This is a genomic window from Corynebacterium sp. HMSC064E07 (assembly GCF_001815745.1).
GTDB classification, from domain to species: domain Bacteria; phylum Actinomycetota; class Actinomycetes; order Mycobacteriales; family Mycobacteriaceae; genus Corynebacterium; species Corynebacterium jeikeium_D.
Genome location: NZ_KV821812.1, coordinates 1 through 94,735 on the forward strand (window position 1 = coordinate 1; position 94,735 = coordinate 94,735).

A 94,735-nucleotide genomic window follows, 5' to 3' on the forward strand; every position below is an offset into this window, starting at 1 on the left:
CTGAAAATCAGACACACTTTTTGTCACTTAACCCTTTTTGCGTATCGTGTTCGTTATGGGCTTCAAAACTAATCTCTTTGCACTCTCAGATGAACTGCCGCGAACGAATATTTTGAATTATCCTCCTGCGAGCGCAGAGGAGACTCTTGCGCAATTGGACAAGATTTGGCCAGGGAAATTCGCCTTTGATTCCGAAGAAACCATTGAGGATGGTCATAATTGGTACTTCCACGCGGTAGCGTTTGGGCCAACGCTGCTTTTCGGGACCGACGACGTATACGACCTTATTGAGGACCCAGCGTTGGCGAACGATCCTCGCGAAAGTTGGTCACTGTGCATCAATAGTGTTGTCGATTTCTGCCACTATAAGACTCCTACCAGGGAATTAGAAGCAAGCTGCGAAGACTATGATTTTGACATGCAGCGGTTTTTCAGCTCTGGACGACTGTTGGATTTTGAGGTACCGTTCGCTAACGGTGAACACGTCGAGGTACTACATCCGACGGATGTGGCTGAATGGGAACAAACCCATGGCAGTGTGGCGCCCAAGGATAAAAATGGTGAGGTAAGTTACCTTTTCCATCCGCTGGAGCTAGGTAATGCTGCGGTTAAATGGATTTTCGGCATCGAGGGAGAAACACCATTGCAGGATAGTGTGATGGATTCACTGCCTGACTGCTCCCATGTTAATGGGTTACCGATGTACAACTTCGTGGAGCGCCGTTAAGAGCGTACGGGTAGGCTGCGTTTCAGCTGCGCAATTCCGTAGTAGCGACTCCCCATGCCGTCGATGACATCGATGGTGGTGGCAGTGTTGTCGTGATGATTAATGGGTTAATAACAAAGGGCGAGCGTGCGGCGAAGCAATTGACTGCACTCGGTAAACGGGTGCGGGCGAAGTCGCGAAACATGCGGTTCGAAGTTGAGTAGTGTTTTGCGTGTTAGTATTAGCAGTCCTTTGTATTGAACCGTTTTGCCGGATCCCAAATGGGTCTTTGTCAGCGAAGGGGCACTTCAGGCCCCACGCTAAATGGGGTCTAGCTACGAATCGTTACGCACAGGTAGAGATAGATAGGGAGTAGCCAAAAATGGCAGATCCAGCACGCGCGCGCAGGCTGTCCAAGCGTATTCAGGAGATTGTCGCCAGCGCAATTGAGCGTGAGATTAAGGACCGGCGGCTGGAGTTTGTGACTATCACCGACTGCCGCGTCACCGGCGATTTGCACGACGCCACAGTTTTCTACACTGTGCGCGGACGTACGCTCGACGAGGAACCGGACTACGAGTCGGCAGCAGCAGTGCTGGAAAAGGCGAAGGGGCAGCTACGTTCCCTGGTCGGTCGTGGCACCGGTGTGCGCTACACACCGACGCTGGCTTTTGAGGTTGACACGGTGCCGGAGATTTCCGCGCACCTTGAGGAGCTGCTCGATAAGACTCGCGCGCGCGACGCGGAATTGGCTGAGCAGGCTAGAAACGCAAAGCCCGCAGGCGATGCCAACCCATACCGCGACGAGGAGTAAAACTCTCCACCGGCCACATCTATCGATGAAAGGGGCACCCACGTGACCACTTCTCCGCAGGCTCAGGAGCAGGCAGCTCACCAGCTTTCCCAGGCGATTAATCGCCGCATGTCCAAGCCGATTCAGCAGATGCAGGATATGCTTGCCGACGCCAAGAAGGTCGGCGTCATTGCCCATGTTCACCCCGATGCGGATGCGATTGGTGCTGCATCTGCGATGGTCATGGCACTTGTACAGCGTGGCATTTCGGCTGTAGCCAGCTACGGTGAGAGCGATTTGCCAGCCAAGTCGCTGTTGACCATCCCCGGATGGGAGCGATTTGTCGAGTACACGGACTTGGATGAAGACATTGACACGTGGGTGACTGTCGACTGCGCAAGCCCGGGGCGCCTCGGTGCGCTGGAAGATCGCGTGATGGCCTCCGACCGCGTTATCAATGTTGACCATCACGCGACCAACACTCGCTTTGGGTCCGTCAACATGGTTGACGAACGCGCAGAGTCCTCGACCATGGTGCTCCTGGACTTCTTTGGTGTCTGGGGTATCAAGCTGACCACGCCGATGGCTCATGCTCTCTATGCAGGGCTGTTGACGGACACCGCATCGTTCCAGTTCGGCCATTCCCGCATGCACACTGCAGCGGCGCGCCTGCTGGATACGGGGCTCAATCCGCGCACGATTGGTGCACAGCTGCTGGAAGAACATCCGTTTGCCTACCTTCCATTCCTGGGCAAGGTGCTTTCCACCGCGACATTGGTGCCCGAGTGGGGCGACGGCGCTGGCCTAATCCACGTCGTCATTGAGCACGACCAGACCGCCGAAGTTGGCCACGATGAGATTGAATCGGTCGTGGACATTGTGCGTACGACTAATGCGGCCGACGTCTGTGCCGTGCTTAAGGAGTATGAGCCAAACCAGTGGGCCGTCTCGCTGCGTTCTCGCGAGCTTGTCGATGTCTCCCAGGTCGCCCTGGAAATTGGCGGCGGTGGCCACGAGCGTGCCGCCGGTCTGACTCGGGAGTGCAGCAAGGATGAGCTGCTGCAGGCCATCCTGGACACCAGCGATGTCGCAGCCCAGGCACGCCGAGGCACGAGCGAGGCCTAGGGGATTGTCGGACTCGCGAGAAACTCAGGAGCGCACTGAGATTGAGCAAACTGGCATAGAGCGAACCGGGCACAGTGCGAAGTCAGATGTCAGCCTTCGCGCAATCGTTTCGCTGGCGCTGCCAGCGTTGGGTGTTCTTGCCGCGCCCGCACTCTATGTGCTGCTGGATACGGCTGTCATTGGTCGGCTTGGAGCTGTCCAGCTTGCGGCGCTTGCCGCTGGTTCGACGGTATTTTCCGTGGTAACTACGCAGCTCACTTTCTTGGCTTACGGCACGACCGCCCGATCAGCGCGAGCCTTTGGCAGGGGCAACGTGGACGAGGCGGTTGAAGAGGGATTGCAAGCGACGTGGGTCGCCATCTTTGTGGGCCTTAGCCTCTTTGCCATCATCGTGGGGTTGGCACCAGTATTTACCGGTTGGTTAGCTCCTCATCCGGAGGTCGCTCATGATGCCGGGCAGTGGTTGCGAGTTGCTGCCTTCGCCATTCCGCTGACGTTGATTGCGCAGGCTGGAAATGGTTGGTTGCGCGGTATCCAAAACACCCGCGCGCCGCTGCTATTTGTGCTCTCAGGCCTTGTTCCGGCCGCCATTGTGATTGTGCCGCTGGTCCGCGCCTTCGGCCTCGAGGGCTCTGCGCTGGCCGTTCTCTTCGGCGAATTGATTACCGGCGGACTGTTCCTCCGCAGTCTTTTCAAAGAGTGCTCTAGCCGCAAGCTTTCCATGCGCCCGAATGGCGCCATTATCAAAAGCCAGCTGGTCCTCGGCCGCGATCTCATCGTTCGCTCCTTGTCCTTCCAGGTAGCGTTCCTCTCCGCCGCAGCGGTTGCTGGCCGCGTTGGGCCGACCACGCTCGGTGGGCACCAGGTCATGCTGCAACTGTGGAACCTGATTTCGTTGGTGCTCGACTCGCTAGCGATTGCTGCACAGACGCTCGTCGGTGCAGCGTTGGGCGGTAGCTCCACGGCCGTTGCCCGCTGGACTGGCAAGCGCGTGACGGTCTGGTCAAGCGTCATTGCCCTCGGCCTAGCGGCTGTTTTCGCAGTAGGTAATGCCAGCATCGTCCGCATTTTTACCGACGCAACAGGCGTGATTGACGCAGTCACCGCCGGACCATGGTGGATTCTTGTCGCAATGATTCCTATCGGCGGTGTCGTCTTCGCGCTCGATGGCGTGTTGCTCGGCGCCGGCGACGCAGCCTTCCTCCGTAACGCCACCGTTAGCGCGGTCCTGTGCGGATTCCTCCCACCGGTCTGGCTGGCGCAGGCATTTGGCTGGGGGCTGACCGGCGTGTGGTGCGGTCTCTTGGCCTTCATGATTCTGCGACTAATCTTTGTCGCTACCCGTTTCCGTGGAGAGAAATGGTACGGCATCAGCGCATGAGTGTGCTTGCCGACGTCCAGGAGTATCTGGCCAGGCATTTGCCCGCCGGTAGCCGGCTAGTTATTGACTCCAATGCCGAGCGTCCGTTTAGTGATGCGGAATTGCAGCAGCTCCGTAGCGCTGAGTTGAGGCTGTCTGATAGTGCAGCACCTGTTCGAATCCGTGATTTCACCCGAGGGCGCCTCGCTGCGCATGAGGCGGTGCAACGGCTAGGAGAGCCTGCCCCACATGGGATTGGCATGTCGACCACCGGAGCGCCGCTGTGGCCGCGAGGAGTCGTGGGGTCAATTAGCCATTGCGACGGGGCCGTGGCAGCCGTGTCCGCGAGCGCTGAACAGCTGCAGGGGATTGGCATCGATGTCGAGGTCGAGCAGACTCTAGAGTTAGGAATCATCGAGGCAGTCTTGCGCACTGACGAAGCACGCCTTGACCCGCTGGTGCAATTTAGCGCCAAGGAATCAATGTACAAACTCTGGGAGCCGATAGTCGGGCAGTGGCTAGACTTCGACGAAGTCTCCGTCCAACTGCGAAAGAAACGGATAGCAGCGCGAGGTTTTTCCCGAGGACTCACAGGCGGACCTTTACAGCTAACGTTTCACCGTGAGATTCCCGACGCCTTCTGCGGAGTAAAAGGCTTCTGGGCTCGCGGTGCAGGCATCGTTGCAACCGCGGTGTGGCTCGAGCAGTCTTAAAATCCTTGAGAGGTAGTCACAGCGTGGCCGGGCGCACCACGAAGACCGTCTTAGCCCGTTTGCCAGATTCTGTGAGCAGCGCCGGAACCTTTCCCGTTGGTGACACCGCCGCATAGACTCCAGGTTTTCCGATCGGCTCCAGCCACTTGCCCTGAGCCAAATCAGCCGCCTGCTGTTCAGTAATTTCGCGGGTATCAAAGCAACGCAGGCAGGCCTCGTCCAGACTCATCGGCAGCAAGGAAGCGGCGCGCTCCGGGACTGGGCGTCGCATCTCCGCAATTTCTGGATGGGCGGTGTCGAACTGCTCGGCCTTCGCCGTGAGCTCGTCGATAGTCAACGCCTCATCAATAGTGAAAACGCCGGCGGCAGTACGCCGCAGAGCAGTGAGATGACCACCGACTCTCAGTGCATCCCCCAAGTCACGAGCTAGGGCGCGGATGAAAGTGCCGGCAGAGCAGTCGACCTCCACGTCGATATCGATGCACTCCCCGGGGCGCGAAGGATCGGAGTCGTGGCGGATGTCCAGAACCTCATAGCGGGTGATCGTCACTGGGCGCGCAGGGATATCGACCTTCTCACCACGGCGGATGCGCTCGTAGGCGCGGACACCGTCAATCTTCACCGCTGATACCGCCGCGGGTTTTTGCATGATTGTGCCGGTGAACTTCGCAATTTCCGCTCGAACCATTTCATCAGTCACCGATGCCGCCGAGGATTCGGAGAGCAACTCGCCTTCGGCGTCGTCGGTAAGCGTGGCAGCGCCGAGTCGAATGGTGGCTTGGTAGGACTTCGTGTCGGCGTGGACATGTGGCAGGAAACGGGTGCCGCGGCCGATGCCGAGGACGAGCACACCGGTGGCCATTGGGTCGAGGGTACCGGAGTGGCCGACCTTCTTGGTGCGGAAGATGCGACGGAGTTTGCCCACTACATCGTGGCTTGTCCAGTCTTGGGGCTTGTCGACGATAACAATGCCGGAGTCTGCAATCGGATCGAAGTCGGTCATAGACGCAATCCTATGTTGCGCTATATGCGGTGTGTTAAACGGTGACCAGTTACACTGGCTCTTTGTGGAGATTTGGTATGGCTTGGACAATGCACCCGAAGACCTGGGGGACACGGTCGTAACCATCGGAGTGTTCGATGGTATTCATCTTGGGCATAAGCGCCTGATAGCTGCTGCGGTCAGTGACGCTCGCGCTCGTGGCGTGAAATCGCTGTTGATGACTTTCGACCCCAATCCCGTAGCGCTGTTTGCCCCGGATAAGGTGCCGCCGGCGCTGTCCACCGTTTCCCGTCGTGCCGAGCTGGCAGAGGCGGAGGGAATCGATGCCATGCTCGTCGTGCCTTTCGACAAGAACTTCTCCAGTATCCCCGCTGAAGATTTTGTACGCACCGTTGTCCGCGACAAACTGAATGCACAGGCCGTCTTCGTTGGCCAGAACTTCACCTATGGGCAGAAGGCCGCAGGTACCGCCGAGACTATGCCGGAGCACGGCCGTAAGTGTGGGGTCGACGTCACCATCGTCGACCTCCTCGACGTCACTGCCGCGGACTCGACCGAACGTGTTTCGTCGACACGTATTCGCGGTTTGCTTGCCGACGGAGCGGTGTCCGCAGCCGCCTCGTGTCTCGGGTACTTCTACCGTGTCGATGGTGACGTTATTCCCGGTCAGGGGCGTGGGGGAGCGCAGCTGGGCTTTCCGACCGCCAATATTGACTTCGCCGAGGGCTTGGCAGTCCCGGCTGATGGTGTCTACGCGGCATGGTTTACGGCTCAGCCGACGGCAGCCCGCCCGGAGCCGGACCCGAAGGGCGATATCGAGTTTGGGGTGCGCTACCCAGCAGCCGTGTCGGTGGGCACTAATGTGACCTTTGGAGACACTGATCGAACGGTCGAGGCCTACGTGATTGACCGTCACGCGGACCTCTACGGCGCCGCCGGGCAGGTTGAGTTTGTCGATCGGATTCGCGGAATGGAGAAGTTCGACTCGGTCGAGGAGCTCATTGACCGGATGAACCAGGACGTAGTAGACACCGAGGCCATTTTGGCAAAGACCGATTAGCTGTTAAAGTAAAACGCTGGCTGTGACTGCGGTCCACAAGCAGTTGCGAGGAATCAGCTGCCAAAAGCTGTTTGGTTCCGGGAAAGCCGAGAATGTGGACTGAAAAAACGACCATAATTTGATTCAAGGAGTTAGATTTACATGGCTTTGAGCACTGCAGAAAAGGCTGAGATCCTCAAGGAGTTCGGCCTGCACGAGACCGACACCGGTTCCCCGGAGGCTCAGATTGCACTGCTGACCGCTCGTATTCGTCAGCTGACCGAGCACCTGAAGTTCCACAAGCACGATCACCACTCCCGTCGTGGTCTGCTGCTGCTGGTCGGTCGCCGCAAGGGCCTGCTGCAGTACCTGCAGGACAACGACGTTGAGCGCTACCGTAAGCTGATCGAGCGCCTTGGTCTGCGTCGCTAAGGTTCTCCTTAAGGTCCTGTTTGTCAGAGCTTCATTGGTGTAAGTTGCTCTGTTAATTCAAGGCTTTTAAGCTTTTTAGACTCGCCGTTTGGGTTTCCATTGGATGGAAGCTCACGGCGGGTCTTTTTTTTGATCACTTGTCGTTGTGGTATTCACTCATCGATGCGCTGTAGCGTGGCCACAAGTGAATACCTCATCGACAGGTGGAGGGGCTGATCGAAAGCGTGCGCATAAGTGCCGGGGCACCATCGATAAGACACGGTAATTCGTCGATAAGACACGGTAAACCATCGATGAGTCAAGAAAAGTCATCGATAAGTGCCCCCCGCCCCGCAAACTCCTAGAACCCCGCGTAGGTGCAAGAACCCAGATGCAGTGAGAGATCTCCGATCCGTCCAATACGAGAACTTTCCGCGTTAGCTGGTAGAATGCGTGACGCAAACGAAGTTCATTCGATCTTTTACAGGCGACATCGATGATCGCCGCTATTTCTAGGAGTAAGAAACCTATGGCCAACAGCAAGGCTGTTGAATTTTTCTTTGATGAGGATTTCGGTATTACCGAGGCCGTTGCCACCATCGACAATGGTGATTTCGGCACCCGCACCATTCGCTTTGAAACGGGCCAGCTGGCTCGTCAGGCCGATGGTTCGGTGACCACCTACTTGGACGAGGAGACCATGCTCCTGTCCACCGTCACCGCTTCCAACCAGCCCCGCGAGGGCTTTGATTTCTTCCCGCTGACCGTCGACGTTGAAGAGCGTATGTACGCTGCGGGCAAGATTCCGGGTTCGTTCTTCCGCCGTGAGGGCCGCCCGTCTACCGATGCCATCCTGGCATGTCGTCTGATTGACCGTCCGCTGCGTCCGACCTTCGTCAAGGGCCTGCGCAACGAGGTACAGGTTGTTGTCACCGTCATGTCCTGGGATCCGAAGGACCGTTACGACGTTGTCGCAATCAACGGCGCGTCAGCTGCAACTCAGCTTTCCGGGCTGCCGGTCTCCGGCGCTGTCGGTGGCGTCCGCATCGCGCTTGTTGCTGATGACAAGCACCCAGAGGGTGCATGGGTCGCTTTCCCGACCGAGGAGCAGCACGAGCAGGCTCTGTTCGAGATGGTCGTCGCTGGCCGTATCGTCACCCGCAAGCGTCGCGGCAAGAACGTCGAAGATGTCGCCATCATGATGGTGGAGGCCGGAGCAGGGGAGACCGTCGTCAAGCGTATTGCTGACGGTGCACCGGCGCCGACCGAGGACATCGTCGCCGCTGGCCTCGAGGCAGCAAAGCCGCACATCAAGGTTCTGTGTGAGGCACAGAAGGGTCTGGCTGAGCGCGCAGCGAAGGAAACGCAGGAGTTCCCGCTGTTCCCGGCATACAGCGATGAGATTTTTAACGCAGTCGAGAAGAAGTCCGCTAAGAAGCTGGCCAAGCTGCTCACCATTCCGGGTAAGCAGGAACGAGATGACGCCACCAATGAGTACATGGAGGACGTCGAGGGGCAGCTGCTGGAGCGCTTCGTATCCGATGATGTCGACGAGCAAGCTGCATCTAAGCAGATTCGCGCTGCATACAACGCAGTGATGAAGCAGATTGTCCGTGAGAAGATTCTGGCTGAGGGCTTCCGCATCGATGGTCGCGGTGTCACCGACATTCGTGACCTGGGCGTTGAGGTCGGTCTGATTCCGCGTGCCCACGGCTCTTCGCTGTTTGAGCGCGGCGAGACCCAGATTCTGGGTGTCACCACTTTGGATATGCTGAAGATGGAGCAGCAGATTGACTCGCTGACTCCTGTTACCTCCAAGCGCTACATCCACCACTACAACTTCCCGCCGTACTCCACCGGCGAGACCGGTCGTGTTGGCTCTCCGAAGCGCCGCGAGATTGGTCACGGAGCACTGGCTGAGCGTGCTCTGCTGCCGGTCGTGCCGTCCCGCGAGGAGTTCCCGTACACCATTCGCCAGGTCTCCGAGGCTCTTGGATCCAATGGTTCGACTTCCATGGGCTCGGTCTGTGCTTCGACTCTGTCGCTGTACAACGCCGGTGTGCCGCTGAAGGCCCCGGTTGCCGGTATCGCCATGGGCCTGGTTTCCGGCGAGGTTGACGGTGAGAACCGCTTCGTCGCGCTGACCGATATCCTCGGTGCCGAAGACGCATTCGGTGACATGGACTTCAAGGTCGCTGGTACTGCTGACTTCATTACCGCACTGCAGCTGGACACTAAGCTCGACGGTATTCCGTCGAAGGTTCTGGCCGATGCCCTGTCCCAGGCTCGTGACGCACGTCTGGCCATCCTCTCCACCATGGCTGAGGTCATCGAGTCTCCGGACGAGATGAGCGGTCTCGCTCCGAAGATCACCACCGTTAAGGTTCCAGCGTCCAAGATCGGTGAGCTCATCGGCCCGAAGGGCAAGACAATCAACGGCATCACCGAGGAAACCGGTGCTGATATCTCCATCGAGGACGACGGCACCGTATTTGTCTCGGCAACTTCCGGTAAGGCTGCGGACGCTGCAATTGAGCAGATTAATGCGATTGCTAACCCGCAGCTGCCGAAGGTCGGCGAGCGCTACCTGGGCACTGTCGTGAAGACTGTCGCTTTCGGTGCTTTCGTTTCCCTGACTCCGGGCCGTGACGGTCTGATTCACATCTCCAAGCTCGGTGGCGACAAGCGCATCGAGAAGGTTGAGGATGTTATCAATGTCGGCGACAAGATTCAGGTCGAAATCGCTGATATCGACAACCGCGGCAAGATCTCGCTGGTTCCGGTCGAGGACGACTAACCGCCTGTCGTAGACAGTAAGTAGACAAAAGCGGCTAGGCACTGCGCCTAGGCGCTTTTTGTTTCGCTCAAAGCGAGAACTACTGCAATGCGATCTTCTTCCGCTGCGGCTTGAGCAGTGTGGTCAGGAAGATCAGCACCACGCCAAGACCCGCGGCGGTAAACATCGCAATGCTATAGCCACGAATCAGGTCGTCGGTTGCAGGAGCTGCTGCACCAGCGCCGGAAAGACCCGCGGCAATGACAGTCGACAGCGCGACAAAAAGTGCAGTACCAACCGCGCCTGCAACCTGCTGCAGCGTGTTCAGGATCGCTGAGCCATCCGGGTAGAGGTTCTTGGGAAGATCGCCAAGGCCGAATGTGAACAGTGGAGTAAACAGCAGCCCCAAGCCAATCTCAAAGACGATGTGGCAGGCGACAATCCACCACAGCGGAGTGGACGCCGAGATAAAGCCGAGCCCGAAGAGACCGAGGGCGAGAATAATAGAACCAGGGATTGCCAGCGGACGCGGACCGTAGGTGTCGAAAAGGCGGCCAACAGCCGGACCCATAAGCCCCATAATCAGCGGGCCGGGCATCACAATTAGTCCAATGGTTTTGACATCAACACCGCGCAGGTTGAGGTAGAGCGGCAGAATGATGATCACACCGAACATCAGCATAAAGCCGAAAGTCAGGATGGTTGTGGACAGTGTGAAGCTCTTGGTGCGGAAGGTCCGAAGGTCCAGCAGAGCTCGGTTTCGTGGTGCCAAGCGGCGCTGACGCATGATGAAGAGCACCAGTAGCACGATTCCGGCTGCGCAGAGGATTCCGTCGATAAGCGAAAATTCGGCACCCACACGGCTGAGCGCATACACGAGCGGACCGAATGCGCCTGCGCTGAGGAACACCGAGAGAATATCGATGGGCTTGGCGGAGTTTTCCTCGATGTTGGGCACGAGGATGACGCCGACCACGAGCACAATCAGGCCGAGCGGCAGCATCGTGTCGAAGAGCGCATGCCAATTGTTGTTTGCAATCTCCAGAATTAAACCGGAGACAGTTGGGCCGATAGCAGGTGCGACGGCGATGACTATGCTCATGCGTCCCATCATGCGACCGCGCTCATGTTCCGGTACCACATTGAGAACCGTGGTCATCAGTAGTGGCAGCAACACTGCGGTGCCGGAGGCTTGAACAACGCGTGCGAGCAGCAGGATTGCAAAACCTGGCGCGAAGGCACCGATGAGAGTGCCTACGACAAATAGCCCCTGGCTGATCGCGAAAAGAGTGCGGAAGCGCACTGAGGCAATGAGAAATCCAGTGACCGGAATGACAACAGCCATGGTCAGCAGGAATGACGTTGTCAGCCATCCGGCAGTCGCTGCGCTGATGTTAAGGTCCGCCTTAACGACGGGAATTGCGACACTCATGACCGTCTCGTTCAAGATAGCCATAAATGCCGCAGCTAGTAGCACATAAATGGCCATGTAAGCGTTTTTCGGCGCTTTGGCCTGTGCTGCTTCCGAACTTGGGCTCAATTCGGAATCTTCAGATTCAGAAACCAAGAGAAGTCACTTTCTAGATATAGGTACTGAAATAAGTAATTTTCTAAGATGTTGCGGCTTAGCGCAAGAAAATCCCCATCGTAAGCCGACAAAACGGCAAAGCCGACGGGGGCATTGGCACACAAGTTGCCCAACACATTCTAAGGTAAGGGATAGAGATGAACCCGTTGGGAAAGGACAAGAGAGCTGTGAGCAATATCAAGGTCGGCGTACTTGGCGCCAAGGGTAAGGTAGGGTCCACCATCTGCGAGGCAGTTGAAGCCGCCGACGATTTGGAGCTGGCAGCGGGTCTCGACTCGGGCGATGACCTGAATGAACTTGTCACGGCTGGTGTGCAGACCATTGTTGACTTTACTCAGCCCGACGCTGTGATGGGCAATCTTGAGTTCTGTATTAAGAATGGCATCAACGCCGTCGTGGGTACCACGGGCTTTACCAAGGAGCGCCTCGATCAGGTGCAGCGCTGGCTTGACGACGCCGACGGTGCCGCCAATGTCCTTGTTGCACCGAACTTCGCAATCTCCGCAGTATTGACCATGAAGATGGCAGAGCTAGCCGCTCCGTACTTCGAGTCCGCTGAAGTTATCGAAATGCACCATCCTTTTAAAAAGGATGCCCCCTCGGGCACCGCTATCCACACTGCTGAGGCTATTGCCCGTGCTCGCAAGGAAGCAGGCATGGGGGAGCAGCCCGATGCCACTGAGCAGACTCTGGATGGTGCTCGCGGCGCCGATGTCGAGGGCATTCCGGTACACGCAGTACGCATGACCGGTTCGGTGGCTCACGAGACCGTTATCTTCGGCACTGAAGGACAGTCGCTCACCATCAAGCAGGACTCCTACTCGCGCACCAGCTTTGTGCCGGGTGTGCTGCTGGGCGTGCGTAAAATTGAGGATTTTCCGGGCCTGACTGTGGGACTGGAGCCGTTCCTGGGACTGTAATTGCCAGGAGTTCACTGAAAATGTCTGAAAACGTCACTCTCAAGGCGCAACTGATTGCCTCGACCAATTTCTTCCCACCTGAGGACATCGACTTTGATACCGATGCCGACGGTGGGGAAGCATTAATTGAGTTCTCTGGCCGGGCTTGTTATGAAACGTGGGACAAGCCCAATCCACGGACAGCGACCAATAGGGGCTATCTGCGGCATGTGCTCGAGGTAGGCCACACCTCACTTTTTGAACACGCAAGTGCAAGCATCTATGTCCGTGGGCTGTCGCGCTCGTGTGCACATGAACTCACACGGCACCGTCACTTTTCCTTTTCGCAGTTGTCGCAGCGGTTTGTGCCGACCAGTTCCAACAATGTTGTAGTTCCTCCCGCAATTGCGGAGGACCCGGATCTGTTGCGAGTTTTCGAAAGCGCGGTTGATCAGTCCCGTTTCGCCTATGGTGAGTTATTAGACGCACTGGAAGAGAAGTGGGCCGATGAGCCCAACGCTATCTTGCGGCGAAAGCAGGCACGCCAGGCAGCCCGGGCGGTTTTGCCCAATGCCACCGAAACTCGAATCGTGGTTACTGGTAATTTCCGGTCTTGGCGCCACTTCATTTCGATGCGTGCGACCGAGCATGCCGATGCTGAAATTCGGGAGTTGGCAGTGGCATGTCTGCGGGAGCTGCAGCGCTGCGCTCCTGTTGCTTTTGGGGATTTTGAGATCAACACTCTGAAGGATGGGTCGGTCGTCGCGTCGAGTCCTTACGCCTTCGAGGGGTAATCGCACGTACAGTGTGAAGATATAGTCGATTGAGATTTTTAAGAAAAGGTAGTCAACAATGAGCACAGGAATTGCGTCAACTCGCGGTGCTGACATTTTCGGCACTGTCGCCGTAGCTATGGTGACCCCTTTTGATAAGGACGGAAGCCTCGATGTCAAGGCAGGTGTGCAGCTCGCTGGGCACCTTGTAGACGGCGGCTGCGATGCACTCATTCTGGCCGGTACTACTGGCGAGTCGCCTACTACGACCGTTGAGGAAAAGCTTGAGCTTCTCCGAGCTGTCCGCGCAGAGATGGGCGATAAGGTCAAGCTTGTGGCCGGTGCCGGTACCAATGACACGGCCGAGTCTATTGAGCTGGCAAAGGCTTCTGTGGAAGCGGGCGCGGATGCGCTGCTCGTCGTCACGCCGTATTATTCCAAGCCGTCCCAGGAGGGCCTGTACCGCCACTTTACGGCGGTGGCCGACGCAACCGAGGCTCCGGTGTGCCTGTATGACATTCCGCCCCGTTCGGTTATTCCGATTGAAGTTGATACCATTTACCGGTTGGCGGAGCACCCGAGAATCCAGGCTGTTAAGGACGCCAAGGGAGACTTGGGAGCTGCCGCCGGCATTATCGCTAATACTGATTTGGCGTGGTACTCCGGTGACGATGTGCTGAACCTTCCGTGGCTGTCGATTGGCGCCACCGGGTTCATTTCCGTTATTGGACATGCAGCCCCGCAGCTGCTGGCCGAGGTGCGCTCTTGTTTTGACAAGGGTGACCTTGCTGGTGCGCAGGCAGCCCACGCGAAGATGACTCCGCTGTTTGCCGCTCAGGCTGCACTTGGCGGTGTAAGTTTTGCTAAGTCCGCTCTGCGTCTGCAGGGCATTGAGATAGGAGATCCACGCTTGCCGCAAATTGCAGCAAATGACCAGCAGCTTGAGGTGCTTGAAGAAGCTATGCGGAAGGCAGGTGTTCTGTAGTGGCTGAAGGACGCAATCGCGCCCGCAAGGTAACTCGTAAGGCCGGTCCGCCTTCCGAGTCTGACGTGGCTGCAGCAGAGCAGTCCAAGAACTCTGCATCCAAGGGCTCCGACAAAGGTCGAGCTAACTCGAACGGCTCGAAGTCCTCGCAGCGTTCCGGTGATCGTAAGAACGCCGGCAACGCTAAGAAGTCCCAAGGTTCGTCGAATTCTTCCAACCGCGGTTCTCGTGGTGGTCGCGGTGGCCGTGGCGGTAACCGCGGAAATAATTCGCGGGGTGGCCGTGGCGGGCGTGGCGGCAACCGTCGTAACGTAGTGCAGTCGATGCAGGGTGCAGACTTGACGCAACGTCTGCCCGCGCCGCCGAAGGCCCCCAAGGACGGTCTGCGTGTGGTCGCGCTGGGTGGTATTTCCGAAATCGGTCGCAATATGACCGTGTTGGAGTACAAAAACCGACTGATTATCGTCGACTGTGGCGTGCTGTTCCCGAGCTCGGATGAGCCGGGTGTTGACCTGATTCTGCCTGACTTCTCCTACATGGAAGACAAGTGGGATCGCGTGGAAGCTCTCGTGGTCACCCACGGTCACGAGGATCACATCGGTGCTATCCCTTGGTTGCTCAAGCAGCGCGCGGACATCCCGATTATTGCTTCCCGCTTTACCTTGGCACTGATTCAGGCCAAGACACAGGAGCACCGTCAGCGCCCGAAGGTCATCGAGGTCAACGACACCAGCCACATTCAGCGTGGTCCGTTCGATCTGCGTTTCTTCAACGTCAACCACTCGATTCCGGAGTGCCTTGGCATCGTCATTAAGACCGGAGCTGGCATGGTTGTCCACACCGGTGACGTGAAGATGGACCAGACCCCGCCGGACGGAAAGCCGACTGACCTGCCGGCGCTGAGCCGCTACGGTGATGAGGGAATCGACCTCTTCTTGTGTGAGTCCACCAACGCCACAATCCCGGGCTTCTCCGGTTCCGAGGCGGAGTTGGCTCCGACCCTGCGTCGTCTGATTATGGACGCAAAGCAGCGCGTTATCGTTGCGGCTTTCGCGTCGAATGTCTACCGCGTTCAGGCTGTTATCGATGCAGCTGTCAAGGCTGGACGAAAGGTCGCGTTCAACGGCCGCTCCATGATTCGCAACATGCGTATCGCGCAGGAGTTGGGTCTGCTGACCGCGCCAGAGAACACCATCGTGGAGATGAACGAGGCCGCTCGCATGGCGCCCCACAAGGTCGTGCTGGTGACTACCGGTACGCAGGGTGAGCCAATGGCTGCGCTGTCTCGCATGGCCCGTCGTGAGCACCGTCAGATTACCGTCCGTGATGGCGACCTGATTATCCTCAGTTCTTCGCTGGTACCGGGTAACGAAGAGGCGGTCTTCGGCGTTATCAACATGTTGGCCCAGATTGGTGCCACGGTTATCACTGGCAAGGATGCCAAGGTTCACACCTCCGGTCACGGGTTTGCTGGCGAGCTGCTGTTCCTCTACAACGCAGCCCGTCCGTCGAATGTCATGCCAATTCACGGTGAGTGGCGCCACATTCGTGCCAACAAGGAACTGGCTGTGTCCACTGGCGTGAAGCCAGAAAACGTTGTCCTCGCTCAGAACGGTGTGGTTGTCGACCTCGTTGACGGCCGCGCTCGTGTAGTTGGCCAGGTTCCGGTCGGTAACCTCTACGTTGATGGCGTCACCATGGGTGACGTCGACGCTGACGTGCTGGCAGACCGTGCTGAAATGCGTGAAGGTGGTCTTATCACCGTCACAGCCGTCATCGATAACCGCACTGGTCGTCCGTTGGAGAAGCCGCGGGCTCAGGCTCGCGGTTACTCGGACGACGCCAAGGAAGTGCTCGCAACCGTCGAGCAGGTCGTTGACGATACTCTCTTTGACCTGGCTGGCAGTGGCGAGAACAATCCATACCGTATGGCTCAGGAAGTTCGTCGCCGCACCGAGCGCGTCATTAACCAGAAATGGCGTCGCAGTCCGATGGTTGTTCCGACCATCGTGCCGATGTCCTCAGAGGCAGCCGAAGAGGTCACCGATGAGGAAATCAAGGAGTCGCGCGAAAGCATCTAAGTTTCTAGAGCGTCGTTTAGCGTAAGAGCCCGCATCCACCTAAAGCCGTGTGGATGCGGGCTTCTCCGTGCCTGGTCTAGTCTGGAGCTATGACTTTTGCTGAACGGGAACGTGAAGACCTAGCTAATCTACTGCTCAGCGTCGGCCCCGACGCACCGACCTTGTGCGAGGGCTGGACAACCCGGGATTTGGCCAACCACCTTTACATTCGCGAAAACCGTCTGGATGCCGCTGGCGGGATGTTCGTCAAGGCGCTTTCGGAACGCCTCGTTGCTGTTACCGCTGAGGTCAATCGAATGCCCTACGTCGAAGTGGTGGGGAAGTGGGGCAGTGGTGCTCCGCGATGGAATCCAATGAACTGGGCAGACCGCTATGTCAACACTGCGGAGAACTTCGTTCACCACGAGGACGTCCGTCGTGCCCAGGAAGGTTGGACCGTTCGTCAGCTGCCACCCTCCGGAGTTTCAGACCTGTGGCGCCTGGTCACTACTGCTGGCCGTATGATGTTGCGCGGTTCGACCTCGACCGTGGTGCTAATGCGCGACGACGGGGTTGCGGTGACCCTAATCGACAACAGTGCTAAGGGTGCTCCGGTTGTGACTGTCCGCGGAAGCGTCGGGGAACTGGTGTTGTGGCTCTATGGCCGTGACGAGGTACGCGTCACCATCGACGGCGACGAATCGGGCATCAAGCGCAACAGCCTTTAAGATCACGTTCTCAGTTCTGGACAGTCGTGGCAGCCCGCCTGTTAAACAATGACACGCGTGTGACTAATGTGAAAACGATCCGGTGTTAGCTGTAAGGTTATGGTCATGTCTGCGACCAGCCGAACCAGAACTGACAATCGTCGTGGATCTTCCCGCTCTGCGGAGACAGATGCCACGCGGCGATACCCCGTGCACAGTGCCACGGAGGAATTCGAGCGCACTCCTAGCGCTATGTCGTTCGTGGGCAATAGCTTGGCCAGCGCCTGGACTGAAACTGCCCGCGGCGTGGCCGGTCTTGCCCGTCGGGTAGGCGGTCGCAAAAATAAGCGAGATGAAGAGGAGAATATGTCGCGGCGCGAAAGTGACGCCGATTTTTCGACGAAGCCCCGTAGGAAGCGTCGTAAAGCAGCTAGCGGCTATGACGATGTAATTGAACCGCCGGCACCGGCCTCCTCCGTGCCAGCTGACGAGTTCGACTCAGACTTCGATGAGGGTGGCGAACCGGGATCGAAGGATGGCCTCGCACTACTCGTGCTGGCGTTGGCGATTGTGCTCGCTGGCTCGACATGGTTCCACCTGGCAGGGCCAGTGGGGGAGTTCATTGAAACGGCAGTGCGCACGCTCATTGGTATCGGCGCTTTTGTACTTCCGGTGCTGCTCGGTGTTGTTTCCGTATTAATGATGCTGGATGCTATGCCGCGCCGTGAACGTCTGACACCTACCATCACTGGAGCTTCGCTGATCGTGGTGGGGCTGCTCGCAATTGTGCATATCGGCTCGGGTCGTCCTGCGGACTGGCAGGGGCGACGTGCAGCTGGTGGCGCAATTGGTGGTTATATCGGTTCGCCGCTAGCAGCCGGGTTTACCTCGTGGGTCGCCGTGGTTTTGTTGCTGGGTATCGTTTTTTACGGCGCTTTGGTGCTCTCTGGCGCGACGGTGCGCCAGCTTATCGATGCCACTAAGGAATACTTCAACTTTTCCGAGTGGTCTTCGCGTCGTGCCGGCGACGAGCCGGAATCGGACGATCCCTACGGCAATGTCGATGACATGCTGGAACGTCGTGCGAGCTGGGATTCCGATACCGCATATGCCGATGAGGACTTTGACCAGCCGACGCAGCTAATTGAGCGTCGCCCAAGCCACAGCAGCCGCACGCAACATTCCTCGTCTCGTTCGACCGGTCGCCCTGCTTACCGAGCGCCTCGTCGTGGCGCGGATAGCCGTAGGTCCGCACCCGAACCTGCGCCTTACGACGAACCGGATACTGACGGTAACCTCTACGATCTTTTGGACGAAGAGCCGCAGAGGAACCGACAGGCTCCGCGACGTGCCCGTCAGGTTGAGGATGTCGACTACGATTCGGCAAAGACCACAGTGTTCGATGTCCGGAATGGGGCACCGCACTCCAATCGAGTTTCCCCGGTGGAGCCGGCGTTTCCGGCAGCTGAGTACGTGGAGGAAACTCAGTCGGATGCAGTACATCGCGACACCGCTGAGACAGAATCGACTATTCCAGCTGTCGGGGGCACGAACTACCACGCTGTCGACGAGGATTATGACGAGTACTCCGAGTACCCGACGCAGGAGGCTGCTGCAGCTAGTAACAGCGAACGGAATCGTGTTTCCGATTCCCGAGCGCCGAAACAGCCCGCTGTTCAACCTGAGGTCGTAGAGCCGGCGAGCGCGCCGCAGGGCGAGTCGTCTGTCGATGATTCGCGGGATGCAGTGTCTGAGGCTACCCGCCGCACAATGGATGCCATTGCCGCTCGTTCTGGTATCGATGCGTCTAAGATTCCGGCCACAACTCCGAAGTCTGAATTGGAAAAGGATGCCGAGGGTACTTCCGGTTCGTCGGCACGCACGCCGGAATCTGACTACCACCTGCCATCGACTAATTTGTTGATTCCAGGTGAGCGTCCCAAGACACGTACGGCGACGAACGACCGCATGATTGAGGCGATTACTGAAGTATTCGCAGAATTCAAGGTCGATGCTGCGGTGACTGGTTTCTCTCGCGGTCCGACGGTGACTCGCTACGAGGTCGAGCTTGGCCCGGGCGTGAAGGTCTCGAAGATCACGAACCTGCAGTCCAACATTGCCTACGCGGTAGCGACCGACAATGTCCGCTTACTGACTCCGATTCCGGGAAAGTCGGCCGTTGGTATCGAGGTGCCGAACAACGACCGTGAGATGGTTCGGCTTGCCGACGTACTCAACGCGCCCAAGACCGTTGCGAACGATGACCCGATGCTGATCGGTCTCGGTAAGGATATTGAGGGCGAGTTTATCTCGCACTCCATCCAGAAAATGCCACACCTTCTCGTTGCCGGTTCGACCGGTTCGGGTAAGTCCGCGTTCGTAAACTCGATGTTGGTTTCGCTGCTGACTCGTGCGACCCCGGAGGATGTCCGCCTGATTCTGGTGGACCCGAAGATGGTCGAGCTGACTCCATATGAGGGGATTCCTCACCTGATTACGCCAATCATCACTCAGCCGAAGAAGGCCGCGGCGGCTCTGCAGTGGCTGGTTGAAGAGATGGAACAGCGCTACATGGACATGAAGGCCGCCCGCGTCCGTCACATCAAGGACTTCAACCGTAAGGTCAAGTCCGGTGAGATTACGACCCCACTTGGCTCGGAGCGCGAGTACCGTCCGTACCCGTACATTGTCTGTGTCGTTGACGAGTTGGCAGACCTGATGATGACCGCACCCCGCGATATCGAAGATGCGATTGTGCGCATCACGCAAAAGGCCCGTGCTGCCGGTATCCACTTGGTGCTGGCTACGCAGCGTCCGTCTGTGGATGTGGTCACCGGCTTGATTAAGACGAACGTGCCATCGAGACTGGCATTCGCTACCTCGTCGCTCACGGACTCCCGCGTCATTCTTGACCAGGGCGGTGCTGAAAAGCTCATTGGTATGGGCGATGGCCTGTTCATCCCACAGGGTGCAGGCAAGCCGCGACGTCTTCAGGGGGCCTTCGTCACAGACGAAGAGATTCAGGCAGTAGTCGATGCAGCTAAGGCGCAGGCCGAGCCGGATTACACCGAGGGTGTCACGGAGGATAAGAGCGCTGAGGCTGAGCGCAACATTGACCCCGATATCGGAGATGACCTGGAAGATTTGCTTCAGGCAGTCGAGCTGGTGGTCACCGCACAGCACGGGTCGACCTCGATGTTGCAGCGCAAGATGCGAGTCGGTTTCGCCAAGGCCGGTCGACTGATGGATCTGATGGAAACTCGCGGAGTGGTTGGACCGTCAGAGGGATCTAAGGCACGTGAGGTGCTGGTCAAACCAGAGGAGCTCGAAACCATTAAGTGGATGATCAAGGGCGCAAACCCGGAGGATGCTCCTAAGGAAGAAGTAAACGTAGTCGACGCTGATCCGAATCAGTCTATGGCGTAGGACGACCCAGCCTTACCGCCGTTTCTGATTGCGTGTATAGTCGGCACACGTGGAGGGGAGTATCCCCGGTAAAAGTGGATGTTTTCCGCTAGCCCGTGACGGTTATCGTCAGCACGGATTGGACGCACAGACTCGTCTTGCGCACATCGAATCCCGGTGCCGTCACTTTTGCCACTATGGCAGAAGCAGGAGAGACCTCCGGTTCATGTTCGCACGACCGGAGGTCTTTTTTAATATGCATGTCCCCGCATTGGTATGGATTATCACCATTGTGGTCGTCATGGGTTTTATCGCCTTTGACTTCTATGCACACGTTCGCACGCCGCATAACCCAACTATGAAGGAAGCCGGCATCTGGACCGCTTTCTACGTAGTCTTGGCATTAATTTTCGGCGGAATGGTGTGGTTGTTATGGGATCACCACCGAGGCATTGAGTTTCTATCGGGCTATATCACCGAAAAGGCGCTCAGCGTAGACAATCTATTTGTCTTTGCACTCATCATCGGCGCATTCAAGATTCCGCGCCAGTACCAACAAAAGGTTTTGCTGTTCGGTATTGCGATGGCGCTGGTATTCAGAGGCCTGTTCATTTGGGCTGGTGCGGCAGTTATTGCCAAGTGGTCTGACGTTTTCTACCTGTTTGCAATCTTCCTGATTTACACGGCTATCAAGACGGTGTACGACGAAGCCGTCGATAAGCCGGAACCCGATCCGTCGGATATGAAGCTGATTCAATGGCTGCGTCGAATCGTCCCAATTTCGGACCATTACAACAAGGACAAGCTGACCGTTAAGGAAAACGGCAAGCGTTACTTGACTCCACTTGCCATCGCGCTGGTGTCCATCGGTTTTATCGATGTGATGTTTGCGTTTGACTCTATCCCGGCTATCTACGGCCTGACGGATGAGGCATATATTGTCTTTACTGCAAATGCCCTTGCTCTCATGGGTTTGCGACAGATGTACTTCCTGCTCAACGGTCTGCTGGATCGCTTGGTGTACCTGGCTTATGGCCTGGGTGTCATCCTTGCCTTTATTGGTGTGAAGTTGCTGTTGCACGCACTGCATGAAAACAACCTGCCGTTTATCAACAGCGGTGAGAACGTGTCGGTGCCTGAAGTATCGACCTGGGCGTCGCTGGCGGTCATCGTCATCGTTCTGGTGGTGACTGTCCTGGCATCGTGGCTCAAGATCAAGCGTGATGAAAACATGGGTGCGATTGCCTTTCCGCGTGTTCACCACGATGATGATGGAAGCCGCGATGGCCTCGGCTCTCACGCTTCCTCTACTTCTGTCAGTGAGGGGTCAGCGTCGGCCGGCAGCGAAACTAACGGTTCACACACCGGTAAGAACGAGCCTGGGCGTTAATCGAACACGATTGTGAGATAAGGTAACAACTGTGACTGCTCCAAGTGCTGATACAAGCCGTGTTTCCAACTGGAACTTGCCAAATTTCCTGACCGTGCTTCGCATCCTCGGAGTACCGGTGTTCCTGTGGGTACTTCTTCAGGAGGGCGGCGAAGCCACCAATTGGCGCTGGTGGTCGTTTGTCGTATTCGCGCTTCTGATGGCGACTGACAAGTTGGACGGGCACCTCGCACGTAGCCGTAACCTCATTACCGACTTTGGCAAGATTGCCGATCCGATTGCCGATAAGGCTCTGATGCTGGCTGCGCTGATTGGTATGAACATCATCGACATTCTGCCGTGGTGGGTGACTGTCATCATCGTGATTCGCGAAGGTGGCATCACCATCTGGCGTATGTTCGCACTGCGTCAGGGGCGTGTTGTTCCGGCTTCTCGGGGCGGCAAGATAAAGACGGTTCTGCAGTCTGTAGCAGTGGGGCTCTTCCTGATGCCAGTGGACTGGTTGTTCTGGCCGTCCTGGATTGTGATGATTGCCGCCATTGTCGTCACCGTCGGTACTGGTATCCAGTACATTGTGGATGCGCGAAAGGTCTCGTAGAGAAATTAAGTGGAGGGTAAAGCTGTGAACACAGTCGAACGCCTCGCCCAGAGCGACGAAAACGCTAACGGTGTCGATGGCGTTTCGCTTCAACTCGTCCAAAAGCTTACGGCTCGTGGCGAGACTTTCGCAGCTGCCGAATCGCTCACCGCAGGTCTTCTCTGCGCCACCGTCGCCTCCGTACCGGGAGCCTCCGCCGTTCTGCGCGGTGGTGTGGTTACCTACGCCACTGACACGAAGGCGTTGCTTGCCGACGTGCCGAAGGATGTATTGGCCACTTATGGCCCGGTGTCCGAATTGACGGCCAGGTATATGGCACTTGGAGCGGCGAATAGAGCAGTGGCGGACTGGGGGATTTCGCTAACTGGCGTTGCTGGTCCAGCGATGCAGGATGGGCACCCAGTAGGTGAAGTCTGGTGTGGCCTGAAGCCACCGGGAGCTTTGTATCTCGACGGGGTAACCGCTGTTAGATTACCGGTGAATGGAGAAGGCACGCGCGCGGAGATTCGTCGTCAAGCGGTGGTATTGGCGTTAGAACTGTTGATGCAGAAGCTCGACAGTGAGTAGAATTTTTGAAAATTGGGAACAGGTCGGCCCTCTAAAACGTTAGAGAAAGTGATGACCAACAATACTGCACTTATGACCATTCACTACCCAGAGGTAGATAGCGCTGCTGCTTTGGCGGCTTCGATGGATGCCACAGCGCAGTCTGCGAAGGTGGCCGTAGCGGGGCAGCCAGGATCAGTTGCAAAGTTAACTGCACAGGATTTGGCGGACCGGGAGGATTCCCGGGAGCCTCTGCTGCGAGAGGCGCTGGGAGAGACCCTGCGTGATATCCGTTCGCGTAGTGGACAGACGCTGCGTGAGCTTTCTGAAAATGCGGCTATTAGCCCTGGATATCTGTCTGAGCTTGAGCGCGGCCGCAAAGAAGTTTCATCTGAGCTGCTGGCGTCGGTATGCGCGGCGCTCGGAGTGACCGTGTCGGATTTGATGATGGAAGCGGCTACAGCGATGGCTCTGCACTCGGCGAGCCCTGAATTGGCAGCGATGTAAAAATGGTTGCGCCGGTAGAAGTTTATTCCATTGCTCCGGCACTTAGCACCCGAAGAAGCTCGGCATTAGTTAAGATTGGGTGCGCGATAAGCACAGACCTGTGTTGCGGTAGTTGCATTTAGAAAGGTGTATGGAACGCTATGGCTAATCCATTTGTAAAGCTATGGAATTACTTGATGGCCGCTTTTGATTCCAAGATTGAGGAAAACGCTGATCCGAAGGTTCAGATTCAACAGGCTATCGAGGATGCCCAGCGGCAGCACCAGGAACTATCGCAGCAGGCAGCGGCGGTGATTGGTAATCAGCGCCAGCTGGAAATGCGTCTTAACCGCCAGCTCGCTGAGATTGAGAAACTGCAGGGTAACACTCGCCAGGCATTGCAGCTCGCCGACAAGGCTCGTGCTGAAGGGGATACTGCCAAGGCTACTGAGTACGAGAACGCAGCTGAGGCTTTTGCAGCTCAGTTGGTTACTGCTGAGCAGTCGGTAGAAGATTTGAAGGCTCTGCACGACCAGTCGCTGCAGCAGGCAGCTCAGGCTAAGAAGGCCGTAGAGCGTAATTCCATGCAGCTGCAGCAGAAGGTCGCGGAGCGCGCAAAGCTCCTCAGCCAGCTGGAACAAGCAAAGATGCAGGAAAAGGTCTCCGAGTCCCTGCAGTCGATGAATCAGATTTCTTCGGGTTCTACCCCTAACCTGGATCAGGTTCGTGACAAGATTGAGCGTCGTTACGCTAACGCTCTTGGCCAAGCTGAGCTGGCTCAGAACTCCGTTCAGGGGCGTATGGCTGAGGTAGAGGCCGCAGGCGTTCAGCTTGCTGGGCACACTCGCCTGGAGCAGATTCGCGCAGAAATGAACGGCGGCAACGAGCTCTCTGGTGGCGAGGCTCAGAAGTCCATTGAGGGTAACGCCGCCTCCAGCGTTGATCCTGCAGTCGCTGAGCGCATGCGCCAGCTGCGTGAGGGAAACTAATTCTGCTACTCGCCCTCGCCGCGGGCGATTAGCGAATCGCCCATTGCCTTCGAGCGGTTGATGGTCCGAATGACTACGGGTACGCCGAAGGCGAGGATGGAACCGGTGGTGCCTCGGGCTTTTCGGGCTTCCAGCACCTCGGTAGCGGCCATAACCTGAAGCGGAATCATACGCAGCGTCAGTGATAGCGCGAGCGCGATGGTTTCGACTGGTAGGCCGAAACGGGCGAACGGCCGCATCGCAGTGGTCAAAGTATCCATGATGTCGCTGACGCGGGTCGTCAGCGTTAGCAATATGGCCACTGCGATTGCAGCGAGAAGCGCGAGGAAGGTCGTCAGCGCTTGCTCACCTCCGGCGCGCCACCACAGGAGAAGCGAAAGCAGCGCCAAAATGATGACGGCCCCACGGAGCTGTCGAAAAGCAACCATGGGTGGCACCTTGGCCACCGCATAAGCGAGGGTGACAATTGCCAGGGCAATCGCCCCGCCTAGCCACGTATCCACGAGAATCCCGGTCAGCAACAGAAACGCGATGACGCTGATGAGTTTGGCGGCAGTCGGTAACCTATGTACAGGTGAATTGTGGTTAAGGTAAAGCCCTAGGGGGACATTGGCCGGATGCATCATAAGCGGCCTTCTTCCGCACGCGTCATATCCCTGACATATCGGTCAATAACTTCCTTTGGCTCCCCGTCGTCGACGATTTCACCCGCGCTTACACGGATAACTCGGTCAAAGTCCACAATAAAGTCCAAATCGTGAGTTACCACGATGACTTGCTGCTCAAGCTGGGCGAAAATATTCCGAATGTGGAGACGGTTGCGCAGGTCAAGAAGCGTAGTGGGCTCATCGGCGATGATGGTCGTGGGGTTGAGAATCAACACGGCCGCCAGAGCTAGTAGTTGTTTTTGCCCACCGGAGAGCAAGTGCGGCGAGGCGTCAGCATGATCGGCAAGCCCAAACCGCTCGAGAGCTTCTTGTACGAGCTGGTTTCGCTGATCTTTTGGCAGTTTTCGCTTGCGAAGTGAAAAGGCAATGTCCTCTGCCACTGTCGGCATCACAATTTGGTTATCCGCATCAGAAAAAATGAAACCGACCTTCTTGCGGATTTCCTTTGCCTGCTTTGCGACATTCATGCCTTCGTATGTGACCGTGCCGCCAGTGACCGCACCCAGGCCGTTGATCAGTCGTACCAGGGTAGACTTACCGCCGCCGTTTTCGCCGATAATTCCAATGCGCTTCTCTGTGAGAGTCAGCGTGGTCGGCTGCAGTATTTGACGTCCCGAATAGTTCGCGGCCGCACGGTCAAAAGTGATGGTGGGCATGGTGCGACTCAATGACCTTTCTGAGTGTGTGGGTTACTCGGCCGTGTTGGCTGCTTCCTTTATTAGGCGATTCTGCTTGCGGTTGGCAGCGTCGGGAAGCAAATCTGGGAAAGCTTGTAGTACTGCCGTAGCGATTAGCGCGGCTACGACAACCTTGGCGACATCGCCTGGAATAAACGGAACGTTCGTAATTAGTGCGTCGGTGAAGCTGAGCCCCATGCGCCAGACCAATCCGAGAGAGCCGAAGAAGTACTGCAATAAAACGCCGGCGAGACCCGCGCCGATGAAGACGGCGATGCGTGGGCCCTTCGCCCTGGGTGCTTGCTGGGCAATTGCTCCGATGACGAAACCGGCAATCAGGTAGCCGAAAATGTAGCCGACCGTGGGGCCTGGGAGCGCGGCCAGGAGTGGCTTCCAACCGGCCATGTTCGGGACGCCCACGAGACCAACGGCCAGAAACAGGGTAGTGGCGAGGCCGCCGCGTTTGAATCCGAGAATCATCCCGGCCAGTGCGATGCCCATGTTCTGTAGAACGACTGGCACGCCTAGTCCGCCAACGGGAATGGCGATACCGCCGAGCACGATGATGAGTGCTGCAAAAGCGGCGATAATAGTGAGATCATACACCTTGGAATTATTCACGGCTTATATCTTAATCCCCGAGGTTGAGCACTGTTCAGGCAGGGGAGTCGCATGCAGTCGTGCAGGAAAAACGGCCAGGTAGGAATAAGTGACAGCTATCTTGTACCTTGGTCTCATGCGATTGGCCGATTTTCACAACTTCGTCAACCACGAATTTGGCCCTCAGCATGGCCCGTGGCTGTTGCATTCCCATGTGCTGATGGGGTACGGCAAAACTCCCGCGGAACTACTCGAAGACGGGGTCGAACCTCGAGATATCTGGTGGGCGCTGTGCAGGGAACATGACGTTCCTGAAGACCGCTGGTACGGTCCCGACGAATAGGCTACGGCGTAGGCGTCGGTGAATGCTTGCCGACGACCCTTGCGTGGCGTTGCTATTCGAACAGGGTTTCGCATATTATCGAAAGTGCTGATGAAGTCAATCCGTCTGATTCGGTATAACTTCCGGGTGTAACCGGCAGTAGAGGTGTCGCGGACCAATTTGGAACCAGAACGGTAGATTTCGCGCCTAACTAAGTGTGAGCGAAGTTTCTGTTTTGGATGAAAATCGGGACACAGATTCTCTGAGTACGGCTCCAGAACCCGATACCGTACGCGACAATGACAATGAGGAAGAACAACAAACTATGGCTCGTAAGAAGGCTACGGCTTCGAACCAGGGTAATGATCGCCTGAAGGCGCTCGATGTAGCTCTGGCGAATATTGAGAAGGACTTTGGTAAGGGTGCAGTTATGCGCCTGGGGGACGACAATCGTCCTCCAATTCAGGTTATTCCCTCTGGCAATATCGCTATCGACGTGGCCTTGGGCCTGGGCGGTTTCCCACGTGGTCGTATCGTAGAGATTTATGGTCCAGAATCCTCGGGTAAGACCACAGTCGCACTGCATGCTATTGCAGAGGCGCAGCGGCAGGGAGGTATTGCCGCATTTATTGATGCGGAGCATGCGCTGGATCCGGTCTATGCGCGCAAGCTTGGGGTAGATACGGATAACCTTCTGGTATCCCAGCCAGATACTGGTGAGCAGGCACTTGAGATTACGGATATGTTGGTGCGTTCCGGCGCTATTGACATCATCGTCGTTGACTCGGTGGCTGCGTTGACGCCGAAGGCTGAAATTGACGGTGAAATGGGTGATTCCCACGTCGGTCTGCAGGCGCGATTGATGAGCCAGGCGCTGCGAAAGATGACGGGTGCGCTGTCTAGCACCGGCACTACTGCCATCTTCATTAACCAGCTGCGTGAAAAGATTGGCGTAATGTTCGGCTCGCCGGAGACCACCACGGGTGGTAAGGCGTTGAAGTTCTACGCTTCTGTTCGCTGTGACGTGCGCCGGATTCAGACGTTGAAGGACGGCCAGGATGCGGTGGGTAACCGCACTCGCTTGAAGGTGGTCAAGAACAAGGTGTCGCCGCCGTTCAAGCAGGCAGAGTTCGACATCATCTACGGTGAGGGCATTTCACGTGAGGGCTCGTTGATTGACATGGGCGTTGATAACGGCATCGTCAAGAAGTCCGGTTCGTGGTTTACCTACGAGGGCGATCAGTTGGGTCAGGGCAAGGAAAAGGCTCGTATGCACCTGCGTGAGAATCCAGAAATTGCCCAGGAAATCGAAGTCAAGATTAAGAAGAAGCTCGGCGTCGGGGAATTCTCTGAGGTAGAGGACGAGACCGATATCGATGCCCCTGTCGATGTCGTGCCGGACATCGACTTCGATGATTTGGAAGACTAGCTAGCTCGAGGCGTAGTGCCGCGACACATGAAAAGTGAGGACCGTGGAGGATTGCAACGGCCGCGATGTGCGGGAGACTATCGAAAAGCTTGCTCAGCAGATTGCGGAAGCTGACGGTAGTTCGCTCTACGATGCGGGGCGTGAGGAATCCAAGGCTCCGATTCGTGCTAAGGCGCTGCGCTTGCTCGATCAGCGAATGCGTTCCCGCAAGGAGCTTGTAGAAAGGCTCGAAGCAGTCGAGGAGTTTCCAACCTCGATGATTGAAGAAGTCGTTGATGACCTGACCCGAAGCGGATTGGTTAATGACGAGCTTTTCGCATCCGAATGGGTGCGGCAGCGCTTTGCCAGTCGCGGTAAGTCGAAGATGGTTTTGAACCGGGAACTGCAGGAAAAGGGTATTGATGCTTCGCTTCGTACTGATGCGTTGGAGCAGATTACGCACAATGCGGAAGAGGAAGTCGCCCGGAAGCTAGCGGCGAAGAAAGCGGCCACTATTAAATCAGTGGCACCTGACTTCAACGCCATGCAAAAGGATTTACGCAAGGTTGTCGGTGTGCTGGCGCGGCGCGGTTTCCCCTCCGAATTGTCCATGAACATTGCTCGGGAACAGCTAGAAAATCGCTACCGAGAACTCGAAGCGGACACAGATTAGCGCCGGTGACACCGCACGCCGGATTATCACGCCGGCGGCGGACTGGTCAGGTTTAAAGGGATTGCTGATTGGGGAAATGGACCATAAACAGCTAACCTAAACTGCCGTGACTACCCCTTCTTTGAACTCTCAGCAGCAGTCTTCGCCTCGCACATATGAGGTACGTACTTTCGGTTGCCAGATGAACGTCCATGACTCGGAACGACTGTCTGGCTTGCTGGAAGAAAACGGTTATGTAGCGGCTGCAGAAGGCGAGAATCCCGATCTGGTCGTTTTCAACACCTGTGCCGTTCGAGAGAACGCGGACAACCGCCTGTATGGCACATTGGGACAGCTCAAGCCAGTCAAGGATGCTCACCCAGGCATGCAGATTGCCGTCGGTGGTTGCTTGGCCCAGAAGGATAAGGACGTCGTCGTAAAGAAGGCCCCATGGGTGGACGTCGTCTTCGGTACACATAACTTGGGTTCGTTGCCAGCACTGTTGGAACGCGCCGCTCATAATGACCGGGCTGAAGTCGAGATTAAGGATGCTCTGGAAGAGTTTCCCTCGGTGCTGCCGGCCAAGCGTGAATCCACTTACGCAGGTTGGGTGAGTATCTCCGTAGGCTGCAATAACACGTGCACCTTCTGTATCGTCCCCAGCTTGCGTGGTAAGGAACGCGATCGTCGTCCGGGAGAGATTCTTGCTGAGGTGCAGGCACTTGTGGAGCAGGGTGTTACTGACGTCACCCTTCTCGGCCAGAATGTCAACGCCTATGGTGTTAACTTCGCAGACCCAGACATGGAACGCGACCGCTCAGCTTTTTCCAAGTTGCTGCGCGCCTGCGGCCAGATTGAGGGGTTGGAGCGTGTGCGCTTTACATCTCCACACCCAGCTGAGTTCACCGATGATGTCATTGACGCCATGGCGGAGACCCCGAACGTGGTTCATCAGTTGCACATGCCGCTACAGTCCGGTTCCGACCGAGTGCTGAAAGACATGCGCCGTTCCTACCGCACCAAGAAGTTTCTGGGAATTCTGGAGAAGGTTAGGGAAAAAATGCCGGATGCGGCCATTACCACTGACATCATTGTCGGTTTCCCAGGCGAGACTGAAGAGGACTTCCAGCAAACTCTCGACGTGGTGGAAAAGGCTCGCTTTAGCTCGGCGTTCACCTTCCAATACTCGCCTCGCCCAGGAACTCCGGCGGCAACGATGGCGGATCAGGTTCCACCAGAGGTCGTGAAGGAACGCTATGGTCGTCTGCTAGCGCTCCAAGAGCGTATTTCCGAGGAAGAAAACGCCAAGCTAGTCGGCAGCGAAGTCGAGCTGTTGGTAAGCCAGTCCGATGGCCGTAAAAATGCGGAGACTCATCGCATGTCAGGTCGGAGTCGGGATGGTCGCCTGGTGCACTTCAGCCCGTCGGAAAGCGAACCTGGTGTCATTGACCGAAAGATTCGCCCAGGTGACTACGTGACAGTGCGCGTGACCGACTCTGCACCCCACTTCCTGATTGCCGACTCCGGCGTGCTGACGCACCGCCGCACTAAAGCGGGGGATAATGTGGAGGTCGGTCAGATTCCAACGACCGCTCCGATTGGAGTTGGTCTGGGCTTGCCAAAGATTGGGCGCCCGGAGAAAACGAAGGTAAGTGAGGGATGCGGCTGTGAGTAGCGACAAGGCTTCGCCGGAAAGTGATATGGAATCCACCAGTGAGCAGTCGGTGGAATCCGCGCAGGCACTGCGGGTTCAGGAGCGCAAGGCCGCCGGCGAGCTGGATCTCGGCCGTGCGGTGATTCCGATGATGGTTGCCGTCATCGGCCTTATTACGAGCTTCTTCCTTCCACATTCGGGCATCGTTTTGGGCTTTGATGTGCTGCTAGATACGGATGTTGCACATCAGTACTTCACGACGCGCCCGGAACGAATTTACTCCATTCTTGTGGTGGTAGGCGTACTGCTGGCTATTGCCACGCTGATTACGCGGACGACGATTCTCGCGTTTGTCACCTGGTTTTTTGCCTGCATTCAGATGGTCTACTCAGTCTTCGCTGGCTGGATGCGTCAGTCTCGTCCACAGGAACTTGCTGGCGAAGGTATTTCCTTTGGCCTGATGCTCGGCATTTTCTGCAGTTTTCTACTGGCCATTTCCGTGACTTTCATCGCTTTCCGACGCAGTAAGGAGCAGCTCGCAATCGCGACGAAACGTCGCAAGCACGCTGACACCGATCCGGTACTGCGAGCGCAGCAGGTTTACCTGCGTGCGGGCCTGGCACCGAATACAACTACTGATGTAGAGGTCGTCGACGACCGCCGTGAACGCGCACGCCGACGCAATCGTGGCCAGTAGGGTAGTAGCGCGCACAATGTCTCTCAACGGGCTGGCGAACAGGACGAGCAGATCAGCGACGAGTAGTGAGATTCTTTAACTAGCGCAGTAAGAAAGGGGCTCTCTTCCATTTGAACTACTCCCACTAGTCGGTAACTGATTTCTCAGTCCAACTTTCGGGGACCAGTTCAGAAGAGAGCCCCTTTCTTTTAACCATCCACGCGTTGCCAGAGCATAGCTGAGCCAAGCTTCTGTTAGAGCTCCTTGAGAGTCGCCGCGGCCTGCTCTGCCCACTGTCGCCATTGTTCGGCCTGCTCCCGAGCCTTGGTGGCCTGAGAAGCCTTGCCCTTCGCCTCGAGTTCGGCGGCTTTCTGTTCAAACTCCGCTGCGCGGTCGGCGAACTGCTGGACGCGAGCCTGTGCTTCGGGGTCGGTGCGGCGCCACTGCGAATCGGCAGCATCGGAGACGCGCTTTTCCAGTGCGCCAATGCGGTTTTCATACTCACGCACACGACCACGCGGCACGAAGCCGATGGCCTCCCATTTCTCTTGCAACTGACGAAGTTCGCTGCGAGCGTGCTCGAGCCCCTTGGAGGGATCAATGCGGTCTTCGTATTCAGCCAGTAGTGCGTCCTTGGCCGCGGCGTTTTCCTCGAACTCCTTGTCTCGAGCTTCGTTGACCGCGTTGCGAGCACCAAAGAACTCATCCTGGGCGGCCTTGAACTGCGCCCACAGCTTGTCATCGACCTCGCGTGGCGCTCGACCAGCGGCCTTCCACTCTGCCATCAGGTCACGGAAAGCAGCAGCGGTGCCACCCCAATCAGTGGAGGTCTTCAGGGCCTCAGCTCGCTCAATGATGTCCTCCTTAACGCGGCGAGCAGCCGCACGGTTGCGGTCCAGTTCCGCAAAATGGGCACCGCGGCGGCGGTTGAAAGAATCACGCGCGCGGGAGTAACGGCGCCAGAGCTGATCATCAGTTTTGCGGTCGATGCCGCGAATCTGCTTCCACTCCGTGAGAATCTCGCGGATACGGTCGCCGGCGACCTTCCACTCGGTGGAGTTCTCTGCGAGCTCCTCGGCCTCTGCGGCGAGCTCTTCCTTACGTGCGATGGCGTTCTTACGGCGCTCTGCCTTGTCGTGAGCGACTTTTTCCTCTGCGACGTGGGAGGTGGCAATGACCTCTGCAAGGCGCTTATCCAGCGCATCGATATCGCCGAGGACTGCGGCGGTGGAAAGGCTCTCACGCAGTTCAACTGCGTTGTGGGAAATGGTCTTTGCCTCCTGCGGGTGGGAGACTACACGAGATTCCAGTAGCTCGACCTCGGTGGCCAGATCCTCGTAGCGCTTGCCGTAGTGGGCGTAACCCTCTTCTACGGTGCCAGCCTTCCAGGAACCAATATTGCGCTCGCCGGCGCTGGTGGTCAGCCAAACAGTGCCGTCTTTATCAATGCGGCCAAACTTTTTTGGATCATTGTGGACGGCATGTGCCACAGCGGCCGACCCCGCAGGCGCTGGAGTAGCTCCAGGGGTCTTACGATGAGCCGGCATTGAGCCTGGTCGAGGTCCCGGACGTGGACCCGGGCGTGGACCTGGCTTAGGGGAATTGCTGGTACCGGTCATAGTGGGTAAACCTCTTCCAATCTTCATGCAGAACTGCCGCGCGACACGGCTGCCATCAAACACTTACGGTATGTGCTCGAGTATCCCAAAAATTTTGGCACAGCGCGCGTAACACCGCCGGAATAAGGCATCGACTAGCCCCTCACGGTAGCGTTGAGGACGTGAATTCGCGTTTGCCTCGGCTTGTTATCGTTCCACGTGCGCTCCTCATCGTCGAGGAGCTGGGTGGGTTTGCAGCTATCGCCACGGAATTGCGCCGTCAAACCCGTGAAACTGTTGCGACGCTGTGGACAGATGTCGAACCCGGGGACCCCGGCGCGGTCGCCATTATCACTGGCAGAATGCAGGCGAAGTCCCCGCATCAGAACAGCGCACCCGGCAGTTTCTCCACGTATGGGGTTGATGTCACGGTGTCCGGCGGAACCGAATTACCTGAGCTGCTGGGGCGCTGGCTTATCGAAGACTACGCACGACGGAATTCTGAAGGACACACTGGCCGCGTCATTCAGGCAACGTGCTTCGAGTCTATCGACGAGGCACTCGCTGCCGGTCACACGCGTCTGCTTGTGCTTGTCGACGGCGCATTCGGCCTTGCGGACGATTCCCCGGTCGGCGTAATTGAGGGTGCAGCGGAGGTTGATGCGCTGTGCAGCCAGATTGCGGGTCAGGAGTGCTCCACCGTTAACGTGGAAAATGCTGAGTTTCCAGCTCCTGGCGAGTACGCGGCCGAGTTATGGCTGCAGCTGAGCAAAGCTGCTGAAAGCTGGAATGGGGTAGGAATGGCCGTCGTAAAGCGTGTGTACTATGACGGCGCGCCCTACGGCATCGGTTACCACGTGGCCAGCTGGCTGTGTGTTGCGAAGTAATAGCGTGCGTTTTCAAGTTTGTGCAGGAGTGTGAACTGAGTAGTGACGGCTTTCGAGAGTGAGAGCTTGCCGGTGCCGATTGCGGTGGTCGGACCGACGGCGTCGGGAAAGTCGGATTTGGGGCTGGTGCTCGCGGAGCAGCTTGGTGGTGAGGTCGTCAATGTCGATTCCATGCAGCTGTATCGAGGGATGGATATCGGGACCGCGAAGCTGTCGGTGGACCAGCGGCGGGGGATTCCGCACCATCAGCTCGATGTGCTGGATGTGATGCAGCCGGCGAGCGTGGCGACGTATCAGCGTGAGGCAGTCTCGGATGTTGAGGCCATTCGTGCGCGGGGGAAAGTCCCCATCCTTGTCGGTGGGTCGATGATGTATGTACAGGCGTTGGTGGACGACTGGCAGTTCCCACCTACGAACCCTGAGGTGCGTGCGAAGTGGGAGGCGGTGCAGAACGAGATCGGGCCGGCGGCGTTGCATGACCGGCTCGCCGAGATCGATCCGGACGCGGCGGCGATTATCGAGACCAACGACCCGCGGCGCACCGTCCGGGCGTTGGAGGTCATCGAGCTAACAGGAAAACCTTTTGCGGCGTCGAAACCGTCGATAGATAAGCCCCCGCGGTGGAACACTCGCATCCTGGGATTACGCACGCAGGCGGAATGGCTGAATCCGCGGATTGAACAGCGCACCAGAGGCATGTTTGCCTCCGGCCTGGTGGAGGAAACTGAGGGTTTGATTGCACAGGGGCTGCGCGAAGGCGTAACTGCTAGCCGTGCGATTGGTTACGCGCAGGTACTGGACTATTTCGATGGCGTTTACGACCTGGATACGGCCTGTGAACGCACGATTACTGGGACTCGGAGGTATGTGCGGCGGCAGCGTTCCTGGTTCAACCGTGATCATCGAATCATGTGGCTTGACGCGGCCGGTGATGTGCCGGGGCAGGCTTTTTCTGCGCTTGGGCTTTAGCCGGTTCGGCTGTCCCGCTAGCATCGAGGGCATGGTTTCATTCGCCAAAGGCCACGGTACGCAAAACGATTTTCTAATTTTCCCAGATGATTCGGTGTCGCTCGATTTGACCGAGTCGCTGGTCGCGGCAGTGTGCGATCGACAGCGTGGTCTTGGCGCTGACGGCGTTCTACGAGTTGCCCGTGCGGGAAAACTCGTGGATGCCGGTATCTTGGCGGCACTGCCGGAGGGGGTTGAAGCCGACGATTGGTTTATGGACTACCGCAATGGCGATGGCTCCATCGCCGAGATGTGTGGTAACGGTGTCCGCGTCTTTGCGCACTATGTTGCCGCAATTCACAGTCCGGATAGTGTCGTCGACGGAACTCTGCGGGTGGGCACTCGAGCAGGGCTGCGCGCTGTCTCGATTGATGAGCTCAGCCGCAGGCACGCGGTTGTCGGGGTAGACATGGGGCAACCGGAGGTGCTCGGTGTGGCTACTGCGTTCATTGGTTCGGGCGAGACTGCACAGAAATTCGCCGGGATTGGTGTTGACGTGGGAAATCCGCATTTGGCCTGCGTTATGCCTGGTCTGAATGCCGATACTTTGGCACAGCTTGAGTTAGAGGCGGCGGGTAGTGCCACCAAGCCGGTGCGTGCCGACGAAGCCATGTTCCCGCGCGGCCTCAACTTGGAAATTGTCACCCCGCTGGATGCCTCTGATTCGGTATCCATGCGAGTGATCGAACGGGGAGTGGGTGAGACCCGCTCGTGTGGAACCGGTACGGTTGCAGCGGCTATTGCTGCGCTGACCGATGCCGACCGCACCGAGGGAGCGGTGACGGTCAAGGTGCCCGGTGGCGTGGTGACCGTGGATGTCCACGAGGCCAGCAATACCGATGGCGCCTTCTCGGCGATCTTGACCGGTCCGAGCGTGATTCACACGCTTGGCAAAATTGAGCTGGAAGCCCTGTGAATGGTAGCTAGCGCAACGGGGCTGGCGGGTTAGTCGAAGCGGGCGCGAGTTAGCGAACTAGTGTCCGCCGCAACCGCCTTCGCCACAACCACAGCCACCTTCACCGCAACCGCCACCGCAGCCCTGTGGCGGGATGATTTCACCCGTCAGCAAGAAAGTGCCCGAGACAACCATGCCCGGCTGAGGCGCTTCGTCGCCACCGGGGACGAGCACATCCATGGGAGTCGGTAGCGCAAGGTTGAGCACCCAGAACTTCTTTCCAGTTAGCTCATTTACATGCTTGCGAGAGTTGTTGATAACACCAGCCAGCTTGACAGTGGCGCTGGGGGAGGCCTTGCCAACCTGGTCGCCGACAATCGCCTTGGCACCTGCAAAGTCGAGGGTTGTCGGAGTTTTGCCAGTGCGCTTCTCGTAATCCTCAGAAGATGCGTCGAGAGTGAATTCAGTTGCCAACGCGGACAGTGCGACATGCTCGAAGGTCTGTGTGCCGGCATCAACGATCATCGGTCCCTGCGACAGTAGACAGCAGGCGACCTCGATGACCTTGTCAAAATCGTCCGAAGACGGGTCATCCTCGACAATCTCCACCAGCGCCAGGACATCGTCCACACTGGAGACATGCGCAGTGACGGTCGGGCTGCCCGCGAAACCTGCGTAGGTAGAAAATGGTTCAACACCCAGGATGTGCAAGCGCGCGCCAGAGGAATCTTCGAAACGGACCAGCTGACCACCGCGTACCTCGCCGATAACCGAGAGATTGTCGCTGGCAATCGCGGCCTCCATCGCGTCTCGCCAGCTTGGGTAGTCCATGCCAATGCTTCGCAAGTCAGTAGTCATAACTTCCGATGATACTTCCCATATCTTCAACTGCGAACTAACGAATCGCATGGGAGTAAGTTAAGTTCCGCAGTTCACCTGGCCCCAAGTCCTCACACTGCGTCCACACTGCGTCGACAATTCGAACGAGGCTAACGGTTCTGCCATCCTAAATAGGCAAATGTTAAGTGTGAGATAAATAACCTTCCTTAGGTGTACCCGGTTTATTCCATTTAGGCGTACCTAAGAGTAGGATGGCCTTCATAAACATCATTTGTTTAGCTTAATTCTTATCGATATAAGCGAGGTCTCTCATGCTTGGACTACGGTCTCGAAAACAGTCGGATGACGTTCAGTCGCTTGCTGACGTTCCGGTGGGGGCAACCGTCACCCTGGGCGCGTCGCATGTGGATGAGCGCCTGTGCCGCAGGCTTTCACAACTCGGGCTTCGCCCTGGAATGAGTGTCACTGTCGGACAGAGCACCAGTGGCGGTGGACGTATCGTCCATGCTGGCGCAACGCGTTACGCCATCGATGCCAGCACGCTGCGCAAGATGTCCGTCGCGGGTTAGTACCCTACATTCCTTTTCCTCACATTCTTCCTGAAAGTTCACAATGACAACACCTACGGATTCCTCAACGCGAAAATTCGCATCCACGCCGAGCTGTCATGCTTGTAGTGGTGGAGCGCCAGCAAAAGATGGTGCACCTGTTGTCGCAGTTGTTGGCGCACCGAATTCCGGTAAGTCAACGCTGTTTAATAGTTTGACTGGCGCGAAAGCGCAGATGGGCAATTGGCCGGGCACGACCGTGGAGGTCAGCCGTGGCGCATGGAAGACTGATGTCGCTGAGTACGATGTCATTGATTTCCCTGGTGCCTACTCGCTGGATGCCATGAGCCCGGACGAAGAGCTCACTCGCGAGATGCTCATCGAGAAACCAGAGGGAGAACGCCCCGACCTCGTCGTAGTTGTGGTCGACGCTACGGCTTTGGGGCGTGGTCTCTATATGGCTGCGGAATTGGCGGAACAGCCTCAGCGCATCGTTCTGGCCCTGACCAAACTCGATGCGGCTGAGGCCAAGGGCATCGATGTGAATCCGGACGCATTGCAGTCAGCTATGGGTATGCCGGTGGTGGCGCTAGATCCCCGTCGTAAAGCGGGAATGACACGGTTGGCCGACGCAGTAGCAGCAGCTCTGGACGGATGTAGTTCGGTGCTGTCGCCGATTCGTCAGGCGGATGGCGAATCGATTGAAAGCTTGGACGAGGCACGCTTTGCCGCTATCGATGCAGCCGTCGCGGCCTCAACAGGCGGGGTAGAGGATCGCCAGACGTTCTCTGACCGCATTGATAACGTGGTTCTTCATCCGGTGCTCGGACCGATTGTGTTCCTGGCGGTCATGTGGGCAGTCTTCCAAATCACGACCACGGTAGCGGCTCCGCTCCAGGACGGTTTGGAAACCCTTATTACCGGTAACTTCGCAGATTTGGTTACCCGCGGCTTGGAAGCGATGGGATGGAATCATCCGATTGTCACGGGGCTGCTTGTCAACGGCATTATTGGCGGTGTCGGTATGGTACTGACCTTCATTCCGCTGATGGCGCTGATGTTCCTGTGTCTCGCGGTGCTGGAGGATTCAGGATACATGGCGCGTGCGGCCGTGGTGGCCGACCGTTTCATGCGTGCAATTGGGCTTCCGGGCAAGGCATTCATTCCGCTCATTGTCGGCTTTGGTTGTAACGTGCCGGCGATTTCGGCGACACGTGTGTTGAGTAACCCGCGCCATCGTATCTTGACGGCGCTCCTGGTGCCGTTCACTTCCTGCTCGGCACGGTTGACCGTTTATGTCATGTTGGCAGCAGTGTTCTTCCCGGATCACGCGGGCACAGTCGTCTTCGCAATGTACGTAATCTCGATTCTGTTGATCGTTCTAACCGGCGTTGCACTGCGTAAGACCCTGTGGCGCACCATGCCGTCGGAACCGCTGGTCATTGACCTGCCAACCTATCAGTTACCGACCGCACGACTGGCACTATCTGTGATGTGGATGCGCCTGAAGGGCTTCCTACAGACCGCTAGTGGAATCATCGTCAGCACTGTCATCGTCGTTTGGCTACTGATGTCTATCCCGGTTGTCTCCGGGCACTCCTTTGCCGATGAAGACCTGGCACCGCAGGACTCCGCATACGGTGCAGTCAGCGCAACTATTGCTCCTGTGTTTAACCCGGCAGGTTTCGGCACATGGTCCCTGACAGGTCCGTTGGTGACGGGCTTTGTGGCCAAGGAAGCCGTCATTTCTACCTGGGCGCAGACCTACGCAGTGGAGGACGTCACCGATTCTGAGTCGAGCGAACAGGCATCCAGCCCCCTGGCGGACAATATTCGACGTGACTTCGACAATGCATCGGATGGGCATGGTCTGGCGGCGGTGTGGGCATACATGATTTTTCTGCTCGCCTACACACCTTGTGTGGCCACGCTGGCGGCGCAGCGCCGAGAGATTGGCCTGAAGTGGACCGGCTTCGGCCTAGCTGCGCAGCTGTTTGTCGCATGGGCGCTGGCCGTGGTCGTGTTCCAGGCACTGAAGCTGTTCCTGTAAAACCTCGTAGATTCCTCGTGGTTTCGGTAAGACTGCTAAGTCATATTTGCTAACTAGAAAACCAAGCCAATTAGAAACCCGAGCTAACTAAAAACCAGGCACTGAAAGGAGCTATCGCCATGGGACTCTTTAATGCTGGGAAGAAAGCTACGGTTACTCGTCAGCCTTCGGAGGCGGTTCAGGACGCAATCGCGCAGGGTATTAGCTCACGACGCAAGATTTGCGAAATCACAGGCCTGCAGCGTGCAACGGTAGACCTCATTCTCGACCGCATGGAACATACCGGCCAATTGCGGCGGGAGTCCCTCGGCGGTATGTGTCCGGGTGGTGGCTGTTCCAACTGTGGAATGTCCGACAGCGGTACGTGCACCGGTGGTAGTTCAAATAGTGGCCCAGTTGCGCTAGTACTGACACGCAGGCCACATTCGGCAGCCTAGTTCTCAGCCTGGGTTCGGTGTTCTCCGCACGCAATGCGGAGAATTTGGCTTGTCATGCGACAATGGCAGCTAGTATGACGAATTTTTCCAACAACTTTGATGAGGTCAGCGACGAAATGTCGCAGCAAGCAAGCACCTCGCACGAGATGGACGATTTTTTCACTGACGCTATCGATGCTGGCAAAGCCACTGATAGTGCCTCGGGGGATGGGTTCGCGGCGAACGTCGGCACGCATGGGGAACCTACTGTCGGTGATTTGGATCTGGAAGCGCGTTCCTCTCTGCGCCGGCTGACCAGGTCAGTAGCACATACTGAGTCTGAAGAAGTGATGGTCGAGTACCGTCAGCTCCGACTGGAACGCGTGGTGCTGCTCGGTGTCTGGACATCCGGGACCCTTCAGGAAGCTGAAGTGGCGATGGAGGAGCTCGCCGCACTGGCAGAGACTGCAGGTTCGGAAGTTTTAGAGATGGTGCTGCAGCGCCGCGATAAGCCGGACCCTGGTACTTACGTGGGATCTGGCAAGCTCAACGAGCTTCGCGATATTGTCGCCTCTACCGGCGCAGATACAGTTATTTGCGACGGTGAACTGTCTCCCGGTCAATTGGTGGCGCTGGAGGATCGCCTTGACGCCAAGGTTATTGACCGCACCATGCTGATTCTGGATATCTTTGCTCAGCACGCGAAGTCCAAGGAGGGCAAGGCGCAGGTCTCGCTGGCACAAATGCAGTACCTGTACACGCGTCTGCGCGGCTGGGGCGGCAACCTATCGCGTCAGGCTGGTGGTCGCGCGGGCTCCAACGGCGGCGTGGGTCTGCGTGGTCCGGGTGAAACTAAGATCGAAACCGATCGTCAGCGCCTACGCCAAGATATGGCGCGAATCCGCAAGGAATTAGCTGGCATGAAGACTGCGCGTGAGATTAAACGCGCACGTCGTAAGGCTGGACACCTGCCGCGCGTGGCAATTGTCGGCTACACCAACGCGGGTAAATCTTCGTTGCTCAACGCACTGACAGGCGCTGGTGTGCTGGTGGAAGACGCGCTGTTTGCAACGCTGGATCCGACGACTCGTCGCACCAAGCTTCGCGACGGTCGCACGGTGATTATGACCGATACGGTCGGATTTGTTCGCCACTTGCCGACGCAGCTCATTGAAGCTTTTCGCTCGACCTTGGAAGAGGTGCTCGAAGCCGACGTCATCATGCACGTCGTAGACTCCTCTGACCCATTCCCGCTGGAGCAGATTAAGGCTGTCAACAAAGTCATCAACGAAATCGCGGAGGAAGAAAAGGCCGAGATTCCGCCCGAGCTGTTGGTAGTCAACAAGGTGGACAAGGCCGATGGCATTACCCTGGCGCAACTGCGCCACCAGCTCGATGATGCGGTCTTTGTCTCTGCGCGAACGGGTGAGGGGATTGGTGAACTGGAGACCCGACTCGAGCTTGCTCTCAATGAGCTGGAGTCTCACGTTCACATGTTGATCCCCTATGACAAGGGCAATATTGTCTCCATGCTCCACGAAGATGCGACCGTGCTGTCGGAAACATGGACGGAGCAAGGCACCCAGATGGACGTGCGTTTGCCCACTAGCCTCGCGGATGAACTGTCGGCATACCACATCGAACCGTAGCGGGAACTGCGGTGGGCATCCACTAGCATTACAACCATGAATTCTACTTCTGACGCGGAGACCCAACAGGGAACCTCCGCAAATCCGCCTGCTGAAAATGCCGAACGTGGCCGTCTTTTCGGTTGGGATATTCACGGTGACGGTCGAAAGATTGCACCGGGAGCCGTCGTGGCTCCCAACGAACGCCTCGATTGGCCTCGCACGATTGGCATTGGCTCACAGCACGTCATTGCCATGTTCGGTGCAACTCTTCTGGTGCCGCTGTTGACCGGCTTTCCAGTCAACACCACACTGTTGTTCTCGGGTATCGGCACGATTGTCTTCCTGCTGATCACCCGAAATCGCTTGCCCTCTTACCTGGGCTCGTCGTTTGCCTTCATCGCGCCACTGACCGCGACACAGGCGCAGGGTATTGGTGTTCAGCTCGGTGTCGTGCTCTGCGCCGGCATCGCGCTCATGCTCGTTGGCTTCGTAGTAAAGTTCGCCGGCAAGCGTGTCCTCGATATGATCATGCCCCCTGCAGTAACAGGAAGCATCGTCGCTCTCATCGGACTTAACCTGGCGCCTGCTGCCACGGAGAACTTCGCCACTCAGCCGTTGGTCGCATTTGTCACGATGGTATCCATTGTCTTCGCAACCGTCGCTGGCCGCGGTATGGTCAGCCGTCTGGGTGTTCTCATCGGCGTACTAATCGGTTGGGTCTTCGCCGCTGCCACCGGAAATCTCTCGCCCGAGGCTACAGAAACCGTCGGCAATGCCGCCTGGATTGGTCTGCCCGCATTCCACGCGCCGGAGTTCCACTTCAATGCGATGCTGATTGGTCTGCCCGTCATCGTAGTGCTCATCGCCGAGAATGTCGGTCACGTTAAGGCTGTTGCTGCCATGACCGGCCGAAACCTCGATGACATCGCTGGCGATGCTCTTATTGCAGACGGTCTAGCCACCACCATCGCCGGTTCAGCTGGCGGTTCTGGTACCACTACCTACGCTGAGAATATCGGGGTTATGGCTGCTACCCGTGTCTATTCGACTGCCGCTTACTGGGTGGCAGCTTTCACGGCCATTGCACTGGCTTTCATTCCAAAGTTCGGCGCACTCATCTTGACCATTCCTACCGGCGTGCTCGGTGGGGCAACGATGGTGCTCTACGGCCTGATCGGTCTGCTCGGTGTGCGCATCTGGATGGACGAAAAGGTCGACTTCAACAACCCGGTCAATCTCACCGCTGCCGCCACCGCGCTGATTGCGGGTATCGGCAACCTCACCCTCGACATCGGTTCGCTGACGCTGGAGGGCATTGCTTGGGGTTCGGTCGGCATTATTATCGGCTATCCAATTTTAAACTGGCTCTATAACCGCATCGGCGAGAACCGCTCGTAGGCCACCCGTCCAGGGCAGGATCTTTTACGAATGCTTAACGACGGAACCCCCGTGACCGTTGCCACGATGTTTCGTCGTTAAGCATATTGCTTTTAATCGCTCAAATCTTGGGCGATCAGCTGTGCAATCTGCTCCACCGCAACTGCGTTTGTACTGGTGATTGTGACTTCATCGCCGTATCCTGCGCCGAGTGCCATCAGCATCAACGTTGAGGAGGCATCAGCCGGTTCGTTGTCGGGTTCGGGTGAATCAATGAGTTCGATCAGTATTTCTTCCTGAAATCGGGAGGCACGCTCAGCGATTACCGACGCGGGGCGGGCGTGAATACCCACCTTGGAGCCGACGTGGACCTGTTGCGTAGCCATGGGGCGGCACCTTGCCTTTCTGCTTATCGATTTCCTCGACACCTGTTCAGAGCTTAATCGCTTGGCAGGTTGGGATGGGGCATGTTTGGTGAAGTTTGCAGGAATGCTTCTGCGGACGGAGCTGGGTTTAGCGAAAGAATTTAGGCGTCCGCTGAAATGTCTGCTTCTAGGTTTTGATTATCGGTACTGACTTGCCGCGGACACAGGCTTTTAGCTGCCACAACGAGAATTGCTGCCACTATGCTGCCCAAGACGATTGCAGCAAGCCATGCGACAGGATTGTCGATTGCAAACAGCACGAAAATACCTCCGTGCGGAACGCGTGTGGCCGCACCCAAAGCCATTGAAGTGCCACCGGTGACGGCACCGCCAATCACAATCGACGGAATCACTCGCAGCGGATCTGCGGCGGCGAAGGGAATCACTCCCTCTGAAATGAAGGCCGCACCGAGCACCCAGCCCGCTTTGCCGTTTTGACGCTCAGCTGAACTGAACAGCTTTGGTCGGAGTACAACTGCCAGCGATGTCGCCAACGGAGGTACCATGCCCGCCGCCATCACAGCGGCCATAATCTTCCATGATGCTGGATCTTCCGAGGCGATGTTTGCGACGGCAAAAAGATAAGCAGCCTTGTTGATCATTCCGCCCATATCCACGCACATCATTGCGCCGAGAAGACTACCGAACAGGAACGCCGCTGTCGTATCCAGTGATTGCAGCCACTGCTGCAGGGCCGTCATCAGCCATGCCAGCGGCATCCCGAGCAGCAGGTACATGGTGAGCCCAACGGCCATAGCCCCGAGCATAGGAATCACGACAACCGGCATCAGCGGTCGCAGCCAGTCCGGGACTTTCATCCTCAACAGTAGGGCTACAACTAGTCCCGCCAGAATGCCCGTCACCAGGCCCCCAAGGAAGCCGGCGCCAACCGTGACCGCGATGGCACCGCCAATGAAGCCTGGTGCAATACCGGCTCTGCCAGCCATGCCAAAGGCGATATAAGCACTCATTACAGCCACAATGACCTGCATGCCGTGGTTGCCGATTGCAAAAAACGCCGAGCCGAGATACAGCCACAGCCCACTACGGTCAACTAGCACGGTGCCGAGATTTTCTGTCGGCACAGCAATCGGGGCATCGAGTCCGATAACCTCCGGCAGCCGCAAATCCCTAGTCACGGCGTCAGCTACTAGACCAACCTGATGACCGCCGACGAGGAACCCCAGCGCAATCAACAACCCCGAAGCGGCCACGAACGGCACCATATAGCTGACACCGGTCATAATGGCGTCACGAACCCAGTGTCCGAAGGCTTTATCGCCGCTTAACGACGATTTACGCGCCCCCACCTTCGTAGTTGCTCGTACCCTCTCAGATGTAGGGTCTGCACCTGCATTACCGGTTTGCGAAGCGGCCTCTTTGTCGTGGTCATCCTTAGGTTGCGGCGCCTTTCGGTCGTAGGCGCGAACGCGTGATTGTTCTGCTACCGCCTTCGCTTGTTCAATAACCGCAGTGGGTTCATTGACTGCCTTACGAATTGGCACTTTGACCTGTGGTTTATCGCTGAAGCGCTTAAGCCCCGTAACTCCAATATCGGCTGCGATTACTAGCACGTCGGCCCGGTCAATTGCTTCTGCGGGGGCTTCCTGGGTTCCTGCCGAGCCCTGAGTCTCTACAGTTAGCGTGACATCAGCCATGCTTTCTGCCGCGCCAGTAAGCGCTTCGGCTGCCAAATAAGTGTGAGCGATGCCCGTGGGGCAGGCCGTAATGGCGACAATATTGGTCTTTGCCGGAGGTTTTTTCGCTTTCCGACGAGGCGCCTTGGTGATGTGCTCGCTAATAATCCGGGCGGCCTCTTCATCGCTTTCAGCACCTCGAAGAGCTGCTCGAAACCCCTTATCGCGAAGTGCTTTTGCGAGTGCAGCCAGAATATCGACGTGGACATCGCTGTTGCTGGCTGGGACACCAATGAAAAAAAGCAGGTCCGCCGGCCCATCAGGTGTGATGAATTCCGTAGCGCTGGTTAAGCGGGCAAACATCAGGGTCGGCATCGACCAGTCCTCATGGCGGCAGTGGGGGATGGCTATTCCGCCCGGCAGACCTGTCGGGGCCTTCTCTTCGCGTTTCAGGGCTGCTGCGACGATGCCGTCGCTGTCGGTGGCGCGGCCGGTCCCTACAGCTTTAGCAATGAGGTAGTTAAGGATCTTCTCCTTTTGTGGACCGACATCTAGGTCAAGGAACACTGTCGACTCATCGGCCAGGTATGATGCAATAGCGGAAAAATCTGCCGAAGAAGACATGGTTTTTTTAATGTTCCTTATCTAGGCACCGAAAAGCTAAGCGTTGAGCTGCCATAACCGGCCAGCCTCGGGGTGAACCTGTTCTGGATAGGGGATGGTCGTACCGGGAAGACTGGTTGCCGCCGCCCCATAAGCCACGGCGGTGGTTAGTGCATCTTGGTAGCTATCACCGCGTTCGCGGGACATAACGTAGCCGGCCAAAGCACAGTCTCCAGCACCGACCGTGGACTGAGCGACTATCGAGGGTGAGGTAGCAGCGAAACAACCGCCTGACTTCACTGAAAGTACCGCCCCTGCCTCGCCGAGAGTGGCAAGGACTTCGGAAACACCAAGTTCGTTCAGTGCACGAGCAGCTTGCGCTACGGGAAGATAGTTCCCTTCGGCTGCAGCGGCCTCAAGTTCTTCGCCGTCCTGATCAATGATTTGGCCAAGTTCGTAGGCGTTTGGCTTCATCAAAAAAGGCCGCACCTTCGGAAATGCGCGAACGACCTCAGTCAGTGGGCCGTCGCTAGTGTCCATAGCAACACGAATATTCGGGTTGACCGAATACACCGCTTCGGTGCATTGAACGTAAAAATCCCGGGGGACACCAGGGGGCAGTGAACCTGCGAAAACTACCCACGTGGCGCGTTTAGCATGGTGGATAAGCTTCTCCAGGACACGCCTACGGTGCGCTTTTGTCAATGTCATTCCAGGGGAATTGAGCTTGGTGGTCGTCCCATCTGGCTCTGCGAGTGTGAGATTAACGCGGGCTTCGTTAGTCGTGTTGATGGCTTCATGGGGTATGCCAGAGACTTCCAACAGACGTGTGAATTTTCCAGAGTCTGATGCAGGGTAGAGCGCGAGCGTCTTTTCTCCCGCGTAGTGCAACGCCTTGGACACATTAATTCCCTTGCCGCCAGCCATGTCCTCAGCCATTGGTAGGCGGAACACTCCACCTCGTTTGAGTTCCGTATCGAGGCGAGCAAGTCGATCGATTGACGGATTTACAGTCAAGGTCAGGATCATGAAGCAACCACGACCTCGACACCTTGCTCCCTGAGATCGTTCACGAATTGCTCCGGGGCAGAGGAATCTGTAATCACGACGTCGATATCTTCCAATGCCGCAAAACTGACAAGGAAGTCACGGCCGAGTTTCGTCGAGTCCGCCATAACGATGACCTTGCGCGCATTCGTGATCATCGCGCGCTTTACCGCTGCTTCCTGCGGATCAGCAGTAGAAAGACCGTGGTCAATTGTCAAGGCATTAGAACCAATGAAAGCGACATCGGCACGCATAACCGCAAGAGTACGGAGTGCTGTATCGCCAGCAACCGCCTGAGTAATGACGCGGACTTGGCCGCCAAGGAGTTGAAGCTCAATGCGGTTCGATCCTGCGAGTGTGATGGCGTTGGGAAGAGAGTTTGTGACAACCGACCAACGGCGGTTATCAGGGGAGTGGACCATCAGCTCTGCAAGAGCCTCGGTGGTAGTTCCGGCATCGAGAAAAATTCCCCCACCAGAGTCAGGTAGAAAATCGGCAGCACAGCGGGCAATAGAGAGCTTCGCGTCTTTCTGCGCGTTCTTTCGAGCGGCAACTGAAAACTCAACAGTCTGAAAAGAACGAGTAGCTACAGCGCCACCGTGTACACGGTGAACTGCGCCCTCTGCATCCAACTGAGCTAGGTCACGGCGAATCGTCTCTGCTGTGACATCGAAAGCTTCCGCAAGATCAGCGACCGTCACGCGCCCTTCGACTGCTGTCAAAGACGCAATCTTCCGGCGGCGTTCCTCTGCGTACATTCCCCGCTCCTTAGCTGTTAAAAATTCTCAGCTTTACTACCTGCTTCCAGTATGCCCGTTTGTGTCTGTTTCGGGCAACGAAAATGTGGGAAATTAAAGACTGCGTAGGACGCTGACAATCTTGCCGAGGATCTTGGCGTGCTCTGCGGGGAGCGGGTCAAATGCGCGATTATGGGGCATTAGCCACTTGCCAGCAGCGTCTTCGTGCCATTCCTTGACTGTTGCTTCATCTTCAAACAGGGCCGCAACAAAGTCGCCCTGTTCGACCACGTCTTGGGAACGGACTACCACCCAGTCTCCGTCGAGAATGCCTGCGTCAACCATGGAATCACCCACGACCTTGAGTAGGTACAACTGACCAGAGCCCGTAATCTCCATCGGAAGTGCCATATGACTTTCCACATGCTGTTCCGCCAAAATGGGGTTGCCAGCCGCAATCTGTCCAACGATAGGAACGAAGATTGGCTCTGGCATGTCCTCTGGCATCTCGGGAGTTTGGGTGCTGCCAGTGGCCTTTGGCCCAGGCTTTACCGGAGTGAAAGTGCCAGCTGAGGATTTCGAATCCCTTACGTTTACCGCACGGGGTTTGTGTGGGTCGCGGCGGAGAAAGCCCTTCTTTTCCAACTCCTTGAGTTGGTACGCTACCGACGAGGTGGAATTCAAGCCCACGGCATCTCCAATTTCTCGAATGCTCGGTGGGTATCCGCGAAGTACGACGGCATCCGAAATGACATCAAGAATGCGACGCTGCCGATCGGTGAGTGTTTTAGGGTTCGCTTTCTTCTTTTGAGCCATGGAATATCCCTTCTCAAACTCTTTCGAATGAATCATAACTCAAAACTGTTCGAATCGTCGAGTATCGAACACCGCGCGTCCTTGAATTCTTTGGAGAAGGTCTACATAATCCGTGCTCGGAGGCCGTGGCGGTTTCGAAAATCGAAAATAAAACCGGATAGCGGTAGACAACGTTCGAACATGGTGTTATAAATCGAACATGACAAGTTGCTCGAACAGTCGTTTGATGAAAAGGTCTAGACGGATTCTCTGCATCCGCCCTTGGACATAGTCTCCACAGCGTCGGGAAACGGTCGTACAACTCTTATTCTCTCCAGGCCGGCAACGGTGGGAGAGTCAACGTTGGAAAGGGAGAAAACATGATGTCTACGGTTTCTACCGCACTAGGTGTTAGCAGCGCATCTGATATTGACTTTTCTCAAGTTTCCGAGCCCTCTGCTCGGACGACACGGAAAGCCCCGTTGGTGTGGGGTGAACGTAGTGCGTCTTGCACACAGCACATCGTTCGGCCCGGTCAGCGTGCACGTATTGCACAGCGCAATCGCGATGGGGCTTCATCGACGCGAATGCGGAGGGACAGGTCGCGGCCTAGTCATGTCTCGGTCAACTACGGGCGCCCGTCTCTATCCGTTAGCAGGGCGCAGCAGTCCAATCGTAGTGATGTATCCTCAGGCACTAACCTGACTCGTTTGATGGCGGTATGGGCTCTAGGGCTTGGTGCTTTCTTCGGAGTTTTCGGCAGCGTGGTCTTTGAACAAGGAGAAAGTGAGACAGTCGAAAGCACCTTTACGTCTACGTACGCTTCCTACTCCGCGCAATAATCATTCCGGTTTCCGGCGTTGGGGTTGGACGTAGACTGGAGGCTGTGTATTGCCAGTTTTGTCACCATGATCAGACACGAGTCTTGGACTCACGGTTAATAGATAACGGTATGGGGATTCGTCGTCGAAGAGAATGCCTGAATTGCGGTAAACGTTTTTCTACGATTGAACGCTCGCAGCTGATGGTCGTTAAACGGGATGGAATCCCTGAGGAGTTCAACCGTGAAAAGGTTATCCAGGGTGTTCGACGTGCGTGCCAGGGGCGTGAAGTATCAGAGTCTCAGCTGAAGAAGCTTGCACAAAAAGTGGAGGAGAGCCTCCGCGAGAAAGGCACGCCTCGGGTGGACTCAAACGATATCGGCCTTGCCATCCTTGAGCCGCTCAAAGAACTGGACGAAGTTGGCTATCTCCGCTTCGCTTCAGTGTACAAGTCCTTTTCCTCCGCTGACGATTTCGCGCAGGAAATTTCCAGCATGCGTAAGGGGAAAGGACCGCAGGCAAATGGCAACGAGGTTAGAAAGAACTAACGCAGTTTATCCACACGTTTCTTTACTCGGGTCAGGGATACGCTCTGGGCGGTACCCAAGCGTTGTGCGAAAAGGCTGACGCGCAGCTCTTGGATGAGCCACTGAATATCCCGTACCTCCGCGGAATTCGAACGTGCCTTAGGTAGCTGCTTAAGCTTTGCCGCCAAGTATTCGCGGGCCTCAGTCACCTCATCCTCACGTTCAGCATCACGATCCGGGGCACGGTTCATTTCCTCAAGTCGAATCTCCATCGCTTGGAGATAACGCGGCAAATGACGTAGGTGCTGCCAACCGTGCCTTGCCACAGCGCCCTTAGGGAACATGAACTCCAGCTGGCGACGCATATCGTCAATGGCATCGCCTTCCCACTTGTTTAGCTGATTCACCACCGAGACATAGCGAGGCATAGCCTGGGCTACGCCGACGACCAATTGGCGCACCTCTGAGGCAACACCAGAACGAACGCGTTCGAGTAGTTTATCGAAATCCTTCGGATCGCGGACCGGGCCACCGGCAGCCATCATACGGTCGCGAATCACGGCGACACGGCAGTCCTCGACAAGCCCATCGGCGCCCCCATGTGGCCATGCGTCCACGCCAACACGTTGCTGGAGTGGAAGCCCCTTAGTCATTTGTGCACCATTTACTGGGCAATCCCGCAATAACATTGTCAAATTTGTGGTCGCCAACGTCGCCTCTGCCTGCGCCTTAGTTGGTTTGACCTCGATGGCCACGCCATCCTTAGTGGTCACCAGCGTCGGATACATCGTGACGGACTGACCGTCGACAGTACTTTTGACCGTTTCTGAGACAGTGCCCAAGTTGTCTGAAGTCCACTTTTTCACAGCTTCTCGTGCTACAGCCTTCGAACGTTTCGACACAGCCGTTGAGACCGTCGTGGCATGCTTGTCTCGAAGCGCGGCAAGATCCCGGCTCTGATCGACGATCTTTCCATGGCGGTCTACCACTGCGTAGTTAAAGCGCAAGTGTGCTGGCAGCTTCGAAGGGGTAAAGTCTGCACCATTGATGCCCGAGCCTCCGAGTCGTCGTAAAGCATCGGCAAAAACATCGACGAAGCGGCCTGAGTACGGAGTCATCGTCTCCAGCGCTCGGCGTGCGAAATCCGGTGCGGGGACAACGGACTTGCGCATTGCCTTCGGCAGAGTGCGAATGTAGGCTTCTGCGAGCTCAGCGCGAAGACCTGGCACCTGCCAGTCGAAGCCATCTTCACGCAAACCCGCAAGAAGAGGCACGGGGACACGGAGAGTCACACCGTCATCAGGGGCGCCCGGTTCGAACTTATAGGTCAGGGTGAAATCGACCGAGCCCTGCTGCCGCATTTCGGGGAAGGCGTTGTCATCGATGTCGCCGGCTTCGGGGTTGAGCAGCTTATTGGGATCAAAGTCCAGTAGATTCGGCTGCTTGGGCTTAGTTTTCTTCCACCAGCGGTCAAAATTCGCGGCCGTGGTGATAGAGGCGGGCAGCTTGGAGTCGTAGAACGCGTAGAGCACGTCGTCATCGACGACAATGCCGCGGGAACGCTGCTTTTCCTCGATCTTCTCGGCTTCGGCAAGTTTGTCCTGGTTGTTCTTGAAGAACTCGTGATGTGTGTTCCACTCGCCGTCGACAAGCGCAGAGCGAATGAAAATCGAGCGGGCGGCGTCGGCATCGACTCGGTGATATGGCACCAGACGATCAACCACCACAGGCACGCCGTAGAGCGTCGACTTCTGGTAAGCCATCGCTGCACCGCGCTTAGTCGACCAGTGAGGCTCTGAGTACTGGTGTTTGAGTAGATGAGGGGCTACCTTCTCTACCCACTGCGGCTGAATCGTGCCTACGTTGCGCGCAAAAGTGCGCGAGGTCTCGACGATTTCCGCAGCCATCACCCAGCGAGGCGGCTTCTTTGCCAACGCGGACGAGGGGTGAATGAGGAACTTAGTGTTGCGGGTGCCAGTAAATTCCTTGCCCTCGCCCTCGCGCGTACCAATCATCGATAACAGACCCGGTAACAGCGACTTTGCCACCTCGTCGGGATCGTCGACACCGCTTGTTGAGCTGCGGGCCGAAAGACTCCAGCCCAGCTCAGCCGTTGCCTGGTGGAGTTGACGCACCAAGTCCTGCCACTCGCGAACGCGCAAATAGTGGAGGTACTCGCGCTTGCACATCTTGCGGAACTGGTTACCGCTAAGCTCGCGGCGCTTTTCTTCCAGATACTCCCAGAGTTTCAGAAGGGAGTTGAAGTCGCTGGTGGTGTCTTTAAATCGGGCATGCAGCTGATCTGCTTGAGCCTGGAACTCCAGCGGACGTTCTCGGACATCCTGCAGCGACAAAGCAGCGACGATGACGGTCACAGCACCAAGCGTGGTGTTTTCGTAGCCCTCAACCAGCATGCGGGCAAGCCGCGGGTCGACTGGAATCCGGGCAATCTGTCGGCCAATATCGGTCAGCTCGGGAGCACCAGAGCTGGTGCGTGAACCAGATGCACGTCCTCTTCCAGACCCCGACGAAGTGGTAATAGCTTGCAGTTCAGTAAGCAGGTTGATGCCATCACGTACTGCTTTATGCTCCGGCGGCTGCACAAAGGGGAAGTCCTCAATCGCGCCTAGCCGCAGCGAAATCATCTGCAGCACAACCGATGCGAGGTTGGTGCGCAGAATCTCCGGATCCGTAAACTCGGGGCGAGAGAGAAAATCCTCTTCGCTGTAGAGACGAATCGCCACACCATCAGCCACGCGACCACAGCGGCCCGAGCGCTGATTAGCGGACGCCTGACTGATGTCCTCGACTGGCAAGCGCTGCACCTTCGTGCGGGTGGAGTAGCGCGAAATGCGCGCGGTGCCAGTATCGACGACGTACTCGATACCCGGCACCGTCAGCGACGTCTCCGCGATATTGGTCGCCAGCACAATGCGGCGCCCGGAGTGCGGAGTGAAGATTCGATGCTGCTCTGCATTAGATAGCCGACCGAACAGCGGGACGGCTTCCACACCCTTCCAGTGTTTACCCTCGATGGCTTCGGCAGCTTCCCGAATCTCTCGCTCACCCGAAAAGAACACCAGGATATCGCCGTCACCAAGCCGCATGAGCTCTTCACACGCAGCGATAACACCATCGATCTGCTCGATGGCGACTTCCTTTTCTTGCCCATTTTTCGCAACAACAGTCCGCACCAGTGGGCGATAGCGAATTTCCACCGGGTAGGTGCGCCCTGACACCTCGATGATGGGCGCAGGGTGCTCGTCGTCAGGCGCGAAATGACGAGCGAACCGTTCCGGATCAATCGTCGCCGAAGTGATAATGATCTTCAGATCTGGGCGCTGCGGCAGAATATGCTTTAAATATCCCAGCAGGAAGTCGATGTTGAGGCTGCGTTCGTGCGCCTCATCGATGATGATGGTGTCGTACTCACGCAATAGTCGGTCGCGGCCAATTTCGGCCAGCAGGATACCGTCGGTCATCAGTTTAATGCAGGTATCCTTGCCCACGCGGTCATCAAAACGCACCGCATAACCGACGTGCTGTCCAATCTTCTCGCCCAGCTCATGGGCGATGCGCTCCGCCACCGAACGCGCCGCAATACGACGTGGCTGAGTGTGACTAATCTTGCCCCGCACCCCGCGTCCCAGTTCTAGGCATATCTTCGGGATCTGCGTAGTCTTACCAGAGCCAGTCTCACCAGCAATAATGACGACCTGATTGTTCTCAATCGCCTCTGCAATATCGTCGCGGCGGGCGGACACCGGCAACTGCGCCGGGTAGGTGATGCGAGGAATCGCATTACGACGATCTTCTAACCGCTCCAGAGCAAAGTCGAGGTCTGCAGAGATTGCAGACAGCGCCTTCGGCGCGGATGCTCGCTTTAGCCGACGTCGGAAGGACTGGGCCTCCCGAATAGGTAATTGATCAGCGAGCTGGTAGAGCTCCTTTTTACGCGTGTCCTTAGCAGGCTTGCCAGAGCGCTGCGGCCTGGCGGAATTGCGATGGCGTGAGTGGTGGTTTCCCGACTGGACACGTGGAGCTGGTTTATCAGAACGGCTAGGAGTAGTCATGGTTGCCTACTAGATTAGCCGTGTCTTGGTAGACAACCCACATCTGTGCTGATTGGAGACGCTCAAGATGGTCCGATGGCAGCAGGAAGCGTCCTACTTTGCGGCTGCTAGCTCTTCGGCAACTTCCTTGCAGTCCTCGCGCCCACAGTGCTGTGTCTCGGTATCCTCCCAGCAGTCATCGCAGATAAGCACCTGTCGACGGCAGGTGTCTTCGTTGATGCAGTTCTGGAAGGTGTTTGTGGGCTTGCCGCAGTGGACGCAGTGTCCGAGCTGTACGTAGTCCTCGTCTTCGATGCCATCGCCAAACTCCATATGCATGCGCTTGTCGAAGACATAGAGAGAGCCTTCCCACAGCCCCTTATTGCCAAACTTTTCGCCGTAGCGGACAATACCGCCGTCGATTTGGTAGACCTCTTCGAACCCGCGGTTCTTCATAAGCGCGGAGAGGATCTCGCAGCGGATGCCGCCGGTGCAGTAGGAAATAATCGGCTTGTCCTTCATCCAGTCGTACTTGCCGGATTCCAGTTCGTCGATGAAGTCGTGCGTGGTCTTTACGTCGGGGACGACGGCGTTTTTGAACTTGCCGATCTCAGCTTCCATCGCGTTGCGACCGTCGAAGAAGATGACATCGTCGCCGCGCTCCTCGACCAATTTATTGACCTCTTCAGGCTTCAAATGTGTGCCGCCGCCAATGACACCTTCGGCATCGACTTTAAGCTCGCCCGGAGCACCGAAAGCGACGATTTCGTCGCGAACCTTGACGGAGAGTTTCGGAAAGTCATCAGCGCCGCCTTCGCTCCACTTGAACTGCATGGAGTGAAAAGCGGGGTACTGCTTGGTTTTCTTGATGTACTTCTTACAGGCATCGAGATCACCGCCGACGGTGCCGTTGATGCCGTGCTCGGACACCAGAATGCGACCTTTAAGCCCTAACGATTCGCAAAGATCGCGCTGCCACAGCATGATGGCACGCGGATCGGACAGCGGGGCGAACTGGTAGTACAGAAGAATCTTGCTGATGCTCACGGGGACTATTCTAGTCTGCTCTCCCAGTTATCCTATTTTCGGCGTGAGCTGGTGGTCTGGTTTAGTGCTTCTGATAGAGAGCCTTCTTCTGGTACTTGGGCTCGGAAGTAACTAGGACACCGAGGTTGCGGAAAATTGTTTCGTCCACGCTGCCCAGAATGGTGGTGGTGTGGACATCGCAGTTTCGAAGGTTCTTCAGCTCGGCGAGGGCTGCGCGGGCGTCGTCGCTGGTGGCCGCCGACACGGAAAGGGCGATAAGGACCTCGTCGGTATGCAAGCGGGGGTTGCGGCTGCCCAGGTGATGCGTCTTAAGCGTTTGAATTGGCTCGATGGCAGCAGGGGAGAGCAAGTGTAGGTCCGGGTCGATATTGGCGAGCTTCTTGAGAGCGTTGAGCAGCATTGCTGCTGAGCATCCGAGCAGCTCAGAGGTCTTGCCCGTGATGATTGTGCCATCGTGCAATTCGATTGCACTGCCCGGCGCCCCGGTAGATTTCTCAACCTCAAGTGCTGGTGCGACGACTCGGCGGGCAGCTGTCGACACGTTGGCCTTGCTCATAATCATGGCAATGCGCTGCGAAACTTCGTCGTCTGCGCTGTTCTTGTGTTCGTCGACAAGAGCCTTGTAGTAACGGCGAACGATTTCTTGGTTGGATGCCTCTCGGCACACTTCGTCATCGTCGATACAGTAACCGGCCATATTGACGCCCATGTCGGTCGGTGACTTGTACGGCGACTCGCCCGCGAGCTTCTCCAACAGGGTGCGCAGCAGTGGGAAGACCTCGACATCGCGGTTATAGCTGGTGACCTTGGTGTCATAGGCGGCCAAATGAAAAGGATCGATGAGATTGATGTCATCGAGATCAGCCGTTGCCGCCTCGTAGGCCAGATTTACCGGGTGTTCGAGTGCTAGGTTCCAGATAGGGAAGGTCTCAAACTTTGCGTAGCCGGAACGAATCCCGTGTTTGTGGTCGTGGTAAATCTGCGATAGACAGGTCGCCAGCTTTCCGGAGCCCGGGCCCGGCGCTGTGACAACGACCAAGTCCCGCGTCGTTTGCGCCCATTCATTCAGTCCGAAGCCGGCTTCACTGACAATTTTCTCGGTGTTTGTTGGGTAGCCCTCGATATTGCGATGGCGAATTACGCTCAATCCGAGTCGCTGCAGGCGCTCAATGAAGTTCTTTGCCAGGGTGTTGTCGTCGGAAAGCTGTGTGACGACGACGCTGCCGACAACAAACCCGCGTTCACGAAAGACATCGACGAGGCGGAGCACATCGTCTTCGTAAGTGATGTCGAGGTCAGCGCGGACCTTGTGACGCTCCAAATCCTTGGCATTGATGCACACCATGATTTCCAGATCGTCCTTGAGGCGATCGAGCATAGCGATTTTATTGTCAGGTGTGAAGCCGGGGAGAACACGCGAGGCATGCATATCATCAAATAGCTTGCCGCCCATTTCGAGGTAGAGCTTGCCGCCTTCACCTGCGATGTCTGCGCGCCGCTTCTTAATATGAGCGGATTGCATTTCGATGTACTTCTCGCGGTTAAAACCGACAGCCTGACCCATGGTGCCCTTTCTGAAGTTGTGTCTGCGGGGAGCGCGCTAAATATTGCGAAATTCTACTGTGCCCATGGTAGTGATACCGCCTTGCGAATGTCGTATCGGTTACTGCTGTCGCGGGGGGGATTTTGGAAACTTTGGTTAATTAGGCCACGTGTAGGGGATTGTCTGATTAAAGTCCAGCATATTGATATTCAAAAAGAAATATGAAGAGGATGTGACATGCTCGATCGCCAGATGGCATCATCGTCGAATTCGGCAGAACCAACCGCACGCGCCCCGTACCAAGTGGGCAGGCGAGGCTTCCTCGTCGGAGCAACTGCCGTGTCAGCTGCGAGTATGATGCCTGCCGTAAGTGGTGCACCTAAGGCAAACGCCGCTCCTGCAAACGGGGCTTCTGCCGCCGCGGGGAATTCGACCACCAATTTGAATGTTGGTCGAGGAATGGCCGATATGACAGGCGAGCCACTCGGCGCTGGCATGAACGGGTATGCGGTCATGGATCAGACCACCTCGGGTCTGCGTCTTCGCCAGATGGCGCGTGCATTCATCTTCGGCGATGACAACGACAACCGTGTCGTCCACGTCACCGCAGACATGGGGCTCATGTTCCAGTCCATCCAGATGGAAGTTCTGCGGCGTCTCCGAGCTCTTTTCGGAGACCTCTACCATGAGGGCAACGTGCTTATCGGCGCCTCCCATACCCACGTCGCACCAGGGGGAACATCAGGGCATCTCATGGTCGATCTGACGACCCTTGGCTTCCGCCCGGTAACTTTCGAAGCCGCCGTCGTCGGCATTGTTAAGTCCATTGAACGTGCACATGCCGACTATCAGCCATCCACTATCCACCTGACCAAAGGCATTGCCACAGATGCTGGCGTCAACCGCTCGCGCGAGGCATTCGAGCGCAATCCCAAGGAAGAACAGCAACTTTTCCCCAATGGTGTCAATCCGGAAAGCCACACTCTTCATGTCAGCCGCGGTGGGCGGGCAGTCGGCCTCATTAACTGGTACGGCATTCATCCGACCACCTTTGGTCCAGAGCACACCATTATCGACGGCGATAACAAAGGCTACGCAGCGTGGAAGATGGAGAAGGATCACGGAGTAGTTCATCGCGAACCGGCCGATGCCCCCTTTGTCGCCGCATTCGCTATGTCGTGTCCCGGTGACATCAGCCCGAACATGGGGCTCGAGCCAAATTCGGGCCCAGGCAACGGAGACGAAGCAGAGTCCGCCCGCATTCTCGGTCAGCGTCAGATTGACGCTACCCAAGGCCAGGCTATTGCACTGCCAGGAGGCGGAATCGCCACCGTCCACAAGTGGGTCAACCTTGGCGATGTCGACATCGACGGCCAATTCACGCCCGATGGCCAGCCACACCGCACTGGACCTGCAATCCTCGGTGCGGCCTTCGCAGCCAGTAGCCAGGAGGACGGCGGCGGCGAACCGGCCCTAGGTTTCAACGAGGGCCAGCGTGGAGGCACACCGTGGGTACGCCAGCTCAATAAGGTCGTGCTCCCGAAGAATATCGGGGAGATTCAGGGCGAGAAAGAATGCCTGCTGCCAGTGGGCTACATCGATGGTCTTCTCCAGCAGACCCACATGTTCTCCATCACCCGCATAGGTGGCTTCACCTTAATCACCAACGGCCTTGAACCCACCACGATGTCGGGTTACCGCATGCGTCAGCACGTCGCTGAAATCCTCGGCGTTCCAATCGACACTGTCATCTGTCAGGGTTACACCAACAGCTATGGGCACTACGTCACTACTCCGGAAGAATACGATCAGCAGGACTACGAGGGCGGCGCAACGGCTTTCGGCAAGTACACGCTCAGTGCGATGATCTCCATCTATCACGATCTCGCCGACGCGCTTGCCGACGGCCTGGCTGTCGAACCGGGCAGTGCTGCAGGTGATCTCACTGGCATCATCCCGCCGTCGCCAGCAGGAGGAAAGATTATCGATTCCGCACCAATGGGCAAGAATTTTGGTGACGTGCTCGAATCGACTGCAAGCGTCACGGTAGGGCAGAAGGCCGTTGCCCAATTCGTCGCGGCAAATCCGAATAACGACTTGCGACTGGAAGACGGCTACCTACTTATCAAGAATGACCGCGGTGAGATTGTTTCCGACGACTGGGACCAGGCAACTGTCATTGAATTTGCCAAGGACGGTATTTACACCACCGCCAAGGTCACTTGGGAGACCGCACGAGTCGCGCCGGGCAAGTATGACATCATCGTGCGTGGTAGCGCGTTGGGTGCCGGTGATTCGCTGAACCCATTCGAGGGAGTCGCCTCGGTGGAGCTCGTGTAAGAACGTCCAACTAAATACGTCCATGCGCACAATGTGACTTATACTTCGGCCTTTAAAAATTCATCAATGGCTTGTCTCACGTATAGTCCGTTGTGCGCATTATTTGTATGTATCCGTCAATTTGGCAGGAGCAATTTGCTTCATGAATACCTCAAACGATCCATATAGCAACAACGATCCTTACGGTGACGGCAGCCGGGACAATGAGTCCAATAACTATGACTCCCAGAGTCACGGTTTTCCCAACAATGGTTCGCAGGACTACAACCCTTACGGGTTCGATTCGGACGCACAACATGGCCCGCGTGGACCAGAGGATTCGCCACAGTGGAATCAGACTTACGGCCGTGAACAGGCTTATGGCGAAATTCCTTCTTATGGAACTGGCGAGTCGCGCGATAGTTACGGCGGGCAACCCTATGGTGCGGACTCGAGCTACTGGCAGCACCAGTCCAGCGGGGCTTCTGCAGCCGGTGCACTTGCTCCCGGAGTCAACATGCCAGGTGGCGATGAGCCGCCGGTGAAGCCTGTGGCACAGGGGCCGACGAAGGTCGACATTGGAAGTGCCTTTTCCGCGGCGTTTCGTAGTCTAAACAGCAATTTTGCTTCCTGGCTTGGCATCATGCTGACGTTCTTCGCCGTACTAGTTGCCCTGATTGTTGGCGCAGCGGCAATTCTCTTTGCATCTGGTGACTTCGATCCGGACTTTGAGCCGAACTATCCAGGCGATGTTCCATTTGAGGATCTAGGGTCAATGTTCGCGACTCTCGGCGCGATGGCACTGCTATTTGCCGTGGGCATGTTCGCGATGCAGGCATTTATGCTGCGCGGTGCATTCGAAGCTGTCGACGGGCGAGTGCCGAGCTACGGTACTTTCTTCCGTGTAAACCGGTGGGGGTCTCTTATCGGTGTCTACATTGTCACGTTCCTGGTGGGGTTGCTCGCCATGCTTCCAGGGATGGCACTCTTCATCGCTGGAGCATCCCTGTCTGCCAACGGCAGTGAAGCTGCCGCGGCAATGATCCCACTGGGCTACTTGGTTTTGTTGTTGACGTCGATATTCATCATGCCAATCACAGCGATTATGCCGCTCCTTGTTTTCGATGGTCGAGCAACAGCACTTGAGGCTCCGGTCGTCGCATGGCGCTTGGTGAAGCCTCAGTATTGGACGATGCTCGTTGCATTCATTCTGACGTCGATTGTTTCTTCCGCAGGTGCAATGCTCTTCTATATCGGCATGTTGTACACAGTCCCGCTTGCTCTCCTCGTGCAAGTACATATCTACCGTCAGCTCATCGGTGGCCGTCGAGTAGTTAATGAAGCCCAGGAGAATCCGGGTTATTACCCGCCACAGCAGTAGCCAAAAACGAACAAGAAAAAGCGCCCAAGGAACCGGTACAAATTGGTTCCTTGGGCGCTATTTCGTTAGCAGGTAATCCTGCGGGGGAGCGTTCGGCTATCAAAAGCCGAACCTATGCTCCGAATATTTAGCGGGCAGCCTCAGCGAAAACAGCCTGCGCAACACCAGAGACGGTGCCGGCAATCTTCACAGCTTCCCAGACCTGCTCCTTGGTCAGACCAGCATCGCGGACGACCTTTGCGTGAGAAGTCACGCAAGCTTCACAGCCGTTGATGGCAGAAACTGCCAGAGACCACAGCTCGAAGTCTTCCTTCTCGACACCTGGATTAGAGATGATGTTCATGCGCAGGCCAAATTTAACCTGTGCGTAGTCATCACCGAGCATGTGGCGAGTGCGGTAAGCGACGTTGTTCATGCCCATAACGGTGGCCGCACCAAGCGCAGACTCGAAAGCCTCGTCAGACAGGTGCTCCTTGGCTTCCTCAGCAATCTCGGAGAAAACGGTCTCGTTGCGGGTGGCAGCAGCAGATGCAAGCAGGGTACCCCACAGCTGCTGCTCGGAGAGTTCCGTAGAACGGGTGAGAGTGCCAAGGTTCAGCTTCATGTCCTTGGCGTACTCCGGTAGGCCGGAACGAAGGTTATCGATGCTCATATGAGTTACTTCAGCTCCTGCTTCAGAACATCCATCTTGTCGATGTTCTTGGTCGGGTCATTCTTCTGCCAGTTACATGCGCAGACCTCTTCAGACTGAAGAGCGTCGAGAACACGCAGAACCTCGTCAACGTTACGACCGACAGCGTCCGGGGTAACGGAGACGAACTGAATGATGCCGTCCGGGTCAATGATGAAGGTTGCGCGGTCTGCAACACCGTCAGCGTTCTCGACGCCGAGTGCACGCATCAGGTCGTGGCGGATGTCGGAGAACATCGGGAACGGGATGTCCAGCAGTTCCTCGTGGGTTGCACGCCAGTTGAAGTGGGAGAACTCGTTGTCGCCAGAGCCACCGAGAATAACGGTGTCGCGGTCTTCGAATTCCTCGTTCAGCTTGCCGAATGCAGCAATCTCAGTCGGGCAGACAAAGGTGAAGTCCTTCGGGTAGAAGAAGACGACTTTCCACTTACCCTCGTAGGACTCATTGGTTACCTGCTCGAAGTAGTCATCCGGAGAAGAAGCGTTTGCATCACGCAGGTTGCCGCCCTTGAGAGCGGTTAGAGAAAACTCGGGGAACTTGTCGCCAACAGTCAAAATTGCCATGGAATCCTCCTGAATGTATTCCTTCTGGGGTCACACGCCATTATGCCTATGGATTCCCAAACCGTCAAGAGGAAAAAGTTAATAAGCTCGTGTAGGCTTATAGGTATGCGTAATAGAGATTATCGGCCCACTTTGCCTCAGTTACGTGCCTTTGTCGCGATTGCCGATACCGGTCACTTCGGTCAAGCCGCTGCCCGCCTCGGCATTTCACAGCCCAGCCTGTCACAAGCGCTTTCCACCCTTGAGCAGGGACTGGGGGTGCAGCTTGTAGAGCGTTCGACTCGCCGAGTGCTGGTGACGCCACTCGGTCGCGGTCTGATTCCTTATGCACGCCAAGCATCTGAAATTGTTGACGAGATCGTTGCTCGCGCATCTGGCCGTACAGATGATTTGTCCGGACCACTATCCATTGGTGTTATCCCTACGGTTGCTCCATACGTGCTGCCCAACTTCCTCCAGTTGGTTCGTGACGAGCTGCCAGATCTAAAGCCTAGGATCGTCGAGGAGCCGACCGAGCGCCTCATCGAATCACTTCGTTCCGGCACCATTGATGCAGCCATCATGGCACTGCCGTCCGATGTGCCTTCCTTTGAAGAGATTTACCTCTACGACGAAGAGTTCTACATCGTCGTGCCAGACGATCATCCGCTGGCAGGTAAGGAAGACGTAAAGCTTGAGGCAATCAGGGACTTGGACTTGCTCCTGCTTGACGACGGTCATTGCCTGCGCGACCAGGTGTTGGATATCTGTCGCAAGGTCGATGCTGTTCACGGCGAGACATCCAGCTTGGAAACACGGGCGGCTTCTCTATCCACCGTCGTGCAGTGTGTTGCCGGTGGGTTGGGGCAGTCGCTTGTGCCGGAATCGGCTGTCAAGATTGAGGCGCACCGTCCCGGCCTGGCTGTTGCGCGATTCGAAGGTCCGGCACGGCCGGGACGCACCATTGGGCTGGTTCACCGCGCATCATCGGTACGCGGCGGCGAGTTCAATCGAATTGCCGAACTGGTACGGCAGGCATACATAGACGCTATTGCCTAAAGCTCTCTTGGCGCATGTTGCGGTAGCGTACGAAGTAAGCCAAACCGGGCTGGCAGTTCCAGCCCGGTTTGGCGTTTATCCCTGAATAATTCGTAGCGATGCCAACCTGACTTCGCCGTATTCATCAGATGCAGCCAAATCAACGTTCGCTTCAAAGCGCCAACCGTGGTCACCCTCAGGATCATCGAGTATCTGGATCACATGCCATAGGCCCTCACCAGCCTTGCGGTCAATCGAAATCATATCGCCGCCGCGTGCCTTTGCATCGATGCCTAGGTCATCGTATTCATCGAAGTAGTCATCCATCGCGGCAGGCCAATCTGGTGCGTCGGCGAGGTAGTTGTCCAGGTCGGCCAGCTCCTCCTCCTTTTCAAAGGCAAAGAGCTGCACGTGGCGGAACATGAGATTGCGCACCATACGGGTAAATGCACGCTCATTGCCTGTAAGGGGCCGCGACTCGTCGGTGCCAAAAGCCGCTTCCTGGAGAGTTTCTTCGTCCAATGGCTTGTCCGGATCGGCCATCTGCGCCCATTCATCTACCAGGGAGTTATCCACCTGCACAACGAGCTCGCCGAGCCATTCCACAATGTCCCGGAGTTCCTCGTTAGCGGCTTCCGGTGGGAGAGTGTGTCGCAAAGTGCGCCAGGCATCGGTGAGGTAGCGCAAGAAAATACCTTCAGAGCGGGCAATTCCGTACTCAGATACCACGTCTGAGAAAGTCATGGCCTTTTCCACCATCTCGCGCACCACAGACTTGGGCGACAGCGAAAACTCACGCACCCACGGGTGACCTTGAGCATAGGTGTCGAATGCGCCCTCCAGCTCGTCGGCAAGCGGCATCGGCCATGTGATGTCTTCGACGATGTTCATACGTTCGGTGTAATCAACACCCTCGGCCTTGAGCGCGGCGATTTCTTCACCGCGTGCCTTTTTCTGCTGCGCGATGAGCAGTGGGCGAGGGTCTTCCAGAATTGACTCAAACACACTGATGACATCGAGTGCGTAGTTCGGGCTGTCCTTATCCAACAGTTCGAGCGCGGCGATGGCGAAAGGCGACAGCGGCTGATTGAGCGCGAAGTCACGCTGCAGCTCCATTGTCAGCTCGGGGCGGCAGTCATCGCCCTCGCCATGCGTGACGACGATACCCGCGGTGACCAAACCGCGGTAAAGCTCAATAGCGGTCAGAATAGCCTCATTTTGCTGGTGGCGGGTGTCGTGATTGGTGCGCAGCAGATGACGCATGTGTTCGTAGGTATCGCCACCACGTGCAATGACGTTGAGCAACATACCGTTGGTCACTGCAAAGTGGCTAGTCAGCGGCTCTGGTGGCTGAGAAACGATTTTGTCGAAGGTCTTCTCCGACCATGTCACTTCGCCCTTGGGAACGGACTTTAGCCGCAACTTCTTCAGTTTGGCCTCATCCTGGCCGGCACGGCGCCGCAGCTTGGCGTTTTCGATTTCGTGTTCAGGTGCTTCGACAACTACGGTGCCCTCGGTGTCGTAGCCAGCACGGCCGGCGCGTCCAGCAATCTGGTGGAACTCGCGTGACTTGAGAATTCGGCTACGACGGCCATCGAATTTGGCCAAACCGGTAATCAGCACCGTGCGAATAGGCACGTTGATGCCGACGCCGAGGGTATCCGTGCCGCAGATGACCTTCAGCAGACCAGTCTGAGAGAGACGCTCAACCAAACGACGGTACTTCGGTAGCATTCCCGCGTGGTGCACGCCGATACCCTGGCGCACCAATTTTGAAAGAACTCGACCAAAGGCCGTGGTAAACCGGAAATCGCCAATCTCCTCGCGAATCCGCTCCTTTTCCTCCTTCGTCAGCAACTTCAGACCGGTCAGTGCTTGGGCCTGTTCAGCTGCTTGGCGCTGGGAGAAAAAGACGATGTAGATTGGGGCTTTTCCGGATTTCAGCAACTCCGCCAGCGTGTCATGAACTGGCGTGTAGACATAGTGGAAATCCAACGGCACCGGGCGCGTCGTACCTGTAACGAGGTTGACGTCGAGGCCCGTGCGTTCCTTCAGATCCGTCTCAAACTTTTGAGTATCGCCGAGAGTGGCGGACATCAACAAGAATTGGCAACGGGAAAGCTCGAGCAGTGGCACCTGCCATGCCCAGCCGCGGTCGGGATCCGCATAGAAGTGGAATTCATCCATGACCACTTGGTCAATATCGGCATCGGCCCCGTCGCGCAGAGCGATATTGGCAACAATTTCCGCAGTTGCGCAGATGATGGGGGCGCCGCCGTTGACGGTGGCATCGCCGGTCATCATACCGACATTTTCAGCGCCAAAGACCTCGCAGAGGGCAAAAAACTTCTCGCTGACCAAGGCCTTAATAGGCGCTGTGTAAAAGCTGCGCTGACCACGGGCAAGCGCGCAGAAATGGGCGGCTATAGCTACCATCGACTTGCCCGACCCCGTTGGAGTGGCAAGGATGACATGGTCGCCACCAGCCAAACCGATAGCGGCCTCTTCCTGCGCCGGGTAGAGCGTGATGCCCTGATCCCTGGTCCAGGCAATGAATGAGTCCATAATCGCATCGTCGAAAAGGGACTCTGGAACCTCAGCTAGGTCGGGAAGCATTTCAGATAGTGACACGCTTCCCACCCTAGCGGTAACCCCGGATTAGAAGCGGAACCAGGGCTTCCAGCCACGCCGACGACGAGGCTTTTCCGGTTCACCGGATTCTTCGCTTTCTGCCTGCTCTTCCCGAGGCTGCTCTTCCCGAGGCTGTTCAGACTCAGGCTGTTCGGCAGTTTCGTCTGCAGAAAACTCCGCAGACTTATCATCCGCCGAGGTCGACTCGGGTTCTTCCGAGTGTGCGTCAGTGTCCTCTGATGTAGTTGCCGAGGAATCCGCGTTGGCCGGGGTTTCCTCCTCGGCGTCAAGCGAGGAAGAGTCCTCTACGGGACGCAGCGGTTGGGAAGCGAGGAACTTCTCGAACTCAGCGCCAATCTCGTCGGCCGAAGGCATCTCGCCGTTAGGCCCAAGCAGGGGAGACGTCTCTAGCTCTTGGCGACGTTGAACTTCCTGGTCGTACTGTTCCTCGAGAAGATTGACCAGCTGAGAGACCTCGCCGGAATCATTCGTCTGCGTATTGAGCAGCTCCGCCACCCGCGCGGATTCCTTCTCCAACGCCTCAAGCGGGAGCTCGAGCTTGGCTAGCTTTGCTACCTCCTGCAATAGCCGCAGTGATGCCAGCGGATACTCAGAGGCCGCGACATAGTGTGGCACCTGCGCGGTGAAACCAAAGGCATCGCAACCGCGGCTTGCGAGCTCGTACTCAATGTTCAGGCTCGCAGCACCCGGAACCGTGACGCGGTTGCCCCAGGTATGCATATCACTGAGTTTCCGCTTATCTGTGCCATGGGCGATGATGCCCAGCGGTCGGGTGTGCGGAACCGTCATCGGCGCCGAGTAAAGTGACACGGTCCGACCGACATCGTAGCGCTTAGCCAAATCTGCGACCGCAGTCGAGAAAGCCTCCCACCGCATGTCTGGCTCAGGGCCAGACAGCAGTAAGAACGGCTTGCCGACGTTGTCGCGAACCACATTGAGCGACAGGTTCAAATCGGATACATCCACGATTTGGTCGCGGTTCATCGTCACAGCGGGACGGCGGGAACGGTAATCAATCAGCTCGTCGATAGAAAAGTTCACCAATGGACGGTGCTCGAGAGCATCCAAGAGGAAACTAGCTGATTCCGAGACTGCATTACCGGCATCCGCATAACCGCTAAGCGCAATGACCAGGGTCAGATGCCCCTCGCTTCCCGTTACGTCAGGAACCGGGAAAACTACCTCGTACATATTGCCCTGAGGCTTGTCGGTCGGATCACTCACGTACGACTACCTCCTGCATCACATTTTTCGTCATTTGAAGTAAGCAACCAGGATACCGCAGAAAATATTCCAGTTATCCACAAGTTGAAAGTAGTCCACAGATGGGCCGATTCTTCCGGTCGCGCACAAGCAAGGCTGTTGCGGATTCGATAACAATGAGAGCCACCAGATGGCGAGAGGATTGTCCGCTGTCGAGCTATCCCAATGGGGGAAAAGGGGTAAGGAATCAATGGGAAACAAAAAGAATTTCGGTGCAGGAAAGATGCCTGAAATTGAGCCGAGTGTCTTTCTGACGAACCTGCCAGGAATCGTTGGATTCTATCCGCGGGGGCAGGTAGTGATTGCGGCGTTGTACCGTCAGCAGGTCGAAGATTTCATCGACGGCAAGGTCGAGTTTGACCCGACAGCGCATGCTGGCCCGATGCTGATCAAGGATGTGGCCTCGATGGAGAGCAATCCTGACTTGGTGCGGGCAGCTGCGGACTTCTTGCTCGATGAAGGCTGCACTCACGCAGATGTGTTTATCATCGACGAATCCTGGGGGATTGAAAAGGACTCGACACCTATTACAGGCTGGCTGCGAGAAGGCGGTCTGCATGAGGTGCGTTTGGCGGGCGTTGCCACTATTGCTGCGGGGGAAGTTGTCACGGACGAGCAGGGAGAGATTGTCGGCATTGTCGGTGACAGTCTGATGACCGAGAATGCAAATCTAATCTCTCGGCAGGGAGAACAGATATTCAAAAACTATGAGGAGTACCGCAGTTATTTTCGAGGTGGTCAATTCCGCGACAGTAAAGACAGGGCTCTGATTGAACGCCTCCGGGAACGAGCGATAGCCGTTGAGCAGCCGAGGAAGCTTAAAATTGGTTCGGACAATCCCGCGCTCATTGAGCACTTCGACATGCTAAAAACCGCCGTGGAAAACGTGGCCGATGGTGTGATGGAAGCACATGAGGCGGTGCGCGATGAAAACGCAGGATATGCCATTGCTGCAGCACTGACCAACGTTACCTTGCGCGATATGTCAATGATTTTCATCACTACGCAGTTGGCGCAATCAATGGGAGAAATCTGGCGCGAGGCCGCAATTGTCCACCGCGGCAGCCTGCGTGCAAACGCTTTAGCGTGTTTTGCCATCGCAAAGTTCGCGGCTGGACTGGAGAACTATGCGCAAACAGCCCTCGATGAGGCAGCGGGGGAGCAACCGAATCATTCACTGACTCAGTTGCTGGAAATTGCGGTCGCCAATCAAATTGTGCCGAGGTGCGTCGGCACAATTCTTGGGGCAGCACAAGAGGTACTGCGCAGGGTATACAAGGTGAAAATGCCGCGAATTGAATAGCGACCCTGCAAGCTGTGCTGCCGTACCTAGCGGTGCGCCGAGTGGGCTCGGTCGCCGAGGGTCTTGGTGTAATCCCATGCATCGGCGACGATGGTTTCCAGCTCCGTGTGATTGGGCTTCCATCCGAGCTCGTCCATGGCACGCTGGGAAGAGGCAATAAGAGTTGCCGGATCACCGGCTCTGCGCGGTGCATCCTCAGCGGGAATCGGGTGACCGGTGACCTTACGGCAGGTTTCGATGACCTGGCGAACTGAAAAGCCGTCGCCAGAACCGAGGTTAAAGATACGGTGCGTACCCGGCGCGTTGGACTCCAGTGCCAATACGTGCGCATCCGCGAGGTCTTTGATGTGGATGTAGTCACGAACCGCGGTGCCGTCCGGAGTCGGCCAGTCATTGCCAAAGACCATAATCTTGTTGCGATGACCAAGCGCAACCTGGAGTACCAGTGGAATGAGGTGAGTTTCCACCTCACGGTTTTCGCCAAAACCGCCCCAGGCGCCCGCCACATTGAAGTAACGCAAGCTGGTAGCGCCGATGTTGTATGCCTTGGCGTAGGACGCGATGGCGTAGTCCATGGCCAGCTTAGTGGCACCGTAAGGGTTAGTCGGTGCGGTTGGCATGTCTTCGGTAATTGGTGTCTTCTCTGGCTCACCGTAGGTTGCGGCTGTCGAAGAGAACACCAAGCTATTCGTACCGGTATCACGCATCGCGTCGAGTAGCTTCAGGGTTTGGCCCACATTGTTGTGCCAGTAGTCGGAAGGAACTTCGACGGACTCGCCAACAAGCGATTTCGCAGCGAAATGAACGACACCGTCGAAGCTGTCGGAGGACAGAACCTCGTAGGCCTTGTCCGCCACATCACCTTCGACTAGGGTTGCGCCCTCCGGTACCGCATCACGGTTGCCAACAGAGAAATTGTCCAGAATGGTGACGTCGTGGCCAAGAGAAATCAATACTGCCGAGCAAACGCTACCGACGTAGCCGGCACCACCAGTGACTAGGAGTTTCATTTGGTAATCACCATGATCGCGTGAGACAGAGTATCCGGAATGTCAAGAGAATGATCACCGCGGGCGAGAGTCACGCGGCCAGCGGCAACCTCGGCAAGTGCTTCAGTACCCGGCATAATTCCGGCCTTGTGGAGACGCTTCATGTAGCTCTGCTCGACCTGCAGGATTTCGTTAATCTGGACGATTTCAATCGTGTACTCACCGGGGTTTAGGTCGGAGAGCCGGCGAACGTTCTCTAACGGGTTTGGTGACTGAGTCCCACCGAGGTCTTCCAAACCGGGAATCGGATTGCCGAATGGGGAGCGTGTGTAAGAGTCGAGCACGTCGAGAAGTTTGCGCTCGACCTCGTCACTCATTACGTGCTCCCAGCGGCAGGCTTCATCGTGAACCTTGTCCCATTCGAGACCAATGACATCTGTAAGTAGGCGCTCAGCTAGGCGGTGCTTACGCATGACAGCCGTGGCCAGCCTGCGGCCCTCGTCGGAAAGCTGCAAGCTGCGATCTGGAGCAACTACAAGAAGGCCATCGCGCTCCATGCGCGCAACGGTTTGGCTAACGGTCGGCCCCGACTGCTCAAGGCGTTCGGCAATGCGAGCACGCAAAGGAATGATGCCCTCTTCTTCGAGTTCGAAAATCGTACGTAAGTACATTTCCGTGGTGTCAACCAAATCCCTCACGGTTTTCCTCCGATAACGCAGTCTTAAAAGTTTTCACTCAAGTATTAGGATAACCACATTTGCGTAAGAAAGATGTTAGGGCTCGCAAATCCAGTGGCTTTGGTGCTGATTAGGCAGCGAAAAGCTTGGTTCGGTGGGCGCTGCTGAGATGTAAGGGAGCGTACGCGATGTCGAAAGTTCGACTTGCAGTCGAAAACGCCGACCGCCAGTGTGGATGAAACTCCCGCACGGGGGTCGGCATCGCAGTCCAGCTCTATCTCAGGGCTGAAATTGGGAACCCTATCGATGTCACCGCCATGTGGCGTTAGTTTGCGTACTCACGCAGCTTGTCAGCACGGTCTCCCTCGCGCAGCTTGGACATAACTTCCCGCTCAATCTGGCGGACGCGCTCGCGAGACAGGCCGAAGTGGCGGCCAATCTGATCCAGCGTGCGGGGTAGGCCATCGTCGAGACCGTAGCGGAGCTTAATAACTTCCTGCTCTCGAATCTCGAGAGTGGACAGAACCTTGCGGACATCGTGGTGACGCAGGGAAGCGACAACTGCCTCCTCAGCATCAGTTGCCTCTGAGTCCTCGATGAAGTCTCCCAGGGGAGCTTCCTCGTCAGTGCCCACTGGCATGTCCAAGCTCACCGGATCGCGGGACTGACGCAGCAGCATCTCAATCTTGGCTTCTGGAATGCCGGATTCCTCTGCCAATTCCTCATTCGTAGCCTCACGGCCGAGCTGCTGGTAGAGCTCACGCTTGATACGAGAAATCTTGTTGACCTGCTCAACCAAATGGACAGGGAGGCGAATAGTGCGCGACTGATCAGCCATACCGCGGGTAATAGCCTGGCGAATCCACCACGTTGCGTATGTGGAGAACTTGAAGCCCTTGGTGTAGTCGAACTTTTCCATGGCGCGGATGAGGCCCAAGTTGCCCTCCTGGATTAGATCCAGCAGCGGCATACCGCGGTTGGTGTAGCGTTTCGCCAGCGAGACCACAAGACGGAGATTGGCTTCGAGTAGGTGGGCGCGTGCAGCCTTACCTTCCTTCGCCAAAATCTTGACATCACGCTTCTTTGCACGGGTCATTTTCGCGCCGGTCTGCAGCAAATGCTCGGCGTATACACCGGCTTCAATGCGCTTAGAAAGTTCCACCTCTTCTTCAGCGCTGAGAAGAGCAGTCTTTCCGATGCCGTTCAAATACACACGAACCAAATCGGCGGACGGGTTGGAGTTATTGCCGGTGCGGCGCCCCTTGTCCCTTGTCTGACCTTCCAGTTCGTCATTTTGAATATCGGCACTCTTCATGAATCTGCCTCCTGGATTTTTAAGTGGACTCAATAACTACAACGCACGGAGTTACGAAAATGTTCCCGTGAAAGGTGATGAATGTCAATAGGGTAATTTTGCCATGCAAATATAATGTTAAGAAAAACTGCCGTCACTAGCATTCCACAAGAACTGTAAAGGGGCCATCGTTGACTGATGCGACCTCCATCATTGCCCCAAATTGTCCTGTTTCGACCGTCAAGCCACGATTGCGCAAGTTCTCGACAATTTTTTCAATGACAGGTTCGGCCTCTGGGCCCGGAGCCGCGTCGACCCACGACGGCCGCCGTCCCTTCTTTGTCGCCCCCATCAACGTGAATTGGCTAACGACGAGCACCTGGGCGCCAGCATCGACAGCGCTGAGTTCGCCATCCAGGATGCGCAGCTCCGCGATCTTGCGGGCCATCGTTTCCCAAGCATCAGCAGAGTCCTCGCGGCCAACGCCTACGAGCGCCAAAATGGCACCAGTATCGCCTCCGTCAACGTGGCCAACAACGGAACCGTCGACAGTGACTGACGCGGATTTAACTCGGGTGAGAACGGCTTTCATTTACTGTTTATCCTCCAAGAGCTCGGTGGGGAGAATCAGACCATGGCGAAGCAGGTCAACGACGATGGGAACTAGGGCGTCTTTGATGGCAGGTACGTCGGACTCATCGAAGGCTCCAAACATTGCCATGATGTCGATGACGGAGCCCAGAGCAGCTTCGGGATGCAGCGCACCCAGAATGGTTGCCACGGACTCATCGATTGAGTGTGTCCAGGCGGGGCCATCGGTGCGTGAGATGCGCGTATCGAACTCAGTGAAGCCCTGGCCGCTTTCGACGTCGGCAAGCGAAACGCGTTCGATGGCGACACCGGGGCGCACGGTAAAGGAAGCTTCGAGGATGGTGTCGGCAGTTTGTGTACGAAGCCATTCGGCGCGGCCGAGATACTCCTCGGCTTCGGCGGCGAAGGGAGCGGCCAAAGGCTGCGGCATTTCCTCGCACACGGCGGAAGTCGGGCCGTTGATGCGTTGGACTGTGATGTAGCCGAACCCGATGCCTGTCACGCCGCTGTTGCGAAAGTGCTCCAGCCAGGCACGAGAGCGCTCGCACCCCTCTGGGCTGCGGGGGTCGATGGACTCGTCTCGAAGCCAGGTGCCAATGTATTCCGCCGGCGTAGCGAGATCCCGTTGCGTTACCCACACCTCGAGGCCCTCAGCAGGGAGCCAAGAAGCGATGCGCTGTTGCCAACTCTCGCCCTCGATATGGGCCCAAGCGCCGAGTAGATGCGCCGTGCCGCCGTCGGTGAGATGGTCGGCCAGACCGCGGATCATAAGCTCGGTGGCACCGTCCAGATTCAGTCCTGAGTCACGGTAAACATGTTCCACACTTGGCAGTCCTACGACGAACGGCGGGTTGGCCACAATGCGGTCAAACTTCTGGCCTGCAACCGGTTCAAACCACGAACCTTCGAGAGCCTGTGCTTGGTCGAAACCATTAGCTGCGAAAGTAGCGCGGGCAAAAAACAGCGCGCGGGGGTGAATGTCTGTCGCGACAATCGATTTTGCATCAGGTTGGGCAAGGCTCTGGATGCCACAACCGGCACCGAGGTCGAGTACGGATTCCACCGCCGAGGTCGACGAAATATCGAGGAGGGAGCGGGAAGCCCGCCCTACGCCTAGGACATGATCGGGTCCAGGAACGTGATCGTTCATAGAGGCGTCGCGGTCGGAAAAGATAATACGGTCGACTCCCGCAATCTCGACCGGGCGCACATCGATACACACCTGTGCGTTGCTGGCGGTGCCGGCAAGTATGCCGCTGTCCAGCAACTTGACCGTCAGCTCAGCTCCAAATAGCTGCTCTGCGTCGGCGAAATCGCCCAGGATGAGAAGACGCAACGCGGTCACAGTATCCGCAGAAACGCCGTCTGTCTCGGTAAGCAGAACATCGACAACGCCGGGCTCACCGCGGTCCAGCGCGGCTAACCCCTCGGCTCCTAGGACTCGACGCAGTGACTCGCTGGAAAACTCAAGGCGACTAAGTGCGGTGGCGAATTCCTCTGCACAGTCGACAAAAGCACGAAGCTGCTGATCAGTCGGTGGGGTGAAGGTGGAGGGGGAAAAGGTCATCGTAGGCACTACCTTCGTCGTAAAGCGGGGTGGAGGGGCTAGTTAGGGGAGCTTGACGACGGATCGTCGTCTTCCGGCATATCGATGACATTTGCGTCATCGAAGGGATTTGAGGTGGTCTCGGTACCGGACTGCGGCGGTGCGTCGGTGTCTTCGGTACTGGCGGCAGAACCGAGCGCGCGCATCTCCGCTTCCTTGAGGGCGCGCTGGCGCTGCTGCTCCTCCCATTTGCGGTTTTGCTCGCGTACAACGCCTGGCTTGTAGACGCGCGGTTTGCGCTTGTCAGCGGGTTCTCCAACGCCATTGGCGATGACAACCGCGATCCACGGCATGGGTACGGAGACGACCATGAGAATCGCCGCAATCCACGGCACATCCCACCACAGGTAAAAAGCGCCGGAAAGAAGTAGCAATGGAATGCGAGACCATTGCAGGGCCGCGTAGACGTGGCGGCGGTGGTCATAGTTGCGAATCCTTGAGCCGCGGGCGTCGGTAATCAACGCCGCGTCTTTCTTGCGTCGCCGGGAACTTCCGCGTTTCGGCAGCGCGGAGTCGCGACGGTCATTGATTCGCGCCATGGTTGTCTAGCATACGCCTGTGGCGTGGGGGTGTCTCAACTAGCTATGCCCGTTGCAGCTACATGCTCGCGTAGTCGCAGCGGTGTTGTGGATGGCTGTGGAAGGTAGCAGTCAGCAGCGGCCAGCACCTGGGTCGCTAGGCATAATTTGACCAATGGGGCACAATTGGAATCTGTGAGCACTCCATTGAAGACGACAAAGACGATTGAACGCACCGATACCCGCGTCGATGAGTCGACGAGGGACGACACTCCGAAGTTCTTCCATTACGTCAAGAAGGACCAGATCGTGAGCTCCGCGGTCAACGGCTCCTACGTCGTTGCTCTGTGCGGTGAAACCTTCCCAGTGAAGAAGTCGGCGAAGCCGGGTTCACCGGTATGCCCTGACTGCGAGCGGATTTACAAGTCCCTGCGTCGCAAGTGAGCGGGCTTCGTAAATGGCAGCAGGAGGCCCTCGACAAATACCTGGCGACTAACCCCAAGGACTTCCTTGCAGTGGCGACACCGGGCGCGGGTAAGACGACCTTCGCTCTGCGTATCGCCAGTGAGTTGCTGTCGCGGCGGATTGTCGAGCGCATTATCGTCGTAGTGCCTACTGAGCACCTGAAGGTACAGTGGGCTGCCTCTGCTGCTCGTTCGGGGATTGCGTTGGATCCCAAGTTCTCCAACGCCAAGGGTGTGGTGAACCCTTCCTACCAGGGAATTGTTGTGACCTACGCCCAAGTCGCAGTGCATCCGTTCAAGCACCATGCGGTAGCTACCGCTCGTCCGACATTGGTGATTCTGGACGAGGTGCACCACGGCGGTGATGCCAAGAGTTGGGGCGACGGCATTTCTGAGGCCTACGGCGATGTCGAACGCCGCCTGTGCCTAACCGGTACGCCGTTCCGCTCCGATGACGCGGCAATTCCGTTTGTTCGCTACTCGCCCGATGGCGATGGTTACTCGCGCTCCGTCGCTGATTACACGTACGGCTATTCCAATGCGCTTGCCGACGGCGTCGTGCGCCCAGTGGTCTTTTTGGCGTACTCCGGTGAAGCTCGCTGGCGTGATAGCGCGGGTGATGAGTTCGCTGCGCGTCTGGGTACCGTGATGAGCCCAGAGGAGACCACTCGAGCTTGGCGCACCGCGCTTGACCCAAAGGGTGAGTGGATGCCGTCGGTGCTGCGGGCAGCGCACACCCGTCTCTCGCAGATGAGGCAGCATATTCCCGATGCCGGTGGCCTGGTTATCGCCTCCGATGCGGCAACTGCCCGTGCGTACAAGCGCATTCTCGAGCAGATTGCCTCCACACCGGTGGCGTTGGTGCTTTCGGATGAGCCTGGCTCGTCGGAACGCATTAAGACCTTCTCCGAGTCCACCGACGAGTGGATGGTGGCTGTGCGAATGGTCTCCGAAGGCGTGGACGTGCCAAGGTTGGCGGTCGGCGTGTACGCGACTAGTTCCTCGACTCCGCTATTCTTCGCGCAGGCTATTGGACGATTCGTGCGAAGCCGCATGCCGGGGGAGACTGCGTCCGTCTTCTTGCCGTCGATTCCGGTGCTGCTCGACTTAGCCTCGCAGATGGAGGTGCAGCGCAACCACGTGCTCGGTAAACCGGATCGGCCTTCGGAGGGCTGGGAAGATGACTTGGTCGCCGAAGCCAACCGGCGTAAGGATGAGCCCGACGAACTGCTGCCGGCCTACGAATCCATTGGCGCGGATGCTGAACTCGACTACCTGATCTACGACGGTTCCTCCTACGGCACCGCAACCGTTGCCGGTTCCGCTGAAGAAGCCGACTACCTTGGCTTGCCTGGGCTTCTCGACGCTGAGCAAATGCGACTCTTGCTGCGTCAGCGGCAGGACGAACAGCTTAAAGCCGCCAGTGCCCGAGAGAAGGAAGCCCGCGAGGAGGCGAGGGAATCGTCGTCAAGCGGAGGCGAAGGCGGCGCGATCCACCGCATTGAGGGATCGGCGTACCCGAGGCCGCAGAAGGTGGCCAGTGAGGTGTTGCCGAAGTTGCGGAAGGAACTCAATACGCTGGTGTCGATGACGGCGGCGCGAACCGGTAAGCCACATGGTCAGGTGCATAACGAGGTTCGGCGCGCCTGTGGTGGCCCGCCGACTGCGCTGTGTACGGAGGAGCAGTTGCGCGATCGCATTAGCTACCTGCGTAATTGGTAGGGTTTCAAGCGAACTGAGCAATCTATGGTGGAGAGAAGAATGTCGGCAAGCAGTGATAAGTCGAGGCCGTCGGAATTGACCGGCGGTGGTTTGTTGGCTGTACCAGGCAATGACAGTCGGACTATTGGCGTGCTGGCACTAATCTTTGGTGTCGGCGGGCTCTTGATGTCCTGGATGATCGTTGGTGGCATCCTCGGTGTCTTTGGCATTGTTCTGGGCATCATCGCGATGGCGAAGGCGTTGAGCGCGAAGAAGCGCGTGCAAGCTGCTGGGGGAGACGCGGTCATCAGCGGTTCGTTCGGATTGGGCGTTGTCGGCATTGTGACGGGCATTGCAGCCGTCGTGGTGTCGCTGATGCTGTACTGGTCGACATCAGACGCGATGTCGAAGTGCGAGAAATTCGAGCGCACCTCTGGAGAGTATGCCGAGTGCATCTCTAATCAGATGGGGACTGACCAGCCAAAGAAGCAATCGGAGTGAGTTCGGACGCGAAGTCAATGGCGGTGTTACTTTGTGCCCGGAGTTTTCGGTTCATGCCAGATGCGCAATGAGGAAATGAGCTAACCCCGTAATCCACCCCCGAAGTCCAACTGCCTGCAGTTTCGGTCGGGGGTTTCTTAGTGAAATCTCATATTGGGCCGAGTGTTGGTAATGATATTGGTGTCAGAAAGTACCCACATTTGGCATCCCCTACATGCGGTTAACGTTTGAACATGCGTGCAATACAGGATGTCTGCTGATTATTAAATAGGAGCGTGAATCGTGGCAGCGACATCTACGCGCGACAACTCCCCGGAACTGTCACCTGGCCAACAAGACCGTGGTTACCTCAGCCGGGAGCTTTTCCGTAAGCGCACCGGTCTAGGACTCGGTATCATCCTGTCCTTGCTCGTGTACTTCTTTATGCCGGCTGAGCTCGATCACAACCTGCGTGCAACCGCAGGTGTAGCAGTGCTTATGGCCGTGTGGTGGATGTCCGAGGCTATCCCGATTGCCGTTACGGCTCTGCTGCCGCTGGCTCTATTCCCGATTCTCAACCTCGCGGAGATTAAGGATTTCTCGGGCAAGTACACAGACCCGACCATCTTCCTCTTTATGGGCGGCTTCCTGTTGGCGCTGGCGATGCAGCGTTGGAACCTCCACAAGCGCGTCGCATTGTGGGTTCTGGTGCTCATGGGGTCGTCACCAAAGATGCTGATTCTCGGCTTCATGGTGGCTACTGGCTTCCTGTCGATGTGGGTCTCCAACACGGCCACGGCCGTGATGATGCTGCCAATCGGTGTGTCCGTCCTGAGCCTCATTGTCCGAATGCTGCACGATGAAAAGGTTGCTGCAGAGGATACGGGCTCTGCGAGTGAATCCGTCGCTGAAACCCCCGGTGGGGATGCGCTGGAGGAGGCCGAGGAGTCGTCGTCAAGCTATGACCCGATGCCAAAGTCAAACTTCGGTATCGCGCTGATGCTGGGTATCGCTTACGCGGCATCGATTGGTTCGCTGGGCACCATTATTGGTACTCCTCCGAACGCTATGCTGGCGGCCTACATGGCGGAGCAGGGAGTCAATATTGGGTTTGGCCAGTGGATGCTGCTCGGTGTCCCGGTGGCGGTTGTGCTCATGCTCTGTGCATGGTTCCTGCTGACAAATGTTCTGTTTAAGCCGGAGATTACGCATATTCCAGGTGGGCGCGAACTCATGCGTGACGAGTTGAAGCGCCTTGGCCGTATGTCGACTGGAGAGCGCCGAGTGCTCCTGGTGTTTATCGCGGCGGCACTGGCGTGGGTCTTTGTTCCGGTGCTGCTGCCCGACACCAAGATTGCCGATGCGGTTATCGCAATGACCGTGGGTATTGCGCTGTTCATTATTCCGGGCGGTCCTGATGGCGTTAAGCTTATGCGTTGGGAAAATGCGTTAGAGCTGCCGTGGGGCGTGCTGCTGCTGTTCGGTGGTGGCCTCGCACTGTCCTCGCAGTTCGGTGCCTCTGGGCTGTCGGACTGGATTGGCGAGCAGCTGTCTACTCTCGGCTGGATGCCAGTGGCTGCACTCGTGGTTGTCGTCGGCGCCGTTGTGCTGTTCCTGACCGAGTTCACCTCTAACACCGCGACGGCCGCGACCTTCCTGCCGCTGGTTGGTGCGATGGCAATCGGTCTGGGCCACGACCAGATGATTTTCGCCGTTCCAGTTGCACTGGCAGCTACTTCGGCCTTCATGATGCCGGTTGCAACACCGCCGAACGCCATCGCCTACGGCTCCGGCTACGTCAGCATGGACAACATGGTCAAGGCCGGTGTTTGGCTGAACGTCGTCGCACTGATCGTGATTTCTGTGGCATCGCTGACGCTGCTGCAGTGGGTATTCGGCGTCGTGTACTAGCTGGGTATGTAGTAGCCCGTAGTGGATGGTGGGGCAGCGCGCTGAACCGCCACCGGACTGCTTCGCCTAGCGTTGCTCAGATACTCCTTCGCCCCGTTCCACTTCGGTGGTCCGGGGCTTTTGGCTGCAAATGTGAAACTGTGTGAGTTTATGACACTTTCAGGCCATTTTTCAGGCTATTTTTGACATAAACGCAGTCAGTAACTCACTAGCGCTGACACCAAAAGAAGAATCGGGCTTGAATAAGGTGTGAAACCTCATTCAAGCCCGATTTTTCTAGTCAAGCAGTTAGCCCCTGAACAACTCCAGGTTAAAGCTTTACTCCAAGTAGTCGCGCAGCACCTGCGAACGCGATGGGTGACGCAGCTTGGACATCGTCTTGGACTCGATCTGACGGATGCGCTCGCGTGTCACACCGTAGACCTGGCCAATCTCGTCAAGCGTACGCGGCATGCCGTCGGTAAGGCCGAAGCGCAGGCGGACGACACCGGCTTCACGTTCGGAGAGAGTCTCCAGAACGTCGCCAAGCTGGTCCTGGAGGAGCGTGAAGCTGACGGCGTCCACAGCGATGACTGCCTCTGAGTCCTCAATGAAGTCACCGAGCTGGGAGTCGCCCTCGTCACCGATGGTCTGGTCCAGCGAAATGGGTTCACGAGCGTACTGCTGAATCTCGAGAACCTTTTCCTCGGTGATGTCCATCTCCTTAGCGAGCTCTTCCGGAGTGGGCTCGCGGCCCAAATCCTGGAGCAACTCGCGCTGGATACGGCCGAGCTTATTAATGACCTCAACCATGTGAACCGGAATACGAATGGTTCGAGCCTGGTCGGCCATTGCACGAGTAATTGCCTGGCGAATCCACCAGGTTGCGTACGTGGAGAACTTGTAGCCCTTGGTGTAGTCGAACTTCTCGACGGCGCGAATCAGGCCGAGGTTGCCCTCCTGAATCAAGTCGAGGAAAGCCATGCCACGGCCGGTGTAGCGCTTTGCCAGGGACACCACAAGACGGAGGTTGGCTTCGAGCAGGTGATTCTTGGCGCGCTGACCGTCACGAGAAATCTCGCGCAAGTCGCGCTTTTGAGCGTAAGCGATGCGCTCGCCGGCTTCCTTGGCCTCGTCAATCTTGTACTGCGCATACAGACCGGCCTCGATGCGCTTTGCCAGACTGACTTCTTCCTCGGCAGTCAGCAGCGCGACCTTACCAATCTGCTTGAGGTAGGCGCGGACAGAGTCGGCGGAGGCGGTGAGGGCAGCATCTTTGCGGGCCTGACGCAGACGAGCGGACTCGTCCTCGTTCCAGACCTCGTCGCCCTCGTCCTCTTCATCCTCGTCTTCGTCCTCGTCGTCCTCTTCTTCATCATCGTCGAGGTCGTCGTCTTCGAGGTCGTCATCATCCAGATCGTCGTGAAGATCATCGTCTTCGAGATCATCATCCAGATCCGGGTCGTAGTCCTGCTCCTGCTCCAAGTCGTGGTCGAGTTCCTCGTCCTCGAGCTCTTCGTTCTCAGTTGCGTCGAGAGCTTGCGCGTCCTTCGCCTTCGCTGCAGCAGCCTTGGCCGCGGTGGCCTTCGCAGCCGTTGTCCGCTTAGTTGCCTTCTTGGCGGCGGCCTTACGCGTGGTTTTCTTAGCGACGGACTTCTTGGCCGCCTTCTTCACGGTCTTCTTGGCCGCTGCCTTCTTAGCGGTCGTCTTCTTCGCCGCAGTTTTGGTAGCAGCCGTCTTTTTGGCAGCAGTCTTCTTCGCGGCAGTCTTCTTTGCCACGGTCTTCTTCACTGCCTTCTTGATGGCCTTCTTTACAGCCTTCTTTGCAGGAGTAGCTGAACCGGTGCCACTCCCGGTGGATTGGTCCTGAGCTTGCCCCAGTTCGTTGCCTGCCACGAACGCCCTTTCACGATGTACGTTGTGTGCGCCGCCAAAGCCGCCGCCAGCTTCTCTCGGTCGAAGAGAAGCTCAACGCGCCAGTGGTGCGCCTTTACTTCGTCTATAGCCAACTAGCCGAATGGAAAACATTCAGAGCTGACCTTTTCGTGCCACGGTCATCAGTGTTGCTTTCTGGCTCCTAGCGAAGAAGTAATCGGTGAAAATCCTCATCGAAGCAGTGCGCTGGAATTCGATTTTCCCAATCCTCCTCGAGCCTGTTGATTATTCAACCTTGCCGTGAGTCAACTTCTTATTGTAAACCAATTCTTAAAACCGCCGCCACGGGGCATGGCTTCAAGCACGTGTCACGCCCGACACGTAGCTACCAATCCCCATATAAGAAATGAAAGTGGTTAAGGGTAAAGTCCCTGGTCAGCTGCAAAGGCGGCGCCAGCAATACCCGCATTATTATCCAGACTTGCGGGGACAACTGGAGTCTTACATGTCAACAGCGGAATCCACTTTTCGTGTTCGCGACTGATTCCGCCGCCGACGATGATCCGTGACGGCCAAAACAGTGCCTCGTAGGTCTTAAGCACCTTGCTCACGCGCTCAGCCCACTCTTCGAAGCCGAGCCCCTCCACATCCTTAACTCTCGCGGATGCAAAGTGTTCGGCCTCCATGCCATCAATGATGAGGTGGCCTAACTCCGAATTGGGGTAGAGCAGTCCGTCATGAATAAGCGCGGAGCCGATGCCTGTACCAAAAGTTAGCAACAACACGGCGCCTGTCTTATTGCCCGGATCGCCAAACTGGACTTCAGCGAGGCCGGCAGCGTCAGCGTCGTTAAGCACGTGCGCCTTGTTGTTGGGCAGGTATTTAGCGAAGAGCTCTTGGCAGTTCGTATTAACCCAAGAACCGTCAATATTGGCGGCCAGCAAGGCAATCTGATTCTGTACGACGGACGGAATCGTGATGCCGACATCGGAATCCCACTTCGCAATGTCCACAATTTCTGCAATGGTCTCCGCAACCGCTTCCGGAGTTGCCGGCTGTGGCGTGAAAATCTTAATGCGGTTGCCAATAAGCTGCCCAGTATCAAGATCCACGCGGCCCCCTTTGATTCCAGAGCCTCCGACGTCGATGCCAAATCCAATTCGTTGTCCCATAGCTCAAATTGTACGAAACAGACACAATGGGGGCATGAGCATGAACTCGCGTGGCACCGAACAACTCGCTAGCAGGGCAGATAATAGGGGGTTTAGTGCGTCGAATAGCCCCGGTTCCGTGCGACCCAGCGTCAGGGATCTGCGTGACCGCGCGGTACTTATCGCCCGCGCAGCCGCGGCGCACATCGCCAGTCGTCGGGTCGAACTCGGCTCCGATGGCGTTTTAGCAAGTTCCGAAACGAAGTCCTCAGCTGTAGACCCCGTCACCGTTGTCGACCGTGAATCTGAGGAGCTCATTCGTTCGCTTATCAAGACGTTTAGCAGCTCTGACCGCATTTTGGGCGAAGAAGGCGGGCTTGACGACGGCGCGAGTTCCCCAGCGCAGGCTGCCAACGAGGGCGAAGCGGTGACCTGGATTGTAGACCCCATCGACGGTACGGTGAATTTCCTCTACGGCATGCCCAATTTTGCTGTGAGTATCGCTTGCGCCGTAGGCGATGAGGTAGTGGCGGGTGCAGTGGCAAATGCGTCCTCGGGAGAGATTTACAGTGCAGCTAAGGGAGAGGGCGCTCAGGTTTCTCGACGGGACGGCACTGTGCAGACGCTTAGTTGTTCCCCAACGGCCGAGCTGGAAAAGACACTTGTGGCAACGGGATTCAGCTATTCCGCTAGTCTCCGGCAGGTGCAGGGCCGGATAGCGTCGCAGTTGCTGGGGGAGTGTCGAGATATTCGGCGCATGGGATCGGCGGCGCTGGATTTGTGCATGGTGGCGCACGGCCGTGTTGATGCGTATTACGAACACGACATCAAGATTTGGGATTATGCAGCTGGTGCTCTGATTGCGGCTGAAGCAGGCGCAAGGATTAGGGTCCCGGAATTCACTCAGTGTGCCAACGTTACTGGCCGGCCGGAGGGAGACCCGCTCGACTTTGGTGTCGGTGCGGCGAACTCTGAAGTTGCCGATGCGTTCTTCGAGGCATTGGATGGTGCTGTCGCGCAGGCTAGGAATTAGTGCGTCGGTCTAGGAGCAGGTGCTCGAGCCTAACGAGCTCAACCCCTCTAGGTCGGCTTGTTCGCCACGGTTCAATGCGGACATCGTTTCCTCAACCTGGCTGGCTACTTCGAGATCCTTAAACCCCTTACCCAAGGACACATCGACGGTTGCATCCGGCCGACCATCGTGGATGAGCTCAAAGCAGGGGAAAAGAGCGTGAAGCGCTGCGGCGTGGCCATTGAAGTCCTCGCCATAACGCAGCTGGCCGAAGCAACCGAGGTCTTGGTTTTCCACAATAGGGTCGTTGCCGTAGGGAACCTGCTCATCGAGGACAAAATCGAGCTGCCGCAATTGCTCGGCGACGGTTGTAGCCTGGCCGACTTTGCCGTTGGCATTATAAACGCGCACATGAACATCCGACGGTGGAACGACGTGCTCTCCGATTAGCGTGGTGGAGGAAACAGGGGTGCCAGCCGCGGGGAGGGAACAGGACACCGGATAACTTGCCGGTTGGCTCCGGAATGCCAATACCCACAACGTAGCGGCAATCACTACAGCAACGACGGAAACAACCACGTAGGGAACAATTTTTCGTCGATGTGATGCGCTCGTAATGCTCGCGGGGCCTGAACTCATAGCCATCATGTTATCGTCTCCTCGTCTAATAGGCATAGAAACCTATTTTGACCTGCAGAGATGACAGATTGCGTGAATTGCCTTAATATCCGCTGAGAAAGGCACTGGAGAGTACAGGGTGTCAATCGTCTCAACGCGTTGTATTCTCCGAGAAAAAGTCAGTTCACAATGTCTAGCAAAGGTCCAGAAAGAAGGTTTGGGACATGGCTGTAAACTACGATGCCCCGCGTACTCGTGAAACCGAAGAGCTGGAGACCGATTCCCTCGAGGGCCTTCAGGCTGCATCTGCTGAGAAGGAAATCGACGACACTGACGACGGCGAAATTGTTGAGCCGTTCGAGTTGCCGGTTGCCGACATCGCGGGTGAAGAATTCGATATGGATGTTGCCCCGAAGGGGGAGGATGAATTCACCTGTGGCTCCTGCTTCATGGTGATGCACCGCTCAATGATCGCAATCGATAACGGCGATGGATTCCCCATCTGTCAGGACTGTGCCTAATCCCCGCACAGCCGGGATAGCTTCCTAGGAAAAAGGAAAACCGCCACTACCACGGTTCTGGCGGCGCTGGGGCCGTCGGCAAGCGTGTAGCGGCGGTGAGAGATTTGACCTAGCGGTCGAAGAGACTGTCAAGCAGTGCCTCGGGGTGGCGGGTGGAGACCAGCCAATAGGGGGTGGGGTCGTCCGGATCGTCGAGGACTAGCAGCACCATCGTGGGAATCCACGTGTGTGTAACCAGGAACGCTGCTGGATCGAGCTGACGGCCCAACGCATTGCGCTGCGCGGACTTCGGGACCACCAGGGATTTGGCAACAACCGATGCTGGCAAAACTGCCGTGCCAGCGTGAAGCCAGCGTTCACCAGTGCTGTCCACTTCCACGGACACCGTGGTCTTCGACATAGTCAACAGCACCCACACGCCCACGGCCAGACAAATAATGCCGCCGATGACAAGCCAAATCGGTGAACGGTTAAAGCCAATCTGGGCCGTGCATACAAAAACGGCAGCAGCGCCGAGTACCCAGAACCACCAGGGAACCCAGAGCTTTTCGGAATAGACAATCGATGAATCTCCGCTCGAGCTCATTGCTATTGCCGCACCTTCAGAGACGGATGCTGAGCTGTCGTCGCGACGAGGCTGCAGGTTATCTTTTCCACTCACGGTTATCCATTCTAGGGCACGGCTATGCTCGGTACTGACAAGGCCGAAGTGCGGTTCTTAAAAGACGCGACAGCGAAGGATATACAAAGAGATGACTTATGCCCCGGTGCAAGTGAAAAAGCTCGCTAAAGACGCTGTGATTCCCCAGCGTGCGCATGCCGATGATGCCGGTGTGGATTTGAGCTCAGTGGAGGATGTCATCCTAGCACCAGGGCAGCGGGCGCTCGTGGGAACCGGTATTGCCATTGCTTTGCCGGCGGGCACAGTGGGATTGGTTCATCCTCGCTCCGGATTGGCTTTCAAAAAGGGGCTGTCCATCGTCAACGCTCCCGGCACGATTGATGCCGGTTACCGTGGTGAGCTTAAAGTCTGCCTGATCAACTTGGACCCGACCAATGCGGTGGAGATCGCCAAGGGCGATCGAATTGCCCAATTGGTTGTGCAGAAGGTCGAGCTCAGCCCGCTGGTGGAAGTCGATGAGCTCGATGAAACTGAACGCGGCGTGGGAGGCCACGGGTCAACCGGAGTGTCCACGACGCTTTAAAACGCCTCTGACAGCGCGGGGACCCTACCAAGTGTGGTTCAATGCGTGAAGAGCTCAATAAAGCGTTTACAAAAGCGTATACAAAGATTTCTTTTTAGCGAGGTGTCAATAAACCACCATGTGGCCATTTGGAAAGAAGAACCAGCCAGAAGAACCAGCTGCTGAGGCAGAGACCGTTGCCACCGACTCTGCGGCGCCAGCTTCTGAGGAGGCTACCGCAACCGTGCATGACGACGCGTCGGAAACCGCCGCGGAGAACGCACCAGCAAACGGCCCCTTCGATATCAACAGCGCTAGCCCGACGCAGTTTGATTTTTCGGACTTCGCGAAGGCCAGCCTGAACCTCGGTTCGATGCTGCTGCCTATTCCTCACGTTGGTGATATTCAGGTGGAGATGGGGCCGACAGGTCCAACCATGCTGCACGTCGCCACTGAGCATGGCCGCGTAACTCCTGTAGCATTCGCTGCTCCGACGTCGGGTGGCCTCTGGGAGGAGTCCGCTCAGGAAATCAAGGACGGTCTTGAGTCCGATGGCCTCGATGTCCATGTCGAGCAGGGGCCGTGGGGTTCTGAGGTCGTAGGTCGCACCTCCGATATGGAAATGCGAATCATCGGCGCCGACGGCCCGCGTTGGATGCTTCGCATGACGGCTTCCGGTCCGGCTGATCGGGCGGAGGAACTCGCAGATCTCGCCCGCGGTCTCCTTGCCCGTAGCTTCGTCTCTCGCGGTGAAAACCCGATGCCAGCAGGTCAGCCGCTTCCGGTTACGCTGCCGTCCCAGATGGCCGAGCAGATTCGTCAGGCATACCAGCAGCAGACCCAGGCTGCCCAAGCTGAAGGTGAACCCGGGCAGGTGCCAGGCGCTACTGGTATCAACCCGGATGGCTCCACCAATTAGTTTGGTCAACCCGCCAGCAGAGAGAAGCTAGCTACTTGACCAGTTAGAAAAAGGATCTGCAGGCGCCACTGTGCACTGCCCGCCGCCGTCACCCGACGGCGGCTTTTCTCTTGTCAGCGGGTAGTATCACACTGCGTGAACATCGAAGTGACTATTGACCGTCCCGCTGCCGGCGGAGAATTCATTGCCAGCTACGACGGACGAATCGGTTTCGTCACCGGCGGTATCCCCGGCGAACGCGTTGTTGTCGAAATTGCCAAACCTGATGCCAAGTTGTGGCGCGGCAATGTCGTTGAGGTTCTGGATGCCTCAGAGCATCGAATTTCGCAGCGTTGCGAAGCAGCTCAGCAGGGCGCGGGCTGTTGCGACTGGGGTTTTATTGATCCTGAGCACGCGGCGCGTCTCAAGGCTGATGTCTTGACCGATTGCCTGCGCCGTCTTGGACGTTTCACCGCCGACGAGCTGCCAGCTATCGATGTTCTTCCACTGGCTCCGACCTCCCGTTGGCGCACGCGCGTGCGGCTGGGTGTGGATTCCCAGGGACGAGCGGGATTACGTCGTTCCCGTTCCCACGAGCTCGTCATCGGCTCCGAGTGCGTCCAAACAGTTCCCAATCTCATCGCTGGCTTTTCGACGGCCGGAACCATCCCCGCCGCTAAGCCTGCTCGCGGTCGAGGGAGCAAGAAGCCGAAGCCAGGAGAACTCCATGTGGCCATGGACACGGAGGGTAACCGAAGTGCTGTGTACGTTTCCGGCAGCGGCAGGAACCGCAAGCAAACGGTGATTGAAGGCGAGCCAACCACACAGCACACTGTTCACGGAATTACTTTCGATGTGCCGACTACCGGTTTTTGGCAAGCCCATTGCCATGCCCCTGAGTTCTATGGATCACGCATCATTGAACTGTTGGCCGGTCAGTCTTTCTCCTGTGGTTGGGATCTTTACGGTGGCGCAGGCGTTCTGTCGGCGGCACTGCGCAAGCTAGTTGACGCAGAGGGCTCAATTCTCTCTGTCGAGGGTTTTGCAGCGGCAGCGACGGCGGGGCGCAAGGCCTTCACTGCAGCTGACCACAGTGCGAATGCGTCGTCTGCGGCACCAGTCCGGTTCGTTACTGGGGATGTCACCAAGGTAGTGCGCCGCGAAGTTGCTAATGAGGAAACACCAAACCCGGATATCGTTGTTCTCGACCCTCCGCGCTCCGGTGCTGGTAAGGATGCCGTTGCAGCTATTGCTCAGGCAAAGCCACGCGTGGTTGTACATTTCGGTTGCGATCCGGCGACTTTTGCCCGCGATGCCCGGTACTGGGCTGACTACGGCTACGCGTTCAAACACCTCGAGGTCGTTGACGCATTTGGCCTAACGCATCACTTTGAAACCATCGCGGTGCTGGAGCAGCTGTAGCTAGAGTGGCTGCCGCATGGGCGCAAGAACGTTGGCGCCGATCACGTCGGCAAGCAAATGTGCCTGCCATGGGCGGAAACCCTGTTCCCTGAGGTGAGCGGAGATTTCTGTAACGGCTGGCAGGCCGCCAGCGTAGTTGTCGTGGTGGCGGAATACGAATGAGCCGACTGCGCGACTGTGAATCCACCACACCAGTTCACGTGTCTGCGCGGAAGTGATGAGTGTGTCTTTGCGCAGGTGTATTTGGGCACAGACGTTGTCGATGCAGTCTCGCGTGGTTTCGAAAATCTCGGCGGCTTGTGGGGCATGTTCAGCCCAACGCCGAAAGTGGGGCATCTGGTTGGGAGCCTGCTTCTGGGGCTTCGGCCATGACGACCTGGGTTCCTGACGGGCTTCATTAACGACCTTCAACCAAGCGTCCGCAGCACCGCGACGGCGACGTGGAAATCCACGGATTGCAGTCAGTTCACGCTGCGTACCGGGGAGTTGTTCTGCGATTGTACGTAGAACGCTGTGACCCATGACGTGTGTTGGGGAGACATCACGGCGCTGCGCGATTTCGTCACGCTCAGTCCACAGTGCACGGGCGACGTGAAGTTGTTCGGGAGTGCGCAGCTTCCCAATCCCTTTGAGCCCCTGCCACGAGTGTCCGACGTGCAGACCATCGAGGTATTTACGGTTTAGAGCGAGTTCGCGTTCGCATTCCTGTTCCAGCCATTCCAAACGGTCGAGCTCAGTCAGCGCCTGACAAAGAACCTCGGCGAGTTCGATGAGCAGCTCGACATCCAAGGCTGCGTAGTCCAGCCAATCTGCTGGCAGTGGACGAGTAGACCAATCCTCTCGACCGTGCCCCTTGGCAAGTCCAACTCCGAGGAGTCGCTCTGTCAGAGCTGCTAAGTTGACTCGCTCCAGGCCGAGAAGGCGGCCGGCCAGCTCAGTGTCAATGACTTTGGTGGGGTAGAGGCCCAGGGCTGCGAGGCAGGGAAGGTCAGAATGAGCGGCGTGAATAATCCAGGTCAGGTCGTTGACTGAGGAACCGAAAACGGCCATCGCCTTGCGACCATCTTCGGGATCGATGAGAAAGGTGCCCGCTCCACGGCGGCGAAATTGAAGCAGGAAGGCGCGGTCGTCGTAGCGATATGCCGAAGCTCGTTCAGTATCGACTGCGAGCCAACCGTGTCCTTTGGCCAGCTTCTCACCGGCGTCAATAATGTCGTCGATGGCAGAAAGCACGCGTGGAGTTCCCTCGGCTGGGGCAAGTCTTACTTCTACGTCGGGACTAGTTTCCACGTCGGAGCTCATCGCACGCCTCTTCGGTCGTCGGTATCAGCAGTCGCCGGTATCAGCCCAGCAGGGAAACGCCGACGGGTGGCAGACCAGCGACGTTCGCTAGTACCTGAGCGAAGGATTCAACGTGGGTGCGCAGGTCGGTGCCACGAGCAGTCCACGATGCGCGCATTTCTAATTGAAAGGCCTGTGGCTTGCCGCCGATCTCGCCATAGCGGACAGAGTTCGTAGTAGTCACCGTGCCACCCAAGTTCGACAGTTCGGCGTTGTTCTCAGCCAGAGCCTCGGTGAGCCATTGCCAGGCAACCTGGGGAAGCAACGGATCTTCCGCGAGGGAGGCATCCATATCCGCCTGGATGTATGCAACCAAGCGCATGTCACCGTCCCAGGTTTCCTCACTGCGGGGGTCATGGAGCAAAATTAAACGACCAAAGGCATCGTCGTCCGAGGACTCGGGGACGATATCAGCTTCGGGCTGCGTGACCTCAAGCGAGACAGCGTGGCTAAACGGTGCCAGCTTCTGCGGTGGCCGAACGGTGCCCAGAGCAATCTCAGGTCGCAGTTCAGCAGAGTGCATTGACTGGACCGCGGCGCGGAAGTTCTGTGGCATTGAATCGGTTCCATTCACGCGCCTGAACTTAGCCATATGACGCTTGCGTTAGTGGGAGGCGCGCCGAAAAGAGTGGGAAGCGACCAAGAGGTTCGTCGAAAACGCACAGCAGGGCGAGTGATTTCCCTGCTCTTAGTACCCCACACATCAATTTTTAAGGTAAGTGGGGCATGATTGTCAGTATGAACAATCGTCGCACTTTGACTGATGCCCCGATTCTTGATGCAGCTTACGGTCGAACTCCTTCGCGCCGCCCGGTGTGGTTTATGCGGCAAGCCGGTCGTTCACTGCCTGAATACCGTGAGGTGCGCAAGGACATCGGTATGTTGGACTCCTGTTTCCGTCCGGAACTGCTCGCTGAGATTACTATGCAGCCGGTACGTAGGCACGACGTTGATGCTGCGATTCTTTTTTCCGATATCGTCGTACCGCTGAAGGCTGCGGGTGTCAACCTGGATATTGTTCCTGGCCGCGGTCCAGTAATGGATACTCCGGTGCGCTCGGAGGCAGACATCAAGGCTCTACCGGAAGTCACGGAAGAGCAACTCGCTCCGGTGGCCGAGGGTATCGGCCTCATTCTGCAAGAGCTGACTGATACCCAGGCACTCATTGGTTTCGCCGGTGCACCGTTCACCTTGGCGTCGTACCTGATTGAAGGCGGTCCATCCCGCAATCACGAGCGCACTAAGGCGCTGATGCACTCGGACCCTGAATTGTGGGATCACCTGATGCAGAAAATCACTCCGATGGTGATTGCTTTCCTGCGCGCGCAGATTGGCGCTGGTGTGGACGCTCTTCAGCTCTTCGACTCCTGGGCTGGCTATCTCACCGAGCGTGATTACCGCCGCTTTGTGTTGCCGTACTCGAAGGAAATCTTCCAGGCTGTCGCCGACGCCGGCATTCCGCGCATCCACTTCGGTGTGGGCACCGGCGAGCTTCTCGGTGCGATGGCTGAAGCCGGCCCAGAAGTCATGGGCGTCGACTGGCGCGTGCCACTGGACGTTGCTGCCAACCGCATTCGTGCCACGCTTTCCGACGTTCACCGAGGCGCAGACCCGGCGGAAAACAGCCTTGCATTGCAGGGCAACCTTGACCCGGCGATTCTCTTTGCCGGTGAAGATGCAATGACCCAAGAGATTCAGCGCATCTGCTCTGAGGCGGACCGTGCAATTAAGCGTGGTGACGCCCGTGGACATATCTTCAACTTGGGTCACGGGGTGCTACCGAATACCGATGCCGACGCGATTACGCGCGCCGTTGAGATCATTCACGCAACGTAAAAGCCGACGCAACAGGCGTGTAAAACACGCACTAGCTAATTTCCTACAAGTCTTATCGACCGTGCCCGCTCGAGGCGCGGGCATAGAGAAAGCGTACGAAATACCGTGGTTGCACAACCTTCTACCATTGCCGTCATAGGTGGCGGTATCTCCGGCCTGAGCGCAGCGTATGAGTTGCGTAAAAAGCTCGGACCCGCCGCAAGAATAATTGTCATCGAGTCCAGTGCACAGGTCGGCGGCAAGCTGAAGACTCGACCAGGAGCTAACGGCCCTCTTGAGGCGGGCGCTGAGGCGTACCTGGCGTTCCGTCACGATGCCACCGATTTTTTCAAGGAACTCGGGTTGGCAGATCAGCTAGTCGCCCCTTCGGGGCTGCCTTCCAAGCTCTACATTGGCGGTGAACTCAAGGACCTTCCGCGTAACACGGTCACCGGTATTCCAGGAAGTTCAGAAGGGTTGGGCTACCTCCTCAGCGAGGCCACCCTCGCCAAGATTGATGCCGAGTCGAACCCCGAGCTCACTCCAGCCTTGCACTGGGTACTGGGTGACGACATGAATGTCGGCCAGCTGGTCGCGGCGCGGCTCGGTGAGGAAGTCGTTGACCGCATCGTCTCCCCGCTGCTCGGGGGCGTCTACTCAACCACCGCATACGATCTGGGTCTGCGTGCGACCATCCCACAGCTGGCGGCAGCGCTTGATGAAATGGCTAGTGTCGGTGACCATGTCAGCCTCACCGGCGCTGTCCAGCGCGTTCTGGAAGCACGTAAGGAGGCGCAGCAGGCGCGTCTGAGTAGTGAGGCTGCGACAGATTCGACGAAGACGAAGCGACCGGTGGTCTTCCAAACGTTCCGCGATGGCTTCGAGGTTCTCTACAACACGCTTGTCGACGAATCGGGAGCCGAACTCCTCTTGTCGACGAAGGCTACTGGTCTGCGCCAGCATGACAACGGCTTTGAGGTGACAGTGGAACTGCCGTCGGAAAGCGGCACGAGCATTAGCACTATCGACGTCGACGGTGTTGTCGTGGCGGCACCTTCTGCAACCACATCGGAGCTGTTGAGCAATCTTGCGCCAGAGGCGGCCGAGCTCATTGGTGGGGTAGACACGTCGAACTCGGCGGTGGTCGGTATGTGTTTCGACTCGTCGGAAGGACTGCCGGAGATCAACGGCGTGTTGTGCGAGATTGGTGCTGACCTGTCCGCGAAAGCTTTTACAGTGTCGTCCCGGAAGTGGCCACATATTGGTGAGCGCTACGGTGCCGTTGTGAGGGCAAGCTTCGGCCGTTTTGATGATGACTCGCACGTGCATCGTAGCGACGAGGACCTCATCGCCAGGGCAAAAGCAGATTTGGCTAAGGCGACTGGCTTTGATGCCGAACCGACAGCGGTTTTCGTCCAGTGTTGGTGGGCGGGGATTCCACGCTTCGATATGGGGCATGGAGGCCTGATGGATTTTGCTCGCCAGGATTTGGCCGAGGTGCCTAAGCTTGCAGCAACAGGGGCGTGGCTCAGTGGCCCGGGCATTCCGGAATGTATCTCCAACGCCAAGGCTGCGGCCAGCAAGATTGCTGCGGAGCTGGCATAAAGCTGCGAGATTGGTGCTGAGTACGAAACTGGCGCTGACCCATCGTTTTTAAACAAACCTTTCAACCGAACTAGGAGACAACTAATGACCAAGCTCGATTTCAAGAAGCTCAACGACACCATCCGCTACACCATGTGGTCTGCCTTCAAGGTGACCCCAGGTGCACTCGGTGATAACCGCGAAGAGGCAGTGGCTAAGACCAAGGAATTCCTGGCTCGTTACGAAGACACTGATCTGATCATCCGTGGTTTCTACGATGTTTCGGCCATGCGTGCTGAAGCCGACTTCATGTTCTGGATCCACGCAGAGAAGCTGGAAGACCTGCAGGCGTTCTACAACGCCTTCCTGCGCGAGACTCCGCTGGGCAAGGCATCCACTCCGCACTGGTCGAACGCTGCGCTGCACCGTCCAGCTGAGTTCAACAAGTCGCACCTGCCGTCGTTCATCATGGGTGAAGAGCCGGGACGATGGATTGCGGTTTACCCCTTCGTTCGTTCCTACGACTGGTACCTGCTGGAGCCGACCGAGCGACGCCGCATCCTTGCTGAACACGGTATGGCCGGTCGTGACTACCCGGATGTGCGCGCCAATACTGTCCCGGCGTTCGCACTCGGTGACTACGAGTGGATCCTTGCATTCGAGGGGCCGGAGCTCGACCGCATTGTGGACTTGATGTGGAAGATGCGTTACACCGAGGCTCGTCTGCACGTCCGCGAAGAGATTCCGTTCCACACGGGACGTCGCGTCGATGACATCGCAGAGATCATCAACGTTCTGCCGTAGCTCACGCAATCAACGAGAGAATCAGCAGCGCCGCTGGTCAAGCCCCGTTAACTGACGGGATTTTGACCAGCGGCGCTGCTTCTCTATCTAGTTATTCAGCCGTCTTGTCCGGTTCGAGCGTGAGTGAAATTGAATTGATGCAATAACGCAGGTCGGTCGGAGTATTGTATCCCTCACCCTCAAAGACGTGGCCGAGGTGAGACTTGCAACGACTGCACAGCACTTCGGTACGGACCATACCGAGGCTGGTGTCTCGGCGCTCAATAATCCGGTCTCCAGCTAGTGGAGAGAAGAAGGATGGCCAACCGCAGTGAGAGTCGAACTTCTCGTTCGACCGAAACAGCTCGTAACCACAGGCCCGGCAGCGGTAGACACCTTGAGTCTTGGTATCGGTGTACTCACCGGTGAAGGCGCGTTCAGTACCTGCCTGACGCAAAACCTGGTACTCCGCGGCACTGAGGCGTTCGCGCCATTCTTCTTCGCTCAGATTCCAGTCTTCGCTATGCGAATCAACCATTCTGAATAGCCTCCTCAGACTTGAGATCAGATTCCTGATTAGACTTCCTGCCTGCTATCTTCCAGTCGCTCAGCCAGCTGAAGCCGGATGCAAAGCTACGCCCATTGACGGCATCCACAATCGTCATTCGAATGAGTGCTGCCGTGATGGAGAGAATAAGAACGGCCCATCCAATACCGCCGATTGCAACCGTGAACCACGGGAAAAAGAGGTCATCTTCATCAATCCACCAATTGGCGTAGAAGAAACAGAGTACGACTCCGAGTCCTGCGCCCCAATTCAACATGACTGTCGAACCAATATTTCCTTCATTGTCGCGAGCCAAAACCAATGGGCGAAGCACGGTGAGAACCATTGGCAAGAGCGTCATCGAGTAGTACTGCTGGCCCAGGCTGGAAAGGAAGAACGCGCCGGTGAAGAGAACTCCGGAAGTCGTAGCAATCCAGAATATCTCATCCCTTTCGAGCCAGCGAAGAAGGAGCACGACGGATACCAAGACGAAAATGCCGAAAAAGATCTGCCACAGCAAAATCAGGGTCGGATGGGCACCTAGCCAAACAAGCTGTCCAGTCAGTGAAGCATTTGCAAAGTCACGGACAACTCCCAGGTAGGGGACGGTGATATCTAGGTAGTCACGTGGTTGGACCATGAGCGGCCACGCAATGACATTGGCTGCAATTACCACTCCGATACTGGTCAGTACCGTAGAGAACTGCCTGCGCATGAACGGTAGGAACAGCATTGGCAAGAAAACAGGTTTAATGGTGATTGCGATACCGATGATCAGGCCGGCCAGGATATTGCGCCGCTCGGTCAGAGCAATAAAAAACAGCACTAATGCAAGGAAGAGTGAACCGTTGACGTTCGTAAAATCAAGGGTGTTGGTAACGGGTTCCGTGAGGTAGAGCAGTGCTATCGACGCTGGAATGATGGGGCCAGAGCGCGCAATACCAAGCCACCTGAGTAGCAATACAATTGCCGCAATGATTGCAGCTGACTGAAACACCGCAAACCAGATTCGGCCCGATTCAAGTGAGCCGAACAAATCAATCGGGGCTAAAAGTAGGGTAGCGCCTGGGGAATACAGATAGTGCGGATCGGCTGTTACGTAGTCTTCCGAATAAACGGGTACCTGCGATACGAATCGATTAATTGCCGACCAGACCGTCGTAAAGTCATCTGTGCCAGAAACGTCTTTCGGCAAAACCCAGGTGCGGTGAAAAATCACCACAGCTGCGATAGGCCACAAGAAAGCGCTGAGTCCTCGCGACACGTGCCGAGACAGAGGGCGTGGAGCCACCGAATTTGTCTCTGGCGTGTCCTTGGACGTTTGCGTTAATGCCGTTGCGCTTGCGCTCACGTCGATTTTTGGTTTACTCACAATACTCCACCCTACTGGGTGAAGCTGCGGGAATAGCGTAGGAAGATGTGTGAGTCGGAACGTAGGATATCCCGCACTTCAAAAGCCTGCGGGTTCGTCGAGTTCGAGTCCTCATCAGGGTCGTTCTCGCCGAAAGTCAGGGGGCCGTTACCCACCCACATCGGCGACAATGTCAGGAACAGTTCGTCGACGCACCCCTTTTTGAATGCTTCTCGATACATCGTCGATCCACCCTCTACGACAATGTCCCGATACCCATGTTCAGCCAGCCACGTTAACGCCGCTTTTACCGAGGGGTTAGGGAACTTAACGACGCGAGCCCCGGCCGACTCCATCTTTTTAGCTTTGTTCTTGTGAGCGGCTCTTGCCTCTTCATCATTAAAAGCATCTTTAGTCGGGGTGAAGATTATCGGAGGATTGACTTCTGCATTCGCGAAAAAGTCAGATTTTATATCTAAATCCAACGAGCGCGAAAGTGTGGACATCGCCACGTGCTCGGAGCGACCTAGCTTCTGTCGAACGGCCTCTAGGTACTCCGGTATCTCAACTGGCCCGTACCCCTCGGACGCAATGGTGCCTGTACCAACGAAAACGACGTCGGCAAGCGCGCGAAGCGTGTTGAAAACCGTGGCATCGGTGTCGTTGCCAAGCTGGCCAGAGGTGCCTTCGACGGCGCCGCGTCCGTCCAAGCTGGTGACGGCGATGGCCGTGACGGTGGAGGTGTTGTGAGACACCGCCGCTGTATCATGTGTCGTTTGCGCAGGTCGAGAAAGAAACTGCAGAATTTCGTCGGTCGATGGGCTTACGGAGGTGAGTGTAGCCATACCGCCGAGGTTAAGCCGACGATTGCAGAATAGGCAAGGCCTGGCTTATAAGGGAAGTATTATAATCGTTGTCATTTATAAGGATTGGACTTATAGTAGGGGCATGCGACTAACAGATACTCTTGAGAAGGCATTCAACGACCAGATCACTATGGAGCTCACCGCTTCCCACGTCTACCGCCAGCTGGCAATCGAACTGGACCTGCTGGATTTCTCCGGCATGGCAGAGTGGATGCGTGCACAGGCGGATGAGGAAGTTGATCACGCGAACCAGTTCATCGCACACCTCGATGCTCGCGACAACCACCCGCAGATTGGTGCTGTCGACGCACCGGAGGTGAAGGTCACTTCCGCAATCGATGCATTCCGCATTGCTCTCGAGCATGAAGAGAAGGTTTCGGCATCTATCCGTAACCTCCGCAAGCTTGCTGATAGCGAGGGTGATCTCGACTCCCGCCCGCTGCTGGACAGCTTCGTGGTTGAGCAGATTGAGGAAGAGGACACCGTGCGTGGCATCATCGGTCGCCTGGAGATTGTTGGCGACAACGGTGCTGGCCTGCTGCGTATCGACCGGGAGCTTGGCGCTCGCGACGCAGCTTAATGTCGAGCTCGGTTCGCAGTTTCGATAGAAATGACCGCCCTGGGGTTAACTGCCTAGGGCGGTCATTTCTATTTAGCTAGGGTATCAATTGATGGACTTGGCGTCCAGTCAAACCGAAATTCGTGGAGCTGCCATGGGGTAAGCTTCCATAGCCTCTAGCTGAGCGAGGTGCCGAGCCAAGCCCGCCGAATTGGGAAACCGGGTTAAGTAAAGAAAAGTGTGTCCGCATCCCACCATAACCCCAGACCACACACCACAAACCACCAAAGAATAGCTCCCCGAAAGCTATTACCCA

At 56.9% G+C, this 94,735-nt stretch carries 84 protein-coding genes; 50 read left to right on the plus strand and 34 right to left on the minus strand.

Annotation, left to right across the window (positions count from 1 at the left end; translation table 11 throughout):
* Nucleotides 1–55: 55 nt before the first annotated feature.
* From HMPREF3053_RS04090 to HMPREF3053_RS04110, 5 genes are all read left to right on the plus strand, one after another.
* Nucleotides 56–727: a hypothetical protein gene (locus HMPREF3053_RS04090; protein WP_083317218.1), complete on the plus strand. Its 672-nt coding sequence runs from the start codon at nucleotides 56–58 to the stop codon at nucleotides 725–727.
* 361 nt (nucleotides 728–1,088) lie between these two features.
* Nucleotides 1,089–1,520, plus strand: coding sequence for a 30S ribosome-binding factor RbfA (gene rbfA / locus HMPREF3053_RS04095; RefSeq protein WP_070767311.1), 432 nt, complete (start codon nucleotides 1,089–1,091; stop codon nucleotides 1,518–1,520).
* A gap of 42 nt (nucleotides 1,521–1,562) precedes the next feature.
* Nucleotides 1,563–2,624, plus strand: coding sequence for a DHH family phosphoesterase (locus HMPREF3053_RS04100; protein WP_070767312.1), 1,062 nt, complete (start codon nucleotides 1,563–1,565; stop codon nucleotides 2,622–2,624).
* 4 nt (nucleotides 2,625–2,628) lie between these two features.
* On the plus strand, nucleotides 2,629–4,005 hold the full coding sequence (locus HMPREF3053_RS04105; RefSeq protein ID WP_080969546.1) for an MATE family efflux transporter: 1,377 nt from the start codon (nucleotides 2,629–2,631) through the stop codon (nucleotides 4,003–4,005).
* Entirely contained in the window at nucleotides 3,984–4,697 is a 714-nt protein-coding gene (locus tag HMPREF3053_RS04110; RefSeq protein WP_049170823.1) for a 4'-phosphopantetheinyl transferase family protein, read from the plus strand. The genes HMPREF3053_RS04105 and HMPREF3053_RS04110 overlap by 22 nt, the downstream gene beginning before the upstream one ends.
* 16 nt (nucleotides 4,698–4,713) lie before the next feature.
* Here HMPREF3053_RS04110 and truB read toward each other — a convergent pair whose 3' ends face one another.
* Nucleotides 4,714–5,700: a tRNA pseudouridine(55) synthase TruB gene (gene truB / locus HMPREF3053_RS04115; RefSeq protein WP_070767313.1), complete on the minus strand. Its 987-nt coding sequence runs from the start codon at nucleotides 5,698–5,700 to the stop codon at nucleotides 4,714–4,716.
* A 64-nt stretch (nucleotides 5,701–5,764) separates the two neighbouring features.
* Between truB and HMPREF3053_RS04120 the strand changes: the two genes are divergently transcribed.
* The 3 genes from HMPREF3053_RS04120 (at nucleotide 5,765) to HMPREF3053_RS04130 (ending at nucleotide 9,947) form a co-directional block, all read left to right on the plus strand.
* Entirely contained in the window at nucleotides 5,765–6,760 is a 996-nt protein-coding gene (locus HMPREF3053_RS04120; RefSeq protein WP_070767314.1) for a bifunctional riboflavin kinase/FAD synthetase, read from the plus strand.
* A 141-nt stretch (nucleotides 6,761–6,901) separates the two neighbouring features.
* The gene (gene rpsO / locus HMPREF3053_RS04125; RefSeq protein ID WP_070767315.1) at nucleotides 6,902–7,171 is read left to right on the plus strand and encodes a 30S ribosomal protein S15; all 270 of its coding nucleotides are present in this window, start codon (nucleotides 6,902–6,904) and stop codon (nucleotides 7,169–7,171) included.
* A gap of 508 nt (nucleotides 7,172–7,679) precedes the next feature.
* Complete coding sequence (locus HMPREF3053_RS04130; RefSeq protein WP_048733516.1) at nucleotides 7,680–9,947, plus strand: polyribonucleotide nucleotidyltransferase; 2,268 nt, start codon at nucleotides 7,680–7,682, stop codon at nucleotides 9,945–9,947.
* A 79-nt stretch (nucleotides 9,948–10,026) separates the two neighbouring features.
* Here HMPREF3053_RS04130 and HMPREF3053_RS04135 read toward each other — a convergent pair whose 3' ends face one another.
* A complete protein-coding gene (locus HMPREF3053_RS04135; RefSeq protein WP_246819369.1) occupies nucleotides 10,027–11,415 on the minus strand; it encodes a DHA2 family efflux MFS transporter permease subunit in 1,389 nt (462 codons plus the stop codon).
* Between the two features lie 236 nt (nucleotides 11,416–11,651).
* Between HMPREF3053_RS04135 and dapB the strand changes: the two genes are divergently transcribed.
* From dapB to HMPREF3053_RS04190, 11 genes are all read left to right on the plus strand, one after another.
* The gene (gene dapB / locus HMPREF3053_RS04140) at nucleotides 11,652–12,434 is read left to right on the plus strand and encodes a 4-hydroxy-tetrahydrodipicolinate reductase (protein ID WP_210400040.1); all 783 of its coding nucleotides are present in this window, start codon (nucleotides 11,652–11,654) and stop codon (nucleotides 12,432–12,434) included.
* Between the two features lie 20 nt (nucleotides 12,435–12,454).
* Nucleotides 12,455–13,207, plus strand: coding sequence for an FAD-dependent thymidylate synthase (thyX, locus tag HMPREF3053_RS04145; protein WP_070429434.1), 753 nt, complete (start codon nucleotides 12,455–12,457; stop codon nucleotides 13,205–13,207).
* A 58-nt stretch (nucleotides 13,208–13,265) separates the two neighbouring features.
* Nucleotides 13,266–14,171: a 4-hydroxy-tetrahydrodipicolinate synthase gene (gene dapA, locus HMPREF3053_RS04150; protein WP_069358743.1), complete on the plus strand. Its 906-nt coding sequence runs from the start codon at nucleotides 13,266–13,268 to the stop codon at nucleotides 14,169–14,171.
* Nucleotides 14,171–16,252: a ribonuclease J gene (locus tag HMPREF3053_RS04155; protein WP_070429435.1), complete on the plus strand. Its 2,082-nt coding sequence runs from the start codon at nucleotides 14,171–14,173 to the stop codon at nucleotides 16,250–16,252. Before dapA ends, HMPREF3053_RS04155 begins: the two co-directional genes overlap by 1 nt.
* 89 nt (nucleotides 16,253–16,341) lie before the next feature.
* Entirely contained in the window at nucleotides 16,342–16,959 is a 618-nt protein-coding gene (locus HMPREF3053_RS04160; protein ID WP_070429436.1) for a TIGR03085 family metal-binding protein, read from the plus strand.
* Between the two features lie 105 nt (nucleotides 16,960–17,064).
* Nucleotides 17,065–20,364 carry a DNA translocase FtsK gene (locus tag HMPREF3053_RS04165; RefSeq protein ID WP_070767352.1) on the plus strand — a complete coding sequence of 1,100 codons (3,300 nt, stop codon included), beginning with the start codon at nucleotides 17,065–17,067 and terminating at the stop codon, nucleotides 20,362–20,364.
* Between the two features lie 235 nt (nucleotides 20,365–20,599).
* Nucleotides 20,600–21,733 (plus strand): TerC family protein, encoded by a 1,134-nt coding sequence (locus HMPREF3053_RS04170; RefSeq protein ID WP_070767353.1) that lies wholly within the window; start codon nucleotides 20,600–20,602, stop codon nucleotides 21,731–21,733.
* 31 nt (nucleotides 21,734–21,764) lie between these two features.
* Nucleotides 21,765–22,331: a CDP-diacylglycerol--glycerol-3-phosphate 3-phosphatidyltransferase gene (pgsA, locus tag HMPREF3053_RS04175; protein WP_069358740.1), complete on the plus strand. Its 567-nt coding sequence runs from the start codon at nucleotides 21,765–21,767 to the stop codon at nucleotides 22,329–22,331.
* Between the two features lie 24 nt (nucleotides 22,332–22,355).
* A complete protein-coding gene (locus tag HMPREF3053_RS04180; RefSeq protein WP_070767354.1) occupies nucleotides 22,356–22,898 on the plus strand; it encodes a CinA family protein in 543 nt (180 codons plus the stop codon).
* 123 nt (nucleotides 22,899–23,021) lie between these two features.
* On the plus strand, nucleotides 23,022–23,384 hold the full coding sequence (locus HMPREF3053_RS04185) for a helix-turn-helix domain-containing protein (protein ID WP_370523079.1): 363 nt from the start codon (nucleotides 23,022–23,024) through the stop codon (nucleotides 23,382–23,384).
* A 140-nt stretch (nucleotides 23,385–23,524) separates the two neighbouring features.
* Nucleotides 23,525–24,352 (plus strand): PspA/IM30 family protein, encoded by an 828-nt coding sequence (locus tag HMPREF3053_RS04190; protein ID WP_070601528.1) that lies wholly within the window; start codon nucleotides 23,525–23,527, stop codon nucleotides 24,350–24,352.
* A 5-nt stretch (nucleotides 24,353–24,357) separates the two neighbouring features.
* Here the strand turns inward: HMPREF3053_RS04190 and HMPREF3053_RS04195 are convergent, their stop codons facing one another.
* Genes HMPREF3053_RS04195 through HMPREF3053_RS04205 form a run of 3 tightly spaced genes read right to left on the minus strand, consistent with a single transcriptional unit; the run spans nucleotide 24,358 to nucleotide 26,318 of the window.
* Nucleotides 24,358–24,978, minus strand: coding sequence for an energy-coupling factor transporter transmembrane component T family protein (locus HMPREF3053_RS04195; RefSeq protein ID WP_070601527.1), 621 nt, complete (start codon nucleotides 24,976–24,978; stop codon nucleotides 24,358–24,360).
* A complete protein-coding gene (locus HMPREF3053_RS04200; protein WP_070767317.1) occupies nucleotides 24,975–25,676 on the minus strand; it encodes an energy-coupling factor ABC transporter ATP-binding protein in 702 nt (233 codons plus the stop codon). Before HMPREF3053_RS04200 ends, HMPREF3053_RS04195 begins: the two co-directional genes overlap by 4 nt.
* Nucleotides 25,677–25,709: 33 nt before the next feature.
* Nucleotides 25,710–26,318, minus strand: a complete 609-nt coding sequence (locus HMPREF3053_RS04205; RefSeq protein ID WP_070601525.1) for a biotin transporter BioY — start codon at nucleotides 26,316–26,318, stop codon at nucleotides 25,710–25,712.
* An 88-nt stretch (nucleotides 26,319–26,406) separates the two neighbouring features.
* Between HMPREF3053_RS04205 and HMPREF3053_RS04210 the strand changes: the two genes are divergently transcribed.
* The 5 genes from HMPREF3053_RS04210 (at nucleotide 26,407) to HMPREF3053_RS04230 (ending at nucleotide 31,030) form a co-directional block, all read left to right on the plus strand.
* Nucleotides 26,407–26,640: a DUF3046 domain-containing protein gene (locus tag HMPREF3053_RS04210; protein WP_083308240.1), complete on the plus strand. Its 234-nt coding sequence runs from the start codon at nucleotides 26,407–26,409 to the stop codon at nucleotides 26,638–26,640.
* A 304-nt stretch (nucleotides 26,641–26,944) separates the two neighbouring features.
* Nucleotides 26,945–28,048, plus strand: a complete 1,104-nt coding sequence (recA, locus tag HMPREF3053_RS04215; RefSeq protein ID WP_070767318.1) for a recombinase RecA — start codon at nucleotides 26,945–26,947, stop codon at nucleotides 28,046–28,048.
* A 43-nt stretch (nucleotides 28,049–28,091) separates the two neighbouring features.
* A complete protein-coding gene (locus HMPREF3053_RS04220) occupies nucleotides 28,092–28,700 on the plus strand; it encodes a regulatory protein RecX (protein ID WP_070767319.1) in 609 nt (202 codons plus the stop codon).
* A gap of 106 nt (nucleotides 28,701–28,806) precedes the next feature.
* Nucleotides 28,807–30,354 (plus strand): tRNA (N6-isopentenyl adenosine(37)-C2)-methylthiotransferase MiaB, encoded by a 1,548-nt coding sequence (gene miaB, locus HMPREF3053_RS04225; protein WP_083317216.1) that lies wholly within the window; start codon nucleotides 28,807–28,809, stop codon nucleotides 30,352–30,354.
* On the plus strand, nucleotides 30,347–31,030 hold the full coding sequence (locus HMPREF3053_RS04230) for an Rv2732c family membrane protein (protein ID WP_246819370.1): 684 nt from the start codon (nucleotides 30,347–30,349) through the stop codon (nucleotides 31,028–31,030). Before miaB ends, HMPREF3053_RS04230 begins: the two co-directional genes overlap by 8 nt.
* A 233-nt stretch (nucleotides 31,031–31,263) precedes the next feature.
* Here the strand turns inward: HMPREF3053_RS04230 and HMPREF3053_RS04235 are convergent, their stop codons facing one another.
* Nucleotides 31,264–32,628 carry a DUF349 domain-containing protein gene (locus HMPREF3053_RS04235; RefSeq protein ID WP_070767321.1) on the minus strand — a complete coding sequence of 455 codons (1,365 nt, stop codon included), beginning with the start codon at nucleotides 32,626–32,628 and terminating at the stop codon, nucleotides 31,264–31,266.
* Nucleotides 32,629–32,789: 161 nt separating this feature from the next.
* Between HMPREF3053_RS04235 and HMPREF3053_RS04240 the strand changes: the two genes are divergently transcribed.
* From HMPREF3053_RS04240 to dapF, 3 genes are read left to right on the plus strand one after another with little or no spacing between them, the layout of a single operon-like run.
* Nucleotides 32,790–33,494 carry a class III extradiol ring-cleavage dioxygenase family protein gene (locus HMPREF3053_RS04240; protein WP_070767322.1) on the plus strand — a complete coding sequence of 235 codons (705 nt, stop codon included), beginning with the start codon at nucleotides 32,790–32,792 and terminating at the stop codon, nucleotides 33,492–33,494.
* Nucleotides 33,495–33,536: 42 nt separating this feature from the next.
* Nucleotides 33,537–34,463 (plus strand): tRNA (adenosine(37)-N6)-dimethylallyltransferase MiaA, encoded by a 927-nt coding sequence (gene miaA, locus HMPREF3053_RS04245; protein ID WP_371450237.1) that lies wholly within the window; start codon nucleotides 33,537–33,539, stop codon nucleotides 34,461–34,463.
* Nucleotides 34,464–34,494: 31 nt separating this feature from the next.
* On the plus strand, nucleotides 34,495–35,418 hold the full coding sequence (gene dapF / locus HMPREF3053_RS04250) for a diaminopimelate epimerase (protein WP_048758393.1): 924 nt from the start codon (nucleotides 34,495–34,497) through the stop codon (nucleotides 35,416–35,418).
* 57 nt (nucleotides 35,419–35,475) lie between these two features.
* Here dapF and HMPREF3053_RS04255 read toward each other — a convergent pair whose 3' ends face one another.
* On the minus strand, nucleotides 35,476–36,255 hold the full coding sequence (locus HMPREF3053_RS04255) for a hypothetical protein (protein WP_070767323.1): 780 nt from the start codon (nucleotides 36,253–36,255) through the stop codon (nucleotides 35,476–35,478).
* Nucleotides 36,256–36,548: 293 nt separating this feature from the next.
* Here HMPREF3053_RS04255 and HMPREF3053_RS04260 point away from each other — a divergent pair, with 293 nt between their 5' ends.
* The 5 genes from HMPREF3053_RS04260 (at nucleotide 36,549) to HMPREF3053_RS04275 (ending at nucleotide 42,280) form a co-directional block, all read left to right on the plus strand.
* Nucleotides 36,549–36,806, plus strand: coding sequence for a FeoA family protein (locus HMPREF3053_RS04260; protein WP_070767324.1), 258 nt, complete (start codon nucleotides 36,549–36,551; stop codon nucleotides 36,804–36,806).
* Nucleotides 36,807–36,849: 43 nt separating this feature from the next.
* Nucleotides 36,850–38,835 (plus strand): ferrous iron transport protein B, encoded by a 1,986-nt coding sequence (feoB, locus tag HMPREF3053_RS04265; protein ID WP_070767325.1) that lies wholly within the window; start codon nucleotides 36,850–36,852, stop codon nucleotides 38,833–38,835.
* Nucleotides 38,836–38,954: 119 nt separating this feature from the next.
* Nucleotides 38,955–39,272, plus strand: coding sequence for a FeoC-like transcriptional regulator (locus HMPREF3053_RS10990; protein ID WP_076772076.1), 318 nt, complete (start codon nucleotides 38,955–38,957; stop codon nucleotides 39,270–39,272).
* A gap of 74 nt (nucleotides 39,273–39,346) precedes the next feature.
* Nucleotides 39,347–40,900: a GTPase HflX gene (gene hflX / locus HMPREF3053_RS04270; RefSeq protein ID WP_070767326.1), complete on the plus strand. Its 1,554-nt coding sequence runs from the start codon at nucleotides 39,347–39,349 to the stop codon at nucleotides 40,898–40,900.
* A 36-nt stretch (nucleotides 40,901–40,936) separates the two neighbouring features.
* Nucleotides 40,937–42,280 carry a uracil-xanthine permease family protein gene (locus HMPREF3053_RS04275; protein WP_246819371.1) on the plus strand — a complete coding sequence of 448 codons (1,344 nt, stop codon included), beginning with the start codon at nucleotides 40,937–40,939 and terminating at the stop codon, nucleotides 42,278–42,280.
* A 92-nt stretch (nucleotides 42,281–42,372) separates the two neighbouring features.
* Here the strand turns inward: HMPREF3053_RS04275 and HMPREF3053_RS04280 are convergent, their stop codons facing one another.
* The 5 genes from HMPREF3053_RS04280 to lexA form a co-directional block, all read right to left on the minus strand.
* Entirely contained in the window at nucleotides 42,373–42,645 is a 273-nt protein-coding gene (locus HMPREF3053_RS04280) for an HPr family phosphocarrier protein (protein WP_070767327.1), read from the minus strand.
* 140 nt (nucleotides 42,646–42,785) lie between these two features.
* Nucleotides 42,786–44,945, minus strand: a complete 2,160-nt coding sequence (locus HMPREF3053_RS04285; RefSeq protein ID WP_070767328.1) for a PTS fructose transporter subunit IIABC — start codon at nucleotides 44,943–44,945, stop codon at nucleotides 42,786–42,788.
* A 36-nt stretch (nucleotides 44,946–44,981) separates the two neighbouring features.
* Nucleotides 44,982–45,953 carry a 1-phosphofructokinase family hexose kinase gene (locus tag HMPREF3053_RS04290; RefSeq protein WP_070767329.1) on the minus strand — a complete coding sequence of 324 codons (972 nt, stop codon included), beginning with the start codon at nucleotides 45,951–45,953 and terminating at the stop codon, nucleotides 44,982–44,984.
* On the minus strand, nucleotides 45,950–46,729 hold the full coding sequence (locus tag HMPREF3053_RS04295; protein WP_016422628.1) for a DeoR/GlpR family DNA-binding transcription regulator: 780 nt from the start codon (nucleotides 46,727–46,729) through the stop codon (nucleotides 45,950–45,952). Before HMPREF3053_RS04295 ends, HMPREF3053_RS04290 begins: the two co-directional genes overlap by 4 nt.
* 93 nt (nucleotides 46,730–46,822) lie before the next feature.
* Nucleotides 46,823–47,524 carry a transcriptional repressor LexA gene (lexA, locus tag HMPREF3053_RS04300; RefSeq protein WP_005509663.1) on the minus strand — a complete coding sequence of 234 codons (702 nt, stop codon included), beginning with the start codon at nucleotides 47,522–47,524 and terminating at the stop codon, nucleotides 46,823–46,825.
* 865 nt (nucleotides 47,525–48,389) lie between these two features.
* Here lexA and nrdR point away from each other — a divergent pair.
* A complete protein-coding gene (gene nrdR, locus HMPREF3053_RS04305) occupies nucleotides 48,390–48,872 on the plus strand; it encodes a transcriptional regulator NrdR (protein WP_070767330.1) in 483 nt (160 codons plus the stop codon).
* On the opposite strand, the gene hrpA is transcribed toward nrdR, so the two are convergent.
* From hrpA to HMPREF3053_RS04320, 3 genes are all read right to left on the minus strand, one after another.
* Nucleotides 48,869–52,924 (minus strand): ATP-dependent RNA helicase HrpA, encoded by a 4,056-nt coding sequence (gene hrpA / locus HMPREF3053_RS04310; protein WP_070767331.1) that lies wholly within the window; start codon nucleotides 52,922–52,924, stop codon nucleotides 48,869–48,871. The genes nrdR and hrpA overlap by 4 nt on opposite strands.
* Before the next feature lie 93 nt (nucleotides 52,925–53,017).
* Nucleotides 53,018–53,950: an oxygen-dependent tRNA uridine(34) hydroxylase TrhO gene (locus HMPREF3053_RS04315; protein ID WP_070767332.1), complete on the minus strand. Its 933-nt coding sequence runs from the start codon at nucleotides 53,948–53,950 to the stop codon at nucleotides 53,018–53,020.
* Nucleotides 53,951–54,011: 61 nt separating this feature from the next.
* Nucleotides 54,012–55,514 (minus strand): DUF1846 domain-containing protein, encoded by a 1,503-nt coding sequence (locus HMPREF3053_RS04320; protein ID WP_038628787.1) that lies wholly within the window; start codon nucleotides 55,512–55,514, stop codon nucleotides 54,012–54,014.
* Nucleotides 55,515–55,730: 216 nt separating this feature from the next.
* On the opposite strand from HMPREF3053_RS04320, the gene HMPREF3053_RS04325 reads away from it, so the two are divergent.
* Together HMPREF3053_RS04325 and HMPREF3053_RS04330 are read left to right on the plus strand one after the other, a co-directional pair.
* Nucleotides 55,731–57,833: a neutral/alkaline non-lysosomal ceramidase N-terminal domain-containing protein gene (locus tag HMPREF3053_RS04325; protein ID WP_070767333.1), complete on the plus strand. Its 2,103-nt coding sequence runs from the start codon at nucleotides 55,731–55,733 to the stop codon at nucleotides 57,831–57,833.
* A gap of 142 nt (nucleotides 57,834–57,975) precedes the next feature.
* Complete coding sequence (locus HMPREF3053_RS04330; RefSeq protein ID WP_070767334.1) at nucleotides 57,976–59,193, plus strand: hypothetical protein; 1,218 nt, start codon at nucleotides 57,976–57,978, stop codon at nucleotides 59,191–59,193.
* Nucleotides 59,194–59,320: 127 nt separating this feature from the next.
* Here HMPREF3053_RS04330 and HMPREF3053_RS04335 read toward each other — a convergent pair whose 3' ends face one another.
* Both HMPREF3053_RS04335 and HMPREF3053_RS04340 read right to left on the minus strand, forming a co-directional pair.
* Nucleotides 59,321–59,845, minus strand: coding sequence for an alkylhydroperoxidase, AhpD family (locus HMPREF3053_RS04335; protein ID WP_070767335.1), 525 nt, complete (start codon nucleotides 59,843–59,845; stop codon nucleotides 59,321–59,323).
* A 5-nt stretch (nucleotides 59,846–59,850) separates the two neighbouring features.
* Nucleotides 59,851–60,447, minus strand: coding sequence for a peroxiredoxin (locus tag HMPREF3053_RS04340; protein ID WP_016422637.1), 597 nt, complete (start codon nucleotides 60,445–60,447; stop codon nucleotides 59,851–59,853).
* Between the two features lie 105 nt (nucleotides 60,448–60,552).
* Here HMPREF3053_RS04340 and HMPREF3053_RS04345 point away from each other — a divergent pair, with 105 nt between their 5' ends.
* Entirely contained in the window at nucleotides 60,553–61,485 is a 933-nt protein-coding gene (locus tag HMPREF3053_RS04345) for a hydrogen peroxide-inducible genes activator (RefSeq protein ID WP_070767336.1), read from the plus strand.
* Between the two features lie 75 nt (nucleotides 61,486–61,560).
* Here HMPREF3053_RS04345 and HMPREF3053_RS04350 read toward each other — a convergent pair whose 3' ends face one another.
* Both HMPREF3053_RS04350 and HMPREF3053_RS04355 read right to left on the minus strand, forming a co-directional pair.
* Nucleotides 61,561–64,080: a DEAD/DEAH box helicase gene (locus HMPREF3053_RS04350; RefSeq protein WP_141758939.1), complete on the minus strand. Its 2,520-nt coding sequence runs from the start codon at nucleotides 64,078–64,080 to the stop codon at nucleotides 61,561–61,563.
* A gap of 42 nt (nucleotides 64,081–64,122) precedes the next feature.
* Nucleotides 64,123–65,340 carry a PAC2 family protein gene (locus HMPREF3053_RS04355; protein WP_070767338.1) on the minus strand — a complete coding sequence of 406 codons (1,218 nt, stop codon included), beginning with the start codon at nucleotides 65,338–65,340 and terminating at the stop codon, nucleotides 64,123–64,125.
* A 181-nt stretch (nucleotides 65,341–65,521) separates the two neighbouring features.
* Here HMPREF3053_RS04355 and HMPREF3053_RS04360 point away from each other — a divergent pair, with 181 nt between their 5' ends.
* Nucleotides 65,522–66,682: a DUF4192 domain-containing protein gene (locus tag HMPREF3053_RS04360; RefSeq protein WP_246819373.1), complete on the plus strand. Its 1,161-nt coding sequence runs from the start codon at nucleotides 65,522–65,524 to the stop codon at nucleotides 66,680–66,682.
* A 26-nt stretch (nucleotides 66,683–66,708) separates the two neighbouring features.
* On the opposite strand, the gene galE is transcribed toward HMPREF3053_RS04360, so the two are convergent.
* The 6 genes from galE to HMPREF3053_RS04390 all read right to left on the minus strand — a co-directional run bounded on the left by galE (nucleotide 66,709) and on the right by HMPREF3053_RS04390 (nucleotide 72,378).
* Nucleotides 66,709–67,692: a UDP-glucose 4-epimerase GalE gene (galE, locus tag HMPREF3053_RS04365; protein WP_070767340.1), complete on the minus strand. Its 984-nt coding sequence runs from the start codon at nucleotides 67,690–67,692 to the stop codon at nucleotides 66,709–66,711.
* Complete coding sequence (locus HMPREF3053_RS04370; protein WP_070767341.1) at nucleotides 67,689–68,369, minus strand: iron-dependent transcriptional repressor DtxR; 681 nt, start codon at nucleotides 68,367–68,369, stop codon at nucleotides 67,689–67,691. The genes galE and HMPREF3053_RS04370 overlap by 4 nt, the downstream gene beginning before the upstream one ends.
* 304 nt (nucleotides 68,370–68,673) lie before the next feature.
* Complete coding sequence (locus HMPREF3053_RS04375; RefSeq protein ID WP_038628815.1) at nucleotides 68,674–69,663, minus strand: sigma-70 family RNA polymerase sigma factor; 990 nt, start codon at nucleotides 69,661–69,663, stop codon at nucleotides 68,674–68,676.
* A gap of 136 nt (nucleotides 69,664–69,799) precedes the next feature.
* A complete protein-coding gene (dtd, locus tag HMPREF3053_RS04380) occupies nucleotides 69,800–70,234 on the minus strand; it encodes a D-aminoacyl-tRNA deacylase (protein WP_070767342.1) in 435 nt (144 codons plus the stop codon).
* Nucleotides 70,235–71,800 carry a DUF7782 domain-containing protein gene (locus tag HMPREF3053_RS04385; protein WP_070767343.1) on the minus strand — a complete coding sequence of 522 codons (1,566 nt, stop codon included), beginning with the start codon at nucleotides 71,798–71,800 and terminating at the stop codon, nucleotides 70,235–70,237.
* 38 nt (nucleotides 71,801–71,838) lie between these two features.
* A complete protein-coding gene (locus HMPREF3053_RS04390) occupies nucleotides 71,839–72,378 on the minus strand; it encodes a DUF3099 domain-containing protein (protein WP_070767344.1) in 540 nt (179 codons plus the stop codon).
* A gap of 174 nt (nucleotides 72,379–72,552) precedes the next feature.
* On the opposite strand from HMPREF3053_RS04390, the gene HMPREF3053_RS04395 reads away from it, so the two are divergent.
* The 4 genes from HMPREF3053_RS04395 (at nucleotide 72,553) to HMPREF3053_RS04410 (ending at nucleotide 76,913) form a co-directional block, all read left to right on the plus strand.
* Nucleotides 72,553–72,801, plus strand: a complete 249-nt coding sequence (locus HMPREF3053_RS04395; RefSeq protein WP_070601509.1) for a DUF3039 domain-containing protein — start codon at nucleotides 72,553–72,555, stop codon at nucleotides 72,799–72,801.
* Nucleotides 72,798–74,543 carry a DEAD/DEAH box helicase gene (locus HMPREF3053_RS04400; RefSeq protein ID WP_070767345.1) on the plus strand — a complete coding sequence of 582 codons (1,746 nt, stop codon included), beginning with the start codon at nucleotides 72,798–72,800 and terminating at the stop codon, nucleotides 74,541–74,543. Before HMPREF3053_RS04395 ends, HMPREF3053_RS04400 begins: the two co-directional genes overlap by 4 nt.
* A 39-nt stretch (nucleotides 74,544–74,582) precedes the next feature.
* Complete coding sequence (locus tag HMPREF3053_RS04405) at nucleotides 74,583–75,023, plus strand: hypothetical protein (protein ID WP_070767346.1); 441 nt, start codon at nucleotides 74,583–74,585, stop codon at nucleotides 75,021–75,023.
* Nucleotides 75,024–75,305: 282 nt separating this feature from the next.
* Complete coding sequence (locus HMPREF3053_RS04410) at nucleotides 75,306–76,913, plus strand: SLC13 family permease (RefSeq protein ID WP_070767347.1); 1,608 nt, start codon at nucleotides 75,306–75,308, stop codon at nucleotides 76,911–76,913.
* Between the two features lie 318 nt (nucleotides 76,914–77,231).
* Here the strand turns inward: HMPREF3053_RS04410 and HMPREF3053_RS04415 are convergent, their stop codons facing one another.
* Together HMPREF3053_RS04415 and ppgK are read right to left on the minus strand one after the other, a co-directional pair.
* Complete coding sequence (locus tag HMPREF3053_RS04415; protein ID WP_049193023.1) at nucleotides 77,232–78,788, minus strand: RNA polymerase sigma factor; 1,557 nt, start codon at nucleotides 78,786–78,788, stop codon at nucleotides 77,232–77,234.
* A gap of 395 nt (nucleotides 78,789–79,183) precedes the next feature.
* Complete coding sequence (gene ppgK, locus HMPREF3053_RS04420) at nucleotides 79,184–79,939, minus strand: polyphosphate--glucose phosphotransferase (RefSeq protein ID WP_069358722.1); 756 nt, start codon at nucleotides 79,937–79,939, stop codon at nucleotides 79,184–79,186.
* Between the two features lie 118 nt (nucleotides 79,940–80,057).
* Here ppgK and HMPREF3053_RS04425 point away from each other — a divergent pair, with 118 nt between their 5' ends.
* The gene (locus tag HMPREF3053_RS04425; RefSeq protein WP_239660062.1) at nucleotides 80,058–80,951 is read left to right on the plus strand and encodes an inositol monophosphatase family protein; all 894 of its coding nucleotides are present in this window, start codon (nucleotides 80,058–80,060) and stop codon (nucleotides 80,949–80,951) included.
* Nucleotides 80,952–80,960: 9 nt separating this feature from the next.
* Here HMPREF3053_RS04425 and HMPREF3053_RS10865 read toward each other — a convergent pair whose 3' ends face one another.
* Nucleotides 80,961–81,569, minus strand: a complete 609-nt coding sequence (locus HMPREF3053_RS10865; protein ID WP_168166690.1) for a LytR C-terminal domain-containing protein — start codon at nucleotides 81,567–81,569, stop codon at nucleotides 80,961–80,963.
* 203 nt (nucleotides 81,570–81,772) lie between these two features.
* On the opposite strand from HMPREF3053_RS10865, the gene HMPREF3053_RS04435 reads away from it, so the two are divergent.
* A complete protein-coding gene (locus HMPREF3053_RS04435; RefSeq protein WP_016422655.1) occupies nucleotides 81,773–82,069 on the plus strand; it encodes a DUF4193 family protein in 297 nt (98 codons plus the stop codon).
* Nucleotides 82,070–82,178: 109 nt separating this feature from the next.
* On the opposite strand, the gene HMPREF3053_RS04440 is transcribed toward HMPREF3053_RS04435, so the two are convergent.
* Nucleotides 82,179–82,655: a DUF3093 domain-containing protein gene (locus HMPREF3053_RS04440; protein WP_049173043.1), complete on the minus strand. Its 477-nt coding sequence runs from the start codon at nucleotides 82,653–82,655 to the stop codon at nucleotides 82,179–82,181.
* Between the two features lie 166 nt (nucleotides 82,656–82,821).
* Here HMPREF3053_RS04440 and dut point away from each other — a divergent pair, with 166 nt between their 5' ends.
* The 3 genes from dut (at nucleotide 82,822) to HMPREF3053_RS04455 (ending at nucleotide 85,573) form a co-directional block, all read left to right on the plus strand.
* Nucleotides 82,822–83,274 carry a dUTP diphosphatase gene (dut, locus tag HMPREF3053_RS04445; protein ID WP_016422657.1) on the plus strand — a complete coding sequence of 151 codons (453 nt, stop codon included), beginning with the start codon at nucleotides 82,822–82,824 and terminating at the stop codon, nucleotides 83,272–83,274.
* A 118-nt stretch (nucleotides 83,275–83,392) separates the two neighbouring features.
* Complete coding sequence (locus tag HMPREF3053_RS04450; RefSeq protein WP_070438320.1) at nucleotides 83,393–84,172, plus strand: DUF3710 domain-containing protein; 780 nt, start codon at nucleotides 83,393–83,395, stop codon at nucleotides 84,170–84,172.
* Nucleotides 84,173–84,307: 135 nt separating this feature from the next.
* Complete coding sequence (locus tag HMPREF3053_RS04455; protein WP_070767348.1) at nucleotides 84,308–85,573, plus strand: class I SAM-dependent RNA methyltransferase; 1,266 nt, start codon at nucleotides 84,308–84,310, stop codon at nucleotides 85,571–85,573.
* On the opposite strand, the gene HMPREF3053_RS04460 is transcribed toward HMPREF3053_RS04455, so the two are convergent.
* On the minus strand, nucleotides 85,574–86,875 hold the full coding sequence (locus HMPREF3053_RS04460) for an HRDC domain-containing protein (protein ID WP_070767349.1): 1,302 nt from the start codon (nucleotides 86,873–86,875) through the stop codon (nucleotides 85,574–85,576).
* Between the two features lie 40 nt (nucleotides 86,876–86,915).
* Complete coding sequence (locus HMPREF3053_RS04465) at nucleotides 86,916–87,470, minus strand: DUF3000 domain-containing protein (protein ID WP_016422661.1); 555 nt, start codon at nucleotides 87,468–87,470, stop codon at nucleotides 86,916–86,918.
* A 170-nt stretch (nucleotides 87,471–87,640) separates the two neighbouring features.
* Between HMPREF3053_RS04465 and hemE the strand changes: the two genes are divergently transcribed.
* The 3 genes from hemE to hemQ all read left to right on the plus strand — a co-directional run bounded on the left by hemE (nucleotide 87,641) and on the right by hemQ (nucleotide 91,117).
* Nucleotides 87,641–88,750: a uroporphyrinogen decarboxylase gene (hemE, locus tag HMPREF3053_RS04470; protein ID WP_069358718.1), complete on the plus strand. Its 1,110-nt coding sequence runs from the start codon at nucleotides 87,641–87,643 to the stop codon at nucleotides 88,748–88,750.
* 105 nt (nucleotides 88,751–88,855) lie between these two features.
* A complete protein-coding gene (gene hemG, locus HMPREF3053_RS04475) occupies nucleotides 88,856–90,334 on the plus strand; it encodes a protoporphyrinogen oxidase (RefSeq protein ID WP_070767350.1) in 1,479 nt (492 codons plus the stop codon).
* 84 nt (nucleotides 90,335–90,418) lie between these two features.
* A complete protein-coding gene (gene hemQ / locus HMPREF3053_RS04480; RefSeq protein WP_049173031.1) occupies nucleotides 90,419–91,117 on the plus strand; it encodes a hydrogen peroxide-dependent heme synthase in 699 nt (232 codons plus the stop codon).
* A 91-nt stretch (nucleotides 91,118–91,208) separates the two neighbouring features.
* Here the strand turns inward: hemQ and msrB are convergent, their stop codons facing one another.
* The 3 genes from msrB to HMPREF3053_RS04495 form a co-directional block, all read right to left on the minus strand.
* A complete protein-coding gene (msrB, locus tag HMPREF3053_RS04485) occupies nucleotides 91,209–91,634 on the minus strand; it encodes a peptide-methionine (R)-S-oxide reductase MsrB (protein WP_048733231.1) in 426 nt (141 codons plus the stop codon).
* Nucleotides 91,627–92,883, minus strand: coding sequence for a glycosyltransferase family 87 protein (locus HMPREF3053_RS04490; protein ID WP_070827430.1), 1,257 nt, complete (start codon nucleotides 92,881–92,883; stop codon nucleotides 91,627–91,629). Before HMPREF3053_RS04490 ends, msrB begins: the two co-directional genes overlap by 8 nt.
* A 143-nt stretch (nucleotides 92,884–93,026) precedes the next feature.
* Complete coding sequence (locus HMPREF3053_RS04495) at nucleotides 93,027–93,839, minus strand: dihydrofolate reductase family protein (protein ID WP_049193029.1); 813 nt, start codon at nucleotides 93,837–93,839, stop codon at nucleotides 93,027–93,029.
* 103 nt (nucleotides 93,840–93,942) lie between these two features.
* Between HMPREF3053_RS04495 and HMPREF3053_RS04500 the strand changes: the two genes are divergently transcribed.
* A complete protein-coding gene (locus HMPREF3053_RS04500) occupies nucleotides 93,943–94,440 on the plus strand; it encodes a ferritin (RefSeq protein WP_070438323.1) in 498 nt (165 codons plus the stop codon).
* The last annotated feature ends 295 nt before the right edge of the window (nucleotides 94,441–94,735 follow it).

Bases quoted from the DNA above. Each gene is read 5' to 3' on its own strand.
- hemQ (WP_049173031.1), top strand. From the start codon at position 90,419: ATGACCAAGCTCGATTTCAAGAAGCTCAACGACACCATCCGCTACACC.
- HMPREF3053_RS04325 (WP_070767333.1), top strand. From the start codon at position 55,731: ATGCTCGATCGCCAGATGGCATCATCGTCGAATTCGGCAGAACCAACC.
- dtd (WP_070767342.1), bottom strand. From the start codon at position 70,234: ATGAAAGCCGTTCTCACCCGAGTTAAATCCGCGTCAGTCACTGTCGAC.
- HMPREF3053_RS10865 (WP_168166690.1), bottom strand. From the start codon at position 81,569: ATGAGTTCAGGCCCCGCGAGCATTACGAGCGCATCACATCGACGAAAA.
- ppgK (WP_069358722.1), bottom strand. From the start codon at position 79,939: ATGGGACAACGAATTGGATTTGGCATCGACGTCGGAGGCTCTGGAATC.
- HMPREF3053_RS04440 (WP_049173043.1), bottom strand. From the start codon at position 82,655: ATGAGCTCGAGCGGAGATTCATCGATTGTCTATTCCGAAAAGCTCTGG.
- HMPREF3053_RS04275 (WP_246819371.1), top strand. From the start codon at position 40,937: ATGAATTCTACTTCTGACGCGGAGACCCAACAGGGAACCTCCGCAAAT.
- HMPREF3053_RS04345 (WP_070767336.1), top strand. From the start codon at position 60,553: ATGCGTAATAGAGATTATCGGCCCACTTTGCCTCAGTTACGTGCCTTT.
- HMPREF3053_RS04335 (WP_070767335.1), bottom strand. From the start codon at position 59,845: ATGAGCATCGATAACCTTCGTTCCGGCCTACCGGAGTACGCCAAGGAC.
- HMPREF3053_RS04320 (WP_038628787.1), bottom strand. From the start codon at position 55,514: ATGGGTCAGGCTGTCGGTTTTAACCGCGAGAAGTACATCGAAATGCAA.
- thyX (WP_070429434.1), top strand. From the start codon at position 12,455: ATGTCTGAAAACGTCACTCTCAAGGCGCAACTGATTGCCTCGACCAAT.
- rbfA (WP_070767311.1), top strand. From the start codon at position 1,089: ATGGCAGATCCAGCACGCGCGCGCAGGCTGTCCAAGCGTATTCAGGAG.
- HMPREF3053_RS10990 (WP_076772076.1), top strand. From the start codon at position 38,955: ATGGGACTCTTTAATGCTGGGAAGAAAGCTACGGTTACTCGTCAGCCT.
- dapB (WP_210400040.1), top strand. From the start codon at position 11,652: ATGAACCCGTTGGGAAAGGACAAGAGAGCTGTGAGCAATATCAAGGTC.
- HMPREF3053_RS04405 (WP_070767346.1), top strand. From the start codon at position 74,583: ATGTCGGCAAGCAGTGATAAGTCGAGGCCGTCGGAATTGACCGGCGGT.
- HMPREF3053_RS04435 (WP_016422655.1), top strand. From the start codon at position 81,773: ATGGCTGTAAACTACGATGCCCCGCGTACTCGTGAAACCGAAGAGCTG.
- HMPREF3053_RS04460 (WP_070767349.1), bottom strand. From the start codon at position 86,875: ATGAGCTCCGACGTGGAAACTAGTCCCGACGTAGAAGTAAGACTTGCC.
- HMPREF3053_RS04290 (WP_070767329.1), bottom strand. From the start codon at position 45,953: ATGATCCTGACCTTGACTGTAAATCCGTCAATCGATCGACTTGCTCGC.
- dapF (WP_048758393.1), top strand. From the start codon at position 34,495: ATGGTTTCATTCGCCAAAGGCCACGGTACGCAAAACGATTTTCTAATT.
- HMPREF3053_RS04200 (WP_070767317.1), bottom strand. From the start codon at position 25,676: ATGCCCACCATCACTTTTGACCGTGCGGCCGCGAACTATTCGGGACGT.
- HMPREF3053_RS04135 (WP_246819369.1), bottom strand. From the start codon at position 11,415: ATGGCCATTTATGTGCTACTAGCTGCGGCATTTATGGCTATCTTGAAC.
- HMPREF3053_RS04185 (WP_370523079.1), top strand. From the start codon at position 23,022: ATGGATGCCACAGCGCAGTCTGCGAAGGTGGCCGTAGCGGGGCAGCCA.
- HMPREF3053_RS04285 (WP_070767328.1), bottom strand. From the start codon at position 44,945: ATGTCTTCTTCGGCAGATTTTTCCGCTATTGCATCATACCTGGCCGAT.
- HMPREF3053_RS04255 (WP_070767323.1), bottom strand. From the start codon at position 36,255: ATGACTACTGACTTGCGAAGCATTGGCATGGACTACCCAAGCTGGCGA.
- hemE (WP_069358718.1), top strand. From the start codon at position 87,641: ATGATTGTCAGTATGAACAATCGTCGCACTTTGACTGATGCCCCGATT.
- HMPREF3053_RS04195 (WP_070601527.1), bottom strand. From the start codon at position 24,978: ATGATGCATCCGGCCAATGTCCCCCTAGGGCTTTACCTTAACCACAAT.
- HMPREF3053_RS04260 (WP_070767324.1), top strand. From the start codon at position 36,549: ATGCTTGGACTACGGTCTCGAAAACAGTCGGATGACGTTCAGTCGCTT.
- HMPREF3053_RS04350 (WP_141758939.1), bottom strand. From the start codon at position 64,080: ATGCTTCCCGACCTAGCTGAGGTTCCAGAGTCCCTTTTCGACGATGCG.
- truB (WP_070767313.1), bottom strand. From the start codon at position 5,700: ATGACCGACTTCGATCCGATTGCAGACTCCGGCATTGTTATCGTCGAC.
- HMPREF3053_RS04280 (WP_070767327.1), bottom strand. From the start codon at position 42,645: ATGGCTACGCAACAGGTCCACGTCGGCTCCAAGGTGGGTATTCACGCC.
- HMPREF3053_RS04465 (WP_016422661.1), bottom strand. From the start codon at position 87,470: ATGCCACAGAACTTCCGCGCCGCGGTCCAGTCAATGCACTCTGCTGAA.
- HMPREF3053_RS04495 (WP_049193029.1), bottom strand. From the start codon at position 93,839: ATGGCTACACTCACCTCCGTAAGCCCATCGACCGACGAAATTCTGCAG.
- lexA (WP_005509663.1), bottom strand. From the start codon at position 47,524: ATGGCTCAAAAGAAGAAAGCGAACCCTAAAACACTCACCGATCGGCAG.
- hflX (WP_070767326.1), top strand. From the start codon at position 39,347: ATGACGAATTTTTCCAACAACTTTGATGAGGTCAGCGACGAAATGTCG.
- HMPREF3053_RS04170 (WP_070767353.1), top strand. From the start codon at position 20,600: ATGCATGTCCCCGCATTGGTATGGATTATCACCATTGTGGTCGTCATG.
- HMPREF3053_RS04450 (WP_070438320.1), top strand. From the start codon at position 83,393: ATGTGGCCATTTGGAAAGAAGAACCAGCCAGAAGAACCAGCTGCTGAG.
- hrpA (WP_070767331.1), bottom strand. From the start codon at position 52,924: ATGACTACTCCTAGCCGTTCTGATAAACCAGCTCCACGTGTCCAGTCG.
- HMPREF3053_RS04090 (WP_083317218.1), top strand. From the start codon at position 56: ATGGGCTTCAAAACTAATCTCTTTGCACTCTCAGATGAACTGCCGCGA.
- HMPREF3053_RS04295 (WP_016422628.1), bottom strand. From the start codon at position 46,729: ATGTACGCAGAGGAACGCCGCCGGAAGATTGCGTCTTTGACAGCAGTC.
- HMPREF3053_RS04165 (WP_070767352.1), top strand. From the start codon at position 17,065: ATGTCTGCGACCAGCCGAACCAGAACTGACAATCGTCGTGGATCTTCC.
- HMPREF3053_RS04385 (WP_070767343.1), bottom strand. From the start codon at position 71,800: ATGACCTTTTCCCCCTCCACCTTCACCCCACCGACTGATCAGCAGCTT.
- feoB (WP_070767325.1), top strand. From the start codon at position 36,850: ATGACAACACCTACGGATTCCTCAACGCGAAAATTCGCATCCACGCCG.
- HMPREF3053_RS04160 (WP_070429436.1), top strand. From the start codon at position 16,342: ATGACTTTTGCTGAACGGGAACGTGAAGACCTAGCTAATCTACTGCTC.
- HMPREF3053_RS04375 (WP_038628815.1), bottom strand. From the start codon at position 69,663: ATGAAGAGTGCCGATATTCAAAATGACGAACTGGAAGGTCAGACAAGG.
- HMPREF3053_RS04330 (WP_070767334.1), top strand. From the start codon at position 57,976: ATGAATACCTCAAACGATCCATATAGCAACAACGATCCTTACGGTGAC.
- rpsO (WP_070767315.1), top strand. From the start codon at position 6,902: ATGGCTTTGAGCACTGCAGAAAAGGCTGAGATCCTCAAGGAGTTCGGC.
- HMPREF3053_RS04390 (WP_070767344.1), bottom strand. From the start codon at position 72,378: ATGGCGCGAATCAATGACCGTCGCGACTCCGCGCTGCCGAAACGCGGA.
- HMPREF3053_RS04500 (WP_070438323.1), top strand. From the start codon at position 93,943: ATGCGACTAACAGATACTCTTGAGAAGGCATTCAACGACCAGATCACT.
- dapA (WP_069358743.1), top strand. From the start codon at position 13,266: ATGAGCACAGGAATTGCGTCAACTCGCGGTGCTGACATTTTCGGCACT.
- HMPREF3053_RS04235 (WP_070767321.1), bottom strand. From the start codon at position 32,628: ATGACCGGTACCAGCAATTCCCCTAAGCCAGGTCCACGCCCGGGTCCA.
- recA (WP_070767318.1), top strand. From the start codon at position 26,945: ATGGCTCGTAAGAAGGCTACGGCTTCGAACCAGGGTAATGATCGCCTG.
- HMPREF3053_RS04130 (WP_048733516.1), top strand. From the start codon at position 7,680: ATGGCCAACAGCAAGGCTGTTGAATTTTTCTTTGATGAGGATTTCGGT.
- dut (WP_016422657.1), top strand. From the start codon at position 82,822: ATGACTTATGCCCCGGTGCAAGTGAAAAAGCTCGCTAAAGACGCTGTG.
- msrB (WP_048733231.1), bottom strand. From the start codon at position 91,634: ATGGTTGATTCGCATAGCGAAGACTGGAATCTGAGCGAAGAAGAATGG.
- HMPREF3053_RS04110 (WP_049170823.1), top strand. From the start codon at position 3,984: ATGGTACGGCATCAGCGCATGAGTGTGCTTGCCGACGTCCAGGAGTAT.
- HMPREF3053_RS04340 (WP_016422637.1), bottom strand. From the start codon at position 60,447: ATGGCAATTTTGACTGTTGGCGACAAGTTCCCCGAGTTTTCTCTAACC.
- galE (WP_070767340.1), bottom strand. From the start codon at position 67,692: ATGAAACTCCTAGTCACTGGTGGTGCCGGCTACGTCGGTAGCGTTTGC.
- HMPREF3053_RS04190 (WP_070601528.1), top strand. From the start codon at position 23,525: ATGGCTAATCCATTTGTAAAGCTATGGAATTACTTGATGGCCGCTTTT.